At 28.5% G+C, this 115,343-nt stretch carries 113 protein-coding genes, 4 tRNA genes, 6 rRNA genes and 1 CRISPR repeat array (2 of these 124 cut by a window edge); of the genes, 77 read left to right on the top strand and 46 right to left on the bottom strand.

Features of this window, described 5'->3' with window-relative positions; all coding sequences use genetic code 11:
* Nucleotides 1-319, bottom strand: the 5' portion of a protein-coding gene (locus ACKU3H_RS03045; RefSeq protein ID WP_320035500.1) for a hypothetical protein. Its footprint begins 503 nt before the window's first position; only the first 319 of its 822 coding nucleotides appear in the window; it begins with the start codon at nucleotides 317-319; the stop codon falls past the left edge of the window.
* Nucleotides 320-472: 153 nt separating this feature from the next.
* On the opposite strand from ACKU3H_RS03045, the gene dksA reads away from it, so the two are divergent.
* Both dksA and ACKU3H_RS03035 read left to right on the top strand, forming a co-directional pair.
* Nucleotides 473-835: an RNA polymerase-binding protein DksA gene (gene dksA / locus ACKU3H_RS03040; protein WP_320035499.1), complete on the top strand. Its 363-nt coding sequence runs from the start codon at nucleotides 473-475 to the stop codon at nucleotides 833-835.
* 55 nt (nucleotides 836-890) lie between these two features.
* Nucleotides 891-1,937, top strand: coding sequence for a CNNM domain-containing protein (locus ACKU3H_RS03035; RefSeq protein ID WP_320035498.1), 1,047 nt, complete (start codon nucleotides 891-893; stop codon nucleotides 1,935-1,937).
* Between the two features lie 36 nt (nucleotides 1,938-1,973).
* Here the strand turns inward: ACKU3H_RS03035 and ACKU3H_RS03030 are convergent, their stop codons facing one another.
* On the bottom strand, nucleotides 1,974-2,492 hold the full coding sequence (locus tag ACKU3H_RS03030; protein WP_320035497.1) for a rhodanese-like domain-containing protein: 519 nt from the start codon (nucleotides 2,490-2,492) through the stop codon (nucleotides 1,974-1,976).
* A 208-nt stretch (nucleotides 2,493-2,700) separates the two neighbouring features.
* On the opposite strand from ACKU3H_RS03030, the gene ACKU3H_RS03025 reads away from it, so the two are divergent.
* Both ACKU3H_RS03025 and ACKU3H_RS03020 read left to right on the top strand, forming a co-directional pair.
* Entirely contained in the window at nucleotides 2,701-3,087 is a 387-nt protein-coding gene (locus tag ACKU3H_RS03025; RefSeq protein ID WP_320035496.1) for a hypothetical protein, read from the top strand.
* Between the two features lie 117 nt (nucleotides 3,088-3,204).
* The gene (locus ACKU3H_RS03020; RefSeq protein WP_320035495.1) at nucleotides 3,205-4,020 is read left to right on the top strand and encodes a DUF4405 domain-containing protein; all 816 of its coding nucleotides are present in this window, start codon (nucleotides 3,205-3,207) and stop codon (nucleotides 4,018-4,020) included.
* A gap of 4 nt (nucleotides 4,021-4,024) precedes the next feature.
* Here ACKU3H_RS03020 and ACKU3H_RS03015 read toward each other — a convergent pair whose 3' ends face one another.
* Genes ACKU3H_RS03015 through ACKU3H_RS02995 form a run of 5 tightly spaced genes read right to left on the bottom strand, consistent with a single transcriptional unit; the run spans nucleotide 4,025 to nucleotide 7,957 of the window.
* Nucleotides 4,025-4,675 (bottom strand): HAD family hydrolase, encoded by a 651-nt coding sequence (locus ACKU3H_RS03015; protein WP_320035494.1) that lies wholly within the window; start codon nucleotides 4,673-4,675, stop codon nucleotides 4,025-4,027.
* 8 nt (nucleotides 4,676-4,683) lie between these two features.
* Nucleotides 4,684-5,862 carry a YbfB/YjiJ family MFS transporter gene (locus ACKU3H_RS03010; protein ID WP_320035493.1) on the bottom strand — a complete coding sequence of 393 codons (1,179 nt, stop codon included), beginning with the start codon at nucleotides 5,860-5,862 and terminating at the stop codon, nucleotides 4,684-4,686.
* Nucleotide 5,863: 1 nt separating this feature from the next.
* On the bottom strand, nucleotides 5,864-6,475 hold the full coding sequence (locus ACKU3H_RS03005; protein ID WP_320035492.1) for a TPM domain-containing protein: 612 nt from the start codon (nucleotides 6,473-6,475) through the stop codon (nucleotides 5,864-5,866).
* Nucleotides 6,475-7,365 (bottom strand): TPM domain-containing protein, encoded by an 891-nt coding sequence (locus ACKU3H_RS03000; protein ID WP_320035491.1) that lies wholly within the window; start codon nucleotides 7,363-7,365, stop codon nucleotides 6,475-6,477. The genes ACKU3H_RS03005 and ACKU3H_RS03000 overlap by 1 nt, the downstream gene beginning before the upstream one ends.
* 1 nt (nucleotide 7,366) lies before the next feature.
* The gene (locus ACKU3H_RS02995; RefSeq protein WP_320035490.1) at nucleotides 7,367-7,957 is read right to left on the bottom strand and encodes a LemA family protein; all 591 of its coding nucleotides are present in this window, start codon (nucleotides 7,955-7,957) and stop codon (nucleotides 7,367-7,369) included.
* Between the two features lie 86 nt (nucleotides 7,958-8,043).
* On the opposite strand from ACKU3H_RS02995, the gene ung reads away from it, so the two are divergent.
* Both ung and ACKU3H_RS02985 read left to right on the top strand, forming a co-directional pair.
* Complete coding sequence (gene ung, locus ACKU3H_RS02990; RefSeq protein WP_320035489.1) at nucleotides 8,044-8,694, top strand: uracil-DNA glycosylase; 651 nt, start codon at nucleotides 8,044-8,046, stop codon at nucleotides 8,692-8,694.
* An 8-nt stretch (nucleotides 8,695-8,702) separates the two neighbouring features.
* Entirely contained in the window at nucleotides 8,703-9,104 is a 402-nt protein-coding gene (locus ACKU3H_RS02985) for a DUF695 domain-containing protein (protein WP_320035488.1), read from the top strand.
* Here ACKU3H_RS02985 and ACKU3H_RS02980 read toward each other — a convergent pair.
* Nucleotides 9,096-9,677: a hypothetical protein gene (locus ACKU3H_RS02980; RefSeq protein WP_320035487.1), complete on the bottom strand. Its 582-nt coding sequence runs from the start codon at nucleotides 9,675-9,677 to the stop codon at nucleotides 9,096-9,098. The genes ACKU3H_RS02985 and ACKU3H_RS02980 overlap by 9 nt on opposite strands.
* Before the next feature lies 1 nt (nucleotide 9,678).
* Nucleotides 9,679-10,089 carry a hypothetical protein gene (locus tag ACKU3H_RS02975; protein ID WP_320035486.1) on the bottom strand — a complete coding sequence of 137 codons (411 nt, stop codon included), beginning with the start codon at nucleotides 10,087-10,089 and terminating at the stop codon, nucleotides 9,679-9,681.
* A 145-nt stretch (nucleotides 10,090-10,234) separates the two neighbouring features.
* Here ACKU3H_RS02975 and ACKU3H_RS02970 point away from each other — a divergent pair, with 145 nt between their 5' ends.
* The 5 genes from ACKU3H_RS02970 (at nucleotide 10,235) to ACKU3H_RS02950 (ending at nucleotide 13,169) form a co-directional block, all read left to right on the top strand.
* On the top strand, nucleotides 10,235-10,474 hold the full coding sequence (locus ACKU3H_RS02970; protein WP_407933676.1) for a ComEA family DNA-binding protein: 240 nt from the start codon (nucleotides 10,235-10,237) through the stop codon (nucleotides 10,472-10,474).
* A 91-nt stretch (nucleotides 10,475-10,565) separates the two neighbouring features.
* Nucleotides 10,566-10,979 (top strand): YchJ family metal-binding protein, encoded by a 414-nt coding sequence (locus ACKU3H_RS02965; RefSeq protein ID WP_320035485.1) that lies wholly within the window; start codon nucleotides 10,566-10,568, stop codon nucleotides 10,977-10,979.
* The gene (locus ACKU3H_RS02960; protein ID WP_320035484.1) at nucleotides 10,972-11,625 is read left to right on the top strand and encodes a small multi-drug export protein; all 654 of its coding nucleotides are present in this window, start codon (nucleotides 10,972-10,974) and stop codon (nucleotides 11,623-11,625) included. Before ACKU3H_RS02965 ends, ACKU3H_RS02960 begins: the two co-directional genes overlap by 8 nt.
* A 1-nt stretch (nucleotide 11,626) precedes the next feature.
* A complete protein-coding gene (locus ACKU3H_RS02955; protein ID WP_320035483.1) occupies nucleotides 11,627-12,364 on the top strand; it encodes a YaaA family protein in 738 nt (245 codons plus the stop codon).
* 76 nt (nucleotides 12,365-12,440) lie between these two features.
* Nucleotides 12,441-13,169: a dienelactone hydrolase family protein gene (locus ACKU3H_RS02950; RefSeq protein WP_320035482.1), complete on the top strand. Its 729-nt coding sequence runs from the start codon at nucleotides 12,441-12,443 to the stop codon at nucleotides 13,167-13,169.
* A gap of 24 nt (nucleotides 13,170-13,193) precedes the next feature.
* Here the strand turns inward: ACKU3H_RS02950 and ACKU3H_RS02945 are convergent, their stop codons facing one another.
* The 5 genes from ACKU3H_RS02945 to secG all read right to left on the bottom strand — a co-directional run bounded on the left by ACKU3H_RS02945 (nucleotide 13,194) and on the right by secG (nucleotide 16,454).
* The gene (locus ACKU3H_RS02945) at nucleotides 13,194-14,291 is read right to left on the bottom strand and encodes an MFS transporter (protein ID WP_320035481.1); all 1,098 of its coding nucleotides are present in this window, start codon (nucleotides 14,289-14,291) and stop codon (nucleotides 13,194-13,196) included.
* The gene (locus tag ACKU3H_RS02940) at nucleotides 14,292-14,768 is read right to left on the bottom strand and encodes an RDD family protein (protein WP_320035480.1); all 477 of its coding nucleotides are present in this window, start codon (nucleotides 14,766-14,768) and stop codon (nucleotides 14,292-14,294) included.
* Between the two features lie 6 nt (nucleotides 14,769-14,774).
* Entirely contained in the window at nucleotides 14,775-15,383 is a 609-nt protein-coding gene (pyrE, locus tag ACKU3H_RS02935; protein WP_320035479.1) for an orotate phosphoribosyltransferase, read from the bottom strand.
* 2 nt (nucleotides 15,384-15,385) lie between these two features.
* On the bottom strand, nucleotides 15,386-15,943 hold the full coding sequence (gene frr / locus ACKU3H_RS02930) for a ribosome recycling factor (RefSeq protein WP_320035478.1): 558 nt from the start codon (nucleotides 15,941-15,943) through the stop codon (nucleotides 15,386-15,388).
* 163 nt (nucleotides 15,944-16,106) lie between these two features.
* Complete coding sequence (secG, locus tag ACKU3H_RS02925; protein ID WP_320035477.1) at nucleotides 16,107-16,454, bottom strand: preprotein translocase subunit SecG; 348 nt, start codon at nucleotides 16,452-16,454, stop codon at nucleotides 16,107-16,109.
* Nucleotides 16,455-16,525: 71 nt separating this feature from the next.
* Here secG and ACKU3H_RS02920 point away from each other — a divergent pair, with 71 nt between their 5' ends.
* On the top strand, nucleotides 16,526-17,221 hold the full coding sequence (locus tag ACKU3H_RS02920) for a methyltransferase (RefSeq protein WP_320035476.1): 696 nt from the start codon (nucleotides 16,526-16,528) through the stop codon (nucleotides 17,219-17,221).
* On the opposite strand, the gene ACKU3H_RS02915 is transcribed toward ACKU3H_RS02920, so the two are convergent.
* Nucleotides 17,173-17,580 carry a thiamine-phosphate pyrophosphorylase gene (locus ACKU3H_RS02915; RefSeq protein WP_320035475.1) on the bottom strand — a complete coding sequence of 136 codons (408 nt, stop codon included), beginning with the start codon at nucleotides 17,578-17,580 and terminating at the stop codon, nucleotides 17,173-17,175. The genes ACKU3H_RS02920 and ACKU3H_RS02915 overlap by 49 nt on opposite strands.
* 37 nt (nucleotides 17,581-17,617) lie before the next feature.
* The gene (locus ACKU3H_RS02910; protein WP_320035474.1) at nucleotides 17,618-18,313 is read right to left on the bottom strand and encodes a Bax inhibitor-1/YccA family protein; all 696 of its coding nucleotides are present in this window, start codon (nucleotides 18,311-18,313) and stop codon (nucleotides 17,618-17,620) included.
* Between the two features lie 466 nt (nucleotides 18,314-18,779).
* Between ACKU3H_RS02910 and ACKU3H_RS02905 the strand changes: the two genes are divergently transcribed.
* The 17 genes from ACKU3H_RS02905 (at nucleotide 18,780) to ACKU3H_RS02825 (ending at nucleotide 35,783) form a co-directional block, all read left to right on the top strand.
* Nucleotides 18,780-20,297 (top strand): 16S ribosomal RNA (locus ACKU3H_RS02905).
* 103 nt (nucleotides 20,298-20,400) lie between these two features.
* A tRNA-Ile gene (locus ACKU3H_RS02900) sits at nucleotides 20,401-20,477 on the top strand.
* Nucleotides 20,478-20,499: 22 nt separating this feature from the next.
* Nucleotides 20,500-20,575 (top strand) — tRNA-Ala (locus ACKU3H_RS02895).
* 373 nt (nucleotides 20,576-20,948) lie between these two features.
* Nucleotides 20,949-23,830: ribosomal RNA gene (locus ACKU3H_RS02890) — 23S ribosomal RNA — on the top strand.
* Between the two features lie 147 nt (nucleotides 23,831-23,977).
* Nucleotides 23,978-24,093: ribosomal RNA gene (gene rrf, locus ACKU3H_RS02885) — 5S ribosomal RNA — on the top strand.
* 519 nt (nucleotides 24,094-24,612) lie between these two features.
* The gene (locus tag ACKU3H_RS02880) at nucleotides 24,613-24,765 is read left to right on the top strand and encodes a hypothetical protein (RefSeq protein WP_320035473.1); all 153 of its coding nucleotides are present in this window, start codon (nucleotides 24,613-24,615) and stop codon (nucleotides 24,763-24,765) included.
* Nucleotides 24,766-25,120: 355 nt separating this feature from the next.
* A 16S ribosomal RNA gene (locus ACKU3H_RS02875) occupies nucleotides 25,121-26,638 on the top strand.
* A gap of 103 nt (nucleotides 26,639-26,741) precedes the next feature.
* Nucleotides 26,742-26,818, top strand: a tRNA-Ile gene (locus ACKU3H_RS02870).
* Between the two features lie 22 nt (nucleotides 26,819-26,840).
* A tRNA-Ala gene (locus ACKU3H_RS02865) sits at nucleotides 26,841-26,916 on the top strand.
* Nucleotides 26,917-27,290: 374 nt separating this feature from the next.
* Nucleotides 27,291-30,170: ribosomal RNA gene (locus ACKU3H_RS02860) — 23S ribosomal RNA — on the top strand.
* Between the two features lie 147 nt (nucleotides 30,171-30,317).
* A 5S ribosomal RNA gene (gene rrf / locus ACKU3H_RS02855) occupies nucleotides 30,318-30,433 on the top strand.
* The 16S, 23S and 5S rRNA genes sit together here with 4 tRNA genes alongside, the layout of an rRNA operon.
* A gap of 172 nt (nucleotides 30,434-30,605) precedes the next feature.
* A complete protein-coding gene (locus tag ACKU3H_RS02850) occupies nucleotides 30,606-32,057 on the top strand; it encodes an SLC13 family permease (protein ID WP_320035472.1) in 1,452 nt (483 codons plus the stop codon).
* A 234-nt stretch (nucleotides 32,058-32,291) separates the two neighbouring features.
* The gene (locus ACKU3H_RS02845; RefSeq protein WP_320035471.1) at nucleotides 32,292-33,455 is read left to right on the top strand and encodes a site-specific integrase; all 1,164 of its coding nucleotides are present in this window, start codon (nucleotides 32,292-32,294) and stop codon (nucleotides 33,453-33,455) included.
* Nucleotides 33,452-34,099 carry a hypothetical protein gene (locus ACKU3H_RS02840; protein WP_320035470.1) on the top strand — a complete coding sequence of 216 codons (648 nt, stop codon included), beginning with the start codon at nucleotides 33,452-33,454 and terminating at the stop codon, nucleotides 34,097-34,099. Before ACKU3H_RS02845 ends, ACKU3H_RS02840 begins: the two co-directional genes overlap by 4 nt.
* 125 nt (nucleotides 34,100-34,224) lie before the next feature.
* Nucleotides 34,225-34,470, top strand: coding sequence for a hypothetical protein (locus ACKU3H_RS02835; RefSeq protein ID WP_320035469.1), 246 nt, complete (start codon nucleotides 34,225-34,227; stop codon nucleotides 34,468-34,470).
* Nucleotides 34,471-34,480: 10 nt separating this feature from the next.
* Nucleotides 34,481-34,828, top strand: a complete 348-nt coding sequence (locus ACKU3H_RS02830) for a hypothetical protein (RefSeq protein WP_320035468.1) — start codon at nucleotides 34,481-34,483, stop codon at nucleotides 34,826-34,828.
* 490 nt (nucleotides 34,829-35,318) lie between these two features.
* On the top strand, nucleotides 35,319-35,783 hold the full coding sequence (locus ACKU3H_RS02825; protein WP_320035467.1) for a hypothetical protein: 465 nt from the start codon (nucleotides 35,319-35,321) through the stop codon (nucleotides 35,781-35,783).
* A 15-nt stretch (nucleotides 35,784-35,798) separates the two neighbouring features.
* Here ACKU3H_RS02825 and ACKU3H_RS02820 read toward each other — a convergent pair whose 3' ends face one another.
* Nucleotides 35,799-36,521: a hypothetical protein gene (locus tag ACKU3H_RS02820; RefSeq protein ID WP_320035466.1), complete on the bottom strand. Its 723-nt coding sequence runs from the start codon at nucleotides 36,519-36,521 to the stop codon at nucleotides 35,799-35,801.
* 134 nt (nucleotides 36,522-36,655) lie between these two features.
* Here ACKU3H_RS02820 and ACKU3H_RS02815 point away from each other — a divergent pair, with 134 nt between their 5' ends.
* From ACKU3H_RS02815 to ACKU3H_RS02785, 7 genes are all read left to right on the top strand, one after another.
* A complete protein-coding gene (locus ACKU3H_RS02815; protein ID WP_320035465.1) occupies nucleotides 36,656-36,961 on the top strand; it encodes a hypothetical protein in 306 nt (101 codons plus the stop codon).
* On the top strand, nucleotides 36,948-37,364 hold the full coding sequence (locus ACKU3H_RS02810; RefSeq protein WP_320035464.1) for a hypothetical protein: 417 nt from the start codon (nucleotides 36,948-36,950) through the stop codon (nucleotides 37,362-37,364). The genes ACKU3H_RS02815 and ACKU3H_RS02810 overlap by 14 nt, the downstream gene beginning before the upstream one ends.
* Nucleotides 37,354-37,686, top strand: coding sequence for a hypothetical protein (locus ACKU3H_RS02805; protein ID WP_320035463.1), 333 nt, complete (start codon nucleotides 37,354-37,356; stop codon nucleotides 37,684-37,686). The genes ACKU3H_RS02810 and ACKU3H_RS02805 overlap by 11 nt, the downstream gene beginning before the upstream one ends.
* 413 nt (nucleotides 37,687-38,099) lie before the next feature.
* Complete coding sequence (locus ACKU3H_RS02800; RefSeq protein WP_320035462.1) at nucleotides 38,100-39,206, top strand: site-specific integrase; 1,107 nt, start codon at nucleotides 38,100-38,102, stop codon at nucleotides 39,204-39,206.
* Nucleotides 39,207-39,309: 103 nt separating this feature from the next.
* A complete protein-coding gene (locus ACKU3H_RS02795; protein WP_320035461.1) occupies nucleotides 39,310-39,948 on the top strand; it encodes a hypothetical protein in 639 nt (212 codons plus the stop codon).
* Nucleotide 39,949: 1 nt separating this feature from the next.
* The gene (locus tag ACKU3H_RS02790) at nucleotides 39,950-40,849 is read left to right on the top strand and encodes a nucleotidyl transferase AbiEii/AbiGii toxin family protein (protein WP_320035460.1); all 900 of its coding nucleotides are present in this window, start codon (nucleotides 39,950-39,952) and stop codon (nucleotides 40,847-40,849) included.
* 188 nt (nucleotides 40,850-41,037) lie between these two features.
* On the top strand, nucleotides 41,038-41,415 hold the full coding sequence (locus ACKU3H_RS02785; RefSeq protein ID WP_320035459.1) for a helix-turn-helix domain-containing protein: 378 nt from the start codon (nucleotides 41,038-41,040) through the stop codon (nucleotides 41,413-41,415).
* A 380-nt stretch (nucleotides 41,416-41,795) separates the two neighbouring features.
* On the opposite strand, the gene ACKU3H_RS02780 is transcribed toward ACKU3H_RS02785, so the two are convergent.
* Entirely contained in the window at nucleotides 41,796-42,077 is a 282-nt protein-coding gene (locus ACKU3H_RS02780) for a hypothetical protein (RefSeq protein WP_320035458.1), read from the bottom strand.
* Nucleotides 42,078-42,759: 682 nt separating this feature from the next.
* Between ACKU3H_RS02780 and ACKU3H_RS02775 the strand changes: the two genes are divergently transcribed.
* The gene (locus ACKU3H_RS02775) at nucleotides 42,760-42,912 is read left to right on the top strand and encodes a hypothetical protein (protein ID WP_165811705.1); all 153 of its coding nucleotides are present in this window, start codon (nucleotides 42,760-42,762) and stop codon (nucleotides 42,910-42,912) included.
* 302 nt (nucleotides 42,913-43,214) lie between these two features.
* Here the strand turns inward: ACKU3H_RS02775 and ACKU3H_RS02770 are convergent, their stop codons facing one another.
* Nucleotides 43,215-44,033: a phosphodiester glycosidase family protein gene (locus ACKU3H_RS02770; RefSeq protein ID WP_320035457.1), complete on the bottom strand. Its 819-nt coding sequence runs from the start codon at nucleotides 44,031-44,033 to the stop codon at nucleotides 43,215-43,217.
* Between the two features lie 1,062 nt (nucleotides 44,034-45,095).
* The gene (locus tag ACKU3H_RS02765) at nucleotides 45,096-45,734 is read right to left on the bottom strand and encodes a phosphodiester glycosidase family protein (protein ID WP_320035456.1); all 639 of its coding nucleotides are present in this window, start codon (nucleotides 45,732-45,734) and stop codon (nucleotides 45,096-45,098) included.
* A 1,161-nt stretch (nucleotides 45,735-46,895) separates the two neighbouring features.
* Between ACKU3H_RS02765 and ACKU3H_RS02760 the strand changes: the two genes are divergently transcribed.
* From ACKU3H_RS02760 to ACKU3H_RS02750, 3 genes are all read left to right on the top strand, one after another.
* A complete protein-coding gene (locus ACKU3H_RS02760) occupies nucleotides 46,896-49,055 on the top strand; it encodes a hypothetical protein (RefSeq protein WP_320035455.1) in 2,160 nt (719 codons plus the stop codon).
* A 2-nt stretch (nucleotides 49,056-49,057) separates the two neighbouring features.
* Complete coding sequence (locus ACKU3H_RS02755; RefSeq protein ID WP_320035454.1) at nucleotides 49,058-50,011, top strand: restriction endonuclease; 954 nt, start codon at nucleotides 49,058-49,060, stop codon at nucleotides 50,009-50,011.
* Nucleotides 50,012-50,091: 80 nt separating this feature from the next.
* Complete coding sequence (locus tag ACKU3H_RS02750) at nucleotides 50,092-53,715, top strand: hypothetical protein (protein ID WP_320035453.1); 3,624 nt, start codon at nucleotides 50,092-50,094, stop codon at nucleotides 53,713-53,715.
* Nucleotides 53,716-53,750: 35 nt separating this feature from the next.
* Here ACKU3H_RS02750 and ACKU3H_RS02745 read toward each other — a convergent pair whose 3' ends face one another.
* On the bottom strand, nucleotides 53,751-54,974 hold the full coding sequence (locus tag ACKU3H_RS02745; RefSeq protein WP_320035452.1) for a hypothetical protein: 1,224 nt from the start codon (nucleotides 54,972-54,974) through the stop codon (nucleotides 53,751-53,753).
* Nucleotides 54,975-55,481: 507 nt separating this feature from the next.
* Between ACKU3H_RS02745 and ACKU3H_RS02740 the strand changes: the two genes are divergently transcribed.
* The 7 genes from ACKU3H_RS02740 (at nucleotide 55,482) to ACKU3H_RS02710 (ending at nucleotide 60,574) form a co-directional block, all read left to right on the top strand.
* A complete protein-coding gene (locus tag ACKU3H_RS02740; protein WP_320035451.1) occupies nucleotides 55,482-55,646 on the top strand; it encodes a hypothetical protein in 165 nt (54 codons plus the stop codon).
* 407 nt (nucleotides 55,647-56,053) lie between these two features.
* Nucleotides 56,054-56,200, top strand: coding sequence for a hypothetical protein (locus tag ACKU3H_RS02735; protein WP_320035450.1), 147 nt, complete (start codon nucleotides 56,054-56,056; stop codon nucleotides 56,198-56,200).
* 90 nt (nucleotides 56,201-56,290) lie between these two features.
* A complete protein-coding gene (locus ACKU3H_RS02730) occupies nucleotides 56,291-56,512 on the top strand; it encodes a hypothetical protein (RefSeq protein ID WP_320035449.1) in 222 nt (73 codons plus the stop codon).
* 33 nt (nucleotides 56,513-56,545) lie between these two features.
* Nucleotides 56,546-56,752 (top strand): hypothetical protein, encoded by a 207-nt coding sequence (locus ACKU3H_RS02725; RefSeq protein WP_320035448.1) that lies wholly within the window; start codon nucleotides 56,546-56,548, stop codon nucleotides 56,750-56,752.
* Between the two features lie 1,507 nt (nucleotides 56,753-58,259).
* Nucleotides 58,260-58,724 carry a hypothetical protein gene (locus tag ACKU3H_RS02720; protein ID WP_320035447.1) on the top strand — a complete coding sequence of 155 codons (465 nt, stop codon included), beginning with the start codon at nucleotides 58,260-58,262 and terminating at the stop codon, nucleotides 58,722-58,724.
* Between the two features lie 112 nt (nucleotides 58,725-58,836).
* Complete coding sequence (locus ACKU3H_RS02715; RefSeq protein ID WP_320035446.1) at nucleotides 58,837-59,157, top strand: hypothetical protein; 321 nt, start codon at nucleotides 58,837-58,839, stop codon at nucleotides 59,155-59,157.
* A gap of 1,102 nt (nucleotides 59,158-60,259) precedes the next feature.
* The gene (locus ACKU3H_RS02710; protein WP_320035445.1) at nucleotides 60,260-60,574 is read left to right on the top strand and encodes a hypothetical protein; all 315 of its coding nucleotides are present in this window, start codon (nucleotides 60,260-60,262) and stop codon (nucleotides 60,572-60,574) included.
* 19 nt (nucleotides 60,575-60,593) lie between these two features.
* Here ACKU3H_RS02710 and ACKU3H_RS02705 read toward each other — a convergent pair whose 3' ends face one another.
* Nucleotides 60,594-60,977, bottom strand: coding sequence for a hypothetical protein (locus ACKU3H_RS02705; protein ID WP_320035444.1), 384 nt, complete (start codon nucleotides 60,975-60,977; stop codon nucleotides 60,594-60,596).
* A gap of 110 nt (nucleotides 60,978-61,087) precedes the next feature.
* Here ACKU3H_RS02705 and ACKU3H_RS02700 point away from each other — a divergent pair, with 110 nt between their 5' ends.
* The 5 genes from ACKU3H_RS02700 (at nucleotide 61,088) to ACKU3H_RS02680 (ending at nucleotide 63,274) form a co-directional block, all read left to right on the top strand.
* On the top strand, nucleotides 61,088-61,312 hold the full coding sequence (locus ACKU3H_RS02700) for a hypothetical protein (RefSeq protein WP_320035443.1): 225 nt from the start codon (nucleotides 61,088-61,090) through the stop codon (nucleotides 61,310-61,312).
* A 139-nt stretch (nucleotides 61,313-61,451) separates the two neighbouring features.
* A complete protein-coding gene (locus ACKU3H_RS02695; protein ID WP_320035442.1) occupies nucleotides 61,452-61,781 on the top strand; it encodes a hypothetical protein in 330 nt (109 codons plus the stop codon).
* 221 nt (nucleotides 61,782-62,002) lie between these two features.
* Nucleotides 62,003-62,314 (top strand): hypothetical protein, encoded by a 312-nt coding sequence (locus ACKU3H_RS02690; RefSeq protein WP_320035441.1) that lies wholly within the window; start codon nucleotides 62,003-62,005, stop codon nucleotides 62,312-62,314.
* A gap of 36 nt (nucleotides 62,315-62,350) precedes the next feature.
* A complete protein-coding gene (locus tag ACKU3H_RS02685; RefSeq protein WP_320035440.1) occupies nucleotides 62,351-62,566 on the top strand; it encodes a hypothetical protein in 216 nt (71 codons plus the stop codon).
* 435 nt (nucleotides 62,567-63,001) lie between these two features.
* Complete coding sequence (locus tag ACKU3H_RS02680; RefSeq protein WP_320035439.1) at nucleotides 63,002-63,274, top strand: hypothetical protein; 273 nt, start codon at nucleotides 63,002-63,004, stop codon at nucleotides 63,272-63,274.
* Between the two features lie 1,571 nt (nucleotides 63,275-64,845).
* Here the strand turns inward: ACKU3H_RS02680 and ACKU3H_RS02675 are convergent.
* Nucleotides 64,846-65,076, bottom strand: coding sequence for a hypothetical protein (locus tag ACKU3H_RS02675; RefSeq protein WP_320035438.1), 231 nt, complete (start codon nucleotides 65,074-65,076; stop codon nucleotides 64,846-64,848).
* Between the two features lie 180 nt (nucleotides 65,077-65,256).
* On the opposite strand from ACKU3H_RS02675, the gene ACKU3H_RS02670 reads away from it, so the two are divergent.
* From ACKU3H_RS02670 to ACKU3H_RS02645, 6 genes are all read left to right on the top strand, one after another.
* Complete coding sequence (locus ACKU3H_RS02670) at nucleotides 65,257-65,484, top strand: hypothetical protein (protein ID WP_320035437.1); 228 nt, start codon at nucleotides 65,257-65,259, stop codon at nucleotides 65,482-65,484.
* Nucleotides 65,485-65,499: 15 nt separating this feature from the next.
* Nucleotides 65,500-65,868, top strand: a complete 369-nt coding sequence (locus tag ACKU3H_RS02665; protein ID WP_320035436.1) for a hypothetical protein — start codon at nucleotides 65,500-65,502, stop codon at nucleotides 65,866-65,868.
* Nucleotides 65,869-65,870: 2 nt separating this feature from the next.
* A complete protein-coding gene (locus ACKU3H_RS02660) occupies nucleotides 65,871-66,707 on the top strand; it encodes a relaxase/mobilization nuclease domain-containing protein (RefSeq protein WP_320035435.1) in 837 nt (278 codons plus the stop codon).
* A gap of 86 nt (nucleotides 66,708-66,793) precedes the next feature.
* The gene (locus ACKU3H_RS02655; protein ID WP_320035434.1) at nucleotides 66,794-68,308 is read left to right on the top strand and encodes a type IV secretory system conjugative DNA transfer family protein; all 1,515 of its coding nucleotides are present in this window, start codon (nucleotides 66,794-66,796) and stop codon (nucleotides 68,306-68,308) included.
* Complete coding sequence (locus ACKU3H_RS02650; RefSeq protein ID WP_407933675.1) at nucleotides 68,309-68,986, top strand: J domain-containing protein; 678 nt, start codon at nucleotides 68,309-68,311, stop codon at nucleotides 68,984-68,986. It abuts the gene before it with no gap.
* Between the two features lie 17 nt (nucleotides 68,987-69,003).
* Nucleotides 69,004-69,336 (top strand): hypothetical protein, encoded by a 333-nt coding sequence (locus ACKU3H_RS02645; protein WP_320035433.1) that lies wholly within the window; start codon nucleotides 69,004-69,006, stop codon nucleotides 69,334-69,336.
* A 132-nt stretch (nucleotides 69,337-69,468) separates the two neighbouring features.
* Here ACKU3H_RS02645 and rpsU read toward each other — a convergent pair whose 3' ends face one another.
* The gene (gene rpsU / locus ACKU3H_RS02640; RefSeq protein WP_320035432.1) at nucleotides 69,469-69,681 is read right to left on the bottom strand and encodes a 30S ribosomal protein S21; all 213 of its coding nucleotides are present in this window, start codon (nucleotides 69,679-69,681) and stop codon (nucleotides 69,469-69,471) included.
* A gap of 116 nt (nucleotides 69,682-69,797) precedes the next feature.
* Here rpsU and moaC point away from each other — a divergent pair, with 116 nt between their 5' ends.
* From moaC to ACKU3H_RS02620, 4 genes are read left to right on the top strand one after another with little or no spacing between them, the layout of a single operon-like run.
* Nucleotides 69,798-70,292 carry a cyclic pyranopterin monophosphate synthase MoaC gene (gene moaC / locus ACKU3H_RS02635; protein ID WP_320035431.1) on the top strand — a complete coding sequence of 165 codons (495 nt, stop codon included), beginning with the start codon at nucleotides 69,798-69,800 and terminating at the stop codon, nucleotides 70,290-70,292.
* Complete coding sequence (locus ACKU3H_RS02630) at nucleotides 70,289-70,552, top strand: DUF493 domain-containing protein (RefSeq protein WP_320035430.1); 264 nt, start codon at nucleotides 70,289-70,291, stop codon at nucleotides 70,550-70,552. Before moaC ends, ACKU3H_RS02630 begins: the two co-directional genes overlap by 4 nt.
* A 5-nt stretch (nucleotides 70,553-70,557) precedes the next feature.
* Nucleotides 70,558-71,514, top strand: a complete 957-nt coding sequence (locus ACKU3H_RS02625; protein WP_320035429.1) for a M15 family metallopeptidase — start codon at nucleotides 70,558-70,560, stop codon at nucleotides 71,512-71,514.
* Complete coding sequence (locus ACKU3H_RS02620) at nucleotides 71,486-72,874, top strand: M99 family carboxypeptidase catalytic domain-containing protein (protein ID WP_320035428.1); 1,389 nt, start codon at nucleotides 71,486-71,488, stop codon at nucleotides 72,872-72,874. Before ACKU3H_RS02625 ends, ACKU3H_RS02620 begins: the two co-directional genes overlap by 29 nt.
* A gap of 8 nt (nucleotides 72,875-72,882) precedes the next feature.
* Here ACKU3H_RS02620 and ACKU3H_RS02615 read toward each other — a convergent pair whose 3' ends face one another.
* From ACKU3H_RS02615 to ACKU3H_RS02595, 5 genes are all read right to left on the bottom strand, one after another.
* Entirely contained in the window at nucleotides 72,883-73,143 is a 261-nt protein-coding gene (locus tag ACKU3H_RS02615; RefSeq protein WP_320035427.1) for a hypothetical protein, read from the bottom strand.
* Entirely contained in the window at nucleotides 73,144-73,941 is a 798-nt protein-coding gene (gene surE / locus ACKU3H_RS02610; protein ID WP_320036457.1) for a 5'/3'-nucleotidase SurE, read from the bottom strand.
* A complete protein-coding gene (gene dnaE / locus ACKU3H_RS02605; RefSeq protein ID WP_320035426.1) occupies nucleotides 73,941-77,507 on the bottom strand; it encodes a DNA polymerase III subunit alpha in 3,567 nt (1,188 codons plus the stop codon). The genes surE and dnaE overlap by 1 nt, the downstream gene beginning before the upstream one ends.
* 103 nt (nucleotides 77,508-77,610) lie before the next feature.
* Nucleotides 77,611-78,372, bottom strand: coding sequence for a patatin-like phospholipase family protein (locus ACKU3H_RS02600; RefSeq protein ID WP_320035425.1), 762 nt, complete (start codon nucleotides 78,370-78,372; stop codon nucleotides 77,611-77,613).
* Nucleotides 78,369-79,106, bottom strand: coding sequence for a UDP-2,3-diacylglucosamine diphosphatase (locus tag ACKU3H_RS02595; protein WP_320035424.1), 738 nt, complete (start codon nucleotides 79,104-79,106; stop codon nucleotides 78,369-78,371). Before ACKU3H_RS02595 ends, ACKU3H_RS02600 begins: the two co-directional genes overlap by 4 nt.
* A gap of 78 nt (nucleotides 79,107-79,184) precedes the next feature.
* On the opposite strand from ACKU3H_RS02595, the gene ACKU3H_RS02590 reads away from it, so the two are divergent.
* Nucleotides 79,185-80,321 (top strand): glycosyltransferase, encoded by a 1,137-nt coding sequence (locus ACKU3H_RS02590; protein WP_320035423.1) that lies wholly within the window; start codon nucleotides 79,185-79,187, stop codon nucleotides 80,319-80,321.
* On the opposite strand, the gene ACKU3H_RS02585 is transcribed toward ACKU3H_RS02590, so the two are convergent.
* Nucleotides 80,313-80,855, bottom strand: coding sequence for a DJ-1 family glyoxalase III (locus ACKU3H_RS02585; RefSeq protein ID WP_320035422.1), 543 nt, complete (start codon nucleotides 80,853-80,855; stop codon nucleotides 80,313-80,315). The two genes, ACKU3H_RS02590 and ACKU3H_RS02585, sit on opposite strands and share 9 nt — an antisense overlap.
* 141 nt (nucleotides 80,856-80,996) lie before the next feature.
* Between ACKU3H_RS02585 and ACKU3H_RS02580 the strand changes: the two genes are divergently transcribed.
* Together ACKU3H_RS02580 and ACKU3H_RS02575 are read left to right on the top strand one after the other, a co-directional pair.
* Entirely contained in the window at nucleotides 80,997-81,659 is a 663-nt protein-coding gene (locus tag ACKU3H_RS02580; protein WP_320035421.1) for a FlgO family outer membrane protein, read from the top strand.
* A gap of 5 nt (nucleotides 81,660-81,664) precedes the next feature.
* On the top strand, nucleotides 81,665-82,306 hold the full coding sequence (locus ACKU3H_RS02575; protein ID WP_320035420.1) for a FlgO family outer membrane protein: 642 nt from the start codon (nucleotides 81,665-81,667) through the stop codon (nucleotides 82,304-82,306).
* On the opposite strand, the gene recJ is transcribed toward ACKU3H_RS02575, so the two are convergent.
* The 7 genes from recJ to mnmG all read right to left on the bottom strand — a co-directional run bounded on the left by recJ (nucleotide 82,301) and on the right by mnmG (nucleotide 92,819).
* Nucleotides 82,301-83,866 (bottom strand): single-stranded-DNA-specific exonuclease RecJ, encoded by a 1,566-nt coding sequence (recJ, locus tag ACKU3H_RS02570; RefSeq protein ID WP_320035419.1) that lies wholly within the window; start codon nucleotides 83,864-83,866, stop codon nucleotides 82,301-82,303. The two genes, ACKU3H_RS02575 and recJ, sit on opposite strands and share 6 nt — an antisense overlap.
* A complete protein-coding gene (locus ACKU3H_RS02565; RefSeq protein ID WP_320035418.1) occupies nucleotides 83,866-85,482 on the bottom strand; it encodes a CTP synthase in 1,617 nt (538 codons plus the stop codon). The genes recJ and ACKU3H_RS02565 overlap by 1 nt, the downstream gene beginning before the upstream one ends.
* Nucleotides 85,483-85,594: 112 nt before the next feature.
* Nucleotides 85,595-86,980 (bottom strand): cytochrome c oxidase accessory protein CcoG, encoded by a 1,386-nt coding sequence (gene ccoG, locus ACKU3H_RS02560; protein ID WP_320035417.1) that lies wholly within the window; start codon nucleotides 86,978-86,980, stop codon nucleotides 85,595-85,597.
* Between the two features lie 96 nt (nucleotides 86,981-87,076).
* The gene (locus tag ACKU3H_RS02555) at nucleotides 87,077-87,916 is read right to left on the bottom strand and encodes a hypothetical protein (RefSeq protein ID WP_320035416.1); all 840 of its coding nucleotides are present in this window, start codon (nucleotides 87,914-87,916) and stop codon (nucleotides 87,077-87,079) included.
* A 282-nt stretch (nucleotides 87,917-88,198) separates the two neighbouring features.
* Entirely contained in the window at nucleotides 88,199-89,044 is an 846-nt protein-coding gene (locus ACKU3H_RS02550; protein ID WP_320035415.1) for a tetratricopeptide repeat protein, read from the bottom strand.
* A 24-nt stretch (nucleotides 89,045-89,068) separates the two neighbouring features.
* The gene (locus tag ACKU3H_RS02545) at nucleotides 89,069-90,787 is read right to left on the bottom strand and encodes a cation:proton antiporter (RefSeq protein ID WP_320035414.1); all 1,719 of its coding nucleotides are present in this window, start codon (nucleotides 90,785-90,787) and stop codon (nucleotides 89,069-89,071) included.
* Nucleotides 90,788-90,947: 160 nt separating this feature from the next.
* A complete protein-coding gene (gene mnmG, locus ACKU3H_RS02540) occupies nucleotides 90,948-92,819 on the bottom strand; it encodes a tRNA uridine-5-carboxymethylaminomethyl(34) synthesis enzyme MnmG (protein ID WP_320035413.1) in 1,872 nt (623 codons plus the stop codon).
* 189 nt (nucleotides 92,820-93,008) lie between these two features.
* Between mnmG and ACKU3H_RS02535 the strand changes: the two genes are divergently transcribed.
* Nucleotides 93,009-93,626, top strand: a complete 618-nt coding sequence (locus ACKU3H_RS02535; protein WP_320035412.1) for a riboflavin synthase — start codon at nucleotides 93,009-93,011, stop codon at nucleotides 93,624-93,626.
* On the opposite strand, the gene mmuM is transcribed toward ACKU3H_RS02535, so the two are convergent.
* The 8 genes from mmuM to ACKU3H_RS02495 all read right to left on the bottom strand — a co-directional run bounded on the left by mmuM (nucleotide 93,616) and on the right by ACKU3H_RS02495 (nucleotide 101,016).
* The gene (gene mmuM, locus ACKU3H_RS02530) at nucleotides 93,616-94,557 is read right to left on the bottom strand and encodes a homocysteine S-methyltransferase (RefSeq protein WP_320035411.1); all 942 of its coding nucleotides are present in this window, start codon (nucleotides 94,555-94,557) and stop codon (nucleotides 93,616-93,618) included. The genes ACKU3H_RS02535 and mmuM overlap by 11 nt on opposite strands.
* A complete protein-coding gene (mreC, locus tag ACKU3H_RS02525; protein WP_320035410.1) occupies nucleotides 94,541-95,320 on the bottom strand; it encodes a rod shape-determining protein MreC in 780 nt (259 codons plus the stop codon). The genes mmuM and mreC overlap by 17 nt, the downstream gene beginning before the upstream one ends.
* On the bottom strand, nucleotides 95,313-96,344 hold the full coding sequence (locus ACKU3H_RS02520; protein ID WP_320035409.1) for a rod shape-determining protein: 1,032 nt from the start codon (nucleotides 96,342-96,344) through the stop codon (nucleotides 95,313-95,315). Before ACKU3H_RS02520 ends, mreC begins: the two co-directional genes overlap by 8 nt.
* Nucleotides 96,345-96,357: 13 nt before the next feature.
* On the bottom strand, nucleotides 96,358-97,578 hold the full coding sequence (gene clpX / locus ACKU3H_RS02515) for an ATP-dependent Clp protease ATP-binding subunit ClpX (RefSeq protein WP_320035408.1): 1,221 nt from the start codon (nucleotides 97,576-97,578) through the stop codon (nucleotides 96,358-96,360).
* A 14-nt stretch (nucleotides 97,579-97,592) separates the two neighbouring features.
* Nucleotides 97,593-98,375: an acyl-ACP--UDP-N-acetylglucosamine O-acyltransferase gene (gene lpxA / locus ACKU3H_RS02510; RefSeq protein WP_320035407.1), complete on the bottom strand. Its 783-nt coding sequence runs from the start codon at nucleotides 98,373-98,375 to the stop codon at nucleotides 97,593-97,595.
* Nucleotides 98,376-98,387: 12 nt separating this feature from the next.
* Nucleotides 98,388-98,831 (bottom strand): 3-hydroxyacyl-ACP dehydratase FabZ, encoded by a 444-nt coding sequence (gene fabZ / locus ACKU3H_RS02505; protein ID WP_320035406.1) that lies wholly within the window; start codon nucleotides 98,829-98,831, stop codon nucleotides 98,388-98,390.
* Between the two features lie 71 nt (nucleotides 98,832-98,902).
* Nucleotides 98,903-99,946 (bottom strand): lipid-A-disaccharide synthase, encoded by a 1,044-nt coding sequence (gene lpxB, locus ACKU3H_RS02500; RefSeq protein ID WP_320035405.1) that lies wholly within the window; start codon nucleotides 99,944-99,946, stop codon nucleotides 98,903-98,905.
* The gene (locus ACKU3H_RS02495) at nucleotides 99,943-101,016 is read right to left on the bottom strand and encodes an epoxyqueuosine reductase QueH (protein ID WP_320035404.1); all 1,074 of its coding nucleotides are present in this window, start codon (nucleotides 101,014-101,016) and stop codon (nucleotides 99,943-99,945) included. Before ACKU3H_RS02495 ends, lpxB begins: the two co-directional genes overlap by 4 nt.
* A gap of 141 nt (nucleotides 101,017-101,157) precedes the next feature.
* Between ACKU3H_RS02495 and ACKU3H_RS02490 the strand changes: the two genes are divergently transcribed.
* Complete coding sequence (locus ACKU3H_RS02490) at nucleotides 101,158-101,472, top strand: hypothetical protein (RefSeq protein ID WP_320035403.1); 315 nt, start codon at nucleotides 101,158-101,160, stop codon at nucleotides 101,470-101,472.
* Here the strand turns inward: ACKU3H_RS02490 and ACKU3H_RS02485 are convergent.
* Nucleotides 101,469-102,668, bottom strand: coding sequence for an FAD-dependent oxidoreductase (locus ACKU3H_RS02485; RefSeq protein ID WP_320035402.1), 1,200 nt, complete (start codon nucleotides 102,666-102,668; stop codon nucleotides 101,469-101,471). The two genes, ACKU3H_RS02490 and ACKU3H_RS02485, sit on opposite strands and share 4 nt — an antisense overlap.
* Nucleotides 102,669-102,863: 195 nt before the next feature.
* Here ACKU3H_RS02485 and nfo point away from each other — a divergent pair, with 195 nt between their 5' ends.
* From nfo to cas2, 10 genes are all read left to right on the top strand, one after another.
* Nucleotides 102,864-103,748 carry a deoxyribonuclease IV gene (nfo, locus tag ACKU3H_RS02480; protein WP_320035401.1) on the top strand — a complete coding sequence of 295 codons (885 nt, stop codon included), beginning with the start codon at nucleotides 102,864-102,866 and terminating at the stop codon, nucleotides 103,746-103,748.
* 129 nt (nucleotides 103,749-103,877) lie between these two features.
* The gene (locus ACKU3H_RS02475; protein ID WP_320035400.1) at nucleotides 103,878-105,233 is read left to right on the top strand and encodes a phosphatidylserine decarboxylase family protein; all 1,356 of its coding nucleotides are present in this window, start codon (nucleotides 103,878-103,880) and stop codon (nucleotides 105,231-105,233) included.
* Nucleotides 105,234-105,316: 83 nt separating this feature from the next.
* The gene (gene cas6, locus ACKU3H_RS02470; RefSeq protein ID WP_320035399.1) at nucleotides 105,317-106,063 is read left to right on the top strand and encodes a CRISPR-associated endoribonuclease Cas6; all 747 of its coding nucleotides are present in this window, start codon (nucleotides 105,317-105,319) and stop codon (nucleotides 106,061-106,063) included.
* Between the two features lie 94 nt (nucleotides 106,064-106,157).
* Nucleotides 106,158-108,164, top strand: coding sequence for a hypothetical protein (locus tag ACKU3H_RS02465; RefSeq protein ID WP_320035398.1), 2,007 nt, complete (start codon nucleotides 106,158-106,160; stop codon nucleotides 108,162-108,164).
* Entirely contained in the window at nucleotides 108,157-109,098 is a 942-nt protein-coding gene (locus tag ACKU3H_RS02460; protein ID WP_320035397.1) for a type I CRISPR-associated protein Cas7, read from the top strand. Before ACKU3H_RS02465 ends, ACKU3H_RS02460 begins: the two co-directional genes overlap by 8 nt.
* Before the next feature lie 11 nt (nucleotides 109,099-109,109).
* Nucleotides 109,110-109,853 carry a type I-B CRISPR-associated protein Cas5b gene (gene cas5b, locus ACKU3H_RS02455; RefSeq protein WP_320035396.1) on the top strand — a complete coding sequence of 248 codons (744 nt, stop codon included), beginning with the start codon at nucleotides 109,110-109,112 and terminating at the stop codon, nucleotides 109,851-109,853.
* Complete coding sequence (cas3, locus tag ACKU3H_RS02450) at nucleotides 109,841-112,423, top strand: CRISPR-associated helicase Cas3' (protein ID WP_320035395.1); 2,583 nt, start codon at nucleotides 109,841-109,843, stop codon at nucleotides 112,421-112,423. The genes cas5b and cas3 overlap by 13 nt, the downstream gene beginning before the upstream one ends.
* Nucleotides 112,424-112,512: 89 nt before the next feature.
* Nucleotides 112,513-113,007, top strand: a complete 495-nt coding sequence (cas4, locus tag ACKU3H_RS02445) for a CRISPR-associated protein Cas4 (protein ID WP_320035394.1) — start codon at nucleotides 112,513-112,515, stop codon at nucleotides 113,005-113,007.
* An 8-nt stretch (nucleotides 113,008-113,015) separates the two neighbouring features.
* On the top strand, nucleotides 113,016-114,020 hold the full coding sequence (gene cas1b / locus ACKU3H_RS02440; RefSeq protein ID WP_320035393.1) for a type I-B CRISPR-associated endonuclease Cas1b: 1,005 nt from the start codon (nucleotides 113,016-113,018) through the stop codon (nucleotides 114,018-114,020).
* Between the two features lies 1 nt (nucleotide 114,021).
* Nucleotides 114,022-114,339: a CRISPR-associated endonuclease Cas2 gene (cas2, locus tag ACKU3H_RS02435; RefSeq protein WP_320035392.1), complete on the top strand. Its 318-nt coding sequence runs from the start codon at nucleotides 114,022-114,024 to the stop codon at nucleotides 114,337-114,339.
* Between the two features lie 165 nt (nucleotides 114,340-114,504).
* Nucleotides 114,505-115,343: direct repeats of the CRISPR family, unit length 30 nt; unit sequence CTTGAACCAAAACATATGATGTATTGAAAT; it runs 3,561 nt beyond the window's last position.

Below are 115,343 nucleotides of genomic sequence, written 5' to 3'. Positions count from 1 at the left end.
TTCCCAAATCAATACTTGCTTGTCTTCCTCTTAGAGCTTTTTGAGCTTTGTTTATAGGAACTCCAGCTTTTACCATTCTATCTATTTGTACATCCATAACTTTTGCAAAATCAACCACACAAGAATCAGCTTTTGGGTGGTGACTTACTACGCAGTCATATCCTAACTCTTTTGCTAAAAGTAGTTCAGGAGTTTCCATATCTATACCAATAAGTACTTTTTTTATATTTTCACCTTCAACTATTATTCCTGAGTCATAAGGTATCTCATCTAGCTTTGCTAAATCTAAAGCTATATTCATCAAATCATTTGTATTCATCATTATTCTTTTTTAAATCATTATAACTTATTAGCAGTATTGAAAAAATGAAACTCTTGTTTAAAAAGTGGGATATTAGATATTTTTAAGTTATTTAAAATGCAACTAAGTTGCATTGTGATACTATTCCGCAAAAAAATCTAGGAAAATATTATGGCTAAAGAGCTAAATCAAAAACAGATAGATGAGATATATCAACTACTAATTAATAGTAAAGAAAAGATTGAAAACAATCTAAAAGGTATATCAAGTTCACAAGATGATTTAAGTAGTATGGATCTAAATGATGATGCAGATTTTGCAGCTGCAAGTAGAGATTATTACAATGATATTCACATAAAAAATCAGCAAGCTGAAGAGTTAGAATTGATTAATTATGCACTTATGAAAATCAATAAAGGGTTATTTACTGGAATTTGTGAAATGTGTGATTCTGAAATAGGTATGAAAAGACTAAGAGTAAAACCTTATGCAAAATATTGTATTGATTGTAGAAATCATATAGATAAAAGATAGGACAATAATTAAATTATAATATTGTAAACTAACTCAAATCGATTTAGGAATTATAATGTTAATGCTTCTTTATTTTTTTATTGCTGTAGGTGTTTCTTTTTTATGTTCAATATTAGAAGCAGTTTTATTGTCTATCTCAGCTTCTCATATTGAACTAACAAAAGAAAAAAACTTTAAATTAGGGACTTTAATGGAGTCTCAAAAGAAAAATGTTGATTTTTCAATAGCTGCAATTTTGACACTAAATACTTTTGCACATACATTAGGTGCAGCAGGAGTTGGAGCTGAAGCTGCAAAGCTTTTTGGTGAAGAATATATGTTTTATATCTCTGCCATACTTACTATTTTAATACTTGTATTCTCTGAGATTATACCAAAAACACTGGGTGCTTTTTATTGGAAAGAGTTAGCAGGATTTTCCACAAGAGTTATAAAAGGTTTGACTATAATCACTTATCCTTTATTAATAGTATTAAATAAAATCACTATTTTAATAGCTCCAAATAAAAGTGAAAAGATTACAAAAGAAGAGATCATAGCAACTGCAAATATTGCAGAAGAAGAGGGGATTCTAAGAGAAAAAGAGAGTTCTATTATTGAAAACCTTTTACAACTTCATAATATTAGAGTAAAAGATATTTTGACACCAAGAAGTGTTATGTTTTGTGTTCAAAAAGATGAATTCTTAGCTTCCTTTGAAAACTACTCTTCATTAAATATTGAAAAGTTCAAAGAATACTCAAGAGTACCTGTTTATGGTGAGAGCATAGATGACATAAAAGGTTTAGTTATATCAAAAGAACTATTTCATGAAATGATTGAAAATAAACTTGAAGATAAAAGTCAGATTATAAAAAAAGTAAATGGTGTAAATGAAAATGTACCTATTTCTAAACTTATTGATATGTTTTTAGAAAAAAAAGAACATCTTTTTATTGTATATGATAATTATGGTCAAACAGAAGGTGTAGTTACACTAGAAGATGCTATGGAAACATTACTTGGCATAGAAATTGTAGATGAATTAGATTCAAATGTAGATATGCGAGAAGTTGCTAGAAATAAAATGATAAATCATAGAACAAATAAATTAAAAGTATAAAAAGAGACCCTTCTTCTCTTTTTATACAAGAACTAACTATTTTTTACAGTGTTCTGCGTAAAAGTTACCAAATTTAAGACCAGTACCACTTTTGTCTTTTTTTACAGTATATTTTGTAACTACAGGATTACATTCATCTATCCATGAATATAAATCATAAATTTTAACTGTCTTAAATCCCATTTGTTTAAATATCTGTGCTTCTATTGAAGCTCTAGCAGCTGAATTACATACAACAATAAGATTTGGTTTTACAAAGTTTTCATCATCATCTAATGCAAATAGTTCAAGACCTTTTTCAGGTGCTTGTCTTCCAACTCTTACACTCCCTTTGATATGAGCTCCAGACCACTCTTCCATAGTTCTTACATCAGCAACTAACCAATCTTTTGCTGTTAATGCTTTTTTTACTTCATCTGTAGTTGCATAGTTTCCAGCTTTTTTCTCTTCAGCTTTTAACTTTTTAGACAAGTCATTATAATTTACAAAATCACTTGCTAATAATGAACTTGTTGCTCCTAATAAAAATGCTAATACAATACCCTTAATATTCATATAGTCTCCTTCAAAAATTGTCAGATTATTATAATTAAAACTTATTAGTAAAAACTTAATAATAACTTATAACTTAACTATATTAAACATAAGAAAATATTATATTTTGAAAAAATTATTCAAACTTTTTTCCTTCAGTATCTTATTTTTTAGCTTCTCTTTATCGATATTTATTATAATTACAAAATTAACTTTAATAGGATGAGTGATGGATAACAAAGAAATAGTGGAAACACCAAGTACTAAGTTTGGAAAAAAATTAGTTCAAGAAAAATATAATGTAAATGTAGCTTTTTATATCCATTTAAAAGAGTATCATAATGGAGTAAGGGAAGAATTAGAAGCTAGAATAGAAGAGGTTTTTTTCTATTCAAAAGGTGTAGACTGGAAGTTTGATAGTTTTGGAATAGAAAAAGCAGGTTCAAGAAGTAAAGATGTATTGGGATACTTTATTTTTAGAACAGCAAATATTACTGAACTTAAGAAACTATTTTTAGAGTATTTCAAAGATTATCAAAATGCTCACAAAATCACATGTTCAGTTGCCGAATACCAAAAAATAAATGAAAAATTCTTTGAACTAGAAGTAAAATAATTAAGGTAGAATCTCTACCTTAATTTTATAATTAGAAATTATAAAAAAAACTCAAAATATCTTTTATAATACAGCAATAATAAGATAAAATTTGTAATAAATATAAAAGGATTTATTATGAATCTCAAAAAGATAACTTCCCTTACAATGATGTTAGTAATGATAATAATGACCTATTCAGGAATAATGCTGTTTCTTGCACCTCCAGGAAGAATTGCAAATTGGGCAAATTGGCACTTATTAGGACTTTCTAAAGAACAATATGCAGCTATTCATAGTACTTTTATGGTTTTATTTATAGTTATGACACTACTGCATGTATTTTATAATTGGAAACCAATAACAAGCTATTTAAAAAACAAAACTAAGCAGATGGTATTTTTCACAAAAGATATGATTGTTGCTTCTATTTTAGTTTTTGTATTTTTACTTGGTACACTTTTTAGTTTTTCACCTTTTTCAAATTTTCTTGATTTTGGAGATGAGATAAAAAATTCTTGGGAAAAAGATTATGGTACTGCACCATATTCCCATGCAGAGCTTTCTTCTTTTGTAAATTTTACAAAAAAATTAGGTTTTGATTTACAAATGAGTGAGAAAATACTTAAATCAAATAATATCAAATATGAAACTTCTCAAAGTTTGGCTCAAATTGGAGAACAAAATGAAGTAAGTCCTCAATTTATCTATTTGTTATTAAAGAATAGTTTTAAAAAAGCTGGAGTTGAAACTATTGAATTAACAGGTTTGGGTAGAAAATCTGTTACAGAAGTAGCTTCAACTTTGAAACTTTCAACTAATGAATTTATTGAAAAACTTGATAGTTTAGGTATAAAAGCCCAAGCTGATGATAAATTTAAAAGTGTTTGTGAACAATATGATTTAAGTCCAATGGATGTTATGACAAAACTTGGATATAAGAAACCAGAGTAAGTTTTTACTTCAAAAGTTCTAAAATATCTTGAGGAGTTTTAACAATATAGTCTGCGCCATGTTCTATAAGTTCATCAACTCCTCTAAATCCCCAAGATACTCCCACAGCTATCATCCCTGCATTTTTAGCTGTGAGAATATCCACATCACTATCACCTACAAAAAGTATATCTTTACACTCTAAACCTAAATTTTCAGCAATTTTAATTGCTACTATAGGATCGGGTTTTTTAGGTATATTTTCTTTTTGCCCATGAACTTCACTCATATTATATTCAATGAAAAATTTTTCATAATATTTTACAGTCAATTTGTGAAGCTTATTTGATAAAATTCCCATTTTGATGTTTCTTTTTTGAAGAGCTTTTAGAAGTTCGTCAATCCCTTCATAGGGTTTAGTTTCATCTTTTACACTCATTTCATATACTTCAATAAATCTATTAAATAATTTATCAAGAGTCTCTTTTGAGATATCATCTGGGGTAGAATTCTCTAGTAATACCATTGCCCCACCACCTACAAAATCTTTATAATTTTCAAGTTTATGGGTTGGAAGGTTAAACTCCTCCAATACTATATTTGTACATATTCCAATATCTTTTAAAGAATCTAATAATGTACCATCCATATCAAAAATAACTGCTTTATTTGACATATTTTTTCCTAATGAATTTTTTTAATTGGCTGTTTTGAAAATATAATTGATAATATTGTAGCCAATAATGTAAAAGATGATGTTATCATAAATATTGTTGAGAAACTATTAGTTTTGTCATATATATAACCTGCCGCAACTGATCCTATGGCTTGGCATAAAGCAAAAATAATAGTGACTAAAGATAAGATTTGAGAAGTTCTTTTCACATCAAAATGTACAGAAGTTAATAATACAATAAGTGAAGGGATACTCCAAATAGAGATACCAAATACTATTGTAGATATCCAAATAGCATAACTACTTAAATCTTGAGTTAGAGTAAAGTGGGCAATGGTTTGAAGAAAGTATACAAAAATCAAAGTTTTATAAGGTCCAATTTTATCTGCTACCATTCCAAACAATAAGCCTGAGAATATACTAGCTAATCCTAAAATTGTCCAAAAATCACCAGATAAAGAGGTAGAAATATTATACTTCTCAATAACAGCTTTAACAAAATATGTTACAAAAATAGAATAAGTTAATCCAAATATCATATATAAAATCCCAATCTTCCAAAATGAAGGGATAAAGAAATATTTATTTGAGGAGAATTTCATCTCTGGCATCTCATGTTTTGTATGTTTTTTTATACCTGGTTGACATAAAAAAGCCAGTATTACTATCAAACTAGAAAAAATCAGCCATGAAGTTTTCCATGGAGTTTCTAAAGTTATAGTTTCTACAAAAGGAACTATTTGTCCTGACAAAACTATTGCAATACCACTTCCACTTACAACTATACCTAAAACTTTTCCTCTTATATTTTTAGGAACGATATTTGATATATGAGCCATAATTGATATATTTACAATAGCACAAAAAAATCCACTAAGGGAATATAATAAAGATAAAATCAAGTAGTTTGTAAAAAGTATCATTACACCCATTGAAAAGGCTTGTAATAGCATGGTATTAAAGATTAGTTTGTGAGTATTATATTTTGTATATAAAGAGTTTGCGAAAAAGATTCCAGCTAAATAACCAAGAAAATTTGCTGTACCTATAAAACCAATTTGAGTGGTATTTAAAAGTAGACTCTCTTGCATATTTGGAAGAACCATTCCAAAAGCAAATCTACCTAAGCCTAAACAACCTAAAATCACTAAAAATGAGGCAATTATAACCTTTATATATGTTCTCAATTTAAAGCTCTATTACTTCATTGCTTAATTCATTTTCATCATTTTCTTGGATTGGAAAGTTTTTGATCAATGTATCACTACACTCTTTAATTGCTTTTTTATAACCTTTTGAAAATTGATTATTTTTAACATCTTTGATAAATTCATTTACAATATCTTGCCAATAATTATCAGAGATTTTTGATTTAATTCCAGTATCTGTAATAATCTCAACATATTTTTCTTCAATTGATACATAAAACATAATTCCTTGTTTTGTTTTTGTATCTTTTATTCCTAAATTATAAAACTCTTTTTTTGCATTGATTGAGGCTTTTTCATATTTGTATTTTTTAGGAAGAAAAAGAAGAAGTATCTTTTTAAAATTACTTATACAAAAGTATAAAGCAAAAAAAGTTAATACTTGTATTTGAAAAAATTTGATTGTACTTGTATCTGTAAAAAGTAAAACAATAGATATAAGTGTAGAAATCAATAGTGAAAATACCAATATTTCAAATCTATATGAAGATGAATATTTAGTAATAACAGCTACAAGTTCTGCTGAACTTTTTTTCTCAAGATTTTTAATCTCTTCTTGAATTTGTTCTTTCTCATTTATATTTAAATACATTACCATCCTCCACTAGCTCCACCGCCACCAAAACTTCCACCGCCACCGCTGAATCCACCAGAAGAAAATCCTCCACCAAATCCACCTGTACTTCCTGTATAAAAACCACCTGAATTAGAATTATAAGAAGAGTTGGAATGGTTATCAAATGATACTTTTTTAGTGTTTATGAATATTATTATTGAGATTATTAGAAAAATGATGAAGGAGATAATAAAGCTGTTAAAAAATACAACTGAAAATGCCCCTGCAAATCCACCTAGCATTGATGAACGAAATATTTTAAGAAGTGTTTGGCTTTTAAGTGCTTTACTAAATGTTGCTAATATTGGTGACACAAATATCAGTGCAAAATATAGAAAAAACCAGTTTATATTATTTTCACTTGGGATATTGTAATTTTCAGCTTTATATTCACCTTTTGTGGCTTCAATTATAGAGTTTATGCCTTTATGAATCCCTTTGTAGAAGTTGGCCTTTCTAAACTCTGGTTTTATTATATATTCTATAATCTCATGGGAAATTTTATCAGTTAAAACCCCTTCTAAACCATAACCAACTTCAATTCGGAGTTTTTTTTCTGCCATTGAGACTATTAATAATACTCCGTTGTTTTTCTCTTTTTGTCCAATTTTCCAGTATCTTCCAAGTTGATATCCATAATCTGCAATATCATAACCATTTAAAGATTTTAGGATTACAACTACAATTTGATTTGAGGTTTGTTTTTCATTTTTTTCTAAAATATTTATAAGAGCTTCTTTTTTATCTGTAGATAAAATATTAGCCTCATCAACTATTCTTCCTGTTAATTGGGGAAATTCAATTTGTGCAAAAAGTATATTTTGCACAAATAGTATAGTTAATATTAGAAATAAAAATTTTTTCATATTAGAATTGAACTTTTGGTGCTTCTTGTTCTTGTTGTGTTGCTGTAAATGTTTCTTTTATTTTAGCTTCTGGATAAAAAATTGAAGCAATAATTTTCCCAGGAAAAGTTCTAAGTTCTAAGTTATACACTCTTACAGTTTCAATATAATCTTTTCTAGCAACTGCAATTCTATTTTCAGTTCCTTCAAGTTGAGATTGTAAGGCTATAAAATTTTTATTTGCTTTTAAATCAGGATATTTTTCAACAACTAACATAAGTCTTGATAGTGCAGAACTTAATGCTCCTTGAGCTTTCTCAAATTGATTAAATAAAGCTGGATTTGATAACATTTCAGGTGTTAGATTTAGTTTTCCTACATTTGCTCTTGCATTTGTTACTTCTGTTAAAGTTGATTTTTCATGCTCTGCGTAACCTTTTACTGTAGAAACTAAATTTGGTATTAAATCAGCTCTTCTTTTATATTGATTTTGTACTTGTGACCATTTTGCTTTTACATTTTCATCCAATGTTGGTACATTATTTATATTTGTAAATATTAGTGCTAAAAAAGCAAGGATTATAACTCCTATACCTATCAAAAAAGCTTTCATTTTAAACCTTTGTTTTTAAACTTATGGTATAGTATTGAAATTTTTATTAATAAATAATGAATAGAATTTTTTATTTAAGGTTAGCGATGAATTCATGGGATGAGATAATAGATGAACAGAGAAATAAAGAGTATTTTATTTCATTAAAAAAAGAGATAGATAAGAGATATTTAGAAGCAACTGTTTTCCCTCCAAAAGATTTGATATTTAATGCTTTTTCAAAAACCCCTTTAAAAGATTTAAAAGTTGTGATTTTAGGACAAGATCCATATCATGGAAAAGGTCAAGCCCAAGGTTTTTCTTTTTCTACTCCAAAAGAGATAAAAAATCCACCCTCTATGCAAAATATTTTAAAAGAGATTCAAAGTGATTTAGGTAAGCCCTCTTTGTGTCAAGATGGAGATTTGACACCTTGGGCAAAACAAGGAGTTTTACTTTTAAATGCTATTTTAACAGTTGAGGAGGGAAAGCCTAAGTCTCATCACAAGTTAGGGTGGGAAACATTTACAGACAATATTATTAAATATATCTCTAAAAACTGTGAAAATATTATATTCATACTTTGGGGTGGTCCGGCAATTGCAAAGACAAAACTTATTGATGAAAAGAAACATCATATTTTAACAGCACCACATCCAAGCCCTTTATCTTCATATAGGGGTTTCTTTGGTTGTAAACATTTTAGTGAGACAAATAAGATATTAGAAAGTATTGGCAAAGAACCAATAGTTTGGTAGGAGAAGATATGGAAGAAAAATGGTACCTAGAAAATACAGGAAATTTAAATCAAATGTTAAGAGTAAGAGATGATATAGATTTACCTCAAACAATGGATGAGTTTCCCCATTTAGTACTAATAAAACATGAATTTCATGCAGCTGATGATATTATGTTCCCTGATCCAGCTTGTATAGCTTTTTTTACAGTATTTGAAAACAATCATTTAGAAGCTTTAGAAGAGGAAAATAGTTCGGCTCTTTTAGCTGTAGATATATGTGAAGGGATGATGCAGTTTTATTTATATGCAAAGGATCCAGAGAAGACAATTTATGATTGTATAGATTTTCTAAAATCAAATCCCTTATATAAATGTGATTTTGAAGTTATAAAAAATGATAATGGAGATAGATTAAACGACTTAATCTAACTCTTCTCTTCTTTGCCAAATATATAGTTTAAAATACCAATATCTATGACCTTTTGATGGAAGTTTGTTTATATCTCCAAAAATAAATCCTATTATTTCTCTAGTTCTTTCATCTAAATGTGCACCTTTAGAAAGAAATTGTCCAAAACCGTTTCTAAGAGTTGTATATATTTGATTTTCTTTCTCTTTAAACTCTAAAAAACTTAGATTTTTTATTTTTCTTTTTTCTTGTTCTGTTATTGTAGAAGTATATGCTTGGAATTTTCTATATGCATCTGCTTTTTTTTCATTTCGACTATTAAAAAAACCTTTACTAGCTCTTCTAACATCATCTTTTGTATCTAATCCTATGGCAGTACATTCTTCAATAATTGAGTCTTCCTCTTTTGTTTTAACTTTTTTTGTAACTTGTTCATTTTCAATAACAAATGAAGAATCATTTTTTTTGGTTTCTTTCTCCACAATATTTTGTTTTTTAGTTTCTTCTTTATCTTCGTTAGTTTTTGTTTTTATCTTTTTTTTATCAACAAATTCTACTTTACTTTCTCTTTTCCCAAATATATCAAAAAGCATATCAGTCCTTTTCATTCTCATTTTTTAATTCTTTTAAAAAGTTAACAAAATTTCTTACATGGATTTTATTCACTTGTAAGTAGATATAAGCAACTACTATTACGTTTATATGTATCATTGCTTCTTGGAAAGATAAAAATGCAAGTAATACACCAGCAATAAGAATAAATATAGGATAAAATAATTTTAATCTATCTTCATCTCTTTGTAATAGTACTGAATAATCTTTGTAGTTTTTGTTTATAAACTCTTTATCCTCAAGTGTTAATTGATTTTTATTTTTTAAATCATCCAAAGCTTTTAGAACATCTAACTTTTTTTTATATTGATAATATCTAAAGAAAATCCCCAATAATATAAGAATTGATAAGATATTCGAAACTAGTTCTAAAGGGATATTTATACTATCCATCTTTAACCTTTTAAATTTTATACAAATTTTATAATAATTGTTATTAGAACTAAATAATAAAATTCTTTATAAATAAAGAATTGCTAAAGAATTTTGTAAATATTATTAATATATAATGTTATTTATTATTTTAAAAGGAGCGAATATGATTAAGAAACTTGTTTTAAGTATTTTGTTTTTGTCGACATTACTTTTTTCAGCAGTTGATTTTAATACTGCATCAAAAGAGGAATTAATGGCAATTAAGGGAATTGGAGAAAAAAAAGCAGAGGCTATTATTGAGTATAGAAAAAATACAAAAATTAATAGTATAGATGATCTATCTACAATTAAAGGTTTTGGTCCTAAATTAATATCTAAAATAAAAGAACAAAACAAAAATTAAAACTTTGATGATATTTAGTTTATTTAACTAAATATCATCTCTTATAAAACTTTTTGCTATAATAAAAGAAAAATCTAAATAGGTTGTAACTATGAAAATTTCTGGAAATTCATTTTGCCCATGTGGAAGTCAAAAAAAATATAAAAAATGTTGTAGAGTTTTTCATTTTGGAGAAAACCCAAATAATGCACTTGAATTAATGAAATCAAGATATAGTGCCTATGCTGCAAATGATTCAGAGTATATAATTAATACAACCCACAGAGACAATAAAGATTTTACAACTGATACTGAAGAATGGAAAAAGTCTATACATGATTTTTTTGATCATACTGAGTTTAAAGGTTTAGAAGTTTTAAATTTTGAAGAAACAGATGATTTAGCTTATGTTACTTTTAAAGCAACACTATTTCAAGGAGCGATAGATGTATCTTTTATAGAAAAAAGTAAATTTGTAAAGGTAAATAATCTTTGGCTATATCATAGTGGTGAGTTTGTTGAATAAAGAGTTAATCAAAAAAATTTTTAGTACAAAAGCTGGAGTAATTCTACTCATTTCTATTATTTTGATTTTAAGTACAAGTATATTTCTTATTATAATGTATTTTTTTGATTCTGCCACTTCTAGTAAACTTGCGACAATGATTTTTACTAACTTATTTATTGGAAGAGTTCCTGCAATCTCTTTTGGTTATGCTTCAAATCTATCCCATTTTCAAGTAATTGCATTTAATATTTTAGCTGAAATGATACTTGTAACTTTAATATATTCACTATTTGTATTTAGTTTTGATGGGGTATTAAAGATAAAAAGATTGGAAGATTTCTTTTCAAGGGTGCAAAAAAAGAAAGAAGAGCATAATGAAATATTTATAAAATATGGAAAACTTGGATTGTTTATTTTTGTTTTTATTCCTTTTTGGATGACTGGTCCAATTGTTGGGTCAATTATTGGTTTTTTAATTGGAATGAAGCATTTTACTGTTATATTTATCGTTTTCTTAGCAACTATTATTTCTATGACTTTATGGGGTTTATTTTTACAAGAGATTGTAAACTTTATAGGTCAATTTGATATTAGATTTATTTGGATTTTAATTGCAATAATGGTTGTAAGTGTACTTATTTTAAAATATAAAAAAAGAGGTTAATATGAAAATACTACTAGCTCCTGCTGAAACAAAAAATAGTGGAGGAGAAGAAGCTTCATTTTGTAAAGATAATTTTTGTTTCCCTGAACTATTTTCTAAAAGAGAAGATGTTTTTAATATATATGAAGATTTATTAGCTAACTCAAGTATTGAAGAGTTATCAAAATGGTTTGGATTAAAAAAGCTTGATGATGTTGAGAAATACAAAGAAAGCTTAAAACAAAAACCAACTATGAAAGCAATTAATAGATACAACGGTGTTGCTTTTGATGCTTTAGAATATAATAGTTTGTCAAATGTAGAACAAAAATATATAGATGAAAATGTAATACTATTTTCAAATCTATTTGGTCCTATATTAGCAAAAGATTTAATTCCTGATTATAAATATAAACAAGGTGCAAAGCTTCCAAATATCAATGTTGAAAAATTTTATATGGATAACTTTACTGAAAGCTTAGATGCTTTTATTGGTGAAGAAGTAATTGATTTAAGAGCAGGATTTTATGAAAAGTTTTATAAAGTAAAAAAAGCAAATGTACTTACATTTAAATTTGTAAAAGATGGAAAAGTGGTATCTCACTGGGCTAAATTTTATAGAGGAAAACTTTTACAAGAGATAGCTAAAAACAATATTCAAAACCATAGTGAGTTTATGGATATGCAAATTCCTGGATTAAAACTAAATGAGATTCAAGAGAAAAAAAATGTTAAATTATTAGTGATGAATATTGTTTAAATTAGTTTATTTTGATTATTAGCGGTTAAGTTTATATTGATAATATATTTTTTAAAATTATCTTTAAAGGCTTAATATGAAAAAAATCTTATCTTTACTAGCATTTATTTCAGGCTTTTTATTTGCCTCAGAACAGTTTGTTACATATGAAGTTGATGGGAAAAAATATGAAGGATATATCAGTTCTCCTTCTAAAAATGCCCCATTAGTATTTTTAGTTCATGATTGGGATGGTTTAACAGATTATGAAGTAAAAAGAGCAAAAATGTTAAATGAAATGGGTTATGCAACTTTTGCGGTTGATTTATATGGAAAAGGCATAAGACCTGAGAAAATAGATGATAAAAAAAGATTAACATCTGAACTTTATAAAGATAGAGTTAAAATGAGAACTTTACTTGATGCTGGATTTAATGAAGCTAAAAAACAAGGTTTAAATGTATCTAATGCAGTGGGAATAGGGTATTGTTTTGGTGGAGCAGCTATTTTAGAAATGGCTAGATCAGGAGCACAGCTTAAAAAATTTATCCCTTTTCATGGTGGACTTCAAACTCCTAAAGGGCAAGATTATTCAAAAACAAAAGGTGATATCGTAGTTTTCCATGGAACAGCTGATAAAGTTGTTAGTATGCAAGAGTTTGCAAATTTAGCTGTTGAATTGGAGAATACAGGAATTAAACATGAGATGTTAACTTATAGTGGAGCACCACATGCCTTTACTGTAATTGGTTCAAAAAAATATCATGAAGAGGCAGATAAAGCTTCTTGGAAAAGATTTTCTGAAATACTAGAAGATACTTTTTAAAATTAAAAAGGGTAGATTCCCTTTTTAGTTGCCCTGCTGAAGCGCAAGTTTTTTATTAGATATAAATATAAAAGCCAAAAGAGTAAATATAGCACAATACAAAAATAGATACTCACCATATAACCATCCTGCAAGTAAAGCTCCCATAAAACCACCTAGTCCATAAGCAACTCCATACATAAACTGTTGAGCAAGCTTTTTATTTGCATATAAAGTATATAAGAACATAATTGTAGCACTATGATATAAGCCAAATGAAAAGGCATGAATACTTTGCGTTAAAAAAGCAAGTGTTACATTATCCGGATAGGCATAAAGTAAAAACCATCTAAGAACTGTAATAGCTAAACAAAATTTTATTATATTTAGCAGATTTCTTTTTAATAATGGTGCTTGATAATAAAATAAAACAATTTCACAAATAACACCAAAAGACCACATATATGAAGTCATCTCTAAAGATATTCCATTATCTGTTTCATAGATTGTAAAGAAGTTATAAAAACCACCAAAACTTAATTGCATAAAAAAGATACTAATCCAAAAAGGCCAATATTTGAAAAACGAAAAAGGTTCATCTGATACACTTTCATCATGCTTAACATCATCATATCTTAAAAGTAAGAAAGCAAATAATACAGTTAATACATTTACTGTAAGATAGTAGTGTAAAGCTACATATGGGTGTGTTAAAAATTGTCCTAGCATTAATGATATTATTGTAAAACCTATTGAACCAAATAGTCTTGATTTACCATATTTGTCTTTTCCTAATATTTTTATTGCCGTAACTTCTAAGTATGGTAATATTAGAGATAAGGAAGCTCCAAGTATGGCGTTGTTTATCATAAAGGCATAAAAGTTATTAATAGTAATATAAAAGGATATAGAACAAACAACAGATAAAATCAAAGCTGTTTTAAAAACTGTTTGATTTAATTTTATTTGCTTTAAAAATAAAAAAGGTGTAAGAAATCGCATTAATGGAGCAAGTGCAAAAACAAATCCAATCTCTAATGCATTGTATCCTAAATCATGAAGTACTTTTGGTAAAAAAATAACATAAACACCAACAGCAGCAAAATAAAAAAAATAAAAGGCTGATAGTTTAAAAAAAAGCATTTACTTTGCTTCTACTACAGTACTATTGCTCAATATATCTTGTATGGTTTTTTTATCTTTTCTAAAAAAGGGGATAAAGGCTAGTATAATTGTAGTTGCCGAGAATAAAAATAAAAAGTATCTAAGAATTGCTTTACCTAAAGATACTTTCTCTTTTGTATTATTATCTATAAGTTTCATTGAATATGCTTTTAGTCCTGGAGTTTGACCCTTTGCTATCCAAAAAATTATAATGATTAATCCAAAAACACCAGCTGTAATCCATCTAGCTTCTTGGCTTGATTGAAAATCATCTTTTCCATCCATAATTAAATATGTTGTTACATACATAATAGGCATCATAATCATAAACATATCAACTAAAAATGCTTTAATTCTTGATGGAATAGAAGCAGATGTTAAAGAGTCATCTTTAGGTATCTCAGAAGTTTTTTCCTCTTTTATATTCCCTTGTTTAATATCTCTCCATCTGCTCATAGTAGATTAGTTTCCTCTACTTCCTGGTTTATAAGCTACGCTACCATCTTTACATAAAGGACAATCTTCTGGAGAATACATTTCAAAAGTAAAGTCTTCTAAAGCAAATAATGGTTTATCTAATGGTAGTTTACAATTATCTTTTGCTTGGATATCACTACCAACTCTTGAACAGAAACCTCTGTTTGCTAACGCAGCGTATGCTACGATATTCCCACCAGTAGCTTCAACTTGTTTTGCAGCTTCAAGTGCAGAACCACCTGTTGTGATAATATCTTCACAAATAACGTAGTTCTCACCTTCTTGAACCTCAAAACCTCTTCTAATCGTCATCTCACCATCAACTCTTTCTGCAAAAATAAATCTTACATCAAGTGCAGTTGCTAATGCAAACCCTGCAATAAGTCCACCAAGTGCAGGAGAACAAACAGCATCAATTTTAATATCTGATTCTTTGATTTGTTTTGCAAGCTCTTCTGCTAATAGCTTCGCAGTTTTTGGATCTTCTAAAACTTTTGCTGACTGTAAATAAAATTGTGAATGATTCCCTGAACTAAGCTTGAAGTGACCTTCAAGTAAAGCATCAGCATCTTTATATATTTGTTCTACGTTCATAATTATACCGTTAAAATTTCTTTTTCTTTTGTTTTTAGTGTTTCATCTGCTTTTGCAACATATGAGTCAGTGATTTTTTGGATTTCATCTAATGCTTTTTTATTTTCATCATCAGTAATCTCTTTATCTTTGTGAAGTTTTTTTACTTTATCATTTGAGTGTTTTCTCACATTTCTGATTGCAACTTTTGCATCATCAGTCATACCTTTTGCTTGTTTAGCACTCTCTTCTCTTTGCTCAACAGTCATAGGTGGAAAAAATAGTTTTATAACTTCACCATCATTATTTGGATTTACACCAATATTTGCAGCATTAATTGCCTGCTCAACATCACCTAAAAGATTTTTTTCCCAAGGGTTTACAACAATAGTAGTTGCATCTGAAGCTAATACAGAACCAACTTGATTTAAATCAGTAGGTGTTCCATAATAATTAACTTTAATACCATCTAAAATAGTAGTACTTACTTTCCCTGTTCTTAATGTTTTATAATCTCTTTTTAATGCTTCAAGAGATTTTTCCATATGGTCTTTTGTTTCTGAATAGATTTCTTCTAACATGTATTCTCCTTGTTTATTTTTAGTAGCTTTTATTTTGAAAAATTATACCATTATTAACATTTATGATATAGTTTAAAAGTGAAGTTTTACTTGTGATATAAAAATTTTCTATATCACAAGTATAAGTTTTTGAAAGAAGTATTGATAAATACTTCATAATTTATTACTTACTTGTAGGTTCAGCTGGAACAACAGGTGCTGTGGGTGCAGCAGGGGCTGTAGTCTCTTTTGGTGTAGCTGGAATTAATGTATCAGTCTTTACATTGTCAATAGCACTTTCTAATTTGTTTTGATTGTACAGGTATCCCAATGTAATAGTATTTATAACAAATAGTAGGCCTAAAACCATAGTTGCTTTAGTTAAAAAGTTACCTGGTCCTTTTGCTCCAAATAAAGAGTCATTAGTTCCACTATATGCTCCCAAACCAATACTTGAGCTCTTTTGTAATAGAATAGTTATAGTAATTATAATTGCTAAAACAAATTGTACTATTAATAGTGTAGATGTCATTATAGTTTTCCTTTTAAAAAAATGGTACATATTTTATCTAAAATTTATTAAAATAAAGTTAAAATGCGCGCATGTCTGTAGAAACACAATTCTCACAATATGCAAATGATTATAATAACTTTAATATAATCCAACAAATTGCAGCAAAAGCTCTAGTAAGAGATATAAAAAACAATCCTAAAAATATATTAGAAGTAGGCTGTGGTTCAGGTCAAATATTTAAATATATAAATTGGAAGTTTGATTCTTATACTGCAATAGATTTTTCTAAATCTATGTGTGAACTTCATCCAAAACAAGATAACCTTGAAGTTTTTTGTTATGATTTTGATTCGCAAGAATTTTTTGATTTTTTAGATGGCAAGAAGTTTGATAATATTGTTTCCTCTTCAGCTATGCAGTGGTCTAAAAATTTATCTAAACTTGTAAAAAAGCTTAGTGACACAACAGAAAAAATTGATGCTGTACTATTTACATCTAACACTTTTAAAACAATTCAGCAAATTACAAATCAAAAATCTCCTATCTTATCATTAGAGGAGATTAAAAACTCTTTCTCTAAATATTTTGAATGTGAATTTGAAGTATTTACTTATAATTTAGAGTTTGATAATAAAAAAGATTTATTTGATTATATAAAAAAATCTGGAGTTAGTGGTGGAAGTGAGAGCTTAGATTTTAAAAGCGCAAAGAAATTATATAAAGAATATACTTTAAATTATTTAGAGTTTGAAGTTATTTTTGTTAAGACTATTTCTAAATTATAAAGTTCATATCTTATATATTTAAAGTTTTCACTATCTTTTATAGATATTAGTTTACAAAACTCTTCAAGCACTCTTGCACTCTCTTGAGCTCTTTTAAAATTAGCAATTAAGATAGAGTATAAATCACTTCTATTTTGTTCACTTTTAATAGATTCTCTTAAAACATCATTTTGAATATCTCTAGTTTCAAGTATCTCAGTATAGTTTTCAAGTCTAGATAAGTGTCTTAATTCTTTTAGTTTAGAGGATACATCTTTGTTGTCATAAACATATCTAAATATATCTTCAACAACACGAATTCCTTCCCTAAGGCGATTTAAATTTGCGTCAATAAGTCTGAGAGTTTTTTTGTCAGTCATTTTAAAAGTAAAATAGCTTCCTTTTGGAAGCTATTTATTAATCATCACTATTTAATATACCAAAAATTTGTAATAGTGAAACAAAAAGGTTAAAGAAATCTAAATATAAAGCAATTGCTGCTTCAATTGGAGTTTCAAAACCACCTTTTATAATTTGTTGTGTATCGTAAAGGATAAACGCTGAGAATAACAACGCACCAACACCTGCAATTCCTAATTGTAATAGTGGTGATTGGAAAAAGATGTTTGAAATTGAACCTACAATAAGGATAATTAGTGCTATAAAAAGCATTTTACCCATTGAAGAAAAATCTCTTTTTGTAGTCATTGCAAACATTGAAATCCCACCAAATGCAACTGAAGTCATTAAAAATGCTTGAGCAACAATTGATGCACCTGCAGGCATCGCTAAGATTGTACTTAATAATGGAGTAATTGTTAAACCACTCATAAAAGTAAATCCAAATAATACTGCTAAGTTAATTCCTGGTTTATTTTTTACTGCAAATAATGCAAATAATAAAACAAATTCTAAAATTACTAGTCCCCAATACCAACTTGCAATTGTTGAAACCATATCAAGACCGATATAAGCTCCAGCGGTAGCTGCTAACAGTGAACCTGCGAATAATTGATATGTCGCTTTTAAGAAGCTCATTAAACCTGCTCTTGATGAATCAACAGAAGTTTTGTACTGAGATGTTTCTTGTGAAAGATAATCTCTGTTATACATTTTCGTCCTTTCTCTATATTTTTGTAGCATTTTATAATGTTAGACTTAATATTTACTTTAAAATTATAAATTAGATAGTTCTTATAAACATATGCCTATATATATTAATGTTAAAAATAAAGTTAACCTTACAAAAATGTAAAATAGGACAAAAAATGACTTTTTTCAAAATTTAGCTAAATTTAAGGTAAAAACCCTTGACAAGTTTAAAAAAATCTATTATAATTCCCGTCCAATTTCAGAGGAACGACACAAAGTTTTGAAGAGATGGATGATCTTTAAAAACGAAGGTTTGTTAAGAGAATATAATCTTTATAAACCGAATATGATAAACAAAAATATAACAACAAGAATATAAGTAAATTATATCCTTGTCTATTTTAGAAACATAAAGCTAAGCTTTACAAATGAGATTTAATATTTGTTACATAAGTAATAAAATATAAGTCAGAGAATCAAATTTTTTATTATGGAGAGTTTGATCCTGGCTCAGAGTGAACGCTGGCGGCGTGCCTAACACATGCAAGTCGAACGAGAACGGACTTAAGCTTGCTTAAGTTGTCAGCTAAGTGGCGCACGGGTGAGTAATGTATAGTTAACCTGCCCTCTAGAAAGGAATAACAGATGGAAACGTCTGCTAATGCCCTATATGCCCATAATACAAAAGTATGCTGGGGAAACGCTTTAGTGCTAGAGGATGGGACTGTATGGTATCAGATAGTTGGTGAGGTAATGGCTCACCAAGTCAATGACGCCTAACTGGTTTGAGAGGATGATCAGTCACACTGGAACTGAGACACGGTCCAGACTCCTACGGGAGGCAGCAGTGGGGAATATTGCACAATGGAGGAAACTCTGATGCAGCAACGCCGCGTGGAGGATGACACTTTTCGGAGCGTAAACTCCTTTTATATAGGAAGATAATGACGGTACTATATGAATAAGCACCGGCTAACTCCGTGCCAGCAGCCGCGGTAATACGGAGGGTGCAAGCGTTACTCGGAATCACTGGGCGTAAAGAGCGTGTAGGCGGATAGATAAGTCAGAAGTGAAATCCTATGGCTCAACCATAGAACTGCTTTTGAAACTGTCTATCTAGAATATGGGAGAGGTAGATGGAATTTCTGGTGTAGGGGTAAAATCCGTAGAGATCAGAAGGAATACCGATTGCGAAGGCGATCTACTGGAACATTATTGACGCTGAGACGCGAAAGCGTGGGGAGCAAACAGGATTAGATACCCTGGTAGTCCACGCCCTAAACGATGTACACTAGTTGTTGCGATGCTAGACATTGCAGTAATGCAGTTAACACATTAAGTGTACCGCCTGGGGAGTACGGTCGCAAGATTAAAACTCAAAGGAATAGACGGGGACCCGCACAAGCGGTGGAGCATGTGGTTTAATTCGACGATACGCGAAGAACCTTACCTGGACTTGACATTTACAGAACTTTCTAGAGATAGATTGGTGTCTGCTTGCAGAAACTGTAGGACAGGTGCTGCACGGCTGTCGTCAGCTCGTGTCGTGAGATGTTGGGTTAAGTCCCGCAACGAGCGCAACCCACGTCGTTAGTTGCTAACAGTTCGGCTGAGAACTCTAACGAGACTGCCTACGCAAGTAGGAGGAAGGTGTGGACGACGTCAAGTCATCATGGCCCTTACGTCCAGGGCTACACACGTGCTACAATGGGGCATACAAAGAGCAGCGATACCGCGAGGTGGAGCAAATCTCAAAAATGCCTCCCAGTTCGGATAGTAGTCTGCAACTCGACTACTTGAAGTTGGAATCGCTAGTAATCGTAGATCAGCAATGCTACGGTGAATACGTTCCCGGGTCTTGTACTCACCGCCCGTCACACCATGGGAGTTGAACTCATTCGAAGCGGGGATGCTAAAGTAGCTACCCTCCACAGTGGATTCAGCGACTGGGGTGAAGTCGTAACAAGGTAACCGTAGGAGAACCTGCGGTTGGATCACCTCCTTTCAGAGAAGAGAAGTTGGATTCGTTTCTAACTTCCAAAGCTATCAAAGATAGCAAGTTTATCATGTTCGGTTTATAAAGATTATTTCAATAATAGGTGAAGAAAGGGCCTATAGCTCAGCTGGCTAGAGCGCTCGACTGATAATCGTGAGGTCCCAGGTTCAAGTCCTGGTAGGCCCACCATATAATAATCTGATTAGTATGTGGGGATATAGCTCAGCTGGGAGAGCGCCTGCCTTGCACGCAGGAGGTCAGCGGTTCGATCCCGCTTATCTCCACCATCTATTAAGAACAGATCAAGTTAAAAAGTTTGATAAAAAAATCAAATATAAGTTCAATAAAAGAATTGAATTTATATTTGACTTTTAAAGTCAAAATGATATTTAAAAACATAATGTTAAAGTCTTTAATTTTTTCGTTTAATAATCTTTCGTATGAAGATTGTTAAAAAAACAAAAAAATTTCATATCTAAAAATGATTATGTTAATAAAGAGATTTATTAATATAAAAAGTATAGATAGACACAACTATGTTATTGAAGTAAATTCAATAAGATAGTAGCCAAGGAATAATTATTCAAAAAAGGTAGAATAACGAAAGTTATTTTATTCTCAGAATTGGTCCCTTTAAAAATGCAAATTTTTAAAGGAGATTAAAAAGCTATAAAGGGCTAATGGTGGATGCCTAGACTGTAAGAGGCGATGAAGGACGTACTAGACTGCGATAAGCATCGGGGAGCCGTCAAGAGGCTTTGATCCGGTGATTTCCGAATGGGACAACCCAGCATGTTAAGCATGTTATCCTTTCGAGGAGGCGAACCTGGTGAAGTGAAACATCTCAGTAACCAGAGGAAGAGAAATCAATTGAGATTCCCAAAGTAGCGGCGAGCGAAATGGGATTAGGGCATTAAGTGATAGCATTTTAAATAGGTGAATTACCTGGAAAGGTAAAGCATAGAAGGTGAAACTCCTGTAACCGAAATTTTTAATGTGGTACTAGGCTTAAGAACGAGTAGGACGGAACACGTGATATTTTGTCTGAATATGGGAGGACCACCTTCCAACCCTAAATACTACTTACAGATCGATAGTGAACAAGTACCGTGAGGGAAAGGTGAAAAGTACCCCAGTGAGGGGAGTGAAATAGAACCTGAAACCATTAGCTTACAATCATTCGGAGCCCTATGATTTATCAGGGTGACGGACTGCCTTTTGCATAATGAGCCTGCGAGTTGTGGTATCTGGCAAGGTTAAGCCAAGTGTGAAGCCGTAGCGAAAGCGAGTCTTAATAGGGCGAATTAGTCAGATGCTGCAGACCCGAAACGAAGTGATCTATCCATGAGCAGGTTGAAGCTGGTGTAAGAGCTAGTGGAGGACCGAACCGGTAGGCGTTGAAAAGTCTTCGGATGACTTGTGGATAGGGGTGAAAGGCCAATCAAACTTCGTGATAGCTGGTTCTCTCCGAAATATATTTAGGTATAGCCTTATGTAGTAACATATAGGGGTAGAGCACTGAATGGGCTAGGGCTGCTTACCGCGGTACCAAACCCTATCAAACTTCGAATACTATATGCGTAATCATAGGAGTCAGGCGTAGGGTGATAAAATCCTATGTCGAGAGGGGAACAACCCAGACTAACAGCTAAGGTCCCTAAGTTACATCTAAGTGGAAAACGATGTGGAGTTACTGTGACAACCAGGAGGTTGGCTTAGAAGCAGCCACCCTTTAAAGAAAGCGTAACAGCTCACTGGTCTAGTGATTCTGCGCGGAAAATATAACGGGGCTAAGATGTACACCGAAGCTTTAGACTTGTACTTGTACAAGTGGTAGGAGAGCGTTCTATTCAGCGTTGAAGATGTACCGGTAAGGAGCGTTGGAGCGGATAGAAGTGAGCATGCAGGCATGAGTAGCGAGAATTAAGGTGAGAATCCTTAACGCCGAAAACCCAAGGTTTCCTACGCGATGCTCGTCATCGTAGGGTTAGTCGGGTCCTAAGTCGAGTCCGAAAGGGGTAGACGATGGCAAATTGGTTAATATTCCAATACCAACAAATAAGCGCGATGTGGGGACGCATAGAGTTAATCGAGGTCACTGATGGAAGTGTGGCTCGAAGGACGTAGGTTGTTACTTAGGCAAATCCGGGTAACGTTAGACCGAGATCTTACAGGCTCTTGACACTCTTCGGAGGAGATAGAGAATCGATGATACTGTCGTGCCAAGAAAAGCCACTAAGTATATTATTTGTTGCCCGTACCGTAAACCGACACAGGTGGGTGGGATGAGTATTCTAAGGCGCGTGGAAGAACCCTGGTTAAGGAACTCTGCAAACTAGCACCGTATCTTCGGTATAAGGTGTGCCTACCTCTGTATAGAGACTTGCTCTCGAAAGCGGAGAAGGTTGCAACAAAGAGTCCCTCCCGACTGTTTACCAAAAACACAGCACTTTGCTAACACGTAAGTGGATGTATAAGGTGTGACGCCTGCCCGGTGCTCGAAGGTTAACTGATGGAGTTAGCATTAGCGAAGCTCTTGATTGAAGCCCGAGTAAACGGCGGCCGTAACTATAACGGTCCTAAGGTAGCGAAATTCCTTGTCGGTTAAATACCGACCTGCATGAATGGCGTAACGAGATGGGAGCTGTCTCAACCAGGGATCCAGTGAAATTGTAGTGGAGGTGAAAATTCCTCCTACCCGCGGAAAGACGGAAAGACCCCGTGCACCTTTACTACAGCTTGACACTGTAGCTTGGATATTCATGTGCAGGATAGGTGGGAGGCTTTGAAACTTGGACGCCAGTACAAGTGGAGCCAACCTTGAGATACCACCCTTGAATATTTGAGTTACTAACTGCGAGAAGTTATCCTTCTTCAGGACAATGTCTGGTGGGTAGTTTGACTGGGGCGGTCGCCTCCTAAAAAGTAACGGAGGCTTACAAAGGTTAGTTCATGGCGGATGGAAATCGCCAGTTGAGTATAATGGCAAAAACTAGCTTGACTGTGAGACATACAAGTCGAACAGAGACGAAAGTCGGTCATAGTGATCCGGTGGTTCTGTGTGGAAGGGCCATCGCTCAAAGGATAAAAGGTACGCCGGGGATAACAGGCTGATCTCCCCCAAGAGCTCACATCGACGGGGAGGTTTGGCACCTCGATGTCGGCTCATCGCATCCTGGGGCTGGAGCAGGTCCCAAGGGTATGGCTGTTCGCCATTTAAAGCGGTACGCGAGCTGGGTTCAGAACGTCGTGAGACAGTTCGGTCCCTATCTTCCGTGGGCGTAGGAAAGTTGAAGAGATTTGTCCCTAGTACGAGAGGACCGGGATGAACGTACCACTAGTGTACCAATTGTTCTGCCAAGGGCATCGTTGGGTAGCTACGTACGGATGTGATAAGAGCTGAAAGCATCTAAGCTCGAAGCCAACTCTAAGATGAACTTTCCCTGAAGATCCCAGCAAGACTAGCTGGTTGATAGGCTAGATGTGTAAGCGTTGAAAGACGTTTAGCTGACTAGTACTAATAGATCGTTTGGCTTTTTTATATAATTTCTTGGTTTACTATCTTATTGAGTTTAACTCAGTATTGTGTTCAAGACGTTAGAGATAACGCAAAGACTTAACATTAATTTTTATAACTCATAAATGTGAGTAAAGAGATATATTTTTAAAATACTTTCTTTACTCATATTGCTGGTGGTTATAGCGAGGTGGAAATACCCGGCTCCATTCCGAACCCGGAAGTCAAGCACCTCTGCGCTGATAATACTGCAGGTTTCACTTGTGGAAACGTAGGCCGCTGCCAGCTCTTGAGTATTTAACAAGCTTCATTCAATTCAACATCGGTTGTATTTGATGAAGCTTTTTTTTTAGCCTCTTCTTTTACTCTGAATTCTTCGCTTATTATTTATCTTATTTTATTTTATTAATTTTTTATTTATTCTTATAGTTATGTTTATTTACTCTTTAAGCTTTATATATTTGTTTTAGGTGCTTTTTAATAGTTCTTCTTACTTTGTTACTAGCTTCTATTTCTTTAGGTGTTTTTTTACTTGTATTTTTATGTTCTTGAGGCTTTCTTTTATATTCTTAATCATTTATTGCCTTTTTTACTTACTTACCTCTCTTTGCTTTTTATAGCTATCTAATTGGCTTCTTATTCCTCTTAGCTCTTTTTTATTATATCTTTATGTGTTTCTTCTTTCTTTTTTAGCTCTTTATTGAATCTAGATTGTAAATGGTAATAATTGTTTGAGGTAGAAGGGGTAAAACTAACATGTAATACACAAGAATAATAGGACAGATATCATATGGAGTAGAAGGGAGAGTGTATTCAAAATTAAGTAATAAAGAAGATGAAGAAGAGGAATATGAGATAAAAGAAAGATGTAAAATAGAGATAAAAACAAAAGAAAATGAGAGAAGAGAGATAATAATAGAAGGAAGAAGTGGATATGTATATAAAGAGGAAAGACCATAAAAAGGGGGAAGTTGGAAAAAAGAAGAAAGAAAAGAAACAAAAAGAGGAAAGAATTTAAAAATTTAAGCCAGAAATAAGAATAAACCCTTGACAAGTTTAAGAAAATCTATTATAATTCCCGTCCAATTTCAGAGGAACGACACAAAGTTTTGAAGAGATGGATGATCTTTAAAAACGAAGGTTTGTTAAGAGAATATAATCTTTATAAACCGAATATGATAAACAAAAATATAACAACAAGAATATAAGTAAATTATATCCTTGTCTATTTAGAAACATAAAGCTAAGCTTTACAAATGAGATTTAATATTTGTTACATAAGTAATAAAATATAAGTCAGAGAATCAAATTTTTTATTATGGAGAGTTTGATCCTGGCTCAGAGTGAACGCTGGCGGCGTGCCTAACACATGCAAGTCGAACGAGAACGGACTTAAGCTTGCTTAAGTTGTCAGCTAAGTGGCGCACGGGTGAGTAATGTATAGTTAACCTGCCCTCTAGAAAGGAATAACAGATGGAAACGTCTGCTAATGCCCTATATGCCCATAATACATAAGTATGCTGGGGAAACGCTTTAGTGCTAGAGGATGGGACTGTATGGTATCAGATAGTTGGTGAGGTAATGGCTCACCAAGTCAATGACGCCTAACTGGTTTGAGAGGATGATCAGTCACACTGGAACTGAGACACGGTCCAGACTCCTACGGGAGGCAGCAGTGGGGAATATTGCACAATGGAGGAAACTCTGATGCAGCAACGCCGCGTGGAGGATGACACTTTTCGGAGCGTAAACTCCTTTTATATAGGAAGATAATGACGGTACTATATGAATAAGCACCGGCTAACTCCGTGCCAGCAGCCGCGGTAATACGGAGGGTGCAAGCGTTACTCGGAATCACTGGGCGTAAAGAGCGTGTAGGCGGATAGATAAGTCAGAAGTGAAATCCTATGGCTCAACCATAGAACTGCTTTTGAAACTGTCTATCTAGAATATGGGAGAGGTAGATGGAATTTCTGGTGTAGGGGTAAAATCCGTAGAGATCAGAAGGAATACCGATTGCGAAGGCGATCTACTGGAACATTATTGACGCTGAGACGCGAAAGCGTGGGGAGCAAACAGGATTAGATACCCTGGTAGTCCACGCCCTAAACGATGTACACTAGTTGTTGCGATGCTAGACATTGCAGTAATGCAGTTAACACATTAAGTGTACCGCCTGGGGAGTACGGTCGCAAGATTAAAACTCAAAGGAATAGACGGGGACCCGCACAAGCGGTGGAGCATGTGGTTTAATTCGACGATACGCGAAGAACCTTACCTGGACTTGACATTTACAGAACTTTCTAGAGATAGATTGGTGTCTGCTTGCAGAAACTGTAGGACAGGTGCTGCACGGCTGTCGTCAGCTCGTGTCGTGAGATGTTGGGTTAAGTCCCGCAACGAGCGCAACCCACGTCGTTAGTTGCTAACAGTTCGGCTGAGAACTCTAACGAGACTGCCTACGCAAGTAGGAGGAAGGTGTGGACGACGTCAAGTCATCATGGCCCTTACGTCCAGGGCTACACACGTGCTACAATGGGGCATACAAAGAGCAGCGATACCGCGAGGTGGAGCAAATCTCAAAAATGCCTCCCAGTTCGGATAGTAGTCTGCAACTCGACTACTTGAAGTTGGAATCGCTAGTAATCGTAGATCAGCAATGCTACGGTGAATACGTTCCCGGGTCTTGTACTCACCGCCCGTCACACCATGGGAGTTGAACTCATTCGAAGCGGGGATGCTAAAGTAGCTACCCTCCACAGTGGATTCAGCGACTGGGGTGAAGTCGTAACAAGGTAACCGTAGGAGAACCTGCGGTTGGATCACCTCCTTTCAGAGAAGAGAAGAGTTATTCGATTAACTCTTCCAAAGCTATCAAAGATAGCAAGTTTATCATGTTCGGTTTATAAAGATTATTTCAATAATAGGTGAAGAAAGGGCCTATAGCTCAGCTGGCTAGAGCGCTCGACTGATAATCGTGAGGTCCCAGGTTCAAGTCCTGGTAGGCCCACCATATAATAATCTGATTAGTATGTGGGGATATAGCTCAGCTGGGAGAGCGCCTGCCTTGCACGCAGGAGGTCAGCGGTTCGATCCCGCTTATCTCCACCATCTATTAAGAACAGATCAAGTTAAAAAGTTTGATAAAAAAATCAAATATAAGTTCAATAAAAGAATTGAATTTATATTTGACTTTTAAAGTCAAAATGATATTTAAAAACATAATGTTAAAGTCTTTAATTTTTTCGTTTAATAATCTTTCGTATGAAGATTGTTAAAAAAACAAAAAAATTTCATATCTAAAAATGATTATGTTAATAAAGAGATTTATTAATATAAAAAGTATAGATAGACACAGCTATGTTATTGAAGTAAATTCAATAAGATAGTAGCCAAGGAATAATTATTCAAAAAAGGTAGAATAACGAAAGTTATTTTATTCTCAAGAATTGGTCCCTTTAAAAATGCGAATTTTTAAAGGAGATTAAAAAGCTATAAAGGGCTAATGGTGGATGCCTAGACTGTAAGAGGCGATGAAGGACGTACTAGACTGCGATAAGCATCGGGGAGCCGTCAAGAGGCTTTGATCCGGTGATTTCCGAATGGGACAACCCAGCATGTTAAGCATGTTATCCTTTCGAGGAGGCGAACCTGGTGAAGTGAAACATCTCAGTAACCAGAGGAAGAGAAATCAATTGAGATTCCCAAAGTAGCGGCGAGCGAAATGGGATTAGGGCATTAAGTGATAGCATTTTAAATAGGTGAATTACCTGGAAAGGTAAAGCATAGAAGGTGAAACTCCTGTAACCGAAATTTTTAATGTGGTACTAGGCTTAAGAACGAGTAGGACGGAACACGTGATATTTTGTCTGAATATGGGAGGACCACCTTCCAACCCTAAATACTACTTACAGATCGATAGTGAACAAGTACCGTGAGGGAAAGGTGAAAAGTACCCCAGTGAGGGGAGTGAAATAGAACCTGAAACCATTAGCTTACAATCATTCGGAGCCCTATGATTTATCAGGGTGACGGACTGCCTTTTGCATAATGAGCCTGCGAGTTGTGGTATCTGGCAAGGTTAAGTCAAGTACGAAGCCGTAGCGAAAGCGAGTCTTAATAGGGCGAATTAGTCAGATGCTGCAGACCCGAAACGAAGTGATCTATCCATGAGCAGGTTGAAGCTGGTGTAAGAGCTAGTGGAGGACCGAACCGGTAGGCGTTGAAAAGTCTTCGGATGACTTGTGGATAGGGGTGAAAGGCCAATCAAACTTCGTGATAGCTGGTTCTCTCCGAAATATATTTAGGTATAGCCTTATGTAGTAACATATAGGGGTAGAGCACTGAATGGGCTAGGGCTGCTTACCGCGGTACCAAACCCTATCAAACTTCGAATACTATATGCGTAATCATAGGAGTCAGGCGTAGGGTGATAAAATCCTATGTCGAGAGGGGAACAACCCAGACTAACAGCTAAGGTCCCTAAGTTACATCTAAGTGGAAAACGATGTGGAGTTACTGTGACAACCAGGAGGTTGGCTTAGAAGCAGCCACCCTTTAAAGAAAGCGTAACAGCTCACTGGTCTAGTGATTCTGCGCGGAAAATATAACGGGGCTAAGATGTACACCGAAGCTTTAGACTCAGTTTACTGAGTGGTAGGAGAGCGTTCTATTCAGCGTTGAAGATGTACCGGTAAGGAGCGTTGGAGCGGATAGAAGTGAGCATGCAGGCATGAGTAGCGAGAATTAAGGTGAGAATCCTTAACGCCGAAAACCCAAGGTTTCCTACGCGATGCTCGTCATCGTAGGGTTAGTCGGGTCCTAAGTCGAGTCCGAAAGGGGTAGACGATGGCAAATTGGTTAATATTCCAATACCAACAAATAAGCGCGATGTGGGGACGCATAGAGTTAATCGAGGTCACTGATGGAAGTGTGGCTCGAAGGACGTAGGTTGTTACTTAGGCAAATCCGGGTAACGTTAGACCGAGATCTTACAGGCTCTTGACACTCTTCGGAGGAGATAGAGAATCGATGATACTGTCGTGCCAAGAAAAGCCACTAAGTATATTATTTGTTGCCCGTACCGTAAACCGACACAGGTGGGTGGGATGAGTATTCTAAGGCGCGTGGAAGAACCCTGGTTAAGGAACTCTGCAAACTAGCACCGTATCTTCGGTATAAGGTGTGCCTACCTCTGTATAGAGACTTGCTCTCGAAAGCGGAGAAGGTTGCAACAAAGAGTCCCTCCCGACTGTTTACCAAAAACACAGCACTTTGCTAACACGTAAGTGGATGTATAAGGTGTGACGCCTGCCCGGTGCTCGAAGGTTAACTGATGGAGTTAGCATTAGCGAAGCTCTTGATTGAAGCCCGAGTAAACGGCGGCCGTAACTATAACGGTCCTAAGGTAGCGAAATTCCTTGTCGGTTAAATACCGACCTGCATGAATGGCGTAACGAGATGGGAGCTGTCTCAACCAGGGATCCAGTGAAATTGTAGTGGAGGTGAAAATTCCTCCTACCCGCGGAAAGACGGAAAGACCCCGTGCACCTTTACTACAGCTTGACACTGTAGCTTGGATATTCATGTGCAGGATAGGTGGGAGGCTTTGAAACTTGGACGCCAGTACAAGTGGAGCCAACCTTGAGATACCACCCTTGAATATTTGAGTTACTAACTGCGAGAAGTTATCCTTCTTCAGGACAATGTCTGGTGGGTAGTTTGACTGGGGCGGTCGCCTCCTAAAAAGTAACGGAGGCTTACAAAGGTTAGTTCATGGCGGATGGAAATCGCCAGTTGAGTATAATGGCAAAAACTAGCTTGACTGTGAGACATACAAGTCGAACAGAGACGAAAGTCGGTCATAGTGATCCGGTGGTTCTGTGTGGAAGGGCCATCGCTCAAAGGATAAAAGGTACGCCGGGGATAACAGGCTGATCTCCCCCAAGAGCTCACATCGACGGGGAGGTTTGGCACCTCGATGTCGGCTCATCGCATCCTGGGGCTGGAGCAGGTCCCAAGGGTATGGCTGTTCGCCATTTAAAGCGGTACGCGAGCTGGGTTCAGAACGTCGTGAGACAGTTCGGTCCCTATCTTCCGTGGGCGTAGGAAAGTTGAAGAGATTTGTCCCTAGTACGAGAGGACCGGGATGAACGTACCACTAGTGTACCAATTGTTCTGCCAAGGGCATCGTTGGGTAGCTACGTACGGATGTGATAAGAGCTGAAAGCATCTAAGCTCGAAGCCAACTCTAAGATGAACTTTCCCTGAAGATCCCAGCAAGACTAGCTGGTTGATAGGCTAGATGTGTAAGCGTTGAAAGACGTTTAGCTGACTAGTACTAATAGATCGTTTGGCTTTTTTATATAATTTCTTGGTTTACTATCTTATTGAGTTTAACTCAGTATTGTGTTCAAGACGTTAGAGATAACGCAAAGACTTAACATTAATTTTTATAACTCATAAATGTGAGTAAAGAGATATATTTTTAAAATACTTTCTTTACTCATATTGCTGGTGGTTATAGCGAGGTGGAAATACCCGGCTCCATTCCGAACCCGGAAGTCAAGCACCTCTGCGCTGATAATACTGCAGGTTTCACTTGTGGAAACGTAGGCCGCTGCCAGCTCTTGAGTATTTAACAAGCTTCATTCAATTCAACATCGGTTGTATTTGATGAAGCTTTTTTTTTAGCCTCTTCTTTTTCTCTGAATCCTTCGCTTATTATTACCTTCTATTTACTTGTTTCATATTTTAGCATTTTAATAATATAATATATTTTTAAAGATAAAAGGTAATTAATGCTTGACAGTCGTTTTCATTTACGTAAAATTATACATGGTAAACTTAAGTTCTCAATTAAACATTCTGTTAGTAGATTTTTTTTCTCTCTTCTTATAGCTTTTTTTATTGCAATAGTTCCAGAATATTCAAGTTTATCTTATGAGGCTAGTTTAATGTTATTTATTTTGTCTTTCTCGGCTTTATTATGGATGACAGAAGCAATTCCAGCCTTTGCTGTATCCTTTTTGTTAATATCCTTAGAAATACTTCTATTAGGCTTTAATAACTTTGATTTTGATTCAAACTCAAAAGAGTGGATATATTTTTTAAAACCTTGGTCAAATCCTTTGATATTTTTGTTTATGGCAGGATTTATTTTAGCTATTGCTGCTTCCAAAACAAAATTAGATCTATGGCTTGCAAAAAGGGTTATCTTTTATTTTGGTAATAAACCTCATAATATATTAACAGGACTTATGTTAACAACTTTTATTTTATCAATGTTTGTATCTAATACGGCAACAACAGCTATGATGATGACTCTATTAATACCAATGTTAAAAAATATGAATGAACATAATCCTTTTCAAAAAGGTATTCTTTTAGGAGTTGTGATTGCTGCAAATATAGGGGGAATGGGAACTATAATAGGTACGCCTCCAAATGCAATTGCTGTAGGTATTTTAGGAAATAATGCACCATCTTTTTTAGAATGGATGGCTATAGCCTTACCTCCTGCCATATTAATAGTAGTATTTTTTAGATGGTTAATATTAAAAATATATAAATCAACAGAAGATGAAATAAATATAAATAAAGTAAGAAAAATTCCACATTATGATGATTCTACTACTACATTTACTAAAATTCCTACAATACCTAGTTGGAAAAAAGCTTTGGTTATTTTGGTGTTTACTATAACAGTGTTATTGTGGTTATCTGGTCCCTTACACCATATACCTACTCCTGTTGTTTCACTATTTCCAATAGTTGTTTTTACTATATTTGGTATTATTGATAATGAAGATATTAAAGAGATTAGATGGGATGTAATTATTTTAATAATAGGTGGACTCTCATTAGGTGCTGGTGTATCAAAAACTGGTTTAGATGAGTGGATCGGTACACAGTTTAATCTAGAGGGGCTAAATATATTTATTATTGTTTCTATATTTGCTTTTATTGTTATTTTAGTTTCTAACTTTATGAGTAATACTGCTGCAACAAATATTATGTTACCTTTAATTGTTGCACTAGTAAGTGGTTTGGGTGATTCTATAGTAGCTTATATGGTAATTAGTATAGCTTTATGTGCATCTTGTGCTATGGTTCTACCTGTATCTACCCCACCAAATGCTATAGCTTTTGCATCTGGAAAATTAAATTCTAAAGATTTTATGCTTATTGGTTTAGTTGCAGCTTTTGTGGGACCTATATTTATATTAAGCTTATTAAATATATATATGTAAAAATTAGACATAAAAAAAGGCCAGTTAAAAACTGACCTTTTTTATTGGAAAATAACGAATTATTACAGCCTAGATTCGTATCTTCTAAGTTATATATTTTATCAAGTTTCTTAAAGTTAATAAAAACTTCAATCAAACCCCTTTACAGTAGTATTTTATTTTAGTATAATAAAAATATATTTAAATCAAGTTTATTCAATTATATTAAAATTAAGCGGACTAAGGGCGGACTTTATGAGTAAAGAATTAAAACCACAATTAAAGACTTTATCAAAAAAAATAGCTACAAGTAAAACAGGTGTTTTTTATAAAAGTATTGTTAATGAAAAAGGAAAAGAAGTTGATAGAGTCTTTTTAATTAGATACAAAAATAAAAATAAAGATGAACTACTTACTATTGGTAAAAGGAGTGATAATCCATCTGTAACAGTTGAATATGCACATCTAAAAAGAATGGAAATAGTTACAAGATTAAGGTTAGGAGAAGATTTACCAACCGTTTATAGAAATAAAAAAACTAATATTAAAACTAAAATAACTACTTACAATGATTTAGCACAAATATATTTTAAAGATAAAAAAGTACATCAACATAGAATTAATAAATACAATTCTTATATAAAGCCACTAATTGGAAATAAGAATATTGAGAACATTACTAAGCAAATGATAAAAAAGATTTTAGATGATATTTCAAGTGATGGTAAAGCCCCTCAAACTGTAAATGGTATAAGGGAGCTTATAGGTGCAATATTTAATCATAATATAAAAGAACATAACTTAAAACTTGTAAATCCTTGTATTGGTATTCCAAGATTAAAAGTTGATAATGATAGAGAACGATATTTATCTTTAGAGGAAATTAATCAATTAAAAGAAGTATTAAAAGAAAACTTTTTAATAAAACTATTTATTGAACTATCTTTACAAACTGGTGGAAGATTTGAAACTATTTTGCATATACAAAAAAAAGATATTAATCTATCAAATAGAACAGTAACATTGAAAAATTTAAAAACGGGGAATACTTACACGGGATATTTGCAAACAGATTTAATTAATATTTTGAAAGAGTATCTATCTAATTTAAAAGTCAATGATTATGTAGTAAGTTTTAAAGATGAACACGAAAAGAAACTAACACAAAAGCAAATACAAAACAGATTAAAACCAATACTTGATAAGTTATTTAATGAGGGCTTAGATAGTGATGATAGAAAGCATAGAGTAGTTATACATACTTTAAGGCATACTTTTGCCTCACATCTTGCTATTAATGGAATACCTATTTTTACAATTCAAAAGTTAATGGACCATAAGAAAATTGAACAGACTTTGAGATATGCAAAACTAAGTCCTGAAAATGGTAAAAATGCAGTAGAGGGGCTTTATAGATGAATTATAAATTAAAATGTGGGACAGTTATAAGAGATGATTTTGGAAGTGATTTAATAAAAGATGTTGATGCAGTTTTAAATCATTATAATTATGATTTTACAAATGATGAAAAAAAAGATTTTAAAGAGTATATAAATGAAAATGTAATAATTTCAAAAGGTCTTAATTTTGTTAGAGGTATTGAAATTATAATGTTTAGAATAAATATAATAAATTTACAAATTGAGAAGTTACATAATAATGAAGGAAATACTAATCTTCATAGAACAAGTAAACTAAATAGTGAAATTCATTTGTTAACTAAAATGATTGACTATGTAAAGAATTATTCTGATTGTAAAAGCAAAGAGTCCCAAAATTTAATAAAAGGTTTAAATAGATGTTTATCAGAATTAGGATACATCAAAAGAAATATTAAAACTAGAAAATTAAATAGTACGGGATTAAACCAAAATATTCATTATTCACATGGTTTTAACATAAGTATATTAAATAAAAGAGTAGAATATTTTAAAACTTCAGAAAAGTATTATACAGAAATGATGAACAATGAAATTATTCATTTATGTAAAGATTTAGAAAATCTAAAAATTGACTACAATAAAAATAATCTTATTCAATTTATAGATGATTTTTTCTTTTAAAGTCAATTATTCAAAAGCCATTTTTTTGGCTTTTCAACTTTTTACAACCACTCAATAAGACCTTATAATTAACTCACGTTTAAACAAATACAATAAAGAAATAGCTATTTCATAAAAGGTTATTTATGAAATTAACAGAAGAGCAAAAAGAATTATACTCTTTAATGTTACCCGTATATGGTGCAATGGTTACACAAAAAACATATTGTGAAATTTTAAATATCTCTTTAGCAACAGCTTATAGACAAAGGGAACAAGGAATAGGAGCCTCATATAAAAAGTTAGATTCTAAAAGTAAAAACGGCACAGTGGTGTATCCATTAAATGCGATTGTAAAGTATATTACTGAATCAAATGTACAAACGGCGTAAGGTGGATAATATGAAAAAGCCTGCATATATATCACACTATTTAGTCTTAAAAGATTTGATAGAGGGTAAAGATGTGAGAATGTATAGTGATACAATTTTCTATCTTACTTCAAGAATCGAAAATGTAAAATGTGATTTGGTAAAAGAGGGTATAGAGTTTATAGAGGATATTTCAAAAGAAACGACATATTCTTACTATAAACCTTATATTCTTGTACCAAGTGAATCAAATATTACTAAAGCAAAAAAACTTTTAGAAATTTATTCAACAAAAAAAGTTTTAAACTTTATTGAGTATGGAAGAGTATCAAAAAATAATCACAAACAAAATCCGACAAAAACGGTAGATACAAAGTGATTTATGATGATGGTATAAAAGCAACTCATAGAGCCTTATTCTAAGGCTTTGTGAGTGATTGAATAAAAGCAAATTTGTACTTGTTTCTTAATATGTGTTTCTAATAGCAATTAAACACCAAGAAATAACTATTTTTCTTAATAGTGTAGGAATAGATACGATTCGCTTTATTATACCATCTTCAACACTTGAAAAGTTTGTGATTAAACATAATTTAGTAATAGCAGATAAATGTGAGAATTACATTATCAATAATTTCATAGACAAAAATGAGATTAAGAAGAATAGCGACTATGTAGTCAAGTTCATTAAAATATCAAATGTTAAAAATGTAAGTGCATACATACTTATAAAATACAATTATGAAAGTGTTGGCACATCAAAGAGCAGAAAAAAAGCTAAAAACTTTTATTGTGAAATTGTGTTTACTGGTCTTAGACAGCCCACAAAAAATATTAGTATTGATACATATAAAATCTTATGCTTATTTGTGAATAGATTTAAAATTAGTGATATGGATATTTGTTTTGATGGAGAGAATGAAGCTCCAATTAATAAAGAGAATATCAATCAATTTTATTATCTATTTCAAGAGTACATAAATAGTTTTAGTGATACTAATTTGTTTTATACATCTTTTTATATAAATGCTCCTGCAAATGTGGAAGAAGATGCAGACAAGTTTAAAAAAATTCTTCTTTATGATAAATACTTCAAAGAGAGTAAACATAAAAAACTTGATGATGAATTGAAGAACTGGAAAAGGTTAGAGGTTACAATCAATGTTAAGTTTAAATATAAAGGTTTTAACCTTGATGATTATTTAAAGGATATTGAGAGAATGGCTATACGATACTTTAATAGTTCAAGTTTTAGTTATGAATATTTGAAGTTACAAAATGAACTTTTAACAGATAGAAGAACTCATAAAAGTTATGAAATACTTAGAGGGTAGTTTACCCTTTGAGTATTAATCATAATCTTTTATTACTTTATATGTAATATCAAAATTAGTAACTTTAAGAACTTTTATTCTTAATCCTTTAAATCCAATTAATGCAGTACCATCTTTATCTAATTCATATTCTATATCTTGAGTAAATGCAGGTCGAGCCATATTATTTTTAAATTCTCTAAAAGAAATTTTTATAATATTGTTTTTTTTACCTTGATATAATGCTATATATTTGAAAGAATCTTCTTGAAAAGATGTTGATTGTGTAATCTCATATTTTACTGGACTATTTAGTTTCCCATAGTCTGGAGTGCCAAATGCACTAAAATGAGTAAATTCTTTATCATTGTTTAAATCAGTTAAACAAATCCAAGTTGTGTAGCACATTGCATTAAATTTATTATCAACTTTTCTTAATTTTTTTATATATTTTTGTTCAAATTGATTTTTTATTCCTGCACTTGTTTTTGTAGATGCAGAACTATCAACCCATATGCTTCCTTCTTTACCTATTGCTATATCTTTTAGTTTTATATCGTAAGTATCGTCATAATACAAATATGATTTAGAATACATATTTTGACCAATTTCAGTAGTTGTGATTATATTTAAATTAGGTTCATTAATATTTACATATTTTTTTTTGAGATTTGAATCTGAATGTATATAGAGAGGGAAAGAACCTGCACAGCCAGTAAAGATAGAAACAATTATTGCAATTAATATTGTTAACTTCATAATTTAAATCCTTTTTATATAAAGAAAGTTTTATAGTCTTTTTAAAATAATAATAGTATAGATTAATTTAACTTTATTGTAGATATTTGTTTTATGGTATAATATAACTAAATTATACTATAAAAAGGCTATTTATGATTATAGATATTGATGAAGAACTTTTAAAAGAAATTAAAAAGATTGTAAAGGATAGTAACTTATCTATCTATGAACAATTAGAACAAATAAAACCACTTACAACAGATAACACTCTTCAACAAGCAAGAAAGATAAAAACTCAAAGAGTTAAGCAATCAATCCAAGAAACAATTAAAAGCCTTTTAGATGAAGATATGAAGCCTACAAAGTATCAAATACATAAAAGAACTGGTATTGCTTATGTTACTATAAATAAATACTATGATGTGATTATTGATGAGGTGCTAAATGGAAATGACTGATAAACATAGAGATTTTATAATCCTTAGAGCAGAGGGAATAAGCTTTGATAAAATTGCAACTAAATTAAAAGCTTCAAAACCTACATTAATACAATGGAGTAAATACTATGAAGATGAGATTAAAGACTTACAGTTTCAAGCCTTTATCGAAATAAAAGAGGCATACAGTTGGAATAAAAAGAATAGGTATGAGACACTACTTAAACAACTTGATAAAATAGATGATAGTATTTTAAATGCAGATTTAAAAAATGTATCTATTAAAGACTTATATACAATAAGAAATGATATTTTATTTCAAATAGATAGAATTGAAAAAACAGTTAATGCAGATACAAAGATAACTCTTACCAATGAATTTGGAACAAAAGAAAAGTTAGATATTAAATTAAATGAGATTTAACAACAATATACAACAACTAAAAAGATTAAAACCTTTAAATAGATTAGAGACTAATCCAAGAGGTAGAAAAAGTGAATATATAAACCAAGTGGAACTTTTAAACTATTCATCAAGTTTATGCTTATTTTGTGCAAGACTTTTAAGAAATGAAATATCAATCCCTAACAAAGAATTTAACTTATCATTAGTTGGTAATGAGATTATAAAACTAAATAAACTATTTTCAGAAGATGATTATTACTCTTATAGTGAATATACCAAGAAAAACACAAAAGAGTTTTTTAAAAAAGTAGGATTAAAACCCAAACATATAAAAAACTAAATAAAACCAATACTTTACCAAAAATCTATCTTGTTATAAAATGTTGATAAATGTTAAGTTTTTGTTAGATTTTGTAAAAATGATGTTATTTTTTGTATAAAAGAAATTCTTAAATATCTTAATAAAAAAGTGATAAATTAATTTGAAGTTATAAATAGGTTAGAAATGGAGTTTCAAAATGTAGCTTAAACAGAGGCGTAAGCCCCTATTTAATGGAAATAACGAATTATTACAGCCTAGATTCGTATCTACAAAAAAACGTTATTTTTAAATCTCATCATAACTAATCAAAACTTCTCTATAGCCCTTAAAACCTTTATTTCTATGTTATACTTCTATTATCAGATTTAAGCATATTTTATTATATTTTTGCTTTTATGGATAGAAATAGGCTAGAAAAAGAGGAGATTAGTTTGATTAAATCTAAGCGATACACTGGAGTATATTATAACGAATTATCAAAAGGAGATAAAGCTTTTTATTTTACATATAGAAAACCTGATGAAAGAAAAATGATTTGGGTTAAAGTTGGTAAGTATTCAGAAGGTATGAGAGAGAATATAGCTTTTACTTTAAGAAGTGAACAACTAAGTAAAATAAAACATGGTGAGGATATTACAATAGTTGCTAAAAAGAAAAAAGTTGAATCGATTACATATGATAAAATAGCTCAATTGTACTTCAAAGATAAAGAGACTAAAAAAGAAAGAATATCTAGATATGAAAAATATATAAAACCTATTTTTGGTGATATGGATATTAATAGTATTGATAAAATTAAAATTAGAGCTTTTCTAAAAAATATTGTATCAATGGGAAGAACACCTCAAACAGTAAATGGTATTAGAGAACTTTTTTCAGCTATTATAAATCACAATATAAAAGAAAGAGGATTGAAATATATTAATCCTTGTCTTGGAATTCCTAGATTTAAAGTAGATAATGGTAGAGAAAGATATTTAACACTAGATGAAATTAATTTATTAAAAGAGCAATTAGATAAGAGGTATGATTCTTTTTTAGTAAATCTATTTTTAGATATATCATTACAAACAGGTGGAAGACTTGAAACTATATTACATATCCAAAAGAAAGATGTAAATTTAGATAATGGAACTATTACATTAAAAAATCTAAAAACAGATAATACATATACAGGTTTTTTGCAAGAAGATTTAGTAAATAGATTAAAACCATATTTATTAGAGTTAAGAATGAATGATTATGTAATAAGTTTTACAAATGAACACGAGAGAAAATTAACATCTAAAAATATTCAAAGTAGAATAAAACCAATACTAGATAAGTTATTCAATGAGGGATTAGATAGTAAAGATACTAGAAATAGAGTTGTTTTACATACTTTTAGACATACTTTTGCTTCACATTTAGCTATAAATGGAGTTCCTATATTTACTATTCAAAAATTAATGGATCATAAGAAAATAGAGCAAACAATGAGATATGCAAAACTAAGTCCTGAGAATGGTAAAAATGCTGTTGTTGGATTGTATAAATAAAACTTTATCAAAATTAAGTTAATTTGAACTAAATAATATGATAAATGTATATTATGGTGTTCAATATAGCTTAACTTAAGTTTAAATTATATATAGTTGTTTTATGAATATATTTGATATAAAAAAAGAATTAACTCTAAACACTTTTTCAGTAGATATGATAAAGAGTATTTTAGAAAAAGAGTACTCTCAACCTATTCAAAAAATTAATACAATGGTTAAAAAGGGTGAATTAATTCAATTAAAAAAAGGTATTTATACTTTTTCGCAGGATTATAGAAGTCATACTTTAAATTTAATAGCAACTGCTAATATGTTATATAAACCATCTTATGTATCATTTGAATATGCTTTATCTTTTTATGGCTTAATACCTGAAAGAGTATATACAATTACATCAGCTAGTGTTTCTCGTAATAAAGATTACGAAACACCATTAGGAAGATTCTCATATAAAAAAGTACCATTAAGAGCATATCCTTTAGGTATTGAATGGAAATTTGATGAAAATGATGGAGGATATATGATTGCAACAGTAGAAAAAGCACTTTGCGATAAAATATATTCTGATAAAAGAGTCTCAAATATTAAAAAAGATGAAATATTAAGTTATTTAGAAGATGATTTGAGAATTGATATAGATGATTTAAAAAATTTAGATAGTAAGCTTATATGGAAAATTTCTATGGCGTATTCATCAAAAATTTTACAATCTCTAGCTTCAATAATAAAAAGGAGTTAAATTGGCAACAACACATCCACATATAGAATCAATGTTAAGTAAATATGATTTAAAAAAAGATGACCTATTTGAAGCATTAAGAGAAATTTTACAAGAGATTGTATTATCAGCTTTAGCGGATGCAGGTTTTTTTAAACACGCAGTATTTTATGGAGGAACAGCATTAAGAATTCTTTACAATTTACCTCGATTTTCTGAGGATTTAGATTTTTCATTAATAAAGCCTGATTCCTTATTTGACCTTTCAAAGTACGAAAAAGCAGTACTAGATAAACTTCAAGTTTATGGATTTGAAGCAGAAGTACAAACGAAAATAAAAGATACAAGTGCTGTACAATCTGCTTTTTTAAAAGGTAATACTCTTAAACATTTAATAGCTATTAATGCTCCTGAGGATATTGTAAATAAAATTCATTCAGGAAAAGTATTAAAAATTAAATTTGAAGTTGATACTAACCCTCCCGTTAATTTTAATGATGAAGAAAAACTACATTTATTACCAAGTCCTTTTATGATTAGGACTATGACACCATCATCTTTATTTGCAGGAAAAATGCACGCTCTTCTTTGTAGAGGTTGGCAAACTAGACCAAAAGGTAGAGATTGGTATGATTTAGTTTGGTATGTTCAAAATGGATATGAATTAGATTTATTTCATCTTGCTACAAGATTAACTCAAGGATGTAAAGCATTAGAAAGTATTGATGAAGAATTACCAAATTCTATTGAAGAATATTCAGAAGAGATTATCAAAAATTTATTACAGAAGAGAATTGAAACTCTTGATATAGAATTAGCAAAAGATGATGTAAGAAGATTTATTTCTGATGAAAATGAACTAAATATTTGGAGTAAAGAGTTTTTTCGTGCTATTGCTAATATGGTTAAATTTGCAAAGTAACTAAATATTAATAGATAGATGATTCGTAATAAGTAAAGTTAAATCTCGTATTACAAGTGGTGAAAATTCGTAATGGTGTTTTTATGATTTTAGAATATAAGTAAATTTATTATACATAAACTTGATTTTTTAAAATATATAAATATAGTCATATGTGACATATTTTATAATATTAAGAGGATTCTATTATGATAAGACAAGAGCTAATTGAAAAAGTTAAATCAAGGAAAAAAGAAGTAAAAATCACAATTGAAGATTTAGCAGAAGTATCAGAGCTTGGAACAAAAACACTATCAAGATTTTTTGCAGGACATGATGTAAAATTAAGCACTATTGAAAAACTTACACAAACTTTAGGATTAGACCTTGCTGGAAATGAAATAGTAGATATTGAGACTTTAAAAGAAAGAAGAGCAGAATTAAAAGCTTTACAAATAGTTTCATTAGTTCAAGATACAAGTTCTTTAGAAGAACAAGGATTAGAGCAGGAAAATATTAAAGACTTATTAAAAGAGACTAAAGAACTGTTTTTAACTGGAAAGTATAAAATTAATTTGTGGAAATAATAAATAATAACTCATAACTTGTATGCCAAACTTTGAAGAGTGTAAGGATGAGTATAAAAAACTTTATCCTGATTATTCAGAAAGTGAATTAAAAATATTATTTAATTTAAGGGTAGAATTTTGGGAGTGATTAATTGAAAATTATGATTTATTTTTTAAATAAAAAATATGAAAGCTATAATTTATTATAGAAAATCAACTGATAGGGATGATAAACAAGCAAACTCATTAGAACATCAGCTATGAAATTGTAGAAGTATTGCAAAACTTAGAAATTTAGAAGTGATTAAAGAAATTTGAGAAAGCAAATCAGCAAAAACTGAATTCACAAGAGATTGATTTAATGAACTTATAAAGATATGTAAAACTTGAAAAGTTGATTACATTATTATTGATGAACCTAAAAGGTTATCAAGAAATAATATTGATACTTCAAGAATAATAGATTTATTAGATAAAAATCTACTAATAGGAATTTTATGAACTTCAAGAGAATATAAATCAGATAGTTCAAGAGATAAGTTTTTATTACAACTAGATTTATCTTTATCAAAAATGGATAATGAAGATAGGGCAAAAGATATCAAAGATAAAATGAATAGCTGTATTGAGCGTACTGGAAGATTTTTATGAAAAGCCCCATATTGATATAAAAATATCACAATAAAGAAATGACATAAAGAAATTGTTATAGATAAGTTAGAAGCTAAAATTGTAAAAGAAATATACTCATTAAGAATTGAAAAAAAAGCATATAGTACAATTTGAAATATTTTAAAAAAGAAGTATTGAAAAAAGACAAATTTATTATTTGAACCAAGTAGATTACAAAAGCTAGTAAGAAAAAGTTTTTATTATTGAGTTTTTACATGGAAATGAAAAGATATTATTTGAAGTCATAAGCCGATAATCTCAAAAGAGATTTATGATTTAGCTAATTGAATATGAAAATGAACATATAATGAAAAACAAACTTTAATAAAAAGAGAGTATAAGGGTTATACTCTTAAATGATTTGTAAAAGATTCATCATGAAGATATTTAACAAGCACCGTAAATAAATGAAAAACATATTATTGTTCACAAACTAAAAGTGAAGTTAGAGTAAATATTAATGAAGATTTACTTTTTTATAAAATATGAGAACTTATAAAGAAAATTGAATGAGTTTCTAGACCTTTGCAAGATATAGATAAAAAGATTATCTTAGAAAAAATCAAAAAAGAAAAATTAAACAATTTTAATGATATTTGAGTCCTTGATTTAAAAATTGATGAATTAAGAAAAAAGAAAGACAAAATTCTTGATTTAAAAATTGAAAACATAATAGATAACGAAACTTTTTTGAGAAAAAGTAATGAAATTGAAAATCAAATTAAAGATTTTTTAGATGAAAAAAATAGTTTAAAAAAAGATGATTTTGAAGAAAAGACCAAAATAGAAATTGAACTAGCTGGAAGCCTATATCTAGGCTATTTTAGAGCTAATTATGAATGAAAAGCATACATTATCAAAAAATTAGGGATTGAACTTTTAGTAGGTACTAAAAAAGAGCTTCAAATAGCGGAAAGTCCGTTATTAAAAAGCTCAAAAATTCTCAATTTCTCTTTTGGTACTTCTGAGAGCTTTGACTATAAAGAATATTTTAAAGAATTAGCTAAAGTTGATTCAGATGAGTTAAAAGAATTTTATGAATTTATGAAGAAAATTAATTAAAAATAGACACAAAATTTGTGTCTATTTTTTATAATATGTCAGTCAATAAATTTTAAATTTATATTTAAACTACGACTAACTTTTTATTTTTTTGTTACAACAATTATCTGAGGGATTTTTCGATAATCTGGGCCAGTACCTTTTGAGCCGTAAACCTTTGTATTACCAAAAGCTAATTGACTTGAGCCAGAACCATCCAACATTACCATAGCATCATCGTATATACCAAGGTCATTCATTATGCTACGCATTTCAGATTGTCTTGCTTGCGTGCCATGAACGATATACATAATTGGGTTACTAGAATTGGAGTGATCGACACCAATAAAAGTTCTTCCTATTGATGCCCAGCCTGATTTACCTTCTGCATAGGCATCTAGTCCTACAATTACATTTTGATAGGAGTTTGAGTTAAAGCGACTATCGGAGTAATTCATCACCAAAGCACACTTATAACCACTCGCACACTTATCTTTAAAGGCAACCATTTTACGGTCATTTTGATAACCATTCGATGCGCCTGTAGTTAACACTGTACCATTTGCTTTCAATGGAAATGATAACTTGGTCGTTGAGCCTGACAAGCTTTCAAAAAAAGCTCCATTGCTAACAGAAAGTGCATTAATTCCTCCACTGAGAATATTCCAGTAGGAACTCAGTAGAGCTTTCCCAAAATATTCACCTGATTTATTGCCATTCATCAGCTTGACATCAACATGTTTCATATTAATACGCTGTACGTAAATTTCCCCCAATCCTAGACCATAATCATTATCTTTCTTATAGATACCTAAACCAGCTTGGTTTGATACTAAATCATACTCATGCAAGTTATTTGCATTTGCTTGAGTAGTGAATAAAGTTGTTGCGACTAAAGCAGATAGAATTATCTTCTTTATCATTTTTTCTTCTCCTGAAAAAATTGAGTAGGATTAAATTGTTATACTTAACAAATGTAAGCCATAAATTTTATTGATTTTTTAATCATTGTCAATATTATCTTTAATAATTATTATATAATTATTAATTATGGATTTTTTAAAGCAATGAATATTGTTATGTGAGGTATGAAATACAGACTTATGATTACTATGAGTTACATGTAACTTTATATTTGAAAACATATGATATTTTTTTATTTTTTGAACTATTACAAATAATTCAATATTTTTAACTATTATACATTTTATATTATTATGATTATTCTTTTATGTTGCATATAAATATATAAACAATAAAAAAATTGATTATTTTTTTATGCTTTTATTTTTATTTTCTTTATTCTTTTTGAATGCTAAATATATAATTTTTGTTATTATATTAGATATTATACTATATTTTGTTGGATATATTTTTAAAAAATATAATAATTTGAAAAAACTATCAAATAAACAACTTCGTTATTATTTTATGTATGGTAAATTTATTCCTATTTTAGGTTACTTATATAGTTTTAGGATATGACTTACAAATAAGCTTTCGGTAAGACAATTATTTACAGGAGTTATTATTTGAAGTATGAACTTAATTTTTTCTTTCATTATAATTTGATGATTTTTAAATAATTTTGACTGGTTTTATCGTTCAGAGATTTTAAATGATAATTTATGGTGGCAGAACGAAAGGTTACTATATACTGAAATTTGACCTTTTTTAATAATATATTTTATTTGAATAATTTTGTATTTCACTAAATTTAGAAAAATATAAATAAAAACTACAAAGAATTTTCTTTGTAGTTTTTTGTATTGCAAAAATTTCTTAATAATCAGTTTTGGTACTTCTGAGGACTTTGACTATAAAGAATATTTAAAAGAATTAGTTAAAGTTGATTTAGATGAGTTAAAAGAATTTTATGAATTTATGAAGAAAATTAATTAAAAATAGACACAAAACTTGTGTCTATTTTTTATAATATGTTAGTCAATAAATTTTAAATTTATATTTAAACTACAACTAACTTTTTATTTCTTTATTACAACAATTACCTGAGGAATTTTTCTATAATCTGGCCCTGTACCTCTTGAACCATAAACTTTAGTGTTTCCAAAAGCTAATTGACTTGATCCTGAACCATCAAGCATTACTATTGCATCATCATAAATATTTAGGTCATACATTACTTCACGCATTTGTGATTGCGTTGCATTAGTGCCGTGAACTATATACAAAATTGGTGTACCAGTATTAGAATGGTCAACGCCAATGAAAGTTCTCCCTAAAGGGAATGAACTAGACTTATCAGCATAAGGACTTAACCCAACAATTATGTTTGAATAAGAACTTGAATTTAGAATGCTAGTTGAATAGTTCATAACTAATGCACATTTATATCCATTTGCGCAGGTATCTTTAAAGACAAGCATTTTTCTTTCATTTGGAAAATCATTTGATGCCCCTGTTGTTAATGTATTACCATTAATCTTTATAGGGAATGATAATTGAGTTGAAGTGTTAGATAAGTCTTCAAAAAATGCACCATTGCTAACCGATAGAGCATTTATATTATCTTTTAGAATTGTCCAATATGAGCTTAATGTTGCTTTGCCAAAAAAATCTCCTGATTTATTACCATGCATAAGTTTAACATCAACATGCTTCATGTTAATGCGTTGTACATATATTTCGCCAATTCCATAGCTACCATCCTTTTTATAAATTCCGAGACCTGCTTGGCTGGATAATAGTTCATATTCATCCAAGTTATTTGCATATGCATTGTTGATAAACATTACACCAGCTACTAATGATGATAAAATCATTTTCTTAATCATTCTATTTCTCCTAAATGAATTTTGATTTTGTACTTACAAAAGGTAAGCTATAAACTTTTATTGATTTTTTTATTAAAGTCAATATTCTTTTTTTATATTATTATTTAATTTTAAAATGATGAATTTATTAGAACAATGAATATTAATGTGTAGTATTTGAAATACTAGTTTATGATTACTAGGAGTATCATGTGATTTTATATTTGATAGTTTAAAATACTTTTCTTTTTTCTCAATCATTATAAATAACTCAATATTTTTAATAATTATTCATTTTTTAGTTTTATTATTATTCTTTTATTTACAATATTTATTATTTAATAAAGCTAAGAGTAAGTATTTTTATATTTTATTATTTATTTGTTCTTTATTTTTTATAAATATAAAATATTTAGCTTTTGTAATTTTATTAGATTTAGTTCTATATTATATAGCTATTCTTTTTAGTAATTATTCTAATTTTAAAAAACTATCTATCAAGAAATTAAATTTTATATTTATGTATTGAAAATTTATACCTTTTCTATGATATTTATATAGTTTTAGAATTTGACTTACAAATAAACTAAAATTTAAAGACTTAATTATGTGAATAATAACAGCAAATATTAATTTATTATTTTCTTTTATTTTAATTTTTTCTTTTTTAAATTATTTTGATTGGTTTTATCGTTCAGAGTTTTTAAATGATAATATCTTGTGGCAAAATGAGAGATTATTATATACTGAAATTTGACCTTTTATAATAATATATTTTATTTGAATAATTTTATATTTCACTAAATTTAGAAAAATATAAATAAAAATCTCTTAATTTTCAAGATTGGTATTTCTGAGAGCTTTGACTATAAAGAATTAGCTAAAGTTGATTTAGATGAGTTAAAAGATTTTTATGAATTTATTAAAATATAAGATTTAAACTTCTTACCATGAAATTGATTTTAGTAACAAAAAAGATATAATGTAAAAAATAATTTTAGGAATAGCATTATGAAAAACTTATTAGTATCTTTTGAAAATTGTTATGGAATAAAAAGGCTAAATGAAACTTTTGATTTTACAGAAACAAATACTTATGCAATTTATGCTCCAAATGGTATGATGAAATCATCATTTGAAAAGACATTTTATGATTTAAGTAAAGGTAAAGATACAAGTGATTTAGTATTTCCAAGAAGAACTACAATTAGAAATATACAAGATGAAGATGGAAATGATATATTAAATAATGAAGTTTTTACAATAAAACCATATAATGAAACTTTTGAAACTGAAAAGTTATCTACTCTTCTTGTAAAACAAGATTTAAAAAAGCAATATGATGAAATATATACTGAGTTAGATAAGGAGCAATCAAATTTTATTAAAAAGCTTAAAAAAACTTCTTTAAGTAATGATTGTGAAGAAGAAGTACTTGATACATTTAGGGAAAATGATAAAGAAACTTTTTTAGATATTATAGAAAAAATTTCACCTATTTTATCAAAAGTTACAAAAAATACTCATACCTTTAGATACAACGATGTATTCGATAAGGGTGGCAAAGTTAAAGCATTTTTAGATAAAAATATTAAAATTCTTGATAAATATATAGAACAATATGATAACCTAGTAGCTCATTCAAACTTTTTTAGTCAATCAGATAATTCATTTGGAACATTTCAGGCTAAAACAATTATGAAATCAGTTGAAGATGATTCATTTTTTCAGGCAGGTCATAATTTACAATTAAATGATAAAAGTACTATAAAGTCATCAAATGAGTTTAATTCATATTTAGAGAGTGAAATTGAAAAAGTTGTAAATGACCCTGAACTAAAAAAACTTTTTGATAAAGTTGATAAAGCAATTACAGGTAATGTTGATTTAAGGAAATTTAAACAAGTTTTAGAAAATGATAATTTATTATTGATAAAATTAAAGGATTATGAGTCTTTTAAAAAAGAAACATGGTTAAATTTTTTATTGGATCATACGACTGATATAGAAAGTTTAATTGAATTATATAATGATAAAAAAGAAGAAATTAAAAGAATTATTGATGAGGCTAAAGATACACAAACTGAATGGAAAAAAGCAACAGATGAATTTAATGAAAGATTTAAAGGTTTACCTTTTACATTAAATATCAAAAATAAAGAAGATGTTATTTTAAAAACAAATACACCATCTTTAGAGTTTATTTTTAATGATAGTGAAGAAAGTACAAATATTGATAAAGATAAATTACTTAATGTATTAAGCCAAGGAGAAAAAAGGGCTTTATATCTTTTGAATATTATTTTTGAAATTAAAGCTAGACAGAAATTAGATTCAAAAACTATTTTTATTATTGATGATATAGCAGATTCATTTGATTATAAAAATAAATATGCAATTATAGAATATTTAAAAGATATTTCTAAAACAGCTAAGTTTTATCAATTAATTTTAACGCATAATTTTGATTTTTTCAGAACACTTGAAAGTAGATTCATAGGTCGTAAATTTGCTAGAATGGTAAATAAAACAAGTGATGGGATTGAGATTGTTAATGCAAGTTATTTAAAACCTTTTGATTATTTTAAAAGTAATTTACATAGTGATGAAAAAATACTTTTAGCTTCAATTCCATTTGTTAGAAATTTAGCTGAATATATTGGTAAAAAAGATGAATTTAATACTTTAACATCACTATTACATATTAAAAGTGACACTAATTCAATAACAATGAAAGATTTGGAAGATATTTACAAATCTATTTTAGCCGATAAATCTAGTTTAGTTTTAAATAATCATACAGATAGTGTATTTTCACATATATATGATTGTGCTGATACTATTTTAAGTGAAACATCTAATGCAATCGAACTAGAAAGTAAAATTGTTTTGTCTATTGCAATTAGATTAAAAGCTGAAGAATTTATGATTTATACTATTAATGATACAACACTCACAGATGGGATTACTAGAAATCAAACTTTAGAATTGATAAAAATATTTAAAGATAAATTTCCAGATGATTTGGAAAATATTGAATTATTAGAACAAGTAAATCTTATGACACCTGAAAATATACATATAAACTCTTTTATGTATGAACCAATACTTGATATGGATAATCAAAGATTAAAAAATTTATATAATATTTTAAAAGATAAGGAAAATTAATAATGCCAATACTAGATTTTAAAGAAATACCACAAGCTAATATAGGTAGTGGTAGGCAAGATACTTTTGAATTATTTACGAGGGATTTCTTAGAATTTTTAGGTTATAAAATTATTAATGAACCTGATAGAGGTGCTGATGGAGGGAAGGACTTAATTGTAGAAGAAATTAGGATAGGTATAGGAGGGAAAACAAAAATTAGATGGCTTGTGAGTTGCAAACATAATGCTCATAGTGGTAGTTCAGTTTCTCCTAGTATTGAATCTAATATTAGAGATAGAGTTGAAACACATGGTTGTCAAGGTTTTATAGGTTTTTATTCTACATTAGCAAGTTCAGGGTTATCAACAAATTTAGAGGGGATGAAAAGCTTTTTTGAATGTCAAGTTTTTGATAATGAAAAAATTGAGCATAAATTATTATCATCTTCTGATGGATTAAAGCTTGCAAAAAGATATTTTTCCAAATCTTTTGAAACTTGGGAAGTAGAAAATCCTAAACCTGCAAAACTATTTTTAGAAAAGCCAAGTTTAAAGTGTATGGTATGTGAAAAAGAATTACTATTACATAATGATTATCGTGGTCTTATTTGTATGTGGTCTAAAACTGATGAAAATGGAAATGAATTTATAAAAGATTTTACTTGGTCTTGCAAAGGTCAATGTGATAACATATTAGAAAGTAAACATAGAAGTCTATATCCAAATTATGAATATCATAATTCTTGGGAAGATATATCAGATGTGATGATACCATCTGTATATTTAAAATGGATTATGACTATTATTAATCAACAAAAGTCAGGTACTATTTATGATGATGAGGCATTTGAAAATATGAAAGAATTTTTATTACAAGTTTTTCATCATGTTTCTAGACATCTCACTAAAAAAGAAAAAGAAAGACTTGAAACATTATATACTATTCCATCTTGGTTAGGTGGAATGGGAGATTAAATATTTTTATGTTGCTTATTATTTAAATTGATTTTGTTTAATATAAAGTTACAATATAAAAAATAATATAAGAAGTTTTAATGAATATAACAAAAATAAATTCATATTTTAAACCTAAAATATCTAATATGGAAACTGAAAAAAAAGAGTCTATGAATTTTCAATTTCTTACTCCTTCAAAAAATGCAGAAAAGGTTGAGGTGTATGTAAACTCATTAAATGAAGCATTAGAATGTAAAGATGTTACAAATATTGCAATTTCTGGTTCATATGGAGCTGGTAAAAGTAGCTTTTTAAAAACTTTTGAAAATGAAAATCCACAATATAATTTTTTAGATATATCATTAGCAACATTCAAAAAAGAAGATAAAGATTTATCTTTAATAGAAAAAAGTATACTTCAACAAATTTTTTATAAAGTTGAACAGGAGAAAGTGCCATTCTCAAGATTTAAAAGGATTAATAAGATAAATTATCTTAAGTCTAAATCATTCTTACTTTTAATAACTATAATTTCATTATTAATTTTTTTTGATACAAAATATATAAATTCTTTAGAATTTATTCAATTTTTAAATTCTGAAAAGTTAAAATTATTTGGTACTCCATTATTGAAATTTTTATCTTTTTTTATTTTACTTGGTGGAGGATTCTTCTTTATAAAAAGTATGATTCATAGTTTTACAGGAATAACTTTAGATAAGTTGAATCTAAATAATTTAGAAATAAGTACAAATAAACCTGATGAGAATTCTTTATTGAATAAATATTTAGATGAAATTCTATATTTTTTTAGTGCGACAGAATATAATATAGTTGTATTTCAAGATTTAGATAGATTTGAGAATATAGAGATATTCACAAAATTGAGAGAATTAAATAATTTTATTAATAATTCAGAACAAGTATCTAAAAAAATAGTTTTTTTATATGCTATTAAAGATGAAATGTTTACAGAGGGTGATTCAAGAACTAAGTTTTTTGATTTTATGATACCAATAATTCCTTATGTTAATTCATCAACATCATATGATAAATTATTAGAGTTTTTTGAAAATGATTTAAATAAATATGATGGAAATAAAAAAAATGATTTTATAGATTTTCTTCGTGATATCTCTTTATATATTAAAGATATGAGGTTATTAAAGAATATATATAATGAGTATAAAATTTATGATAAAAAAATTGGACGGAAGCTTGATAAAGTAAAATTATTAGCAGTAATGGTATATAAAAATTTTTATCCTGAAGATTTTAGTTTACTGCATAAAGATCAAGGAATAGTATTTAATGTATTTAAAAATAGAAATAAATATGTTAAAGAGATTGATAATAAATATATTAAAGATATAGAACTTTTAAAAAATAAAATAAAACAAATTGAAAAAGAGCAAGTAAGTAATATAGATGATTTAAGAAAAATATATGTATTTTCTTTGATAAAAAAAATTGGGAATAATCCATCTCAGTTAAGAGCTGATAATCATAATATACTCTTTAATGAAGCTATAAGTGATGAAAAATTTGAATTAATTAAGAATTCAAAAAATATTAGGAATCCAAATTATTCTTATAATGCTATTTCATTTGAAGATATAGAAAATGAAATAAATGACCTTAGTTATGATGAAAGAGAAAAACTTATTATTAATAAAAATAATACAACTATACAAAATCTAAATCAAGAAATAAAAGACTTAGAGAAGAAACAAAAATCATTAAATTCAAAAACAATATCAGAGTTATGTCTTTCCGAAAATATGGATAGTATTATTGGTAAAGATATTATAGATGATAAAGGACTGTTGAAATTCTTAATTCTTAATGGTTTTATTGATGAAAACTATTACATGTATTTATCATATTCTTTTGAAAAGAGTTTAACATCATCAGATACGGAGTATCTGAAATCAGTGATAAATAATATAGGTATCTCTTATGATTTTGCTTTAACAAATTTAAAAGAAATTGTTAATAAATTAAGAATAAATGAATTTAAAAAAAGCTCAGTACTTAATTTTAATTTATTAGATTATTTACTAGATAATAAGTCAATATACAAAAAACAATATGATTCAGTTATGTCACAACTTATTGAATTAAATGAAAAATCATTAGATTTTATTTTTCAATATCTTAAAATATTGCCAAAACATAATGTTTTTATAGTAGAAATTGTAAAAAAATGGAATGGTTTTTGGAAATATATTTATAATGGAAGTTTTACATCAGAAGAAAAAGAAGATTTTTTTTATCAAATATTAATGAATATTGCACCTAAAAATATAATATCTCTTAATATTGACGAGACTTTAAAAAACTATATTGAAAATTTATCTAAAATAAGAAGTTTAAGTGAAGAAGAAAATAATTCATTTAAAGAATTATTAAAGCTTTTAAATATTAAGTTTAAGAATTTAAATGAACCAATAGAAAATATTTCTATTTTCAATTATATTTATGATAATAATCATTATATTTTAAATAAATTAATGATTGAGCAAATAATTTTAACAAAAGTTGAAAACAAAAATGAAATTATCAATGGATTTAAAACTAAACATTTAACAACAATTTTAGCTTTTGATAAAGATAGAAAATTAATTCAGAGAATTGAAGACAATATTGAAAGTTATATTGTAGATGTATTTTTAAAGATTGAAACTAATAATAATGAAGATGAAGAGACTTTGATTACATTATTAAATAATGAAGATTTAGATAATGATATAAAGTCTAGAATAATTGATTCACAAAAACTGATTATTCTTGATGTATCTAAAATAAAACATATAGAGGTTTTAGAAGTCTTAATCAAGAAAAATAAAGTTGAAGCAACATGGGAAAATATAAATCAAATATATTTGAAATTTGGTAGTATAAATAGTATTACTATTGATTATTTAAATATTGTTTCTAATTCTGAAAAACTTTCCAAGGTAAGAATAAATAATAAATATTGTGAACAGAATAAAAATTTTAAAACAAAGTTATTAAAAAATATTTTAGAATCAAATGAAATTGAAGATTCTTCATATAGGTTACTAATTAAATCAAATGCTTATTGGTATGCTAGTTTTGATGTATGTAATATAGGTGAAGATAAGATTGATATATTATTAGAAAATCAGAAGTTACAACTTAGTAAAACAAATATTGAAAAATTAATTGAATGTTCTATATCAAAATATATTATATTAATAGAGAATAATTTTAATGATTTTATAAAAGATTTTGAAGAACTTAGTGATTTATTATCAGAAGAAGATTATATCAAATTATTAAAATCTTCTAAATTAAAAACTGAGCAAAAATTTTATTTAATTAATTTATTAGATATAGAGTCTTTTGATATTAAAGAAGATATTGCACTACTTTTAGGAAAATTATATTTAGAAAATAAAAAGTCTATGTCATTTAATTTATTAAAGAAAGTTATATCACATATCTCTGATGATGATAAATTAAAATATTTAATTTATCAACTTGAAATTAATAACTTTACAGCAGTTGAAATATCTAACTTATTAGGTACTTTTTCTTCTCCATACAATAGGTTATGTTCAAAAGTTGGATCGTATGAAAAGATTCAAAATTCAGAGCAAAATATTAGATTATTAAATGTTTTAAAAAATAGTAATTGCATATCTTCTTTTAGTATTAAAAGTAAGGATATTCGTGTTAATAGATTTAAAGGTTAGAATTCCTAAATAACTTATAACTTTGAAGTTATAAGTTATTTTTTACATAAATCATTGATTTCTTCTAAATTAATTAAGCTTTCAAACTTTAAAGCTTCAAGCTTAACATCATTATTATCAATCTTGATTTTTTCAGTAAGAAATTGAGGTTTAATATATGGATTATTAACTATATATCTTTTTAAAAACTCTTTTTTCGTAGAATCTTTTTCACAAATTGAAGTTAATCTAGATTTCATCTTATCTTTTTTCAAATCAGATAGATATTTGTTTTTTGATTTTTCTATATCATATACATAATAATAATCTGAATCAACTACTGGAACATAATATTTTTTTTGGTCTTTAATAAGTATTTTTGGATAACCTGAAAATCTAGTTATATATTCGTTTATTGCTAATTCATATCCAGATTTATTATAAAACTTGCTATATGGAAAAAAACTTGAAAGAATACTTTGTCCCATAATTGTTAAAAATAATAGAGAACAAAAAATACTAAAAAAACTCATTATATATAGAGAAGGTTTAATTATTAGTATAGGTAGTTTATTTAATAAATTAGGATAGTATTTCTTTAAATACCAAGTAGTGATTAGTAGTACTACAAGTTCAACCATACCTAAAATAAATAAATTATTAAAGCCTACATAGATATAGAGTAATAAAGGAATCAATAAAAAGATTATTAATATAGCAGAGAATGAAAAAAATATAGCTAAAAATAAAATTGAAAACATTTGTAATATAACTATTATATGGAAATCTGTTACTTTAATAATTGGTATTCCATATTCTGATAAAGCAAATATTGTAAAAAAAGTGAAACAAACACTAAAAAATCCACTTATAGGTAAATTTATTTTTGAAAAAATTGAAATGTAATTTTTGAAGTTTATTTTTAGTTTAATATTTTCACATACATTTAAGAAATTAATATATGCATTGTTTTTATGAGTAGTATCAAAAAAATAAATAATGATTTTTAAATTGTTTTTCTCATTTATATATGGGTCAAAAATTTTCAAATTGAACTTATCTAGTCTTTCATCATATTGCATTATGACTTTATTATCAGATATTAGAAATACTGTTATAAATTTTTTCTTTTGATTAGATTCATTTTTATATTCTTGAATCTGTTTTTTAATATCTAAAAATTTTATATTCTTAGTTTCATCATTAAGAATTTTATATTTTGAGAATTTTAATAATTTTAACTTTAGTTCTTCATAGTTATATATTAAATCAGTATCCATTTATTTCCTTAATTATAATTTTTGTAATTTTATCAAATGAGATTAGATTATTAAAAAATTATTTCATTTTGTAATATTAATAAGTATTAAATATAAAAACTTGAAAATCTAATACTTTTGTTTATTATTTAACTGCCAAAATATACCAATATGTTAAATTACAGAATCGTAAATATGAAAGGGCAACTTAGTTGCTCGCCTTTCTCGTTTATGATTTTGTAAGCAGAAGGTATGTTTTGGCGAACATTTTTAGAGCTTCTATGTTGCCCTTTTTTGTTCGCTAAAACATATTATTGGTATAGATACTTATTTAATTACCTTTTTATTATGGAAAATAAAGAATTGAAGATTTGTAAATATTGTGCTTCACAAATACCAATAAAAGCTTCTGTTTGTCCTAAATGTCAAAAAGATTTAAGAAATTGGTTTGTTAGACATTGGATAATAACTACTATTTTAGTTTTATTTGTAATATGACAACTTTCATATATCTCTACAGAATCACTTATGGAGTATGAAAATATAAAAAATGAAATTGAAGAAAAATATTCAAAAGCAGATAGTATGTTAAATACTGATGGAAGTAATATAGTTTTAACAAATATGATTAAAGATATGATGAATAATCCAAACTCATATAGTCATATAAATACTAAATATGAATTAGATTGAGAAAATTATGTATTTACAACTAAATATTATGATAATTGAGAAGAAAAAGTAATTACAGCGAAATTTGATGAAAACAATAACTTTATAGATTTTATAAATTAAACTTTATTTTCTAATATAAAAACATGAAAAAACTATTTTTAAATATATGAAAAGGTATATTGTATCTTTACGGGGGTATGTTTATATTTATGAGTATAATAAGCTTACTTGAATGAGGAAATATCATTGTATGATTAATCTCTATAATGTTTTGATTATTAATGTTACCTATAATATATTGAAAAGTTAGAGAATTTATTTTTAACAAATATTCTGATTTATCAAAAGCAAAGTTTGTCACACTTTATGTTGTGATAGTGTTCTTTTGATACATGATTAGCTATTGAATTTTAGAAGGTGGGACAATGAAAAATCAGCTAGAAGAAAAAAATGCAATAGAAAGAATAACTAAATTAAATGTCGAATATAATATAAATGACTCATACACAACAGAAGAAAAATTAGAAATTAAATTAACTCATGAAAATTTGGAAAGTTTAGAAGTAAATTGAAAAAAAATAGATTTAATTGAAAACAGTACTATATATAATTATCCTTTAGAACTTTGAGAAAATAAAATTCAAATAGTTTGAATTAATAAAATGGTAACTAGAGAAATTTCTAAAAATATTGAAAGAATTTCTCCTGAAAATTTACAAGCTAAAGTTGAACAAGAAGAACTTGAAAAACAAAGACAATTAGAAGAGCAAAAGAAAAAAGAAGAAGCAGCACAAAAGCAAAGAGAATTACAAGAACAAGAAAGAGTTAAAACTGCTATAGATAGACTTAATAAAGAAATTGAATCTATTAATAATTTTAATTGAGATACATATAAAGAATCTATTGATAATTTAACAATGGAAGTTGTACTTTTTGGAGCTTATGCAATAATAATAGATGATTATATTAATGATAAAAATGATGAAGTTAAAAAAATTGCAAAACAATTGGAAACAAAAGTTTCACAGCTACAATCTAAAGAATTTCCTAAGATGAGAAAAGCTTATGTTGATTTAGTGGATAGAAAAATGTGGGAACATAATATAGATGTCTATTCAAAATGAAGTTATAACTGAACTATAGAATTTGTTTGATGAACATTTGCAAATAATAAAAATAAATTAGATTTTTATGTGACAATTAAAGATATGTTAGTCTTGTTAAGATTTGATAGGGCAAATTTTAAATGGTATGAATATGATGATGAATATACTTATTGGACAATTGAGAGCAATGTAGATTCAAAAGTAGTAAGAATATCTGAGTAAATTTTAAAAAGATCTCCTTTTATAGGAGTCTTTTTATTTATATCTAATTAGCACATTTGCAGATTCTTAACAAATATGTTAATTTATACATAATAACTTATTTTTTAAATTAAAAATAATGAACTTTGATATATGGGATGATACTCCAAAAAAGAGAAGATACACTAAAAGAAAAAAAGCATATCGTAAATCTAAAAAAGCTACAAAAAAAGAGTTAGACTGAATTACTGCTTGAATTGTTTTGATATTTATATTTTTATATATGACTTATTTTTTATTTATAAAACCAAATATTGAAGCCATTAAATATTACTGAACTATTGTGTGAGTTATATTAGTTATTTTGTGAATAATATTTTTAATATATAAATATAAGAAAAGAAAAAAATCTAAATTACTAGAGCAGGAAAGAGTAGATAATATTCCAACTCTTATAAAAGATTTAGATAATAAAATATCTTCATATAAGCCTTTAAGGTATCATTCAAAAGAAGAACCATATCAAATGGAATTAGCATGATTTTTAAGAAATCATTTTGAAAACTTAGATATTGAAGTTTTTAAAAATGATTCAAGACCTGATATTGTTATAGATGAAATAGCAATTGAAATTAAATGACCTACTAATAAATGAGAATTAAGAACTATTCCAGACAAAATAATAAGATATTTAAAAGAGCGGGATTATCTGTTTATAGTTTTATTTAAAGTTGAGGTTGATGAAAACTATTATAAAGAATGGAAAGAAGATATATATAATACTTTTGAAAATAAGAAAGATAAAATATACATTATAGATTTATAAAAGGGGTAAAGACAACATATTATAAATAAAATATGAAGTCTTTTTTTATTTCTCTACCACTCACCGCGAAAGCTTACAATAAAATTGTAAGTCGTGGATGAGTCAACAACTGCAAAGGCGTTAGTAAATTGATATAAAATCTACTAGATTTTATAATAAAAAAACTCTTCTACTTTTAAATTTTTATTTCATAACAGAATGAAAAATATCATAAGATCTTCTTAAAATTGCAATAGTTAATCCATAAGACTTTTTAGTCGTTACATTCTAATATATTATTTACTTACTCTAAAATTAAATTTTCAATACTTCAAATTACAATTTTATACCAAGTAAAAATCTATTTCATATAACTTTGAAAAAAGCCCGATGAACTAACTAAAGAGGCAAAGCCTTAATAAGAATTAGAGATATTTTTTCTTTTCTTAAAATTTAAAAAGAAGAGTTAAAAACCCTCTGAATCTTCAAAAAAGGCAAAACAATTTTGAAGGATATAAGATGACAAAGTTAGAAATTGAAAATGAGTTTAAAAATGTAACTGGCATAAATGAAGCTAAAAAAGTTTATAAAACTTTAGCTAAGAAGCTTCATCCTGATGTTGGTGGAAGTGATGAAGAATTTAAAATCTTAAATTCTGTATATAATGATTTTATAGAGCATAAAATCTATTTTTCAAATGATAGTAAAATTGATATTGAATTAGAAAAAATCATTAGTAAGATATTACATTTTGAAAATATCACAATTGAACTTGTGGGTTCTTGGATATGGGTTAGTGGCGATACAAGAAATATAAAAGATAAGTTAAAAGAGCTAGGTTTTAAATGGGCTAGTAAAAAAAAGATGTGGTACTATGGAGAAATGAAATCAAAAAATCCAAATCCAAAATCAATGGATGAAATAAAATCTAAATACGGAAGTCAAACTTTTAAAGATAAAGAAAAAAATAAAATAGCAGGATAAAGCCTGCTATTTTATTTTGATAATATTTGAATTTTTAGAGTTTATCAATATTATAAACATACTTTAAATTGCCAAATTCAAAAGTACCATTTTATTTAATAATTATTTGTCTATGGTAAATAAAAAAATTGTAAATATAAAGAATAAAGAATTCCTTACTAGAAAAATTATATATTCTATAATAGTTGCAATATTTGCTTCAATTGTTGTAAGTTTTTCTTCTATATTTGTATTTTCTTTTACTGGATTTTTAATTTTATTTGCAGTTTATCTATTTTCAATATGGGAATTAGAAACTAAAGAATACATTTCATACTATTCAGTGAGAGCAATTAAAAATTTATTTTTCTTCTTACCTTTAGCTGCTATTTTTTATTCAATAGCTTTTACATCAACTATGGTTAGTTCAAGTGAAGATAGTTTGACTGCATGAGCTTCTGCAATATGAGGAGCAATTTGATGATTTATGATTATATTCTTATGTTTAATAATTTGAATAGTTTGAGGATTGATAATTTGAACTTTTGCTAAGAAACCAAAATCAGAACAAAATACTTGAAAGAGTATGTGAATATTATTTTTAGTAGTAATTATATTATCAATCTACTATTTAAATCAACCATCAGAACTAGAAAAAACTTTAAATTGAACTACATCAGAATTAAATAATGATTCAGGATTAGTTACTACATCATGAAGCGGGACTTTGTGAAATAAATCATCAGATGATAAAACTTTTACTAAGTTGCTAGATTTTAAGTTGACAAATTATGTTTTTGTAAATTGAGATTGGTTTGATAACTTTGAGTTTTCATATGACTTAACAAATAACTCATGAAAAGATATTTTGGGATACAAATGAAGTTTTGAAGTTTTTGATATGTTTGATGATAGATTGTCAAAATTTAGTATTGATAGAATATGAGATTTTGGTAGTTGAACAACTATAAGAGAAAAAGGAACTTATTCTTATAATGAATTTCTTAGTGATGATATTAAATTAGCAAAATCTAATTATGAAGATTTAAAATATAAACATACAATTACTGATATTGTATATAAAGATGAATATGATTTTACAAATAAGATTTTTTGAAATAATACATGAACAGATATAAATAAAATTAATTATGAAATCATAAATAAAACTTCAACAGAATGAACATTTCAAAATTATGTTGATTTTACCATTAAAATAACAAATAACTCAGAAAAAGATATAAAAGGTATTAAGTGAAGTTTTTATATATATAATATATTTTGAGAAAAGTTATGAAGTTATGAATTAAATCTTACAAAACAAATTAAAGTATGAAGTAGCTTATCGGAAAGTATGCAATATTCTATAAATGAATATATAAATACTGAATATGAGATTTTTGAGTTAGATTTCAATATGTTAAAATATAATTTTGACATTAAAAATGTAGTTTATATTGAAGAAACGGAATAAACTAGCTAAAATAATTTATTTAGAAAAAAGTTTTAAAATTTTATATACTATAATAACTAAAATTATTAAAAAGGAGTTATGAATGAGTCTTGATTGTAATAAAGTTGAAACTATTGAAGATGTAACAAGTGGATGGAGTTATTTAGATGCAATTGGATTAGGAGATAGAGATAATACTTTAGTAGCTTGTGGACAAGATACTGATAGTAATGGCTATAACGAGCTAAAAGATAAGTATAACAAATATTACTCACACTATCCAGAAAAAGATATAGCAAAAGCAATGTGTGAATGTTGTAAAGAAAAAAATAGTGGTGGAATAGCTAGATATTCATCTGGAACTCAATGGGAACAATTTTATAATTGTTTAGAATCAAAAGGTTTTAAAAAGAAATAGAAAAAATCTATTTCTTTTTTTAGTCATTTAAACCTTTTTCATAAATATTTTTATACTTGATTAGATAATTTTTAATCTCATCAATAGCATTTCTTGGGGCATATTTTAGTAAATCTAGAATTTCTCTAGCTTCTTTTGAATACTTATAATTATAGTCATTTGAATATTCAATTTCATTTGTAAAAAGTTCTTGTTCTCTAACATTTAAAGCTTCAGCAATATAGGGTATTAATTCAATCTTTATTTCTCTTTGATTATTTAAATATCTATAAAAAGTTTGGATAGAGGGTACTTCACCAGTTTGTTTAAGTTTTGGCTCTAGTGATAGAACTTTATCAACAAAATCTTTTTTTGATATGTCTTTTTCAATTAATAGATAATTTATTTTTTCCCAAACTTCCATGATTTTTCCTGATTCCATTTTGGTTAAAATTATCTATATTGTAATTTACTATTAAGTCTAAAATGGTTAATATAATCCAAAATAGATTATAGTTTTTCAAGGATTTTAATATGGGTGTATTAATTAGATTACCTTTTTATCTTTTAGCTATATTTATATGGACTTTTATAGGTGGATTTATATCTTTTGTAAATCTTTTAACTTTGCCTGTATCTGCAATTTTGATTTCTATATTTCCTTCATTTTTTAAAAATTCAATAAAAGACATACTTACTTTGAAGATTTTAAGAAGTGGATATAGGAAAATAAACAATTTTTTAAGATATGGATCTTGAAAGGAAAATAAATGTTATTAAAAAAATTAAACTTTTTAGTTTTAAAGTGGTTATGTAAATGTGGGAATAGTGTTCCTAATGATAGAAACTTTTGTCCTCAATGTGATAGAGAAAAACCATTATATTAAGGAGTTTTAAAATGAAGTATTATTTATCAATTTTAATTTTCATTAGTTCATTAAATGCAAGTAATTTAGATAATGAATTAAAAAAAGAAGTAATTTGTGATACAAGAAAATCTTGTAATAAATTATCTTTAGAAATACAAAAACAAATAGATGAAATAGAAAAAAAAGATAAACTCACAATTGAGGATAAAAGATCAAGATATTATTTGAAAAAAGAATTAATAGCAATTGAAAATCAAAAGCAAAAAAATGAATCCATAACTCTTATAGAACAAAATAAAACTATAGAGGATAATAAGAAGATAAAAGAAAAATTAGAGATAATAAAACAGTCTATGTAGGATAATAGATATTTTTTGATAAAAAAATGTTTATATGATAAAGTATATAATATATAAAGCTTTATAAATTATCTATGTGAGAAATACCTAATTGATTAAATGATTTAAATAATCAAGATACTCAAAAAAATACTAGTGAGATTGATATTCAAACTGCTGGAGAGAGTTTAGATTTATCAAATAAGTTATCTAAAATAAATGATATTTTAGATGATTTTTGAGTGAGTAAAGAAGATGAAGATAAATATAGAAATATATTATTAAAGCAAGATAAAATTTTTTTAGAAGAACTTCAAAGTAAACCAAAAGATGAAATATTAAAGTTTTTTATACAAGAGCAAATAAAAGAAATAGAAAGTAGTGATAATCCAGATTTTAACAGATTAGATGAACTGCAAGATAAACTTATATCTCTTGAAACAGATGAAACTATACAAAAAACAGAAGAAATTAATACCAATAATGAATTAATAGAAACTCAAAATCAAGAAATAAAAGAACAATTAAATTCTATCCAAAATTCACTAACATGATTAAGTAATAATAAAAATGCAGAAGAGATTTTAAACTTGATAAATCAAACTCAAAATTTACAAAATGAGCGTGAAGAATTAAGTTTAACTGGTACAAAAGAACTTAGTGAATTAATGCAAGGAAAATTAGATGAAATTCTAGAAATTCTTCATAATCCAGTAGCTTTAACTACAATAGTAAATGATTTAAAAGAGTATGATGAAAAAAACTCTACAAATAGATACGAAACTTTTAAAAATAGTATTATATGAATTGATAGTAGTTTAAAAGAAAAATTTGAAAGTATAGAATTAGATTCAATCTCAAATATAGCTCAACTAAAGTTATGAGTAAGTGATTTAAATGGGGTTAATTTATCAAATGATACTTTGATTAAACAAGATTGAGATTTTGAAATAAAGGCTAATTCTGATTCTAGAAGTTTAAGTTTACAAGGCAGTGATTATGAAATACAAAGTGATATAAATCCTAAAAATGAACTTGAATTAAGGCAAATTAATCAAGAAACAAACCAAGAGCTAAAACCATTAAATGAGTATTTAGATAATTTATTTTCAATTTTAAATTTTGTAGAAAAAGCAAAAGAAACTAATATAAAATTTAATGATTTTAAAGAGCAGTTAAAAAATGAAAATTCTATTTTATATAATGAATTAGGACTAGAAAATAAAAATTCATATGATGAGGTGATTTTTGTTATAAACAATAAAAAAACAGAACTTGAAAAATTAAAAGAAGAAAAGATTAAAAAATCAAAAGAAAGAGTAGCTCAATTAATAGCTCAAAATGAAAAAGAGATAAGAGAGCAAGATGAAAGAAAAAAACAAACATTGTTTTTTTTAAATTCAATAGGTTTTGATCTTTTATCAAAAGATAGAATTACAGATATTGTAATTGAATATATTAATAGAAATAAAGCTAGATTTGATTTAGCAGAAAAAATGGATTTACAAAATTGAGTTTTAGGATTCGATAAAGATTTCTGAAATAATGAGATTAATGCAGCTGAAAAATTAGCTTTTATTAGATTATTTAATAAAATGCTTTGAGAAGATATTATAGATGAAAATATTGCAAATGGTATAACTTCATTAAGTCTAAAAGCTATTTCAAGAATACAAGTCTTAAATAATAGAACAACTTGATTTTTTCTAGCTAACTTAGAGTCAAAGAGTTAGTTAGGAATTCAAATAAAAAAAGTAAATTATAAAAAACAAACTAAAAAAAAGCAAGGTAGTACAAGTCTCCACCTTGCTTTTTTTTAGTAATTGTTTTTTTCATTCTAATCACTTTTATTTTTTAATATTTATGATTATGAATGTAAATATACTTATGGATTTATCAAGAAATACTTTGTGAGCTTGATATTTAGATGTTAAGTTTCTTGTTGAGCTTATAGAAAAATATGAACTAGATGTTGATGATATATCTGAAAATATCGAGTTCAATTTTTGAAAAGGATTTAAAGCTGATATTAACTATTTTATATATGAAGCTTTAACTCAAATAGCTTCAAAATTTATTGAAGAAAATTCAGAATTATTTGAAACAGAAAGTAATGAATATGAAATATATACAAACTTTTTAGATAGTCATATTTACTTCACTTCTGAAATTGTTCAAAGTGAATTTGAGAGATTTTATTAAAAATCTCTCTTTTTAAATTAATTCTTGAATTTTAATGAATTTTTAATATCTTTTTTTTATAATCTGGCAATTTTTATGCAAAAAATCGGCATATAAAAAGAAAAAAATTGACAATATTAACCTTGTATTTTTAGCTATAACAAGCCAAAAAACAAGGTTGTTTTTTTGACAAAAATTAAAATTTTATGTTAGTGTTAATATGTCGCGACATTTTAAAAACTAAAAAAATCTTATGAATACTTTTGAAACATTACTTGAAATAAAAACTGCTAAAAAGAATTTATGACTTAGAGCTATTTATATAAAAAATCAAAAGAAAAAATGAAAGTGAACTTATTATATTTATTACTATGATGTTATGAGTCATTCTTTTTATATCAACTGAATCTCTAGAAATAAAGTAGTTACAAAAAAAGTTTTAGAAGAGATAATTAATAGAGCATATAAAAGAGATTTTTGAGTTAAAAATCTCAATTGATACACTAGAATATTAGTCAAAAGAGTTCCAAAAGTATTTTATTTTTATTCCTCTAAAGATGAGAATTTTATCTGTATTGACAAGATAGAGTTAAATATAATCAGGAACTCAAACCTTGAAATACAAGAGCTAAAAGTAAAATCAATGAAATCATATTCTTAAGAAATCTGTGGCTGAATATCTATTGCTTTTGGCAATAGAGCAAGTTTGCATATTTTCGGGAATTCTTAAGAATTCGAAAAAATGCCTAACTTGTTCAGGGAAATTAACTTTAAAAAGTTATCCCTAAAAACCCTTATCAAACAAATAAAAAACTTATTGAAATAAATTGAAAATTGATAGTTTTTTATTTAAGTAAAGTTGGCACTTTACTTAACAAGAGAGAGATAAAAGATCAAATTTATTTTATCTTTCTCTTGTAAAATCTTCTCTTATGGCTTCTACACCTCTATCAATAAAAAAGTGTAGTGTAGAAGTAAGAGTAGATTTATTCAAAAGCTTCTGCATTCTTTTAAACTCATCGTATTCACTTTGAGTAAAAGACATCATAACCTTTTTATCTCTTATCTGTTCTTTGTCCTCAATCTTAGGACGACCGACATTTCTATTTTTTCTTCTTTCTAATTCATCACTCATGATAGTATTCCTTTAGTAAAATTATATAATACTAAGTATTAATTATTTATTACTATATATCTATTCAAATCTCATCAAATCTATTTTTTATTATATTTTATTAATTAATACTAAGTATTTATTATATTTATTAAGTAAAAATACTTTAGAATTAGTCATATTAAATCAAAGGAGTTTACAATGAGTAGTGATGAAAAAGTGTTATTTGAAACTCTATATTCAAAATATAAAAAAATAGCGATTAGTAAAAAAGAGATGTCACTAGAAACAGGACAATCAATCTCAACTTTAGATAGATTAAGAAAAAGTGGCTTAGGATGTGCATACATCAAAAAAGGGAATGGAGATATATTTTATCCATTAACTGAATTAGCTAAATATTACACAAGAGTTGTGCAAACAATTTAATATAAAGATTTTACAATGAATGCAAAAGATTATCAAAGCAGTTATAAAAAATCATATAACAAGAAAAATAAAATAGTTACTTTTCCTCTATCAAATGCTTTTTTTGAAGAGCTTAAAAGAAGAGCAATTATTTTAGATATAAAAACAAATACTTATGCAAAAAATGTTGTCACATCTTTTTTAAATAATGAACCTTTGGTTCAACTAACACAAGAAAAAAAAGATTATATAAATGAGTATATTCGTATTTCAAGAGGTATAGCTAATAATATAAATCAAATAGCATATAAAACTAATATTGATGAAATGATAGATATTACAATCTTAATTAACTCTTTGAAAAACTATGAAGAAGAGTTTAGAAAATTTATCACTAAAGTTTAATAATGATAATAAAATCAATGAGTAGAAAAAGTAAATCTTTTTCTCAATTATATGATTATCTAAAAAGGGATAAAAATAGTTTTAGCTTTGTTAGAAATATGTATTCAAATCCTCAAAATAGAAAAGAACTTATTAAAGAATTTTATCAAAATGCAAAACATATTGAAAACTCAAGGGGAAAAGTTTTTATGTACCATGAACTTTTATCTCTTGAAAAAAATGATTTACCCTTAGAGAAACAAAAAGAGATATTATATGATCTTGCTATTAAGTATTTAGAATTAAGAGCTAGTGAACAATTATCTCTGGGAGTTATACATCAAGATAAAGAACATATACATATTCATCTTATGATTAGTGCTAATAAGTGCATGGATAATAAAAGAGTTAGACTATCAAAAAAAGAGTTTTCAAATATACAAAAAAATTTAGAACTATATAAAAATCAAAAATATCTAGAGCTTAATGAATCTAAATTATATCAATCAAAAAAAGACATCTCAAAATCTAAAAAGAATGAACAAGAGATAAAATATAAAAGAAAAGAAACTACAATGAAAGATAAACTAAAAGAGTTTTTTACTGAACTTTTTGAAAAATCTACATCTCGGCTACATTTTGAAAATCAACTAAAAAATCTTGGTTATGAACTTTATGAAAAAGGAAATACTATAGGTGTTAGTTACAAAAATAAAAATTATAGGTTAAAAACTTTGTCAGTTGAAAAGAAATTTAAAGATATGTTTAAAAGATTTGAAAAAACTAAAGAAAGAGAGATAAAACGGCAAAGAGTTAAAAAGGATAGGTCTTATTCAAAAGATTATTTTAGGTCTAGATGAAAAAATAAATTAAATCAACTTACTTGAAGAGATAAAACTTTAAGAAAATTATAATAAAATTGGTTACTAAAAAACTAGGTTGTATTTTGGAGTCTTTAGCCCCTTTAATTTTATTACTACTTTTTATTTTTATAATATTTCAATTTATGAAACCTTTTCTTCGTAAATTAGGAATTGAGTTTGCAAATCCATTATCTTTGATATTTTCATATTTAACACGACCACCATTAAAAGATGATGGAATGATGAATAAACAAGATGAAATTAAAATATTATCAAGATTTAATGATGGATTATTAATTGATGGAAAAAGTAAAAGATTATCTTCAAAAGAGAGTTTTAATCATTTAGCTTTAATTTCTAGAACTGGTGGAGGTAAAACAACTTCTTATGTTTTACCAAATATTTATAAACTAGCTAATCAAAAATGCTCAATGGTTATTACTGATTTAAGTGGAGAGATATTTTATAAGACAAGTGGTTACCTAAAACAGCAAGGTTTTAATATATATGTTTTAGACCCAAAGAGTTTAGAAGAATCAATAAGATATAACCCTTTAGAATATGCAAAAGACTCTATGAGTATTGATATGGTAAGTGATATACTATTATCATCAGCAGGAGTTAAAAGTAATAGGGCAGAGGATAAAATTTGGACTGATGGAGCTAAAAATTTTATATCAATTTTGATAAAAGTTTTAAAAGCAACTGGTAACAAAAAATATATCAATTTAGCAAATGTAAGATATTTATTAAATAATTTTGGAAATGCAGGAGAATCACTTGATGAATTTGTAAAAAGATATGCAGATGATAAAACATTTAGTGAATACAATGGTTTTGTAACTGGAAATCCAAAAACAATACAAGGATTTATAGCAACTGCGAATATTGCATTAAGTCCTATTGGAATTAATGATAATTTAGAAAAATTAACTTACTCACATACTTTTGATTTTGAAAAACTAAGAAAAGAAAAATCAGTAGTTTTTATAAGAATAGAACAGCAATATCAAGAACAATATAGCTTTTTATTAAATCTATTTTATTCTCAACTTTTTAATATTATGATGGATAAATTACCTATAAAAAAAGATTTAGATATTTATTGTCTATTAGATGAGTTTGGAAATATGCAAATACCAAAATTTTCATCAATAATAACAACAATTAGAAAATATAAGGTATCAATTTCAATTATCTTACAAAATGTCTCTCAAATCGAAAGTAAATATTCAAAGCAAGAAGCAAATACTATATTAAATGGTGGAATAGCAACAAAGCTTATATATAGTGGTGTAGATTTAGAATTAGCTACAAACTTAGAAAGACTATTTGGACAAAAGAAAACTTTAGAAAAAGATTTTAATGGAAAATCATATTTTGAAAAAAATCATGTAATGAGTGCTAGTGAAATTAGAACAATGAAAGATAATGAAGCTATCTTTTTATATTCAAATAAAAAACCATTAAAAATTGATATTAGACCTTATTATAAAAGTTTTATGTATAGAAGTTTTGAAAAAATAGAACCTGTTAAATTAACAAATAATATCGTTGATGATATTGAATATATTGATTTAGAAAATGTGGAGTGGTAGATGGGTTTCTTTGAAAGATTGAGTAGTGAAATATCTAATATGGATTTTATAAATGCTTTTATAATATTTTTATTTTTCTATGTTCCATTTCACTTTTCTAAAAAAGTAGAAACTACAATATTTAAATTAATATTTTCAGGTGCAGGTTTATATCTACTAGCAACTATGGAAGACATTAGAATACTTTATGATAAGAATATGACAGTTGGATTAGGGCTTTTAATTCCTCAATGGAGATTTTTAGGAGAATTTTTTTTAATTGCTATTTCTCTTATATATTATGTATTTTCAAGTACATATAAAGCCGTAAGAAGTTTTATAAATTTAATAAAAGCTTTTGGTAAAAATAAGAATAGCCATAATGAGAATACAAAAGAATCAAAAAATGATAACTATTCTAAAAGTAATGAAAAACAAAAAAAATATGAACATACTAAAGAAAAACCAAAGAATAAAAAAGAAACTAAAGATAATAAATATTCTCAATTTTATTCTGAAAATGCTTATATCGTTTTGGGTATATCAGAAAATGCAACAAAAGATGAGATAAAAAAAGCATATAGAATACTTATGAAAAAGTATCATACTGATGTAACTCAAGAAAAGTATCCAGAGAAATTTGAATTATACACAGAAATAACAAAACATATTAATAATGCTTATAGTAAATTAAAATAAGAAAATAAGGACTAAAAATGTTTGGTAGAAAATTTAAACAAGATGATTATGAAGAGAGAAAGAGATACGAAGAATATCAAAAAAGAGTAAGAGAAGAAGCAATGGTAAAAGGACTAGGAAGTTTTTTCCTAAATTTTATTATCAAGTATCTTGTATTTATTGTAAGTATGATGTTTGTTGCATTAGCTTTAATGAAACTAACTGATTTTCATGAACTAGTTATAGTTATCATTTCTTTTATATGTGCAATACTTATTTTGAAAATTAAATATGTAAAAGTACATCCATTTAAAAGTTTAATTACTATGTGTTTTTTAATTTTTTTAGAATTATTAGTGTTAAAAGGTTAAAAAATATTTTGATTTGTTTGTAAATTTTGAAATTTCTTTTCTTGGATAGAAATAGGCTAGAAATTTTAAGTTGATAATTTTTAGAAATAAAAAAAGCCCCATAAAATGGGGCTCCAGCGATATGCTATAATACTACAGTCTAGACTCGTATCTTCTAAGCATGTACAATCTCTTAAGCATTTTCTTTCTAGCATTAATTTTTTGTTTCTTTCTCTTTTCAGTCATAGGCTCAAAAAATCTTCTAGCTCTAGTTTCAGTAACAATTAGATTTCTATCGCATTGTTTCTTGAATCTTCTATATGCTTCGTCAAATGATTCGGTATCTTTAACTTTAATGCCTGGCACTAAAATCACCCTCTTTCTTTTAAAATTTAGGGTTGCATTATATTTAAAGTTAACTTAATTTCAATTTAACTAAAGAGAGGATATAATTTACATACTAATATAGTAAAGGAAAAAACTTGAGCTTAACACACTTAGATGATAAAAATAGACCTAAGATGGTTGATGTATCTAATAAAGAAGATACAACTAGGGTTGCTATAGCATCTGGAAAAATTTCAATGAGTCAAGATGCTTTTGATGCAATTATAAGTAATAATACAAAAAAAGGTCCTGTTCTTCAGACTGCAGTTGTAGCTGCAATCATGGGTGTAAAGAAAACAAGTGACTTAATACCAATGTGTCATCCTTTACTTTTAAGTGGAATTAATTGTGATGTTGAAGAATTACCTGAACTTCCAGGTTTTAAACTATATGTTACTGCTAAACTGTCAGGTCAAACAGGAGTTGAAATGGAAGCTTTAACAGGAGTATCTGTAGGTCTATTAACTATTTATGATATGGTAAAAGCAATTGATAAATCTATGGTTATATCTGAAGTTCAACTTGAAAGTAAAAGTGGTGGGAAAAGTGGTGATTTTAATAGAAAAAATTTTAAAGGAGATAGTGTATGATTGATTTAAATAAACACAAATTAGAGCTTACCTATCCATGTTCGTGGAAATATAAAATAGTAATATTAGAAACAATGAATGTAAAATATATATCAAAAGATATTTTTGGAGATAGAGAACATAGTATCAAAGAATCGAATGTAAGTAAAAAAGGAAAATTCAAAAGTTATAATATTGAACTTATAGTGCATAATGATGATGATAGAACAGAATTACATAAATTATTAGGCGAACATAAAGATATAAAGATGGTACTTTAATATATATGCAACGTAGAGATTTCTTCAAAATAACTATACCTACAGTTCTTTTAACTAGTTCTGAACTATTTGCAAACGAAAATAAAGAAGATTTATTAGATTTCTTTATAAAAGTTTTTGGCTTAAATGAAAAAGAAAAAACTACTGTAGATAAAAAAGTGGCTGTAAAAAAAATAGAAGAGATTATTGAAGAAACTAAAAAAGAGCCAAAAATAGAAAATATTATTGAAGAGTCTGATACACAAATAAAAATTGTTGAAAATAAAGAGATCAAAAAAGAACAACATATTTCAAAAGATGTATATTTAAATCCAGAATATGTAAGTAGTTTTATTAATGTTAGAAGAAAACTTTTACAACTACAAAGATTTGTAGGATATGGAAATTTTAATATAATAAGTTTTGATGAGATTATTGAACTTTCAAAGAAAGTTCCTAGTTTAGAAACTTTTACAAAAGAAGATTTGGATTTTATGGAGTACATTTTTTACTACGATCCAAATGTTCATGGTTTCTATGGGAAAAGAATATCTAACAGTATTACAGAAAAAATAAATAAAAACGACGTAATAAAAATATCTGGGACGGGGCATTATCTTTTTAAAGGAAACCCCCATGATACATATTTTAAGATGTTGGATGATATAGGTGATAATTTGATTTTGACTTCAGGAGTGAGAAGTATCGTAAAGCAAATGAAACTTTTTTTAGATAAAGTAGCAAGTGTTGATACAAATCTATCTGTAGCTTCAAAATCATTAGCTCCTCCTGCATATACTTATCATACAATTGCAGATTTTGATGTAGGTAAAAAAGGCTTTGGTCATGCTAACTTTTCTCCAAGATTTGCCCTTACTGAAGAGTTTTTAAAAATGCGAAGTTTAAAATATATAGAGATGAGATATACAATTAATAATAAGGACGGGGTAAGATATGAACCATGGCATGTTAAAGTTATTTAGGATTTTTTTAATAGCTTTATTTATTCAAAATCTTTTTGCAAATTCATATGTAAATAATATGGAGTTTGATTTTATAAAAAAAGGGAAACAAGATGATAATACCCTTTTAATAATTGGTGGAATCCAAGGTGATGAACCAGGAGCTTTTATGGCTGCTTCTATTGTCACTACTCATTATGAGATAACTAAAGGTTCAGTTTGGGTTGTTCCAAATTTAAATTTTTATTCAATTATAAAGAGATCAAGAGGTCCTTATGGGGATATGAATAGAAAGTTTGCACAAATTTCTAAAGATGATCCTGATTATGAAGCAGTTCAAAGAATCAAAAAATATATCACATCAGATGAAGTAAAAGTTGTACTAAATTTGCATGATGGAAGTGGTTTTTATAGAAAAGATTATACAAATTGGACTTTTTCTCCTGATAGATGGGGACAAAGTTCAATCATAGATCAATCAAAATTAGATATTGAATATTATGGAAACCTAGAAGAGATATCTAAAGAGGTTTGCGAACATGTAAATGAAAACCTATTAAGAGATAGAGATCTTTATCATACAAAAAACACCCATACAAAAATGGGTGATAAAGAGATGGAAAAAAGCCTTACATATTTTGCAATAAACAATGGCAAAGCAGCTTTTGGAAATGAAGCTAGTAAAACATTACCTTTACATGAAAGAACTTATTATCATCTTTTAGCTTTAGAAAAATATATGGAAATTATGGGAATAGAGTTTAAACGTAAATTTGATTTAAACTCTTTAAATGTTAAAAGAGTTATTAATGACGATATTTATATTTCTTTTTATGATGAAACTATACAGTTACCTCTTAGTCAAATTAGAACTTTATTAAAATATTTTCCAATAAAGAAAGATGGAACATTAGAGTTTAGTCCATCAAATCCTCTTCTTACCGTTGTAAAAGATAATGGTCTTTTTGTAATCCATTATGGAAATAGAAAATTAGCAAATTTAAAACCTGATTATATGGATATTGATACTGAAACAAAAGTAGTAAACATGGTAATTGATGGGGTTAAAAAAGAGATTAAAATAGGTTCAATAGTTGATGTAAACGAAAGCTTTTTAGTGGAACCAATCAATGATATTAGAGTAAATGTAATTGGTTTTGTAAAAAAAGGTAGAATTGATGAGAGTGGTTTAGAGATTAGACAAAATAAATTTCTAAATGGTTTTTCTGTTGATACAAAAGGTAATTTATATAGAATAGAGTTTTACAAAGGTAAAAAGTTTGCAGGTATGATATTGGTAAATTTTGATAAATTAAAAACTTCAGAATCTGGAGTTTCAATGATTTCAGATTTTATTAGGAAAGCTACATTAAAGATGTAGCTTCTCTTTTATAGATTTACTAATTCTTTTTTTATTTTTTCTTGATTTAATTTTTTACAAGCAGCTTTATAAAGTTCTTCAACTCTTTCTTCTTCATCATTGATTAGTTGTGCAATCTCTTTTATATCTTTTTTGTCTTCCATTGCAACAAAAACTTTAAACTCTTTTTTTGTAAATTTTCTTTTTAGAACCTCTTTTAGTTCCTCTTCTGTTTTTAGTGTTCCCACTAGTTTATCTATATTAAATAGAAGTGATTTTGTTAAATTCAATTATTTTTCTCCTTTTTTTAACCAAATATCTAATTTATTCATCTCTTCGTAAGAGGTTAAGTCAAGCCTAACAGGTGTTATTGAAACATAGTTTTCTTTTATAGCTTCAAAATCACAGCTTTTGTCTTCACTTGCTTGCCAAATTAGAGGATGTAGTCCTATCCAATAAAACTCTTCTCCCCTTGGATTATAATGTCTATGTGTGTCGTTACCATATTCACGGTGACCAGCTTTTGTTATTTTTATTCCCTTGCAATCCTCTTCTTTTACAGGTGGTATATTTATATTTAAAAATCTTCTTTTTTCCAGTGGAAATTCATCTTGAAATATTTTTTCAACAATATTTGTAATTGTTTTTTTTGCCAAAGCAAAGTCCCAGCCATTTTTTATATCTTGACATCTGTCTTTACAAACTTGAGATATGGCAATTGCAGGTACCCCTTGAAGTACGGATTCCATAGCCCCTGCAGCAGTACCACTATAAGTGATGTCTTCACCCATATTTGCACCAATATTTATTCCGCTAACTATTAAATCAGGTTTATACCCTTCTTTAAAAAGATTATTTAGTGATATAAATACACAATCCGTTGGAGTTCCATCATCAATTTTATAGTAATCATCTTCCACACAATCTAATTTTAAAGGTCTATCTAGTGTCAAAGAGTGACCACAAGCAGATTTGTTTTTTGCAGGAGCAACAACTGTAATTTTAGCCAGTGGTGATAATGCCTCAACTAAAGCTTTTAAACCAATTGCATCAAAACCATCATCATTTGTTAGTAATATTTGTTTCATCATGCAACTACATATGCCCCTTGTATTTGTTTAATATATTCTTCCACATTTGAAGTAACACTAAAACCTGTTTCTAACTCTATGTCTGCAAGTTTAGTTTTTATGATAACTTTTAACTCTCTTTTTCCTTGATTATTTGCAATCAAATCAAAAAGTTTATACATAGAATCCTCTTTCTCTTCATAAGGAATTGCAATAGTTAAAGGTGGCTCTATTTTCTCTGCAAGTTTAGTTTTTACTTTATCTTTTTTTGCATCCTCTAAAGATTCTATTTTTAAGATGTTCATTCTTGTAAAATCACCATCTTTTGTAATTTTAACTTTAAATGCAATTGGCTCTGAATCCCAAGGGTTTGATAAATCAATCTTAAAGTCATCTGCTAATTCTTTTAATCTATTTTCAAAAAGCATAATCTCTAAGTTTCCGTGTAAATCCAGAACATTTGCAATTCCGAATTTATTTCCTTTTTTAGAGATTTTTTGAGTTATCTCTTCAATCTTACCAATAATCAATGCTTGTGAACCATCTGCAACTTCGTCTATTTCAGAACTTAGTGTATAGTTGATCTTATCAAGTTGTTCTCTATAACCATCAAGTGGGTGACCAGAAACATAAAACCCTAAAGAGGCTTTTTCAAACTCTAAAATCTCTTTTGGTTCAAATTCTGGGATGTGTTCAAGTTCAACATCAACTTTTAGCATCTCTTGGTCATCACCAAATAGTGAAGAGGTAGTTTGCTTTTTAAGTTGCATTGCTTTACCAACATATTCACCAATTAGTTCTATTTGTTCTAAAAGAGCTCTTCTTGAGTATTCAAAATCATCAAGTGCACCAGCTTTGATTAAAGCTTCAATTACTCTTTTGTTTACTTTACTACCATCAATTCTAGAGATAAAATCACCTAAATCTTTAAAATCTCCATTCTCTCTTCTCTCTTTTAAAATAGAGTTAATAGCAACATCTCCAGCACCTTTAATGGCACCCATACCAAACATTACTACCTCTTTACCATCTATTTCTCTTGCAGAGAAAACAAGGTCAGATTTATTAATATGTGGAGGGAAAAGCTCAATATCTAATCTTTTTACTTCATCAACATATCTTACAACTTTATCTGTATTATCTTTTTCAAGTGTAAGAAGTGCCGCCATAAACTCTGTTGGATAATATTTTTTCAAGAAACTTGTATAGAATGTTACTAGTCCATAGGCTGCTGAGTGAGATTTATTAAAACCATATCCGGCGAATTTTACAATCAGGTCGAAAAGCTCTTCACAATGCTCTTTTACATAACCTTTTTTCACTCCACCTTCGGCAAACTCGCCTTTAAGTCTATCCATCTCTTCTTTAATCTTTTTACCCATTGCCCGTCTAACTAAGTCGGCACCACCAAGGCTGAATCCACCAATTGTTTGTACAATCTGCATAACTTGCTCTTGGTAAACAATAACCCCATAAGTTGGTTCAAGAATAGGTCTTAAAGGTTCTTCAAATTCGTCATAGAAATATGAAATCTCTGCTCGTCCATGTTTTCTGTCGATAAAGTCATCAAGCATCCCTGACTCCATTGGACCTGGTCTATAAAGGGCAAGCATCGCAATGATATCTTCAAATCCTGAAGGTTTAAGTCTTTTTGCAAGGTCTTGCATACCTGCAGATTCTATCTGGAATAATCCAATTGTATTTCCTGATTGGATTAGGTCATAAACCCCTTGGTCATTTACATCTTCATGGATAAAGTCAATCTTTTTTCCATATCTTTTTTCAACTAGTTTATTTGCTTCATCAATAACTGTTAGGGTCTTTAGACCTAAGAAGTCGAATTTAATTAAGTCAACATCTTCTACATATTTACCATTGTATTGTGTTGCGATTGTATCCATACCTGAAGGTTTAAATAATGGAGTCTTTTTCCATAAAGGCTCATTTGAGATAACAACACCAGCCGCGTGAGTACCGGCATTTCTATTTAGACCTTCTAAAGCTAAAGCAAACTCCCATACTCTTTTTGCTTGTGGGTCAGCATCACAAAGCTCTTTAATCTTTGGTTCTTTTTCATATGAATCTGTAAGATTAATACCTAGTTCATCAGGAATAAGTTTTGCCATAGCATCTGCTTTTGAGTATGGCATATCAAGAACTCTGGCAACATCTCTAATAACCCCTTTTGCAAGAAGTTTACCAAATGTGATAATCTGGGCAACGTTTGAACGACCATATTGTTGAACAACATAATCGATAATTTCACCCCTTCTACTTTGACAGAAGTCCATATCGATATCGGGCATCGATACCCTTTCTGGATTTAGGAATCTCTCAAAAAGTAAACCATAAGGCATAGGGTCAATATCGGTAATAAAAAGGGAGTAGGCAACCAAGCTTCCTGCTGCTGAACCCCTTCCTGGACCAACTGGGATTTTCATCTGTTTTGCTACAATAACGAAGTCCCAAACGATTAGCATATATCCTGGGAATTTCATGTTATTGATAATATCAATCTCAACTTGGAGTCTGTCCCTATATTCTTGGTGTTTCTCTTCGGGTACAATTTCTAAACGAATCTCTAGCCCTTCCCAACATTTATGTTCAAATAGAGCAATATCGTTTTGCAGTGAGTATTCATTTTCTGGCTCTGGAATAGCAACATTTGCTTCTTCAAGTTTTTGTCTTGTAAATTTAAAGTTTGGTGGAGTAGGGTTTCCTAGTTTTATCTCTAAGTTACATTTGTCAGCAATCTCTTGAGTTGCTGCAATTGCTTCTGGAATATCTGCATATAGCTTTGAAACTTGCTCTGGAGTTTTTAAATAAAACTCATGAACCGAGTGTCTAAGTCTATTTGGATCATCATAAAGTTTATTCATGGCAATACACATAAATGCTTCGTGAGCTTCAGCATCTTTTTGTTCTAGGTAGTGAGTATCGTTTGTAGCAACAACTTTTATTCCAGTTTCTTTTGCTATTTTTAAAATCATATCATCAACAAATAACTGGTCACCAATACCATGTCTCATAATTTCTAAGTAAAAGTCATCACCAAAAATCTCTTTATACTCTAAAGCGATCTCTTTTGCTCTTTCATAACCTTTTGCACCAAACTTTACATTTCTTTCATTGTTTGTATTAAGATGCCAGTTTATCTCACCTTGTAAACAAGCGGCACTACAAACTAAACCTTCTGAGTTTTCTTTTAAAAGTTTTTTGTTTATTCTTGGGTAATAATAAAAGCCATGCATATAAGCTTGGCTACTTAGGAACATTAAGTTTTTATATCCTGTGTCATTTTTTGCATATAAACATAAGTGAAATCTTTGTCTTGTAGTTTTATCATCAATCTCTTCTGAGTTGTGAATATATGCTTCCATCCCAATGATTGGTTTAATACCTTGTGCTCTCATAGCATTGTAAAAGTCGATAGCTCCAAACATGTTACCATGGTCTGTCATAGCAACACTTTTCATCCCCATCTCTTTTACTTTTTTCGCTAAGGGTTTAATCTTATTCGCACCATCTAAAAGTGAATATTCTGTATGTAAATGTAAGTGTGTAAATTCTGGTGTTTGTGACATAATATTATCTTTTTTTATTTGTAAATTTTAAAGTGATTATACCCAATAGCATATAAAAATAGATGAAAAATTAAAGGGATAATTTTTATATTTAAGAATAGGTTTATTTAGATGATAAAAAATGTTTTTTTGCTTCTTGATATCCTAATTTAAAACAATCATCTAACTCTTTAAATGTAAACATTGAATAATCTCTAATCTCTAAAGATGCAAGGTATTGACTAGAGTTTTCTATAGTAAAAATATGGTTTTCATATAATTGTGTAAAAAGCTTCTTTTTGAGAGTTTTTAAGGGGTTTTTTCTTTTTTTCTCTAAACTATTGCTTTTAGGAAAAAGGTCAATTGATAAAGTGTCATAAATACTATTATCAAAGGGTTTGATAGGTACTGAATCAAAAAGTCCCCCATCTATTAAATACATATTTTTATATGAGATAGGTTTAAAAAGTGGAATCAAAGCACTTGAAGCCATACATAAAGTATGAGTATCTCCTTCATCAAAATAGTGAAGCTCTCTTTTTTTTAAATCATAGGCAGTTATATATATTTTTTTGGGAATATCTTCTAGATTTTTTATTGGTAAGATTTTATCTAAAACTTGATGGTTTCTTTCTATTCGAATCAAACCATTTTTAAAGTAGTTAAATTTCAAGGCGGTTTTGAGTTCACTAGAAGAAAATATTTTTAATTGTTCTTTTGCTTTTACCCCACTTGCATGGGATGCTGCAATTATTGCTCCTATAGAACTTCCTGCATAAGCATCAATTTGAATATTACTCTCTTCCATAAAATGAAGTGCACCTAAATGAAAAGCACCTCTAGCTGCCCCACCACCTAAGGCTAAGGCTAATTTTTTTTCACTCATTTATGTAACCAATTAATAACTTTAAATTCACCTTCATATGTTTCAACAATAGCTGTACATGACTCAACCCAATCACCGCAGTTGAGGTACTCAACTTGGTCTATCATTTTTGTTTCTGCTTTATGAATATGTCCACATATTATGCCATCATAACCTTTATATTTTGCATGATTTGCTAAGGTTGCCTCAAAATCAGTTATAAAAGAAACTGAAGATTTTACATTGTCTTTTACATATTTAGATAAAGACCATTTTGATTTAATACCTAATTTTGTTCTAATTACATTTAGGGTTTGATTTACATTTAAAAGTAGTTCATATCCATAGTCACCAAGTATTGCCAACCATTTTTTTGTCATTGTAATAGAATCAAAAAAATCTCCATGGGTTACTAGATATTTTTTTCCTATTATTGAGGTATAGATTAGTTCATTTTTTATTTCAAGGGAGTGCCCTAATATTAAAGGAACAAAAGGTCTTAAAAATTCATCATGGTTACCAGTTATAAAAGTTACATTGCAACCTTTTCTTGCTCTTTTTAAAATCTTTTGAATAACATCTGAATGTGATTGTGGCCATACAAATTTCCTTTTTATTGCCCAACCATCTATTATGTCTCCTACTAGAAATAGGTTATCACACTCATTGTTTTTTAAAAAATCTAATAATTGTTTTGTATTTGAAAATTTAGTTCCCAAATGAATATCTGATATAAATATACTCTTGTATTTCATCTGAAAATTCTATTACATGATGGTTACAAATTAATGACATGTAATACTCTTGTAATCTTGTTGTAATAGAATTTTCAAATGAAAAATTTAAATATATGCTTAGTTAGTGATACAGTTTTTGATGTTAATGGTGTTTCAAGATTTATTCAAGATTTTGCAAAAGAAGCAGTAACATATAATAAGGAGTTTACTGTAATTACCTCTACAAAAAAAGAAGCTGAAGAGAGTTTTGCAAATATTAAAAATATAAAACCTATATTTAGAATGAAAATGCCTTATTATCAATCTTTGGATTTGGTATTACCAAATTTTTTTAAAATAAAAGCAGAGATAAAAAAAATTAATCCTGATTTATTACATATCTCAACGCCAGGGACTGTAGGTTTATGCGCTTTAATAAGCGCAAAATTATTGAAAATACCAGTTGTTGGTATTTATCATACGGATTTTCCTGCTTATATGTATAAAAATACAAAAAATAGATTTTTTCGTTGGAGTACAATTAAATTTTTAAAATTTTTTTATGGTTCATATAAAGCTTTGTTTTCTAGATCTGACGAATATTTTAAAACTTTAAAAGAGCAACTAAGTTTTAAGGATGAAGATTTATATCTTTTAAAAGCAGGGATAAATATTGAAAGCTTTGATAAAGAGTTTAAAGATGATTCTATTTGGAGTAAATATCAAGTTGATAACAAAAAATTTAAAGTTTTATATGTGGGTAGAGTTTCTGTTGAAAAAAATGTACATAAGCTTTTAAACCTTTGGCAAGAAGCAAAGTTAGAAAATTGTCAGTTGATATTAGTTGGGGATAAAGAACTTAAAACAACAATTGAAGATGAATCAATTACTTATTTAGGTAGAAAAAGAGGTAAAGAACTATCTTCAATATATGCTTCAAGTGATTGTTTTATTTTCCCTTCTACAACTGATACTTTAGGTCAAGTTGTTATGGAAGCCATGTCTTCTTCTCTTCCTGTAATAGTTACCACTAAAGGTGGTCCTAAAACATTTGTAAAAAAAGATTTTGGATATATTGTTGATATAAATTCAAATAAAGAGGTTATTGAAGCCTTAAAAGAATTAGCAAAAAAAGATGAAGAGTATTTTTCTAAGAGAAATAAAGCATATGAGTTTATGAGAGATATGTCTATCTCTCATAGTTTTTTAGATTTTTGGGAAAAAAATGAAGAGATTTTGAAAAAATTAAGCTAAAAGTTCATTCTTTACTTGAGTTGAAATCTCTTCACCTTTTAATATCTTTACAAGTTCTAACGCAAAAGGCATTGCTGTAGCTGGTCCTTGTGAAGTTATTACTTTTTCATCTTGTACTATAATTTTATCTTCAACATAATTTGAAGAATCTATTCTTTGTTCAAAACTTGGGTAGCATGTGTATTCTTTATTTAAAACCTCTGCTTTATGTAAAGCATAAGGTGCTGCACAAATGGCACCAATATATTTATTTTCATTTTTAAATTTTTTTAATATAGTCTTTAATAACTCATCATCTGCAAGATTAAAGGCATTTGGAAGGCCTCCTGGTAAAACTATCATATCAAAATCATCTGGGTTTACGTCTTTTAAAAGTGAATCTGCATTAACACTTATATTATGAGCACCTGAAACTTTTAAATCTTCAATTGATGCTATAACAACTTCTATCTCTGCTCGTCTACAAATATCAGCTATAGTTAAAGCTTCAATCTCTTCAAAACCGTTTGATATTGGTAATAAAACTTTTGACATAATTCAACTCCTTAATTTATATTTTCGTATTTTATCATATTAACATGAAAATAGGTGTATTAGTGGACTTATAAGAAGAGTTTTCAAGAATTTATAAGCTATTTTTAAATAAAATCTTAGTAACTATCATAAGGGGAATTTATGTATAAAACTTTCGCTAAATCTTGCCTTGTAGCTGCAACTGTTTCATTATTTTTAGGGTGTTCTGTAAAATCACCACTTCTTCAAAGTTATTCAGATAACTCAGTTGATAAAGAAAATCAAAAAGTTCAAGTTACAAAACAACATATTGAAGTAGCAAATGATATGCAACAAAATGTTACTACGCAATATACACTTGAAGCAACTATTAACTCATTGGCAGCACAAATGATGCAAAACCAAAAAATGAGTACAAATAAACCAATTTTAATCACATCTTTTGTAAGACTGGATAATTTTAAAAAAACTACTGAGTTTGGAAGAATTGTAAGTGAAAGTTTAATTAATGAGATGTCTAATAGAGGTTTTAATATTATAGAATATAGAGGTCAAATGGCTGTATCTATAAATGAAAGAGGTGAGTATTTTATTAGTAGAAATCCACATAAATTAAAAGAAAAAATACCAAATACATATGTTGTAGTTGGTACTTATTCAAGACAATATGGAAAAATTATGTTAAATGCAAGAGTTATGGATAATATTACTGGTAAAATTATTTCAAGTGCAAGATCAACTTTCCAACACAATAGAAAAAATGATTGTATTCTTTTCAAAGATTGTAAACCAGCAAGAACTATTAATATAATCGAAGAAAAATAGTATAAATGAATAATTTTTTTGTAAAAGTATTGAAGTATAATCTACTTCCAATACTTTTAATTACTTTCTTTACCGGATGTGTTGATATGGTAAAAGAGGTTACTACAGGTAATATTGCTAAAAAGATAGCTAGTAAATCTCCTACATATCACAAAAACTTAACTGGTGCAAATGATTTTAATTCGCTTGTTGAAAATCTTATTCAAGACCAAGAATCAAAAGTAGCTAAATATATAACTTCTGAAGAGATTATATTAGTACCTGATTTTGTTAATATAAATAGATTACAAAATCGTTCAAAATTGGGCTTTCTTTTATCTGAACAAATGAAAAATTCATTATCTAACAGAGGTATTATCATAAAAGCTATTGAGCTTGGAAGAGATTTTCAGTATGGCAAGCATGGATTTAATCTCTTAACAAGAAACCAAAAAGATATAAAAGATAAAACAGTTGATAATAATTATGCTTTTGTAGGAACTTATAGTATCACTACACAAAGTTTAATAGTTTTTATAAAACTTATAGATATAAAAAATGGAACAATTTTGAGTTCTGCATATAGTGAAACTTTGATTGATGAAGAGATTTTAGATTTGGAAAGAAGTTCTTCCCATTCTCATATAATCACTCCAATGGTTTTATAAAATATCTTGGATTAGAAACTGAGGGCTTACTTCCCCTCTAAATTCATTTTTATTTATAGATACTACTAAACTTATATATTCATCTAATATTTTATTTTCTGTGTGAAATTGTAAAGCTTCGAATACAAAGCCATTATTATTTAGTGTTAGCTTTAAATGGTTTTTGTCTTTTCCAAAAAGTTGAGATTTCATAACTTTAGAATTTGATATTTTAAATATAGGTCTGTGATTATCTAATCCATATGGTTCAAACTTTTCAATAATATCTAAAAACTCTATATCAACACATGAAGCATCAAGCTCTCCTAAGACATCATGTTCTATATGTAGCTCTTCAGGTTCAATATTCAACAAAGAGTTAATTCTCTCTTTAAACTCTTCAAGATTTGATGCTTTCATAGATAAGCCAGCGGCATTTTTATGTCCACCGAAACCTATTAATAAATCAGATGTTTCAGAAATAATAGAGTGAAGATTTATATTAGCATTTGCTCTAGCACTTCCTTTTGCTATTCCATCTTTAATAGAAAAAATAAAAGCTGGTTTTTTATGTGAATTTGAAAGCTTAGATGCGACAATCCCAATAACACCTTCATGCCAATCATCTCCCCAAACAATTACTGCATTATCTTCTTCATTTGTTGCATTGTTTGCTTTTTGAGAGATTCTTTCTTGAAGAACTTTTCTATAACAATTTAATTCTTCTAAAAGTTGTAATGAATTATTTGCATCATATATATTTTCAGATAATAAAAAAGATAAGGCAACTGAAGCATCATCCATTCTTCCTGCACTATTGATTTTAGGTGCAATTGTAAAACCAATATCATCTGAAACATATAGGTTCTTTTGCATCATCTCATTTATTTTTATAAAAGCTGGTCTTTGAGATTGTTTTATTAACTTTAGCCCGTGTTTAACCATAGTATAGTTTAAACTTGTCATTGGCATGATATCAGCTATTATTGCAATACATAAAAGGTCAAAAAACTCTTGTAAGTTTACATCTGCATTGATCTCTTTTTTTATTGCTGCACATAAATACCAAGCAACTTGTGCTCCACATATATCTTTAAATGGAAAAGTACAATCTTCTTGTTTAGGATTTATGATTGCAAGTGCATCAGGAAGTTCATCTCCAACTGTATGATGGTCTGTGATAATCAAATCTATATTTTTTTCTTTTAGTTTTTTAGCAGCATTTACAGCAGAAATACCATTGTCTACTGTTATTACTAAACCAGAATCAATCATATCAACAATCTTAGGTGATAAACCATATCCATGTTTAAATCTGTTTGGAATAATATGATTTACTTCTACTCCAATTTTTTTGAAGAAGTCAACTATAATTGTAGTAGATACTACTCCATCAACATCATAATCTCCAACAATAGTGATTTGTTCATTTGTTTCTAAAGCTTTTTTGATTCTTTTTGTAGCTTTATCTATATCTTTAAAACTATCAGGTTTAGGTATTTGGGCAAGGCGAGTATATTGGTTATCCTCATGCCTTGCTTTTAAAAGATCGAAAAGTTTTTTTTTCGTAATTTTTGACATTACTTAGTGGCGTTCGCTTGTTTTACAAACTCTAAAATAATTGGATTTGGTGTTTCTAAGTGTGAAGTAAATTCTGGGTGGAATTGAACTCCTACAAACCATGGATGGTCTTTTATCTCTACAGCCTCAATAAGACCATTAGATTGACCAGTTATTTGCATACCTGCTTTTTCTAATTGTTCTTTATATGCTGGGTTTGCCTCATATCTATGTCTATGTCTTTCATAATATACTTTTTCTGTACCATAAGCTTTTTGAAGATTACTTCCTTTTAGTGGTTCAAATGGATATTCCCCAAGTCTCATTGTTCCTCCCATAGGAGATTTTTTAGTTCTAACTTGTTTGTTACCACTTTGGTCAATAAATTCATCAATTAAATATATAAATGGATTTGGTGTTTCTGTATCAAATTCAACTGAGTTAGCATCTTCAATCTCAAGTACATTTCTAGCATATTCTATAACTGCTAACTGCATACCTAAACAGATACCAAGATATGGAATTTTATTTTCTCTTGCATATTTAATAGCTTCAAGTTTCCCTAAAACACCTCTGTGCCCAAATCCACCTGCAACTAAGATACCATCAGCATTTCCGATAATTTCATATGCTCCACTATCTTCTATTCTCTGAGAATCACACCAAACAATATTTACTTTTGTATTTAGGTGAGCTCCAGCGTGAATTAGTGCTTCGATTAATGATTTATAAGACTCTTTTAAATCTAGATATTTACCAACAAATGCAATTGTAACTTCATCTTGAGGTACAAGAATATTTTTTACTAATGTATCCCATTTTTCCATATTTGGTTTTAGTTTTACATTGAAGTGCTCAGATAAAGGATTTAAAATACCCTCTTTGATAAAGTGAAGAGGCACTTGATAAATTGATTGTGCATCTCCTGCTTCAATAACTGCATTTCTATCAATATCACATGAAAGTGCAAGTTTATCTTTTAGATTTTTTGGAAGAGGTTTCTCTGTTCTACATACTAACATATGTGGAGTGATACCAATTCTTCTCAATTCTTGTACAGAGTGTTGTGTAGGTTTTGTTTTTAGTTCTCCTGCAGCTTTTATGTAAGGGATTAAACTTACATGAATATTCATTGTATTTGTTTTTGGTAACTCATGTTTCATAGCTCTAATTGCTTCCATAAAAGGTAAACCTTCTATATCCCCAACAGTTCCACCAAGCTCAATGATTAAAAAGTCATTATCTTCAGCTGCTGCATAAATTCTGTCTTTAATCTCATCTACAACATGTGGAATAACTTGAATAGTCTTACCTAAGTATCCACCTTTTCTTTCCCTTCTAATTACACTTTGGTAAACTTGACCTGTTGTAAAAGAGTTTTTTGCAGTAAGAGTTTTATCTATAAATCTTTCGTAGTTTCCTAAATCCAAGTCTGTTTCTGCACCATCAGCTGTAACGAAAACCTCTCCATGCTCTAGGGGACTCATAGTCCCTGGGTCAACATTTAAATATGGATCGATTTTAAGCATTGAAACTTGAAAACCTGATTGTTTTAAAATAGTTGCTATAGAAGCTGAGGTAATACCTTTTCCTAGTGAGCTTAAAACCCCACCTGTAACAAATATGAATTTAGTCATTGTATGAAACTCCGTAAAAATTGATTGAAAATTGTAAAATTATTTCGCGATTATAACTTAATAGAAGTAAATTTTGAGTTAAGTAGAAAGGAGTATTGAAACTCCTTTTACTTTATTTTTTTAGCTTGTCAGCTCTTGGATAGATAAATACTGCTTTTCTAAATACAGTTACTTTTTCAGGTTCATCAACCGCAAAAGCTCTGATTGTAACAGTGATTGGTGTATCTTTTGTAGCATCATTTACAAGTACTTTATCTGTTTGTAAAATAACTACTTTTTTAGCCATTTTTTTAGGGCTTAATTTAAATGGTTTAAATCTTGTAATTTTAATATCTGGATGATCAATTACTTCTAAATCATATGTATGAGTTTTAGAATCAGTGTTTTGGAAAAGGAATAAGAAGTTATTTGTTACAACATTTCCTTCTTTTACTTTATAAAGTTGTGTTGTTTTATTTACATTTAACAACATATGCTCTTTTTCTCCACCCATTACAAATAAAAGACCAATAATAACTACAAGTGCTACTGAGTACATAATTGTAGATTTCCTAAATATTTTAGTAGGTTCATTTTTTTCAATATCCCTTGTACTTGTCCATTGTACTAAAGATTCTTTTCCTAATTTACCCATAACTGTTGTACATGCATCAACACATTCTAAACAGTTGATACATTCAAGTTGCATACCTTTTCTAATATCAATATGAGTAGGGCATACAGTTACACAAGATTCACAGGCAGTACATTCATCTTGTTCATTTGGTAAATCTTTTTGCTTAAAGATAATTTTTTCTTTTGATTCATTATAGATATTACCACCTCTTTTTGTAGAGTATATTGCTTGGTAAGTATCATCATCATAAAGTACTGATTGAACTCTTGAATAAGGGCAAACATATACACAAAAGTTTTCTTTCATCCAAACCACATCATATACTAAAAATGCGGCAATGATTAAAACAAAACCTATTAAAAACCAGTGTTCAGTTGGGTTTTGAATATATGCAAAGAAATCCTCAGGTGGAACAAAGTACCACATAAAGTCAGCTGCTGCTATAATAGCTAGTAAAGACCAAAGTAATATAGCAATAACTCTTTTTGAAGCATTTTCTGCTTTTTTCCAATTTGGTTCTTTTTGTTTATTTTTTATTCTTCTTAGACCTAAAAGTTTTCCTTCGATTAAATCTCTATATACAACCCTAAAGATTGTTTGCGGACATGACCATCCACACCATGCTCTTCCTCCAATTGCAGTAACTGCAAAAATACCTAAGAATAATAACATAAGTAGAAATGGCATTAAATATAATTCTTGCATATCAAATGCAACACCCATTAAGTGAAGTTGCTTTTTATCAAATGATAATAAAAATATATGATTTCCATTAATTGTAATAAAAGGTACAATTAAAGCAACCATAGTGGCAACAATATAAGCATAATACCGTTTTATTCGGTATGGAGTCTTTTTTAAAGTCGCTGTTTGTGCTTCCATTTTTCTCATCCTAAACTTTTTCTTTAATTATATATAAAGCTAACTTATAATTAACATAAATAATTATAAGTTTAAGTTATAAGTTAAGCTTATATATTAAAATGTAAGTTTTCTATAAGTTTCTATCCTTACAGAAATACTGTTTATGATAGAGTCTATATCGTAGTTATGTGAATAATTAATTTTAGGGTAGTTTTTTATTATAGAATCAAATTTTTCAATTATCTCATCTAAAGTACTTCCTTTAATTGTTGGTAAATGTAACTCTTTTATTAAACTCTCATCATACTCTTTGTCGTCTCTTCTTAATAATACAGGTTTTCCCCCGCATTCTATAGCTTCAATACATGTATTAAGTGATCCTGATAAAAGATACTTAACCTTTTTTATTGAATCAATGTAATCCTCTTCTTCTAATATTTCACTGAAATAAGGGCTTAACTCTTTTTCATTTCCTAAAAAGAAATAGTGCCCCCAAAGTAGAGGTATATTTGTTTGTTTTGAATCTTTGCATAGATTAAGAAGTATATTGTTGTAATCATCATCTCCAAAAAAGAACATTTTTTCTATTGGATGATTTTTTTGCCTTTTATAAAGTTCTTTATCAATGATTTTAGAAGGTATATCATCAGGTATTTTATATAAAAGTGTACAAAACTCTTTCATATTTGTTTCCATAAATTCACTTGCTTCATCAGTATCATAGATTAGGATATCTCCTCTTTCCATGATATTTGGCAAATTTGATAGTATATCTACTGAGACATACTTTTTTATACCTAATTCCTCTTTAGCATAAGCACCAGCTCTAAAATCACAAGTGCATAAAATTGGATCGCAATTTTTTTCTTCTAAAAGTTTAGCAACAGCTGAACATCTTCTTGTGGCATCCAATCCAATGGCATGACCACTTTTTGCATAAAGATAAACTTTCATAATCTTTCCTAATCTTAATTTTTGATTACACCAATTTCGCGAATTCTATAATAATCTAGATTAAAGTTTATATTTTTTGTATTTGTATCTGATAAATTGTGTATAGTGTCAGTCGTAGAATAACAAAAAATAAAAGACAAAATTAATCTTAAAACTTATATTTCACTCTTATTTATAGAGATTGGTGCTTTTAAACATATTTATTAGAAGTATTATACAATTATTTCTATTTATATAATCTTAATTATTATTTAATGAATCTCTCAAACTCTTTTTAAATAGTTATTCCTTCACTTTATTTTCTATTATGTAATATCTTTTTTTTGCATAATCATTTCCAGATTTTATATACCAATATTTAGCTTTTTCTATGTTTTTTTCCACTCCTAAGCCTTCTTCATAAAGATATCCTATCCACGACATAGAATAATTATCATCTTTATTAGCTGCTTGCATAAATAAATCGAAAGCTTTTTTATAATCTTTTTCTACTCCAAAACCATTTGCATAAAGATAAGCTATTTTAGATAATCCATAAGCGTTATCTTTTTTTACTGTTTTTTCATACCAGTATTTAGCTTTTTTATAGTCTTTTTCTACTCCCCATCCTTGTTCAAAATAATACCCAAGTTGATTTTGAGATAAGGTATCTCCTTGAAAAGCAGCTTTTTGAAAATATTCAAATGCTTTCTTTAAATCTTTTTTTACACCTAAACCTCTATCATATAAATTTGCTAATTCTTTTTGTGCTTTCATGTCATTTGAGTCTGAGGCTTTTTGAAACCAGTAAAAAGCTTCTTTATATTCTTTATCATCTAAATAATTTATAGCTAATTCTCTTTGAGAATATGTATCTCCTGCTTTTGCTGCTTTTAAATACCACTTTGTAGCTTTTCTCTTATCTTCAGAAACTATTTTTCCTACATTATAATAGTACGCTATCCAGCTTTGAGCAAGGATATCTCCATCTTCTGCTTTTTCTTTATAACAATAAAATCTTCTCATATCTTCAGGATAGATTTTACAATCTTTAACATCTTTATAAATTTTTGATATATTTTTATTATCTATTGCACAACTTGCAAATAATAAAACTAATAATAAAGGTATAAATATCTTTTTTTTCATCTCTTCACCTTTTAATAGTTATATTTAGTCATCACTTTCTATTCCATCGTGTAATCTTCTAATAGTTTCATAATCATCTTTTCTAAAAAATGTTAAGAGTTCAATTACCTCTTCTCTTGTTCTTCCAAGGCTTAAAAGAGTCTCCGCTCCTAATCTTAGACTTCCTTCAGAAGATTCTGGCATTGCCCAAGAAGCACCATGTTTAAGTAGAGCATCTCTTGTTTTCATATTTTTTGTTCGAGATAAGATTCTAAGTGTTGGAAATCTATTTCTTATATGTGAAACTATTTTAGATGAGGTATGATGATTATCAACTGTTACAATCACTAAATTTGCTCTGTCTAAACCAATTTGTGATAAAAAGTCTAAATTGCTTAGTTCCCCAAAATAAACTGCACGCCCCTCTTTTTGTCCTAACTCAACTCTTTGTATATCTGCATCAAAGGCTACAAAAGGAACATTTGCATGATGAAGCATAGTTGCAACTAATCTTCCAACTCTACCATAACCAGCTATAATCACACCTTTCCATTGTTCTTCTGGTACATAAGCTGATTTTATCTCAATTGGAGTGTTATCAAATTTTTCTGCAATCTTTTCACTTAACCTTACAACTAAAGGTGTTAAAAGCATACTAAATGAGATAATAGTAACTGCTGCTACAAACATCTGGTCACTAATTACACCTAAAGCTTTTGCTGCTCCAAATAATACAAAACCAAACTCTCCACTTTGAGCTAAAAGAAAAGAGACAGATATTGCTGTTGAGCGTTTGTATCCCATATAAATCATAAGTAAAAATAGGGCAACTATTTTTATACTCATAATCACAACTAAATGTTGAACCAAAATCAAAGGATCATTCATCATAGCTTCTAAATCTACAGACATACCAACAGCTACAAAAAATAGTGTCATAAGAAGACCTTTATAAGGCTCAATATTTGCTTGAATTTGATAATGGTATTGAGAGCTTGATAAAATCATACCCATAATAAAAGCACCTAAAGCCATAGATAAACCAGCATGTTCCATAGCCCAAGCTGCAAATACTACAGATAAAATAACTGAGAAAAAGAAGGCATCCTTATTTTGATGTTTAGCTAAATAATCTAGCATTTTAGGAACAAGATATTTTCCAAAAGCAAGAACAAGTAATATTAATCCTATCGCTATAAGAACTTGTTGCCAAACAGGGTGACCATCTGTAAGATTACCTTTATCTGCTAAAATAGGAACTAATGCAAGGAGAGGTACAACTGCCAAATCCTGCATAAGTAAAATAGAAAAACTGCTTTTTCCTTTTGGCGTATAAAGTTCACCTTTTTCTTGTAATATTTGCATAACAAATGCTGTAGAAGATAGGGCAAAAGTTAAACCTACCAATAAAGCAACTTGCCAAGAACTTGAATAATATATTGAATATAAAAATATAAAAAAACCAGAAATAAGGATCTGACCACTTCCTAATCCAAAAACCTCTTTTCTCATACTCCAAAGTTTTTTAGGTTGCATCTCAAGCCCAATTACAAAAAGTAAAAGTACAACCCCAAACTCAGTGATATGACGAACAGCTTCAACCTCTTTTGTTAAAATTGGACCAGGAGAATAGGGACCTACAATAACTCCTGCAATAAGAAGTCCTAAAATACTACCTAATCCTAAACGTTTAGATAAAGTTACTAAAATAGTGGCAACTACAAATAGATAAAGTGTAGAGTTTAACAATTCGCCATTTGACATAAAAATCCTTATTATTGTTCTAATTTATGATTATTATAAGAAGTATATTTTACTAAATAAAATTGAAGAGAATATTATATTTTTATAAAAGTGAGTATTTTGTTTTAACTAGAAGATTAAATCCTTTTGATAAAGAATAATCTCTAGTTAAATAAGATATTTATTTTGAAGCTTTATTTTTCACATTTAAATACATATGAATAATATCAATAGCAGCTGGTGTTACTCCTGATATTTCACTTGCATTAAACAGCGTTGGTGGTCTAAATTTTTCTAGTTTTTCTACTACTTCATTTGATAAACCAGGTATTGCTTTATAATCAAAGCTTTCAGGGATTGTCATTTGAAGCATTTTTTTCATTTTTTCTATTTGTTTTTTTTGTTTTGCAACATATCTATAATATTTTGCTTCTATTATAATTTGCTCTTTTAGGTATTCATCTGTAGAAGATAATGTTTGTACAAGCTTATCAAATTTTGAAGCATCAACTGTATTTCTTCCTACTATATCAATAAGCAGTGATCTATCTTTGATTTTGTCTTCACCTAGACTTTCAAGTAGTTCAAGATTTTCTTTTTTTGAAGTGAACCATTCATTTGCCATAAATTCAACTGCATCATTTAGAGTTTTTCTTTTATGTTCTACAATATCCATTTGTTCATCAGAGATTAGTCCAAACTCGTGTCCATATTTGCTTAGTCTTAAATCAGCACTTTCTTCTCTAAGAAGAAGTCTATATTCTGCTCGGCTAGTGAACATTCTATATGGTTCATTTGTTCCTTTTGTAACTAAGTCATCAATTAAAACCCCGATATAGGCTTCATCACGTCTTAGGATAAAAGGTTCTTTTTCATCTATAGCTAAAGCTGCATTTATACCTGCAATTAAACCTTGAGATGCTGCTTCTTCATATCCTGTTGTTGCATTGATTTGACCTGCATGGTAAAGGTTATCAATCTTTTTAGTCTCAAGGGTATGTTTTAACTCTGTAGGGTCAACATAATCATACTCAATAGCGTAACCATATCTGATGATTTTTGCATTTTCTAATCCATTGATAGAGTGAATCATCTCTTTTTGAACATCAATAGGTAAAGATGTTGATAATCCATTTATATAGTATTCTGTACACATTTGTGTTTGTGGCTCTAGGAATAACTGATGTCTTTCCCTTTCAGAAAATCTATTTACTTTATCTTCTATACTAGGGCAATATCTTGGACCACTTCCTTGAATTTGTCCTGTAAATAGTGGAGCTCTGTGGAAGTTACCTGTAATAGTATCGTGTGTTCCTACATTTGTATATGTTATATAACATGGATATTGTTTTGGATTGAAGTTTGATTTATCTGTTCTAAATGAAAATGGTGTTGGTTTTTCATCTCCACCATGAGCTTCCATCACATCAAAATTTATAGAGTTAGAATCAATTCTTGCAGGTGTTCCTGTTTTTAGTCTTCCTACATTTAAACCTAATTCTTTTAATTGAATAGATAGTGTAGATGATGGCAATTCCCACGCTCTACCTGCGTCATATTTATTTTCACCTATATGAATAAGTCCTCTCATAAAAGTACCTGTTGTAAGGATAACTTTTTTTGCTTCGAACTCTTCACCAAGTTTTGTTTTTACACCATATACTTTATTATCTTCTATTAATAAAGAACTTACTTCATCTTGATAAACTTCAAGGTTAGGAGTGTTGTGACAAACTTTTCTCATGTAGTGTCTATACTCATCCATATCGATTTGAGCTCGACTTCCTTGAACTGCTGCTCCTTTTGAGGCATTTAAAATTCTAAATTGGATTCCTGCATAGTCTGTACAAAGACCCATCTCTCCACCAATAGCATCAAGTTCTCTTACTAAGTGTCCTTTAGCAAGACCACCAATAGCAGGGTTACAACTTGCAGCACCAATTTGCTCTACAAGCATAGTGATAAGTAGGGTTTTTTTACCCATTCTTGCAGCTACTAAAGAGGCTTCAATCCCTGCGTGACCCCCTCCAACTACGATTACATCATATTTCATGTTTTTCCTTCGAAAAAGCCTTTTAATCTATTTTGGCTTTTTAGTATTTTTATAGGAAATCTCTTAGATAAATGTTTTCTTCCACTTATCTAAAAAATTTCAATCTTAATAATTTTTCGGTATTATATCACATTGATATTAGTTAATACTTTATATTATAGATTAATAGATACTAAAAGAAGGATTTTTTTGTTTACTGGTTTGATACGTGAGATGGCTGAGGTTGTTAGTCTAAAAAATAGTTTTTTAACACTAAAAGCAAAATATAGACCAAAGATTGGAGACTCAATTGCTGTAAATGGAGCTTGTCTTACAGTTGTTAGATTTTCTAGTGATACTTTTACTGTAGAGTTATCTCCTGAAACTCAAAGTATATTAGCTATGGAAAACTACAGAGGAAAAGTACATATCGAACCAGCTATGATGATGGGTGATAGATTTGAAGGTCATATTGTTCAAGGTCATGTGGATTGTTTAGGTACAGTAAAAACTATAAAAAACAACGGAAATTCAACTGATTTTATCATCTCTTTGCCAAAAGAATATGCAAAATATATTATTCCAAAAGGAAGTATTACTATTGATGGTGTATCTTTAACAGTAAATGAAGTTTTAGAAGACTCTTTTAGACTTACAATTATTCCCCATACTATAAAAAATACACTTTTTGAAACTTATAAAGTTGGCTCAAAAGTAAATTTAGAAACAGATATGTTTGCTAGATATATTTACAATATGTTTCAAAATAAAAGTAGTGATAAAGATTTGACTTGGGATAAAGTTGATGGGATTATGGCTAGATATTAGATTTAAGTGTTTTTCTTAATTCTTTAATCTCTTTTGGTCCTGTTTGACAACATCCACCAATAATATTTGCACCCTCATTTTTCCATAAGTTTGCCATCTTTGCAAACTCTTTTTCATCAGTTGGTGAACTTTCCCATTGTTTTATTAGAGGATTATATTTTGCTCCTCCATTAGGATAAACAACTATATTTTTGTTTGATGATTTTTTTATTTTTTTAACTAAAGATTGGATATATTGTGGAGAGGTACAATTTATACCAATGGCACTAATATGCTCTTGTGTATCTAAATATTTAACACAAGTTTCTATATCATCTCCAGCATTTGTAAAGCTTGAATCTTTTGCACTAAAACTAATCCAAGAACAGATATCTTTAAAATCTTTTAAAAGTTCACATATGATTTTTGCCTCTTTTAGTGAAGGGATTGTTTCCACAGCAAAAATATCAGGGTTTGTTCTTGCAATAATTTCTAATCTATTTTTATGGAACTCTTTTAGCTCTTCATCTGAAATTTTATAGTTTCCACTATACTCTGAACCATCTGCTAAGTATGCTCCATAGGGACCAATTGAAGCTGCAACTAAGGGTTTTATTCTATTTTGTGATTTGTTTTCTTCCCAAAACTCATCTCTTGCATCTTTTGCTAATTGGATTGATAGGATTAGTAAGTTTTTTGCAGTTTTTTCATCAAAGCCTTTTTTTACAAAACCTTCAATAGAAGCTTGATATGAAGAAGTGATTATACAATCGGCACCGGCATTTAAATATTCAGTGTGTATGTCTTGTAGTGCTTTTGGGTTTTCATTTAGAAATTTAGCCGACCACAAAGAATCATTTATATCAAAACCTTTTTCTTGTAATCTAGTACCTAAAGCTCCATCAAGTATCAATAAAGCTTGTTTTTCTAGGATTTTATTTACTTGGTTCATCTTTTTTGATCTTCTCTTTTTTATATACTAAAAATGATTTTTGTTTAAGTACATTTGCATAGGGTATTATAGTTGCTTCTTGTATATCTTGCATCTTTTTTATTGATACTACACGACCAACTTTTAAACCCTCAAAAAAGATATTATCCATACCTGAAGTTATAACTTCATCTCCCTCTTTTATATCAAACCAGATGGGAACAAATTTTGCTATTAGTTCATGTCTATTTTGTGAACCATGGATGATACCTGGGGCTTTGTTTTTCCCTATGAAGATTGCATAATTACATTTTTCATTTCCATTTAGTAAAGCTTTTGCTCTACCTTGTAGATTTACAACAATACCAGCAGCATAGCCATTTGAGATAAGACCTAAAATAGAATTATCCTCTTTTTTCATATCAAGCCATACTTTTGTAAAATTATCAAAATCTATATATGACAATACATTTACAAATCTTATTTGGTCTGTTGTTCCTTTTGGATTGTTTACTGTTTTTAGTACAGAATCTAGCTCATTGTGAGCAGATTCATAAAGAACTTTGTAGGGTCTTAATTCTTTATTTTCTTCTTGAAGCTCTTCTATTGTAGATACTTGTTTAAAATATTTTTCTGTAGTTTCTTGAATTGATACGACAGTATTTATGTATGAACGTTTAATTGATTCGAAGGGATTGAAATTTCTAGCAACCATCTCATCTACCTCAAAAAGGTATCCAAGAGAGATTGCTAAAAAAAGAATAAAAAATATTAGTTTATTCATTAGAGATTAATTTTAATAATGCGTCCTGATCTAATACATTACTTGTTCCATAAGCAACAGCAAGTAATGGTTCATCTGCTACACTTACAGGAAGTTTGATAATATCTGCAAGATATTTATCTAAGCCTCTAATTAAAGCTCCACCACCTGTTAAAATAACACCATTATCAACAATATCACTTGCTAAATCAGGTGGCATCTCTTCAAGTACTGATCTTACAGCAGATACAATCTCTCTTAAAGGTTCTTTTATAGCAGTTCTAACACCTTCACTTCCTAATTCAATAGTTGAAAGAAGTCCCGAGTTATCTCTACCTTTTACTTTGATTTTTAATTCTTGGTCTTGTTTAATAGCTGAACCAATCTCTATTTTGATATTTTCAGCTGTTCTTTCACCAATATATAGGTTGTAGTTTTGTCTTACATATTCCATAATAGCTTTATCAAATCTATCACCAGCTACTTTAATTGATTTACATAATACAAGTCCACCAAGAGATGTTACACCAATCTCAGTAGTACCACCACCAATATCAACAACAACATAACCAGATGGGTCAGAAACTGGAATACCTGCACCAATTGCTGCTGCCATAGGTTCTTCTACAAGGAAAACCTCTCTAGCCCCAGCACTTAGAGCTGATTCTTTTACAGCTTTTCTTTCAACTTGAGTAATTCCATATGGGATACAAATAATAATTCTTGGTCTGATAAATGATTTTCTGGCATGAGCTTTTTCAATAAAATATCTAATCATTCTTTCTGTCATCTCAAAGTCAGCAATAACACCATCTTTCATTGGTCTAACAGCAGTGATATTTAATGGTGTTTTACCAATCATTTGCTTAGCTTCTTGACCTACAGCTAAGATTTTATCTTTTCCGTATCTATCATTTTGTACTGCTACAACAGATGGCTCATTTATAATAATACCTTTCCCTCTAATAGAAACAACAGTGTTTGCTGTTCCAAGGTCTATTGCCATATCATTTGAAAACATTCCAATTAACTTGTCTAATAACATTTATATCCCTTCTTTAAGCTATTTTTGGCTCTTTCTCTTTAGTTACAACTTCTTTTGTAATAATCACTTTTTTATCTTTGAACTTAGGTAAATCGTACATAATATCTAACATAATATCTTCTAAAATTGATCTTAACCCTCTAGCTCCCGTTTTTCTTTCAATTGCAAGTTTTGCAATCTCTTTTAATGCATCCTCTTCAAACTCAAGTTCAACATCATCCATTTTGAATAGTTTTACATATTGTTTGATTAAAGCATTTTTAGGTTCAGTTAAAATATGAACCATATCATCTTCAGTGATTTCATTTAGTGTAGCAATCATATGAAGTCTTCCGATTAATTCTGGAATAAGACCATATTTTACTAAATCATGAGCTTCTACTTCTGAGATAATAGTTTCATCATTTTTACTTTTTTTCTCTTGGTTGAAACCTAATACATTTCCACCTTTTTTCTTTTTAACAATCTCTTCAAGACCATCAAATGCTCCACCACAAACAAATAAAATATTTGTAGTATCTACTTGAATAGCATCTTGTCCAGGGTGTTTTCTTCCACCTTTTGGTGGAACATTTACAACTGAACCTTCAACTATTTTAAGAAGTGCTTGTTGTACACCTTCACCTGAAACATCTCTAGTGATAGATCTGTTTTCACTCATACGAGCAACTTTATCCACTTCATCAATAAAGATAATTCCTGTTTCAGCTCTTTTTACATCTCCATTTGCAGCTTGTAAAAGTCTTGTGATTACATTTTCAACATCATCTCCAACATACCCAGCTTCTGTAAGTGATGTTGCATCAGCTATTGCTAAAGGTACATCAAGATAGTTTGCAATAGTTTGAGCAAGTAGTGTTTTACCTGAACCTGTTGGTCCTATTAAAAGTACATTTGATTTATTGATTTCTGTATCATCTTCAATTTCATTTTTTCTAAAGATTCTTTTATAGTGATTATAAACTGCAACTGAAAGAACTTTTTTAGCTCTATTTTGACCAATTACATAATCATCTAAAATCTCTTTTAATTGTGCTGGAGTTTTAAGTTCTAAAGAAGAAGTTACATTATCGTTTTCCTCTTGTCCATCTTCATCAGAAGGCTCTTTTACTCCTGTCATTATTTCGTGTGCAGCATTTACACAAGCTTTACAAATACAAGCATTATCTCCTGATATGATTGGATTCTCAGCTGAATCAGGTGCTCCACAAAAATCACATTCTAGTTGACTCATATAAATATATTCTCCTATTTTCTATTAAAAGGTATTCCACGTTTTGTTGAAATAACAAAATTAGCAAGCTCTTGTACATAGATATTATTGTTCGTTTCAATAAGCTCTTTAGCTACATCAGCTATTGCATTTCCTGATTCAAAGATAGCTTTATAAGCTCTTTTAACTTCATCAATATCTTCTCTACTTTGAAATCTTCTTCTTAAACCTGTTAAGTTAAGACCTCTTAAAACTGCTCTATTTCCCTCTGCAAGGCAAAATGGTGGGATGTCTTGAGTTACAACTGAACCACCTGCAATCATCACATTTGAACCAATTTTACAAAATTGATGAATAGGTGTTAATCCACCTACAACTACATTATCATCAATCTCCACATGTCCTGCAAGTGTTGCTACATTTGCAAAAATACAATTGTTTTTTACAATTACATCATGGGCAACATGAGTATATCCCATGAAAAGGTTATTATCACCAATTTTAGTGATACCACCTCCACCTTCAGTTCCCGGGTTAAATAGTGTGTATTCTCTAATTTTGTTATTATTTCCAATTACTAGTTCAACATCTTCCCCGTTGAATTTTAAATCTTGAGGGATTGTTCCAATTGAAGCGTGAGAAAAAATTTGATTATCTTCTCCTATTGTAGTTTTACCTTCAATTAGTGTATGTGAACCAACTGTTGTGCCATTACCTATTTTTACATCTTTACCTATTATTGTATAGGCTCCAATTGTTATATTATCACCAAGTTGGGCACCATCTTCTATTATTGCTGTTTTGTGAATATTATTCATTTTTTACCTATTCTATTTATCAACAATCATAGCTTTTAGTTCTGCTTCTGCCACAAGTGCATCATCCACATAAGCTTTACCGTCAAGTACTATTAAGTTCCCTCTTAGTTTTTTAACTTCAATTTTATATTCAAGTTTATCTCCTGGTTTCACAGGTGTTCTAAATTTTGCTTTATCAATACTCATAAAATAGATAACTTTATTTGCTAACTCTTCATTTGATAAATCATTACTTTTTAGTGCTAATACTCCACCTGCTTGAGCCATACCTTCTAAGATTAATACTCCTGGATATATTGGGTGTCCTGGGAAGTGTCCCATAAATGCCGGCTCACTTATCGAGATATTTTTATACCCAATGATACTTTTACCTTTTTCCATCTCAGTAATTCTATCTACTAAAAGAATTGGGTATCTATGGGGTAAAATTTCTTGAATTTCCATTATATCTAACATTCTTGTATCCTATGTGTTTATATTTATAAATATTTATATTTTAAAAATCATATATTTTATCCAAAAATAAATTAGTTTTGGATTATTTTAGCTACATTTTCAGAACTACCATGTTTCAAATATTCCCTTAATATAGTAGAGTTTTTTAAGTATTTTTTTCTATCCATAGAGTTATACTCTTTTAAAAGATTTTCCACTGTTACATCTTCTTGTAAAAACTCTTTATGAATAGGTTTTTTACCCATTTTTTCAAAGAAAATATTAGCTAAACCTATATGGGGAAGTTTTACAAATTTCCTTCCTATAAAGTAATCCACTTTTTTAGCAATATAACTTAAAACGAAAGGTGTTCCTACAATTGAGGCTTCTAATGTTGCAGTACCTGAACAGATAAATCCAAACTCTGCTTCTTTTAAACTTTTTGGAGCATCATTTGATATTTCAAAATTTGAGATGTCTCCATAAATTTTTTCAATATACTCTTTATCAAATTTTGATGGGATAATTAGTATATGTTTTTTATCTTTTATTTGTTGACTTATTTCTCTAAAAACTGGCATATGATTTACTATTTCAGTTTTTCTACTTCCTGGCATATAAACTATTTTGTCAGTTTTTTCAAGGGTAGTTTTATACTCTGTAATCTCATCTAACAATGGGTGACCAACATAGGTAACTTTATCTTTATTTGTGTAGATATCTTTTTCAAAAGGTAAAATAGAACATAATTTATCACAATATTTTTGTAGTTTAAATACTCTTTTTTTCTTCCATGCCCAAGCTTGAGGAAGAATATAATAGATTATCTCTTTGTCTGGATAGTTTTCTTTTAGTTTTCTTGCTAGTGGGAGGTTAAAACCTGAACTGTCCATAAGTAGAACTTTGTCACAATCTTTAGCAGCAAGTACTAATTCATCCCTTAATTGAAAGAAAAATCTTAATTTTTTTATTGCATCAATAAAACCCATTATTGCAAGTTTTGTTAGGTCATACATTGGATTACCTAACTCTTTGTCAAATACCCCAACAAGCTCAATATCATCATTTAGATATTTTATTAACTCTTTTAAGTGAATATTTGATGAGGTTTCCATTGCACAGACTAGAAGCCTCATACAATAACCTCTTTCACATCTTCATAAATAACACTATCAAGTTCAATCTCATATTTTCCATCAATTACTTCATCAACTATAACAATAGTAGATAAACCATAAGGATTTTTTGTAACTTTATCTCTGATATTTAGTTCTGACTCAAATGTTGGTGGATTGAACATTAAGTCTTTAGTACATTTGTAAGAGCTGTTTCCTATCTCGTTAAAAATATCAAGACTTAAAACTTTTACTTCATCTCTACCTAGATAGTGAATCTCATCTTTTTCATATACGATTCTTCCATTCATCTTTTTATTATTTAAAGTTGAATAACAAAGAAAATATGATGGAACTATTTTTTTATCAATTTTAGTTAAGCCTTTTAATAATCTATAATTTAAAAATCTTTGTTTTATGATTTTAAAAGGGATACCTTTTTCTTCTAATTCATCTCTTTTTTTGTATATCTCTAATCTACTCTCAATCGATTCTGGTAAGATTTGATTAGAAATAGGTGAAAACATCTCATCCATAATTTTTTTCTGCTGCTCTCTTTGTGCAGTTAGTCCAAATAGACAACCACAATAGTTTTGCCGATACAAAGAGTTTTCTTTTACAAGTTCTCCTTGTTTTTGGGTACCACTTCCACTTCTGTAATCTTTAAAAATAAATTTACAATCGTATTTTTCTTCTAATTCATTCCCTATTCTTTCAAGTTTATCTTGAGATTTCTTAGGTGAGATTAAAAGTGTGGTTGTAAATTTATCATGGCCTAGTTCTTTTGCTTTTTTTACAGTTGTTTCAAGTCTATCATCAAAACATACTGTACATCTGTCACCTTTTTCAGGTTCATTTTCTAAACCTTTTACTTTCTTTAACCACTCTTCTAAGTTGTATGGACCCTCTATAAGCTTTATACCTAACTTTTTACAAGAATACTCAACATCATAATATCTAAGTCGGTATTCATTATATGGATGGATATTTGGATCATAAAAGAAACCAACTATCTCTTCATTTGGATACTCTTCTTGAATTCTCATTAAAAAATAGTGCGAATCTACGGCGCAACAAATATGAACTAGCAATTATAACCTTTAATTATATATTTTATCGTTTTTTAGTATTATAGTGAAATTTTTTGAAACAAAGGATAAGAGATAAAAAAATTACTCTTTTTTGTACCCATTATATTGTTTTTTACTTCTTGTTCTTTTAACCAACCTACGGTGGTTTCTAGTGCAACAATACTGATAAAAACACCAAAACTAAAATTTTATGATAAAGGTTTTATCTCTATATACAATAACTATACCCAAGTTGAAATTTTGACTGCTGGGACAACAATCTTAAAGCTAAAAATGTATGAAGACAAAATTTGCAAAGACTTTTATTCCTGCCAAAGTTTTAAAAGTTTTAACAAAGAGTTTTTAAATGAAAACTACAAAGAAACTTTTATAAAAGAGCTTTTTGAAAAAAATGAAAAAAATACTATTTTCAGAGATAAAGAAAATAATATTTTAATCAAAATTTTACGAGATTAGATTTTTCTTAGTTTTGAATACCCAGATTTTATAAGTTTAAGTAGAGGTGCTCTATACGATGTAAATACATATTTTTTAATCTCATAAGCTAATCTTCCTTTTACATGGAAAAGATTAAAAATATTCCCCGCTGCATATTGTCCACCTAAAGCGATTAAAATACCATCTAGCTTTGGTTGACATTTTACAAGTTTCTTTTTATTTATGATATTTAAAATATTTTTTCCTGCATTTGTACCACTGATTCTTGCAATTGTAACATTTGGAGGCATTATCTCTCCAGCAGCATTTTTAATCTCAGCAATATCTCCAATAGCAAAAATATTTTCATACTTATCTGTTTGCATATATTCATTTACTATTATTTGACCTTTTCTATTTTTAGCTACGTCTAATTCATCAGTTATTTTAGAAGCTTCAACTCCACCTGTAAAGATTAGAAAAGAATAATGAATTTTTGTGCCATTAGATAAAAATGCAAACTTATCTACACATTTTTGAAGTTTTGTATTTGTGATAACATTTATACCAAGCTCTTTTAATCTATCATGTGAGATTCTAATAAGTTCAGGAGTTAATCCAGGTAAAATAGTATCTGAACTACTTATTATAGAGATTTTCATATTATCACAAGAGAATTTACCCCTTTTAAAAAACTTTCTAGAGTTGTATGCCATCTCTGCTGCTATTTCAACTCCAGATAAACCAGCTCCAACAACTACAATATGTGTATCTGCACACTGTTTTGCTTCATCTCTAATTTTTTTAAACAGTTCATTTTCAAAACTTTGTTTAAAAAACATTGCTCTATGAAGTTTTTTTATATCATCAGCATTATTTAAACCAGAGATTGCTGTAGGAAAAAATGTTCTTGTCCCTGCTGCCATTATTAGATAATCAAAATCAACTATCTCTTTTTCTTCAGTAAATATCTTTTTTGTATTATGGTCTATTTGTCTAACTTTTAGGTTTTTATATTCCAAATATGGATGGTTTAATCCTGCACAAAGTGTTGTTAAATCTATAGTTACATCAGCAATATTTGATTTATTTGCAATCAAATCATAAACTTCTGGTTGTAAGTTGTGAAAAGTGTGTTTATCAATAAGTGTTATTTTTATATTTTTTGATTTAACTAATTCTCTTAGGGCATAAATACCCGCATATCCACCACCTATAATTACTACTTTATCCATAAAACATCCTTGCATATCTATATGGTATAGATATTTACATATATTGTGCCATTGAAAAATAACTCTTCGTAAATGTGTAAAATAATCAAAAATTTAAAAAATGTGTGTAGATTAATAACATTATGTAAAAGGAACTCTTAAAATTATCTACAGACTTTTTTAGTAAAATATAACAAAAAAAGAGGATATTTAATAATGAAATATGTAGGAGCACATGTAAGTGCAACAGGGGGAGTTTTTAATGCTCCATTAAACGCAAAAGAGTTAGGAGCAAAAGCTTTTGCTCTTTTTACAAAAAATCAAAAAAGATGGGATGCAAAACCATTTGATAACAAAACTTTAGACCTTTGGTTTAAAAATTTAGAAGAGAGTGGTATTCAACCAAAACATATTTTACCTCACGATTCTTATCTTATTAACTTAGGACACCCAGAAGAGGAAAAACTTATAAAAAGTAGAAATGCTTTTATAGATGAGATGCAAAGATGTGAAATACTTGGACTTGATAGACTTAACTTTCATCCAGGAAGCCACCTACAAAAATTTTCTAAAAGAGCAGCTGATTATGATGATTTGATTTATAGTGCAGAGTTGCAATGTCTTGAAGTAATAGCAGAATCTATAAATATAGCTTTAGATAAAACAAGTGGTGTTACAGCAGTTATCGAAAATACAGCAGGTCAAGGAACAAACCTAGGATATAAATTTGAACACCTAGCTTATATAATAGATAAAGTTGAAGATAAATCTAGAGTTGGAGTATGTATTGATACCTGTCATATGTTTACAGCTGGATATGACATAAGAACACGTGAAGCATACGATAAAACTTGGGGAGACTTTGATAAAATAGTTGGACGAGAGTTTTTAAAAGGGATGCATATAAATGACTCTAAACCACCTTTAGGAAGTAGAGTAGATAGACACCATTCTTTAGGTGAAGGTGAGATTGGTTGGGATGCCTTTAAATTTATCATGAATGACAGCAGAATGGATGATATTCCAATGGTTTTAGAAACTATTGATGAGACTATTTGGCCTGATGAAATTAAGGCTATGTATGAGTTGGTAGGGAAGTGATTCTTTTCGCAATTTAGCAATAAAAAATCAAAATCTTTCCTTTTGACAGTACTTGTGACATAAATACTTTATAATATAATTGTTTATTAAAAAAAGGTGTAATTAAACAATTTTTATAAAGGAATAGTTATGAGTCATTTAAAAAAAACAAGAGCAGGAAGTTGGCTACCTAGTAGTGTAGAGCAGATTGATGCTTGGATTAGGGATTTAAAAAAAGAGGTACAGAAACAAAATGCTCCTTTAATAAAACCTATACAAGATTTTAAACAGATGGTTGAAAGTGATGCTATTTTAAATGGTCTTGCTACTTCTATGTTCACAGAAGCTGTGATAATGAGAGAAAAAACTCCACTAGGAACTCCTGAGGTTAAAAATTTTGATGAGTTTTTATTTCTTTTAAATGGTATTATGACACAGGCTCCTCAGTTTACAGAATGCCCTGATAAAAGTGGTGATGATGAGCCTTGTGGGCTTATAGGTTTTCCTATAAATGCTTTGCTTGATTGGCCTATGGCTACAACTTTTGGCTATGAGTTTTTTTCAAATACTTTGGTAAATCAACAACTTAAAAAGATATTGGCTTATTGGAGTAAATATCTTGTGAGTAAAGGTTCAAGAAAAGTATTAGTCGAAAGTTTCCCTAAGAGAACTCCTAAAGTATTAGCTTGGCTTAGTGACGAAGCAAAAAGAGAGATGGTAAAAGTTGCTTGTGAAGCTGTAGTGGATAAAAAAGATTGTAAGAAACAAACTTTTGAAGATATTTTTGAGTGTAATCCAAAAGATAAGTATTATGGCTTTAAATCTTGGGATGATTTTTTTACAAGAAAATTTAGAGAGGGTGTAAGACCAATAGCAAAAGGTAAAGATATTATTGCTAATGCTTGCGAATCTGCACCTTTACAAGTTGTGGAAAATGTAAAAAAAGATGCAAAATTTTGGCTAAAAGGGCAACCATACTCTTTGGAAAATATGATGAACTTTGACCCATTAGCTAGCAAGTTTGAAGGTGGTACTGTTTATCAAGCCTTTTTAAGTGCTTTAAGTTATCACAAATGGAACTCTCCTGTAAGTGGAAAAGTTAAAAAAGCTTTTATAGTAAATGGAACATATTATTTAGAGAACAAATATCAAGGCTTTTCAAATAAAGATGGTGGAGATCCTAGTGCACCAAATGATTCACAATCTTTCTTAAGTGCAGTTGCCACAAGAGCAGTTATTTTTATAGAAGCAGATAATCCAAAAATAGGTTTAATGTGTTTTATTGCTATTGGTATGGCTGAGGTTTCATCTTGTGAGATAACTGTAAAAAAAGGACAACAAATCAAAAAAGGTGATGAGTTAGGGATGTTCCATTTTGGTGGCTCTACTCATTGTTTGATTTTTGGACCAGATGTAAAATTAGAATTTGATTTTCATAATAATAAAAAGCCAAGTATAAATGCAGTAAATATACCAGTACATTCAAAATTAGCAACTGTGAAATGAAAAAAGAAAAATAAATAATATAATTTATTTTTAGATATTATTTGATATTTAAATTTAATGAAATAGGCTTAAAAGGATTATTATTGAAATATTTTGAACTTAAATGCAAGGCATATATAAAACAAAACATAGAACTAAATGATAGCTTTGATATCTTATCTAGCTATATAAATTTTAGCTTTTTAGAAGATGAAAAGTTAAAAAAATCACATGGAGAAAAAGGCTTCAAAAACTACTGCTTTGGGAACTTTTACCCAATAGAAAAAGACAAAGTATATAAAGTGGGAAATACTTATGAGTTTATAATACGCTCACTAGATGAAGAGTTTATATATAAACTACAAAGAATTTTGAGAGAAAATATAAACAACAGTTATCTTCAAGTATTACAAGCAACAAAAAAAGTAGTAAAGCAGTTTTTTATCAGTGAACTATACACAGTAACACCAACAATAACAACAGTAAAAGACGAAAATGGTAAATCAATATTTTGGACTGTAGATAAAGATGGAGATATATTAAAACTTCAAAAGCAACTTCAAGATAACCTTCTAAAAAAATATGAAAACTTTTATAATGAAAAACTAGAACCAACACAAAACTTCATCCAACTACTAGAAATCAAAAATCAAAAACCTCAATCAATATTTTTTAATAAAAAAATAAATGATGAAAAGTATATAAAAGTAAGACTCTTTGGAAATAAATTTAAAATAGTACCTAATGAAGATGAAGTGAGTCAGAAGTTGGCGTTTGTTGCTTTGGGTTGTGGACTTGGGGAGAAACAATCGTATGGTGGAGGGTTTGTACTTGGGAAAGGGATAAAATGATTACCCCTAGGATCATCACTGTGCGAAGACAGGAGAGGAATTACCTAGGATCTGCACTGTTATTATACAGAAATTTTGAAAGGAGGTTGCTGAAATGATAAAAGAGATTGTGGAGTTTATGGATGCAAATGAAGGAATTGAAGAATATTTTATTGCAGATGAGCCATCTAAAACTTATGAACATTTTTATGTCAAAATTTTAGAAAAAGAAAATTCTTTTATTATAGATAGTGATAAAAGTACATTTTGGATTTATGAAAAACTAGATTATAAAGAAAAAGAGTTCATAAAATATATGACTTATTATCAAAAAGCTCTATTTAACAAAGCTTTAGACCGTATACATGGGTTGAAAGGTTCTAGTCCATATATTTTGACGATTAATATAGAATATGACGGCGTTAATTTTAAATCAGATATTAATGATTCAAAAAAACCGAAAAATAGAGAAGAATACTTTTTTAATAGAATTGAAAAGCATTTTAATGACGCTAAAACTTATAGAATTCAAAATGAGATACTAGATAAATTGAAAGAATGTTTGATGAATAGCTTAGAAGATGCTATTTATCAAAATCAATCTTTTTTACAATATATGGAACAAAAAAAAGCCAAGAAAGATAATGTATCAATCTCTTTGAGAATTTATATTGATTTTGAAAATTATGATACAAAACGAGTTAGAGAGTTTAATGCTGTTTATTTAAAAGATTCTGTATTTTTAAGTTCGGATAAAAAATATATTCAAAATGGGGTATGCTCAATCTGCGGAGTTCATGAAGATGTTTCTTTACCGTCTTTTTTAAATACTTTTGGTACGAAAACATTTGAAATGAAACCTACTATGCCTGTTGATTTGACAAACTTTGTATGTAAAAGTTGTTCTGTAAAACTTTATAAATTTAAAGTTATGACAGATAATAATCAGCTGACAAAACCATTTCCTTTATTCATTGATAATAAATCTCTTTTTGGACAACAAGTAGCAGTTTTACAAGATAACGAGAAAAAAAGAAGTTATAGAGAAATCATTAAGGCAGTTTGGGATGTAAACCCAAAAGATTTAAAAAACTTCTATCTTTTGAACTATTTTTCATCTTTTAATAAAGGTAATAAGACATATGATTTAAAAATAAGAGATATTGATTATATTGAAAATTTTGAATATATGGCACCATTTATAATTTTTAATTTTACAGATTTAAAAAATGGTTTCAAATTAGCAAATTTTTATGAGAAAGAATTATCTGTATTTCAATTTGAAAAAATTGTAAATGAATTGATTTTTGATAATAAGCTTCAATATAACTATTTTTCAGACTATAAGGATATTGATATTACTTATTCTAAAATAGATTCAAAGAACTCAAATAATTTACTTAAAAACTATCTTATTAAATACCGTCAAAATTTTTATGATTTTATCTATAAATCTTATCAAACAAGTTTAGAAGATATTGAGTTTAGAGAGATGCTATTGGATATTATAAAAGATAATATCAAACATGATGACAATAATAAAAACGGTTATTCAATTTATGAAAATGAGATAAAAGAAAAACTCAATTTGCTTTTTAGTATCAAGCATTATTTTAAAGATGGAGGTGAAAAAGTGGAACAAGGTGAATTTGTAGAACTAAAAACAAAATTGCATAATAGTTTAGGATATTGGCAAGATGAAAAAGACGAAAAAGACAACCAAATTTTAAAAGAGAATGGGAAACCAAAAAGAGAGTTTGTTGGTGGAGTTGACCATATAGAATATGATGATAAATTATTCGCATTTCTTTGCGGTCAGATGGCAAGGTTTTTAATTGATCAAAGTGAAAAAAAAGAAGAAAACAAAAATCATAGTGATTTTAATGCTTTTACTGATTGGCAAACAAGTAAACTTCTAAAAGAGTATATCTATGAAGTACATCGTAAATATGCCCATAAGTTAAAGTTTAAGAAACGATATGACAATGCAATGAGCATAATACAAACATATCAAGATACGCTTGATATGGATAGTGTCATGGAATATATGATTGCTGGATATTTTGCCGACAATCAAATCAAATACCAAAATAATCAAATGCAGGAGAAAGAAGATGAGTAGTACAGAATTTAAAAATAGAGTTTATGGGTGTGTAGTTGTTAAGGCAATCAACGCAAATTATAATGCTGATTTTAACGGTCTTCCAAGACGTTTGAAAAGTGATGGAAGTTTTTATGCGACGGATAAATCGTTTAAGTGGTTGGTCAGAAATTATATTAAAAAGAATCAAGAGAATGAAAAAATATTGTTTACAAAACAGTTGAATGAAAACTTTGAGGCAATTGATTTGGATAAAGCATTTGATAAATTAGAGCAAAAAGAAAATGTTTTATTTACTCTTTTGGAGTGTATAGATGTTCGATTGTTTGGTGCTACATTTACAGCAAAAGGTAAAAATTTATCATTACATGGAGTTGTACAAGTAAATCATGCAACCGATCTATTTGGGAAAGGAAAAGTTTATACAGATGAAATTTTAGCACCTTTTACAGCTATAGGAAGTATGAGTAAAGCTACAGAGGTTCACTACATACATAACTTTTCAATAAATCCCAAAAATTTATCTAATTGGAAAAGTGTTATCAAAAAAAAAGAAGCTAAAAAAGAAAAAACTTTACTTGATAATAATCAAGAAGATTCATTAAACTTATTATCTTCAAATGATATCATTGTTTTAAAAAATGCTTTTAATAATGCAGCAACATTTTATGATTCGCATTCAAAGAGTGGAGTTGAAAATGAACTATCAATATACGTGACTCTTAATGAAAATTCAATTTTAACACTTCCTAGTTTTACTCAATTCATTAAGTTTAAAAAAGGTGAAAATGGAGAAAAAAATAGTTTTGATTTAAGTGAATTAATAAGCTATTTAAACAAATACAATAATGAAATAGCATCTATTGAAATTTATGTAATAGAAGAGCTTATAGACTTAATTTATGATAGCCAAAATCTAAATATACAGATATTCGATTTATCTCAAACAGTTTAAAGTATTTAATTATGAAAAAACTAATTAGTTTTACCATTAAATCTGATTTTGGGATGTTTAAAAAGCCTGATATAAATGATAAGATTTTTATCACGTATAATATCATTCCCAAAACATATATTTTAGGTATGTTGGGTGCAATTATGGGATATGAAGGGTATGCACAAAACAAAGATCAGACTAAAATGCCTGAGTTTTATGAAAAGCTTAAAAATCTAAGAATTGCTGTTGTTCCAAGTGATAAAAATGGTGGGATTTATAAAAAAGAGTTTATTCTCTTTAACAATACAACCAATGGAGAAACAAAAAACATTACAGAGCAAACTTTAGTCAATCCAGCCTATGATATATATATTGAAATTGATGAAAATCATGAACTGATAAAAAGGTTAAAATCCAATCAATCAGAATATCTTCCCTATATGGGTAAAAATGAGTTTTCATTGTGGTGGGATAATTTTCATGAACATCAAAAATTTGAAAAAATTGAGCAAAAAGAGCAGTTTAGAGTCTTGACAATTATTCCAAAAAATGAGAACTTTGTGCTTAAAAATAGTGGTTATCAAGAGCGTACTACAAATTATTTTTATCTTTTTGAAAGATTGCCAATTGATTGGAATTCAAATCCAAGGCAATATAAGTACCAAGAGTTTGTATATACAAATGCAGTATTTAAATCAATTGAATATTTAAAATCTATTGAACATTTAGGTATTCTTTATGAATCTGACAATGGGGTAATATGTCTTTTCTAAAATTTAGTGAGTTAGATATTAAGTTAAATATAGAAGAGAAGTACAAAGCCCATTTATCAAAAAATTCTCACAAGAAAGAGACTTTAAAAAAACATATTGATTTAGTATATGACTATTTCATTGAGCTGACAAAACAAAATGATTTAGAAATTTATTTAGATGTTCTTTTTGAAAAAAGTGCTATTTTGTTAAATGATATAGAGCAAACAAAAGAGTTCTCTGATTTTATAAAATATCTTTTTTCAAAAGCTATCTATTGGCATGATATGGGAAAAATTAATCCAAATTTTCAAAAAGATATTATGCTAAATAATTTAAATATCAAATCTACATTATCAGATAGTCATCATTCTCCACTTGGTGCGTATCTCTTTATAAATCATTCTTTAGATGAAATGGATTCAAAGAACTGGAAAGGAGATGAGGCAGAAATTATTGAAACAATAATTTATATATTTGGATTTTTAGTCTCAAAACATCATGGAAAAGTTTATCAATATGAAGATCTGATTTTTCAAAAAGAGTTTTTAGAATTTTTAAATCATTTTGATTTACACGTTGAACATACAAAAAAAAATCAAGACAAAAATAGAAATTTTTCTTCTATTTTTGATTATATTGAAACAAATGAGGAAATACTGTTTCTTCTCTCCAAATCCCTTTTTTCTCTTCTTATTATTTCTGATTACTACGCTACTGCTCAATTTATGAACTTTGGGAATAATGCAGAGTTAAAATATACTGATTTTGGCTTGATAGATGAGAAGTTTAGAGAGCGTATTTATATGCAATTTTATGCAAATCAATTTGATAAAGAATTGGTTAATAAAACAAACAAAGATTTTCAAAAATTTAGTGATTTAGAAAATAAATCAAACGACAATTTAAATCACTTACGAAACAAGCTTTTTATAGAAGTAAGAGAAAACTTAAAAACTACTCTAAAAGAAAATCCTAATCAAAATTTATTTTATATTGAAGCTCCAACAGGTGCTGGAAAAACAAATTTATCACTTATGAGCGTGGTTGAAATACTACAAAAAGACCCTTCAATCAATAAAGTATTTTATGTATTTCCATTTACAACACTAATAACTCAAACATATGAATCTATAAAAAAGACACTAACTCTTAACAATTCACAAATAGTGCAACTCCACTCAAAAGCAAAATATAATCAAAAAAAAGAAGAGAGTGAAGATGGAGTGTATGGAGATGATAAAAAGAATTTTTTAGATAATCAGTTTATGAACTACCCTATAACACTTTTGAGTCATGTTAAATTTTTTGATATTTTGACGGGCATTAGCAAAGATGACAATTATATTTTTCATAGACTTGCAAACTCTGTAGTGATTATTGATGAGATACAGACATATAGCCCAAATTTATGGTCTCAAATTGTTTATTTGTTGGATATATTTGCAAAAAACTTTAATATGAAATTTATTGTTATGAGTGCAACATTACCAAAGATAGGAGATATTATTGATAGTGACTTTGCTTTTTTGGTATCCAATAAACAGCAATACTTTCAAAATCCAAATTTTGCACAAAGGGTTACAATAGATACAAATGTTATACAGATACAAAAACCTGAAGAGATTTATCAAAAATTAGAGGAAGAAAGTGTTTCGTATCAAAATTTAGGAACTACCAAATCAAAAAAAGTCAAAACTATCATAGAGTTTATAACCAAAAAAGGGGCTGATGAGTTTTATAAATATACTAAAAAGCATAATAAAATCTTTGATGAGATATTTATACTAAGCGGAACCATTTTAGAACCTCGTAGAAAAGAGATAATAGAATTTATAAAAAATACTCATGATAAAAATATTTTGCTTGTTACTACCCAAGTGGTTGAAGCTGGTGTGGATATAGATATGGATATAGGTTTTAAAGAAAAATCTCTTTTAGATAGTGATGAGCAATTAGCTGGGCGTATCAATCGAAACAGTTCCAAACAAGGCAACAAACTTTTCTTATTTAAGATTGGTCAAGGTAATGAAAACTTTGTATATAGAGATGATAAGCGAAAAAATGTTTCTGCAACGTATGAAGAGGACAGTAAAGTCAAGAATGTATTAGATACAAAAGATTTTGACAAGTTTTATAATCATGTTTTAAAAAATATTATTGAAAAAAATAAAAAAGAATTTATAAAAGGGCTGAGTGATTATAAGGCGGATATGAAAAATCTCCGTTTTGATAATGCTCATATTAAAATTATTGATATGCAATCTATTTCTGTATTTGTACCTATTAATAATGAAGCAATTAGTGTTTGGAATCAGTATGAAGAAGCAATACAAAATAAAGAACGAGATCTAATTGATAAAAAAATATCACTTAAAGAACTTGCCTCAAAAATTTCTCAATATACTTTTTCATTAGCTGATTATCACAATAGTGGTATCGAGTATTTAAAACCATATGGAGAAGAAAAGTGTGGATATTTATATCTTGAACAATGGAATGATATAAGTGATAACAAACAACTTTATTCCTATGAGGATGGTTTGGAAACAAGTGTCTTAAAAGGTGAATTCGTCTCTATGATAATTTAAACGGTGACAAATTGTCACCAGTCATAAATAAAATCAACTGACTACAAAGTGTAGCCAGTTGAAAATATACAAGAAAGATTAAGAAACAAATGAAAATAAACGGCACACTTATAAACTACTATTTCCATTGTCAAAGGCAGTGTTATCTTCACGCCAACCGTATAAACTTAGAAGACAATAGTGAAGATGTACGTATTGGTAAAATCTTACATGAGATAAATGAGGAAAAATCAAAAAAGGGTGAAGTTAGTATTGACAATATCAAGATTGATAAACTCACTCGTGATTATTTAGTTGAGATAAAAAAGAGTGATAGTGACCTAGAAGCTGTAAAATGGCAAGTTTTACTCTATCTATACAAACTAAAACAAAAAGGTGTGGAGAGAAAAGGGAAGATTGAGTTTATTGAAAAAAATAGACAAGACAAAAAAGTACATTATATAGAACTTGATGAGGTAAATGAAAAAGAGCTTTTGGATATATTAGAAAAGATTGAAACTCTTATCAATCAAGATACTCCACCACAAGCTAAGTTTGAAAACAAGTGTAAAAAGTGTGCTTATTATGAGTATTGTTTTATATAGGATTTAAAATGGCAAAAAATCATACTAGATATATATTTTCGATGGGTGAGTTAAAAAGAAAAGACAACTCCATAGCTTTTAGAAATGAAAAAGGAAATTTCTATATTCCCATACAAGACACTAGAGAGTTGTATTGTATGAATGAAGTTAGTTTTAATACTAAGTTTTTAGATTTTATCTCACGTGCTGGTATCACTCTTCATCTTTTTAATTATCATGGAAACTATAGCGGAAGTTTTTACCCTAAAGAACAACTTGTAAGTGGGGATTTGACTATTAAACAATCTTTGTCTTATATAGAAAAAAGATTGGTCATAGCAAAAGCGATAGTTTCAGCAATTGCAGCAAATATTTATGAGGTGTTGTATCACTATTTTAGGCATGGGAAAAAAGAGTTAAAACAAACACTTGATTGGTTGAAAAATGATGTGGAAAAGTTTTTAAATAAAGATTTGACTATAGAACAGATACTTTTTATAGAAGGACAGATTTGGAGTAGATTTTACGATAGTTTCAAATATTTTTTACCAGAAGATTTTGTGATGAATAAAAGAGTAAAAAGACCACCAGACAATCCTATAAATGCGCTTGTAAGTTTTGGGAATACTTTGCTTTATACAAAAACGATTTCAAGTATTTATGAAACACATCTAAATCAAACTATTAGTTTCTTACACTCTCCAAGAGAAGGTAGGTTTAGTCTAAGTCTTGATATTAGTGAAGCATTTAAACCTATTATTGTGTTTAAGACTATTTTTGATTTGGTTGGAAAAAAAAGGATTCAAGTTACAAAACATTTTGACAAAAGTTTAAACTATGCCCTTCTTAATGAAGAGGGTAAAAAGATATTTATAGATGCCTTTGAAACAAGAATAAATGAAACTTTTATGCATAAAAAACTAAAAAGAAAAACAAGTTTTAAAAACTGCATCAAACTAGATGGGTATAAACTTATAAAATATATAGTAGAAGATAAAGAATTTAAACCTTTTTTACTAAAAGAGAAGGTGTAAAATGGCAAAGAAAAAACAAACCTTTAATTACAACTATATATTTTTGTTTTATGATATAGCAGACGAGTTTAGTGATGCAGGTAAATATAGGGTTGCAAAAGTCTTTAAAATCTGCAAACAATATCTTAAACATCATCAAAAATCAATATTCAGAGGAAATATAACTCCATCAGATCAACTAATGCTAGAAAATAAACTAAAAAATGTAATAGATAAAAATTTGGATTTTATCTCTATAATAAAGGTTCAAAACTCAGGAAGTTTTGCAGAACTTACTATAGGAAATGATAAAAAAGAAGTAGAATCTATATTTATATAATTTTCCAACCAATTTAAATACAATATCATCTAAAAATAGCTATAATATCGTACTTTTTAAAAGTTCTTTTACAACTTATTGTTTAAAAAATAATTGGTTGGAAAAAACTACTTTGCATATCCTATTTATAAGAAATGGCATTTTAAGAATGCTTATTTTGCGTTACTTGAACCAAAACATATGATGTATTGAAATTGCTTATTTAGTGGTTCATCTGTATAAAAACATTTGCTTGAACCAAAACATATGATGTATTGAAATAATGACAATTAGAGGTGAAGCAGAGGAAGCTTTAGCTTGAACCAAAACATATGATGTATTGAAATAAAATATAAGAGAGAGTTAAAAGTCTTAAAGCTTCCTTGAACCAAAACATATGATGTATTGAAATGAACGATTTACAGAATTAACTTTCAATGAGTATAGCTTGAACCAAAACATATGATGTATTGAAATCGGATTGTATCCATAGACTGCGCCCTCTGTGCTTCTTGAACCAAAACATATGATGTATTGAAATGGTAATTGTGGTCTATACTTATTGGCAGTACCATCTTGAACCAAAACATATGATGTATTGAAATTAATCTACACCTTCTATCGCACCTTGCCAAACGCCTTGAACCAAAACATATGATGTATTGAAATTTATTAGATTTTCCAAGTCATCATCTTTTATCACTCCTTGAACCAAAACATATGATGTATTGAAATACAGATTCCGCCGTAGGAAGAATTGAAAACAAAACTTGAACCAAAACATATGATGTATTGAAATAAATGAAGAAGCAGCTACAGCACAAAAAGATTTCTTGAACCAAAACATATGATGTATTGAAATTAGGGGAACGAATGAAAACAAAACAAATTATTACAACTTGAACCAAAACATATGATGTATTGAAATACAATATCCCATTTTTTATTAGGAGCAAAGCCAATCTTGAACCAAAACATATGATGTATTGAAATATGGATGGTGTTACAACTAGAGAGTTTATCAT

Source organism: Halarcobacter sp. (assembly GCF_963675975.1).
GTDB lineage: Bacteria > Campylobacterota > Campylobacteria > Campylobacterales > Arcobacteraceae > Halarcobacter.
This window is presented reverse-complemented; position numbering and strand designations above follow the sequence as displayed.

Bases quoted from the DNA above. Each gene is read 5' to 3' on its own strand.
- frr (WP_320035478.1), bottom strand. From the start codon at position 15,943: ATGTTAGAAGAAATCTATTCAGAAACAAAAGACCATATGGAAAAATCT.
- ACKU3H_RS02590 (WP_320035423.1), top strand. From the start codon at position 79,185: ATGAAAAATTTAAATATATGCTTAGTTAGTGATACAGTTTTTGATGTT.
- ACKU3H_RS02980 (WP_320035487.1), bottom strand. From the start codon at position 9,677: ATGCTTTTTGATATATTTGGGAAAAGAGAAAGTAAAGTAGAATTTGTT.
- ACKU3H_RS02720 (WP_320035447.1), top strand. From the start codon at position 58,260: ATGACAAAGTTAGAAATTGAAAATGAGTTTAAAAATGTAACTGGCATA.
- secG (WP_320035477.1), bottom strand. From the start codon at position 16,454: ATGACATCTACACTATTAATAGTACAATTTGTTTTAGCAATTATAATT.
- surE (WP_320036457.1), bottom strand. From the start codon at position 73,941: ATGAAACAAATATTACTAACAAATGATGATGGTTTTGATGCAATTGGT.
- ACKU3H_RS02770 (WP_320035457.1), bottom strand. From the start codon at position 44,033: ATGATAAAGAAGATAATTCTATCTGCTTTAGTCGCAACAACTTTATTC.
- ACKU3H_RS02625 (WP_320035429.1), top strand. From the start codon at position 70,558: ATGCAACGTAGAGATTTCTTCAAAATAACTATACCTACAGTTCTTTTA.
- ACKU3H_RS02745 (WP_320035452.1), bottom strand. From the start codon at position 54,974: ATGGATACTGATTTAATATATAACTATGAAGAACTAAAGTTAAAATTA.
- ACKU3H_RS02845 (WP_320035471.1), top strand. From the start codon at position 32,292: ATGAGTAAAGAATTAAAACCACAATTAAAGACTTTATCAAAAAAAATA.
- ACKU3H_RS02520 (WP_320035409.1), bottom strand. From the start codon at position 96,344: ATGTTATTAGACAAGTTAATTGGAATGTTTTCAAATGATATGGCAATA.
- ACKU3H_RS02575 (WP_320035420.1), top strand. From the start codon at position 81,665: ATGAATAATTTTTTTGTAAAAGTATTGAAGTATAATCTACTTCCAATA.
- ACKU3H_RS02650 (WP_407933675.1), top strand. From the start codon at position 68,309: ATGGGTTTCTTTGAAAGATTGAGTAGTGAAATATCTAATATGGATTTT.
- ACKU3H_RS02555 (WP_320035416.1), bottom strand. From the start codon at position 87,916: ATGAAAGTTTATCTTTATGCAAAAAGTGGTCATGCCATTGGATTGGAT.
- dnaE (WP_320035426.1), bottom strand. From the start codon at position 77,507: ATGTCACAAACACCAGAATTTACACACTTACATTTACATACAGAATAT.
- dksA (WP_320035499.1), top strand. From the start codon at position 473: ATGGCTAAAGAGCTAAATCAAAAACAGATAGATGAGATATATCAACTA.
- ACKU3H_RS02940 (WP_320035480.1), bottom strand. From the start codon at position 14,768: ATGAGCAGATGGAGAGATATTAAACAAGGGAATATAAAAGAGGAAAAA.
- recJ (WP_320035419.1), bottom strand. From the start codon at position 83,866: ATGTCAAAAATTACGAAAAAAAAACTTTTCGATCTTTTAAAAGCAAGG.
- fabZ (WP_320035406.1), bottom strand. From the start codon at position 98,831: ATGTTAGATATAATGGAAATTCAAGAAATTTTACCCCATAGATACCCA.
- lpxB (WP_320035405.1), bottom strand. From the start codon at position 99,946: ATGAGGCTTCTAGTCTGTGCAATGGAAACCTCATCAAATATTCACTTA.
- ACKU3H_RS02975 (WP_320035486.1), bottom strand. From the start codon at position 10,089: ATGGATAGTATAAATATCCCTTTAGAACTAGTTTCGAATATCTTATCA.
- ACKU3H_RS02675 (WP_320035438.1), bottom strand. From the start codon at position 65,076: ATGAGTGATGAATTAGAAAGAAGAAAAAATAGAAATGTCGGTCGTCCT.
- ACKU3H_RS02665 (WP_320035436.1), top strand. From the start codon at position 65,500: ATGAATGCAAAAGATTATCAAAGCAGTTATAAAAAATCATATAACAAG.
- ACKU3H_RS02710 (WP_320035445.1), top strand. From the start codon at position 60,260: ATGAGTCTTGATTGTAATAAAGTTGAAACTATTGAAGATGTAACAAGT.
- mnmG (WP_320035413.1), bottom strand. From the start codon at position 92,819: ATGAAATATGATGTAATCGTAGTTGGAGGGGGTCACGCAGGGATTGAA.
- ACKU3H_RS02550 (WP_320035415.1), bottom strand. From the start codon at position 89,044: ATGAAAAAAAAGATATTTATACCTTTATTATTAGTTTTATTATTTGCA.
- ACKU3H_RS02730 (WP_320035449.1), top strand. From the start codon at position 56,291: ATGGTAACTAGAGAAATTTCTAAAAATATTGAAAGAATTTCTCCTGAA.
- mreC (WP_320035410.1), bottom strand. From the start codon at position 95,320: ATGAATAAACTAATATTTTTTATTCTTTTTTTAGCAATCTCTCTTGGA.
- ACKU3H_RS02840 (WP_320035470.1), top strand. From the start codon at position 33,452: ATGAATTATAAATTAAAATGTGGGACAGTTATAAGAGATGATTTTGGA.
- ACKU3H_RS02755 (WP_320035454.1), top strand. From the start codon at position 49,058: ATGCCAATACTAGATTTTAAAGAAATACCACAAGCTAATATAGGTAGT.
- ACKU3H_RS02815 (WP_320035465.1), top strand. From the start codon at position 36,656: ATGATTATAGATATTGATGAAGAACTTTTAAAAGAAATTAAAAAGATT.
- mmuM (WP_320035411.1), bottom strand. From the start codon at position 94,557: ATGAACCAAGTAAATAAAATCCTAGAAAAACAAGCTTTATTGATACTT.
- ACKU3H_RS02785 (WP_320035459.1), top strand. From the start codon at position 41,038: ATGATAAGACAAGAGCTAATTGAAAAAGTTAAATCAAGGAAAAAAGAA.
- ACKU3H_RS03020 (WP_320035495.1), top strand. From the start codon at position 3,205: ATGAATCTCAAAAAGATAACTTCCCTTACAATGATGTTAGTAATGATA.
- pyrE (WP_320035479.1), bottom strand. From the start codon at position 15,383: ATGAACGTAGAACAAATATATAAAGATGCTGATGCTTTACTTGAAGGT.
- ACKU3H_RS02850 (WP_320035472.1), top strand. From the start codon at position 30,606: ATGCTTGACAGTCGTTTTCATTTACGTAAAATTATACATGGTAAACTT.
- ACKU3H_RS02795 (WP_320035461.1), top strand. From the start codon at position 39,310: ATGAATATATTTGATATAAAAAAAGAATTAACTCTAAACACTTTTTCA.
- ACKU3H_RS02805 (WP_320035463.1), top strand. From the start codon at position 37,354: ATGAGATTTAACAACAATATACAACAACTAAAAAGATTAAAACCTTTA.
- ACKU3H_RS02465 (WP_320035398.1), top strand. From the start codon at position 106,158: ATGATAAAAGAGATTGTGGAGTTTATGGATGCAAATGAAGGAATTGAA.
- ACKU3H_RS02695 (WP_320035442.1), top strand. From the start codon at position 61,452: ATGAAGTATTATTTATCAATTTTAATTTTCATTAGTTCATTAAATGCA.
- ACKU3H_RS02460 (WP_320035397.1), top strand. From the start codon at position 108,157: ATGAGTAGTACAGAATTTAAAAATAGAGTTTATGGGTGTGTAGTTGTT.
- ACKU3H_RS02915 (WP_320035475.1), bottom strand. From the start codon at position 17,580: ATGACTGACAAAAAAACTCTCAGACTTATTGACGCAAATTTAAATCGC.
- ACKU3H_RS02985 (WP_320035488.1), top strand. From the start codon at position 8,703: ATGGAAGAAAAATGGTACCTAGAAAATACAGGAAATTTAAATCAAATG.
- cas2 (WP_320035392.1), top strand. From the start codon at position 114,022: ATGGCAAAGAAAAAACAAACCTTTAATTACAACTATATATTTTTGTTT.
- ACKU3H_RS02760 (WP_320035455.1), top strand. From the start codon at position 46,896: ATGAAAAACTTATTAGTATCTTTTGAAAATTGTTATGGAATAAAAAGG.
- ACKU3H_RS03005 (WP_320035492.1), bottom strand. From the start codon at position 6,475: ATGTATTTAAATATAAATGAGAAAGAACAAATTCAAGAAGAGATTAAA.
- ACKU3H_RS02750 (WP_320035453.1), top strand. From the start codon at position 50,092: ATGAATATAACAAAAATAAATTCATATTTTAAACCTAAAATATCTAAT.
- ACKU3H_RS02920 (WP_320035476.1), top strand. From the start codon at position 16,526: ATGTCTGTAGAAACACAATTCTCACAATATGCAAATGATTATAATAAC.
- ACKU3H_RS02910 (WP_320035474.1), bottom strand. From the start codon at position 18,313: ATGTATAACAGAGATTATCTTTCACAAGAAACATCTCAGTACAAAACT.
- ACKU3H_RS02705 (WP_320035444.1), bottom strand. From the start codon at position 60,977: ATGGAAGTTTGGGAAAAAATAAATTATCTATTAATTGAAAAAGACATA.
- ACKU3H_RS02660 (WP_320035435.1), top strand. From the start codon at position 65,871: ATGATAATAAAATCAATGAGTAGAAAAAGTAAATCTTTTTCTCAATTA.
- ACKU3H_RS02810 (WP_320035464.1), top strand. From the start codon at position 36,948: ATGGAAATGACTGATAAACATAGAGATTTTATAATCCTTAGAGCAGAG.
- ACKU3H_RS02970 (WP_407933676.1), top strand. From the start codon at position 10,235: ATGATTAAGAAACTTGTTTTAAGTATTTTGTTTTTGTCGACATTACTT.
- ACKU3H_RS02835 (WP_320035469.1), top strand. From the start codon at position 34,225: ATGAAATTAACAGAAGAGCAAAAAGAATTATACTCTTTAATGTTACCC.
- cas3 (WP_320035395.1), top strand. From the start codon at position 109,841: ATGTCTTTTCTAAAATTTAGTGAGTTAGATATTAAGTTAAATATAGAA.
- ACKU3H_RS02765 (WP_320035456.1), bottom strand. From the start codon at position 45,734: ATGAAGCATGTTGATGTTAAACTTATGCATGGTAATAAATCAGGAGAT.
- clpX (WP_320035408.1), bottom strand. From the start codon at position 97,578: ATGAGTCAACTAGAATGTGATTTTTGTGGAGCACCTGATTCAGCTGAG.
- nfo (WP_320035401.1), top strand. From the start codon at position 102,864: ATGAAATATGTAGGAGCACATGTAAGTGCAACAGGGGGAGTTTTTAAT.
- ACKU3H_RS03030 (WP_320035497.1), bottom strand. From the start codon at position 2,492: ATGAATATTAAGGGTATTGTATTAGCATTTTTATTAGGAGCAACAAGT.
- ACKU3H_RS02475 (WP_320035400.1), top strand. From the start codon at position 103,878: ATGAGTCATTTAAAAAAAACAAGAGCAGGAAGTTGGCTACCTAGTAGT.
- ACKU3H_RS02580 (WP_320035421.1), top strand. From the start codon at position 80,997: ATGTATAAAACTTTCGCTAAATCTTGCCTTGTAGCTGCAACTGTTTCA.
- ACKU3H_RS02950 (WP_320035482.1), top strand. From the start codon at position 12,441: ATGAAAAAAATCTTATCTTTACTAGCATTTATTTCAGGCTTTTTATTT.
- ACKU3H_RS02700 (WP_320035443.1), top strand. From the start codon at position 61,088: ATGGGTGTATTAATTAGATTACCTTTTTATCTTTTAGCTATATTTATA.
- ACKU3H_RS02965 (WP_320035485.1), top strand. From the start codon at position 10,566: ATGAAAATTTCTGGAAATTCATTTTGCCCATGTGGAAGTCAAAAAAAA.
- ACKU3H_RS02600 (WP_320035425.1), bottom strand. From the start codon at position 78,372: ATGAGTGAAAAAAAATTAGCCTTAGCCTTAGGTGGTGGGGCAGCTAGA.
- ACKU3H_RS02620 (WP_320035428.1), top strand. From the start codon at position 71,486: ATGAACCATGGCATGTTAAAGTTATTTAGGATTTTTTTAATAGCTTTA.
- cas5b (WP_320035396.1), top strand. From the start codon at position 109,110: ATGAAAAAACTAATTAGTTTTACCATTAAATCTGATTTTGGGATGTTT.
- ACKU3H_RS02955 (WP_320035483.1), top strand. From the start codon at position 11,627: ATGAAAATACTACTAGCTCCTGCTGAAACAAAAAATAGTGGAGGAGAA.
- ACKU3H_RS03035 (WP_320035498.1), top strand. From the start codon at position 891: ATGTTAATGCTTCTTTATTTTTTTATTGCTGTAGGTGTTTCTTTTTTA.
- ACKU3H_RS03000 (WP_320035491.1), bottom strand. From the start codon at position 7,365: ATGAAAAAATTTTTATTTCTAATATTAACTATACTATTTGTGCAAAAT.
- ACKU3H_RS02945 (WP_320035481.1), bottom strand. From the start codon at position 14,291: ATGCTTTTTTTTAAACTATCAGCCTTTTATTTTTTTTATTTTGCTGCT.
- ACKU3H_RS02485 (WP_320035402.1), bottom strand. From the start codon at position 102,668: ATGGATAAAGTAGTAATTATAGGTGGTGGATATGCGGGTATTTATGCC.
- ACKU3H_RS02545 (WP_320035414.1), bottom strand. From the start codon at position 90,787: ATGTCAAATGGCGAATTGTTAAACTCTACACTTTATCTATTTGTAGTT.
- ACKU3H_RS02995 (WP_320035490.1), bottom strand. From the start codon at position 7,957: ATGAAAGCTTTTTTGATAGGTATAGGAGTTATAATCCTTGCTTTTTTA.
- ACKU3H_RS02595 (WP_320035424.1), bottom strand. From the start codon at position 79,106: ATGAAATACAAGAGTATATTTATATCAGATATTCATTTGGGAACTAAA.
- ccoG (WP_320035417.1), bottom strand. From the start codon at position 86,980: ATGGAAGCACAAACAGCGACTTTAAAAAAGACTCCATACCGAATAAAA.
- ung (WP_320035489.1), top strand. From the start codon at position 8,044: ATGAATTCATGGGATGAGATAATAGATGAACAGAGAAATAAAGAGTAT.
- ACKU3H_RS02645 (WP_320035433.1), top strand. From the start codon at position 69,004: ATGTTTGGTAGAAAATTTAAACAAGATGATTATGAAGAGAGAAAGAGA.
- ACKU3H_RS02820 (WP_320035466.1), bottom strand. From the start codon at position 36,521: ATGAAGTTAACAATATTAATTGCAATAATTGTTTCTATCTTTACTGGC.
- ACKU3H_RS02670 (WP_320035437.1), top strand. From the start codon at position 65,257: ATGAGTAGTGATGAAAAAGTGTTATTTGAAACTCTATATTCAAAATAT.
- lpxA (WP_320035407.1), bottom strand. From the start codon at position 98,375: ATGAATAATATTCACAAAACAGCAATAATAGAAGATGGTGCCCAACTT.
- cas4 (WP_320035394.1), top strand. From the start codon at position 112,513: ATGAAAATAAACGGCACACTTATAAACTACTATTTCCATTGTCAAAGG.
- cas1b (WP_320035393.1), top strand. From the start codon at position 113,016: ATGGCAAAAAATCATACTAGATATATATTTTCGATGGGTGAGTTAAAA.
- ACKU3H_RS03025 (WP_320035496.1), top strand. From the start codon at position 2,701: ATGGATAACAAAGAAATAGTGGAAACACCAAGTACTAAGTTTGGAAAA.
- ACKU3H_RS02565 (WP_320035418.1), bottom strand. From the start codon at position 85,482: ATGACTAAATTCATATTTGTTACAGGTGGGGTTTTAAGCTCACTAGGA.
- ACKU3H_RS02725 (WP_320035448.1), top strand. From the start codon at position 56,546: ATGGAAGTTGTACTTTTTGGAGCTTATGCAATAATAATAGATGATTAT.
- ACKU3H_RS02735 (WP_320035450.1), top strand. From the start codon at position 56,054: ATGAAAAATCAGCTAGAAGAAAAAAATGCAATAGAAAGAATAACTAAA.
- ACKU3H_RS02715 (WP_320035446.1), top strand. From the start codon at position 58,837: ATGGTAAATAAAAAAATTGTAAATATAAAGAATAAAGAATTCCTTACT.
- ACKU3H_RS02630 (WP_320035430.1), top strand. From the start codon at position 70,289: ATGATTGATTTAAATAAACACAAATTAGAGCTTACCTATCCATGTTCG.
- ACKU3H_RS02830 (WP_320035468.1), top strand. From the start codon at position 34,481: ATGAAAAAGCCTGCATATATATCACACTATTTAGTCTTAAAAGATTTG.
- ACKU3H_RS03015 (WP_320035494.1), bottom strand. From the start codon at position 4,675: ATGTCAAATAAAGCAGTTATTTTTGATATGGATGGTACATTATTAGAT.
- ACKU3H_RS02740 (WP_320035451.1), top strand. From the start codon at position 55,482: ATGGAGTATGAAAATATAAAAAATGAAATTGAAGAAAAATATTCAAAA.
- ACKU3H_RS02585 (WP_320035422.1), bottom strand. From the start codon at position 80,855: ATGTCAAAAGTTTTATTACCAATATCAAACGGTTTTGAAGAGATTGAA.